General features: G+C 68.6%; 100 protein-coding genes and 3 tRNA genes. 65 read left to right on the plus strand and 38 right to left on the minus strand.

Features of this window, described 5'->3' with window-relative positions:
- Window positions 1-131 precede the first annotated feature (131 nt).
- Both ON34_RS04980 and amaB read right to left on the minus strand, forming a co-directional pair.
- Window positions 132-205 (minus strand) — tRNA-Met (locus ON34_RS04980).
- Window positions 206-268: 63 nt separating this feature from the next.
- A complete protein-coding gene (amaB, locus tag ON34_RS04985) occupies window positions 269-1,801 on the minus strand; it encodes an L-piperidine-6-carboxylate dehydrogenase (protein WP_040775013.1) in 1,533 nt (510 codons plus the stop codon).
- Between the two features lie 133 nt (window positions 1,802-1,934).
- On the opposite strand from amaB, the gene ON34_RS04990 reads away from it, so the two are divergent.
- The 3 genes from ON34_RS04990 (at window position 1,935) to ON34_RS05000 (ending at window position 5,137) form a co-directional block, all read left to right on the plus strand.
- Complete coding sequence (locus ON34_RS04990) at window positions 1,935-2,387, plus strand: Lrp/AsnC family transcriptional regulator (protein WP_040774829.1); 453 nt, start codon at window positions 1,935-1,937, stop codon at window positions 2,385-2,387.
- A gap of 65 nt (window positions 2,388-2,452) precedes the next feature.
- Window positions 2,453-3,787, plus strand: coding sequence for an L-lysine 6-transaminase (gene lat, locus ON34_RS04995; RefSeq protein WP_051022159.1), 1,335 nt, complete (start codon window positions 2,453-2,455; stop codon window positions 3,785-3,787).
- A 168-nt stretch (window positions 3,788-3,955) separates the two neighbouring features.
- Window positions 3,956-5,137 carry a YVTN family beta-propeller repeat protein gene (locus tag ON34_RS05000; protein WP_245547890.1) on the plus strand — a complete coding sequence of 394 codons (1,182 nt, stop codon included), beginning with the start codon at window positions 3,956-3,958 and terminating at the stop codon, window positions 5,135-5,137.
- Between the two features lie 103 nt (window positions 5,138-5,240).
- Here ON34_RS05000 and ON34_RS05005 read toward each other — a convergent pair whose 3' ends face one another.
- Both ON34_RS05005 and ON34_RS35795 read right to left on the minus strand, forming a co-directional pair.
- Window positions 5,241-5,591: a hypothetical protein gene (locus ON34_RS05005; RefSeq protein ID WP_040774832.1), complete on the minus strand. Its 351-nt coding sequence runs from the start codon at window positions 5,589-5,591 to the stop codon at window positions 5,241-5,243.
- Complete coding sequence (locus ON34_RS35795) at window positions 5,591-5,746, minus strand: hypothetical protein (RefSeq protein WP_157172178.1); 156 nt, start codon at window positions 5,744-5,746, stop codon at window positions 5,591-5,593. Before ON34_RS35795 ends, ON34_RS05005 begins: the two co-directional genes overlap by 1 nt.
- A 31-nt stretch (window positions 5,747-5,777) precedes the next feature.
- On the opposite strand from ON34_RS35795, the gene ON34_RS33320 reads away from it, so the two are divergent.
- A complete protein-coding gene (locus ON34_RS33320; protein WP_051022160.1) occupies window positions 5,778-7,151 on the plus strand; it encodes a serine/threonine-protein kinase in 1,374 nt (457 codons plus the stop codon).
- Between the two features lie 175 nt (window positions 7,152-7,326).
- The gene (locus ON34_RS33325; RefSeq protein ID WP_051022161.1) at window positions 7,327-9,393 is read left to right on the plus strand and encodes a serine/threonine-protein kinase; all 2,067 of its coding nucleotides are present in this window, start codon (window positions 7,327-7,329) and stop codon (window positions 9,391-9,393) included.
- 10 nt (window positions 9,394-9,403) lie between these two features.
- Here ON34_RS33325 and ON34_RS05020 read toward each other — a convergent pair whose 3' ends face one another.
- The 3 genes from ON34_RS05020 to ON34_RS05030 form a co-directional block, all read right to left on the minus strand.
- Entirely contained in the window at window positions 9,404-10,342 is a 939-nt protein-coding gene (locus tag ON34_RS05020; protein ID WP_040774835.1) for a patatin-like phospholipase family protein, read from the minus strand.
- Window positions 10,343-10,588: 246 nt separating this feature from the next.
- The gene (locus tag ON34_RS05025) at window positions 10,589-12,394 is read right to left on the minus strand and encodes an acetyl/propionyl/methylcrotonyl-CoA carboxylase subunit alpha (RefSeq protein WP_040774838.1); all 1,806 of its coding nucleotides are present in this window, start codon (window positions 12,392-12,394) and stop codon (window positions 10,589-10,591) included.
- A gap of 206 nt (window positions 12,395-12,600) precedes the next feature.
- Entirely contained in the window at window positions 12,601-13,518 is a 918-nt protein-coding gene (locus ON34_RS05030) for a sulfurtransferase (RefSeq protein ID WP_040774840.1), read from the minus strand.
- A gap of 169 nt (window positions 13,519-13,687) precedes the next feature.
- Between ON34_RS05030 and ON34_RS05035 the strand changes: the two genes are divergently transcribed.
- A complete protein-coding gene (locus ON34_RS05035) occupies window positions 13,688-14,464 on the plus strand; it encodes a helix-turn-helix transcriptional regulator (RefSeq protein WP_040774843.1) in 777 nt (258 codons plus the stop codon).
- Here ON34_RS05035 and ON34_RS05040 read toward each other — a convergent pair.
- From ON34_RS05040 to ON34_RS05050, 3 genes are all read right to left on the minus strand, one after another.
- A complete protein-coding gene (locus ON34_RS05040; RefSeq protein ID WP_040774846.1) occupies window positions 14,393-15,025 on the minus strand; it encodes a nucleoside triphosphate pyrophosphatase in 633 nt (210 codons plus the stop codon). The two genes, ON34_RS05035 and ON34_RS05040, sit on opposite strands and share 72 nt — an antisense overlap.
- Window positions 15,022-15,348: an acyl-CoA carboxylase subunit epsilon gene (locus ON34_RS05045; protein ID WP_444543828.1), complete on the minus strand. Its 327-nt coding sequence runs from the start codon at window positions 15,346-15,348 to the stop codon at window positions 15,022-15,024. The genes ON34_RS05040 and ON34_RS05045 overlap by 4 nt, the downstream gene beginning before the upstream one ends.
- Window positions 15,349-15,577: 229 nt before the next feature.
- Window positions 15,578-17,218 carry an acyl-CoA carboxylase subunit beta gene (locus tag ON34_RS05050; RefSeq protein WP_040774851.1) on the minus strand — a complete coding sequence of 547 codons (1,641 nt, stop codon included), beginning with the start codon at window positions 17,216-17,218 and terminating at the stop codon, window positions 15,578-15,580.
- Between the two features lie 204 nt (window positions 17,219-17,422).
- Here ON34_RS05050 and ON34_RS05055 point away from each other — a divergent pair, with 204 nt between their 5' ends.
- From ON34_RS05055 to ON34_RS05075, 5 genes are all read left to right on the plus strand, one after another.
- Window positions 17,423-17,623, plus strand: a complete 201-nt coding sequence (locus tag ON34_RS05055; protein ID WP_040774853.1) for a hypothetical protein — start codon at window positions 17,423-17,425, stop codon at window positions 17,621-17,623.
- A gap of 28 nt (window positions 17,624-17,651) precedes the next feature.
- On the plus strand, window positions 17,652-18,452 hold the full coding sequence (locus ON34_RS05060) for a biotin--[acetyl-CoA-carboxylase] ligase (RefSeq protein ID WP_040774855.1): 801 nt from the start codon (window positions 17,652-17,654) through the stop codon (window positions 18,450-18,452).
- A gap of 177 nt (window positions 18,453-18,629) precedes the next feature.
- Window positions 18,630-19,175, plus strand: a complete 546-nt coding sequence (locus ON34_RS05065; RefSeq protein ID WP_040774857.1) for a PH domain-containing protein — start codon at window positions 18,630-18,632, stop codon at window positions 19,173-19,175.
- Between the two features lie 17 nt (window positions 19,176-19,192).
- The gene (locus ON34_RS05070; RefSeq protein ID WP_040774858.1) at window positions 19,193-19,870 is read left to right on the plus strand and encodes a response regulator transcription factor; all 678 of its coding nucleotides are present in this window, start codon (window positions 19,193-19,195) and stop codon (window positions 19,868-19,870) included.
- A gap of 1 nt (window position 19,871) precedes the next feature.
- On the plus strand, window positions 19,872-21,176 hold the full coding sequence (locus tag ON34_RS05075) for a sensor histidine kinase (RefSeq protein WP_040774860.1): 1,305 nt from the start codon (window positions 19,872-19,874) through the stop codon (window positions 21,174-21,176).
- Between the two features lie 2 nt (window positions 21,177-21,178).
- On the opposite strand, the gene ON34_RS05080 is transcribed toward ON34_RS05075, so the two are convergent.
- The gene (locus ON34_RS05080) at window positions 21,179-21,718 is read right to left on the minus strand and encodes a GtrA family protein (protein WP_040774863.1); all 540 of its coding nucleotides are present in this window, start codon (window positions 21,716-21,718) and stop codon (window positions 21,179-21,181) included.
- Between the two features lie 39 nt (window positions 21,719-21,757).
- Between ON34_RS05080 and ON34_RS05085 the strand changes: the two genes are divergently transcribed.
- From ON34_RS05085 to ON34_RS35800, 5 genes are all read left to right on the plus strand, one after another.
- Complete coding sequence (locus ON34_RS05085) at window positions 21,758-22,978, plus strand: 5-(carboxyamino)imidazole ribonucleotide synthase (protein WP_040774865.1); 1,221 nt, start codon at window positions 21,758-21,760, stop codon at window positions 22,976-22,978.
- Window positions 22,971-23,486, plus strand: coding sequence for a 5-(carboxyamino)imidazole ribonucleotide mutase (gene purE, locus ON34_RS05090; RefSeq protein WP_040774867.1), 516 nt, complete (start codon window positions 22,971-22,973; stop codon window positions 23,484-23,486). The genes ON34_RS05085 and purE overlap by 8 nt, the downstream gene beginning before the upstream one ends.
- A gap of 235 nt (window positions 23,487-23,721) precedes the next feature.
- On the plus strand, window positions 23,722-24,408 hold the full coding sequence (locus tag ON34_RS05095; protein ID WP_051022162.1) for a TetR family transcriptional regulator: 687 nt from the start codon (window positions 23,722-23,724) through the stop codon (window positions 24,406-24,408).
- 153 nt (window positions 24,409-24,561) lie between these two features.
- Entirely contained in the window at window positions 24,562-25,719 is a 1,158-nt protein-coding gene (locus ON34_RS05100) for an acyl-CoA dehydrogenase (RefSeq protein ID WP_040774869.1), read from the plus strand.
- 155 nt (window positions 25,720-25,874) lie between these two features.
- Window positions 25,875-26,027: a hypothetical protein gene (locus tag ON34_RS35800; protein ID WP_157172179.1), complete on the plus strand. Its 153-nt coding sequence runs from the start codon at window positions 25,875-25,877 to the stop codon at window positions 26,025-26,027.
- 88 nt (window positions 26,028-26,115) lie between these two features.
- Here ON34_RS35800 and ON34_RS05105 read toward each other — a convergent pair whose 3' ends face one another.
- On the minus strand, window positions 26,116-26,400 hold the full coding sequence (locus tag ON34_RS05105) for a GNAT family N-acetyltransferase (RefSeq protein WP_040774871.1): 285 nt from the start codon (window positions 26,398-26,400) through the stop codon (window positions 26,116-26,118).
- A gap of 46 nt (window positions 26,401-26,446) precedes the next feature.
- On the minus strand, window positions 26,447-27,805 hold the full coding sequence (locus ON34_RS05110) for an FAD-binding oxidoreductase (RefSeq protein ID WP_040774874.1): 1,359 nt from the start codon (window positions 27,803-27,805) through the stop codon (window positions 26,447-26,449).
- 212 nt (window positions 27,806-28,017) lie between these two features.
- Between ON34_RS05110 and ON34_RS38020 the strand changes: the two genes are divergently transcribed.
- Both ON34_RS38020 and ON34_RS05115 read left to right on the plus strand, forming a co-directional pair.
- Window positions 28,018-28,152, plus strand: a complete 135-nt coding sequence (locus ON34_RS38020; protein ID WP_281032435.1) for a hypothetical protein — start codon at window positions 28,018-28,020, stop codon at window positions 28,150-28,152.
- Window positions 28,153-28,181: 29 nt separating this feature from the next.
- Entirely contained in the window at window positions 28,182-28,694 is a 513-nt protein-coding gene (locus tag ON34_RS05115; protein ID WP_051022163.1) for a GtrA family protein, read from the plus strand.
- 521 nt (window positions 28,695-29,215) lie between these two features.
- Here ON34_RS05115 and ON34_RS05120 read toward each other — a convergent pair.
- Genes ON34_RS05120 through ON34_RS05130 form a run of 3 tightly spaced genes read right to left on the minus strand, consistent with a single transcriptional unit; the run spans window position 29,216 to window position 31,169 of the window.
- Window positions 29,216-29,869: a Type 1 glutamine amidotransferase-like domain-containing protein gene (locus tag ON34_RS05120; RefSeq protein ID WP_040774877.1), complete on the minus strand. Its 654-nt coding sequence runs from the start codon at window positions 29,867-29,869 to the stop codon at window positions 29,216-29,218.
- A gap of 5 nt (window positions 29,870-29,874) precedes the next feature.
- Window positions 29,875-30,711, minus strand: a complete 837-nt coding sequence (locus tag ON34_RS05125; protein WP_040774879.1) for a maleylpyruvate isomerase family mycothiol-dependent enzyme — start codon at window positions 30,709-30,711, stop codon at window positions 29,875-29,877.
- Entirely contained in the window at window positions 30,708-31,169 is a 462-nt protein-coding gene (locus ON34_RS05130) for an HIT family protein (RefSeq protein WP_040775028.1), read from the minus strand. Before ON34_RS05130 ends, ON34_RS05125 begins: the two co-directional genes overlap by 4 nt.
- 406 nt (window positions 31,170-31,575) lie before the next feature.
- Here ON34_RS05130 and ON34_RS05135 point away from each other — a divergent pair, with 406 nt between their 5' ends.
- The 5 genes from ON34_RS05135 (at window position 31,576) to ON34_RS35805 (ending at window position 36,696) form a co-directional block, all read left to right on the plus strand.
- A complete protein-coding gene (locus ON34_RS05135) occupies window positions 31,576-32,787 on the plus strand; it encodes a Re/Si-specific NAD(P)(+) transhydrogenase subunit alpha (protein ID WP_083889155.1) in 1,212 nt (403 codons plus the stop codon).
- On the plus strand, window positions 32,787-33,104 hold the full coding sequence (locus ON34_RS05140; protein WP_040774881.1) for an NAD(P) transhydrogenase subunit alpha part 2: 318 nt from the start codon (window positions 32,787-32,789) through the stop codon (window positions 33,102-33,104). Before ON34_RS05135 ends, ON34_RS05140 begins: the two co-directional genes overlap by 1 nt.
- Complete coding sequence (locus tag ON34_RS05145; RefSeq protein ID WP_218003849.1) at window positions 33,104-34,534, plus strand: NAD(P)(+) transhydrogenase (Re/Si-specific) subunit beta; 1,431 nt, start codon at window positions 33,104-33,106, stop codon at window positions 34,532-34,534. Before ON34_RS05140 ends, ON34_RS05145 begins: the two co-directional genes overlap by 1 nt.
- A gap of 91 nt (window positions 34,535-34,625) precedes the next feature.
- Window positions 34,626-35,777, plus strand: a complete 1,152-nt coding sequence (locus tag ON34_RS05150) for a DUF5925 domain-containing protein (protein ID WP_051022165.1) — start codon at window positions 34,626-34,628, stop codon at window positions 35,775-35,777.
- A 157-nt stretch (window positions 35,778-35,934) separates the two neighbouring features.
- Window positions 35,935-36,696 carry an LppU/SCO3897 family protein gene (locus ON34_RS35805; RefSeq protein WP_157172180.1) on the plus strand — a complete coding sequence of 254 codons (762 nt, stop codon included), beginning with the start codon at window positions 35,935-35,937 and terminating at the stop codon, window positions 36,694-36,696.
- 43 nt (window positions 36,697-36,739) lie between these two features.
- Here ON34_RS35805 and ON34_RS05160 read toward each other — a convergent pair whose 3' ends face one another.
- Window positions 36,740-38,116 (minus strand): MFS transporter, encoded by a 1,377-nt coding sequence (locus tag ON34_RS05160; RefSeq protein ID WP_040775038.1) that lies wholly within the window; start codon window positions 38,114-38,116, stop codon window positions 36,740-36,742.
- A 145-nt stretch (window positions 38,117-38,261) separates the two neighbouring features.
- The gene (locus ON34_RS05165) at window positions 38,262-38,519 is read right to left on the minus strand and encodes a Rossmann-fold NAD(P)-binding domain-containing protein (RefSeq protein WP_040774885.1); all 258 of its coding nucleotides are present in this window, start codon (window positions 38,517-38,519) and stop codon (window positions 38,262-38,264) included.
- Window positions 38,520-38,619: 100 nt separating this feature from the next.
- Between ON34_RS05165 and ON34_RS05170 the strand changes: the two genes are divergently transcribed.
- Both ON34_RS05170 and ON34_RS05175 read left to right on the plus strand, forming a co-directional pair.
- Window positions 38,620-39,573 carry an AraC family transcriptional regulator gene (locus ON34_RS05170; RefSeq protein ID WP_040774887.1) on the plus strand — a complete coding sequence of 318 codons (954 nt, stop codon included), beginning with the start codon at window positions 38,620-38,622 and terminating at the stop codon, window positions 39,571-39,573.
- The gene (locus ON34_RS05175; RefSeq protein ID WP_245547891.1) at window positions 39,570-39,992 is read left to right on the plus strand and encodes an acyl-CoA thioesterase; all 423 of its coding nucleotides are present in this window, start codon (window positions 39,570-39,572) and stop codon (window positions 39,990-39,992) included. The genes ON34_RS05170 and ON34_RS05175 overlap by 4 nt, the downstream gene beginning before the upstream one ends.
- A gap of 11 nt (window positions 39,993-40,003) precedes the next feature.
- Here ON34_RS05175 and ON34_RS05180 read toward each other — a convergent pair whose 3' ends face one another.
- Genes ON34_RS05180 through pdhA form a run of 3 tightly spaced genes read right to left on the minus strand, consistent with a single transcriptional unit; the run spans window position 40,004 to window position 43,730 of the window.
- Entirely contained in the window at window positions 40,004-41,608 is a 1,605-nt protein-coding gene (locus ON34_RS05180) for a dihydrolipoamide acetyltransferase family protein (protein WP_051022166.1), read from the minus strand.
- A 29-nt stretch (window positions 41,609-41,637) separates the two neighbouring features.
- Window positions 41,638-42,621: an alpha-ketoacid dehydrogenase subunit beta gene (locus ON34_RS05185; protein ID WP_040774894.1), complete on the minus strand. Its 984-nt coding sequence runs from the start codon at window positions 42,619-42,621 to the stop codon at window positions 41,638-41,640.
- Window positions 42,618-43,730: a pyruvate dehydrogenase (acetyl-transferring) E1 component subunit alpha gene (gene pdhA, locus ON34_RS05190; protein WP_040774897.1), complete on the minus strand. Its 1,113-nt coding sequence runs from the start codon at window positions 43,728-43,730 to the stop codon at window positions 42,618-42,620. Before pdhA ends, ON34_RS05185 begins: the two co-directional genes overlap by 4 nt.
- A gap of 138 nt (window positions 43,731-43,868) precedes the next feature.
- Between pdhA and ON34_RS05195 the strand changes: the two genes are divergently transcribed.
- Window positions 43,869-44,360: an Lrp/AsnC family transcriptional regulator gene (locus tag ON34_RS05195; protein ID WP_040774899.1), complete on the plus strand. Its 492-nt coding sequence runs from the start codon at window positions 43,869-43,871 to the stop codon at window positions 44,358-44,360.
- Between the two features lie 131 nt (window positions 44,361-44,491).
- Complete coding sequence (locus ON34_RS05200) at window positions 44,492-45,298, plus strand: SDR family oxidoreductase (RefSeq protein ID WP_040774901.1); 807 nt, start codon at window positions 44,492-44,494, stop codon at window positions 45,296-45,298.
- Window positions 45,299-45,315: 17 nt separating this feature from the next.
- Here the strand turns inward: ON34_RS05200 and ON34_RS05205 are convergent, their stop codons facing one another.
- Window positions 45,316-46,521, minus strand: coding sequence for a benzoate/H(+) symporter BenE family transporter (locus ON34_RS05205; protein WP_040774904.1), 1,206 nt, complete (start codon window positions 46,519-46,521; stop codon window positions 45,316-45,318).
- Window positions 46,522-46,707: 186 nt separating this feature from the next.
- Between ON34_RS05205 and ON34_RS05210 the strand changes: the two genes are divergently transcribed.
- Entirely contained in the window at window positions 46,708-47,526 is an 819-nt protein-coding gene (locus tag ON34_RS05210) for a sulfurtransferase (RefSeq protein WP_083889157.1), read from the plus strand.
- Window positions 47,527-47,537: 11 nt separating this feature from the next.
- Here ON34_RS05210 and ON34_RS05215 read toward each other — a convergent pair whose 3' ends face one another.
- Window positions 47,538-47,900, minus strand: a complete 363-nt coding sequence (locus tag ON34_RS05215; protein ID WP_040774907.1) for a hypothetical protein — start codon at window positions 47,898-47,900, stop codon at window positions 47,538-47,540.
- A 506-nt stretch (window positions 47,901-48,406) separates the two neighbouring features.
- On the opposite strand from ON34_RS05215, the gene ON34_RS05220 reads away from it, so the two are divergent.
- The 3 genes from ON34_RS05220 to ON34_RS05230 all read left to right on the plus strand — a co-directional run bounded on the left by ON34_RS05220 (window position 48,407) and on the right by ON34_RS05230 (window position 53,085).
- Window positions 48,407-51,229 carry a DEAD/DEAH box helicase gene (locus ON34_RS05220; RefSeq protein ID WP_040774910.1) on the plus strand — a complete coding sequence of 941 codons (2,823 nt, stop codon included), beginning with the start codon at window positions 48,407-48,409 and terminating at the stop codon, window positions 51,227-51,229.
- Window positions 51,226-51,993: an SWIM zinc finger family protein gene (locus ON34_RS05225; RefSeq protein WP_040774913.1), complete on the plus strand. Its 768-nt coding sequence runs from the start codon at window positions 51,226-51,228 to the stop codon at window positions 51,991-51,993. Before ON34_RS05220 ends, ON34_RS05225 begins: the two co-directional genes overlap by 4 nt.
- 285 nt (window positions 51,994-52,278) lie before the next feature.
- A complete protein-coding gene (locus ON34_RS05230; RefSeq protein WP_281032436.1) occupies window positions 52,279-53,085 on the plus strand; it encodes a helical backbone metal receptor in 807 nt (268 codons plus the stop codon).
- A 44-nt stretch (window positions 53,086-53,129) separates the two neighbouring features.
- Here ON34_RS05230 and ON34_RS05235 read toward each other — a convergent pair whose 3' ends face one another.
- Window positions 53,130-54,200: an amidohydrolase family protein gene (locus tag ON34_RS05235; protein WP_040774917.1), complete on the minus strand. Its 1,071-nt coding sequence runs from the start codon at window positions 54,198-54,200 to the stop codon at window positions 53,130-53,132.
- A 73-nt stretch (window positions 54,201-54,273) separates the two neighbouring features.
- Window positions 54,274-54,903 carry a TetR/AcrR family transcriptional regulator gene (locus tag ON34_RS05240; RefSeq protein ID WP_040774920.1) on the minus strand — a complete coding sequence of 210 codons (630 nt, stop codon included), beginning with the start codon at window positions 54,901-54,903 and terminating at the stop codon, window positions 54,274-54,276.
- 111 nt (window positions 54,904-55,014) lie between these two features.
- On the opposite strand from ON34_RS05240, the gene ON34_RS05245 reads away from it, so the two are divergent.
- The gene (locus ON34_RS05245) at window positions 55,015-55,416 is read left to right on the plus strand and encodes a Dabb family protein (RefSeq protein ID WP_040775044.1); all 402 of its coding nucleotides are present in this window, start codon (window positions 55,015-55,017) and stop codon (window positions 55,414-55,416) included.
- A 21-nt stretch (window positions 55,417-55,437) separates the two neighbouring features.
- On the opposite strand, the gene icmF is transcribed toward ON34_RS05245, so the two are convergent.
- Complete coding sequence (icmF, locus tag ON34_RS05250; protein WP_040774922.1) at window positions 55,438-58,656, minus strand: fused isobutyryl-CoA mutase/GTPase IcmF; 3,219 nt, start codon at window positions 58,654-58,656, stop codon at window positions 55,438-55,440.
- Window positions 58,657-59,005: 349 nt separating this feature from the next.
- Between icmF and ON34_RS05255 the strand changes: the two genes are divergently transcribed.
- From ON34_RS05255 to ON34_RS38440, 7 genes are all read left to right on the plus strand, one after another.
- Window positions 59,006-59,944, plus strand: a complete 939-nt coding sequence (locus ON34_RS05255; protein ID WP_040774925.1) for a DUF2157 domain-containing protein — start codon at window positions 59,006-59,008, stop codon at window positions 59,942-59,944.
- A 178-nt stretch (window positions 59,945-60,122) separates the two neighbouring features.
- On the plus strand, window positions 60,123-61,622 hold the full coding sequence (locus ON34_RS05260) for a CoA-acylating methylmalonate-semialdehyde dehydrogenase (RefSeq protein WP_040774927.1): 1,500 nt from the start codon (window positions 60,123-60,125) through the stop codon (window positions 61,620-61,622).
- A gap of 5 nt (window positions 61,623-61,627) precedes the next feature.
- A complete protein-coding gene (locus tag ON34_RS05265) occupies window positions 61,628-62,767 on the plus strand; it encodes an acyl-CoA dehydrogenase family protein (protein WP_040774930.1) in 1,140 nt (379 codons plus the stop codon).
- A gap of 148 nt (window positions 62,768-62,915) precedes the next feature.
- Entirely contained in the window at window positions 62,916-63,980 is a 1,065-nt protein-coding gene (locus ON34_RS05270; protein ID WP_040774932.1) for an enoyl-CoA hydratase/isomerase family protein, read from the plus strand.
- Window positions 63,980-64,876: a 3-hydroxyisobutyrate dehydrogenase gene (gene mmsB / locus ON34_RS05275; protein WP_040774934.1), complete on the plus strand. Its 897-nt coding sequence runs from the start codon at window positions 63,980-63,982 to the stop codon at window positions 64,874-64,876. The genes ON34_RS05270 and mmsB overlap by 1 nt, the downstream gene beginning before the upstream one ends.
- On the plus strand, window positions 64,873-65,649 hold the full coding sequence (locus ON34_RS05280; RefSeq protein ID WP_040774937.1) for an enoyl-CoA hydratase: 777 nt from the start codon (window positions 64,873-64,875) through the stop codon (window positions 65,647-65,649). The genes mmsB and ON34_RS05280 overlap by 4 nt, the downstream gene beginning before the upstream one ends.
- A gap of 179 nt (window positions 65,650-65,828) precedes the next feature.
- Complete coding sequence (locus ON34_RS38440) at window positions 65,829-65,993, plus strand: heme-binding protein (protein ID WP_373291862.1); 165 nt, start codon at window positions 65,829-65,831, stop codon at window positions 65,991-65,993.
- A gap of 30 nt (window positions 65,994-66,023) precedes the next feature.
- Here ON34_RS38440 and ON34_RS05290 read toward each other — a convergent pair whose 3' ends face one another.
- Together ON34_RS05290 and ON34_RS05295 are read right to left on the minus strand one after the other, a co-directional pair.
- A complete protein-coding gene (locus ON34_RS05290) occupies window positions 66,024-67,022 on the minus strand; it encodes an Hsp70 family protein (protein ID WP_245547892.1) in 999 nt (332 codons plus the stop codon).
- 174 nt (window positions 67,023-67,196) lie between these two features.
- Entirely contained in the window at window positions 67,197-67,748 is a 552-nt protein-coding gene (locus tag ON34_RS05295; RefSeq protein WP_040774943.1) for a MarR family winged helix-turn-helix transcriptional regulator, read from the minus strand.
- A 114-nt stretch (window positions 67,749-67,862) separates the two neighbouring features.
- Here ON34_RS05295 and ON34_RS05300 point away from each other — a divergent pair.
- Window positions 67,863-67,937 (plus strand) — tRNA-Cys (locus ON34_RS05300).
- A gap of 127 nt (window positions 67,938-68,064) precedes the next feature.
- Here the strand turns inward: ON34_RS05300 and ON34_RS05305 are convergent.
- The 5 genes from ON34_RS05305 to ON34_RS05325 all read right to left on the minus strand — a co-directional run bounded on the left by ON34_RS05305 (window position 68,065) and on the right by ON34_RS05325 (window position 73,763).
- A complete protein-coding gene (locus ON34_RS05305) occupies window positions 68,065-69,108 on the minus strand; it encodes an ABC transporter ATP-binding protein (RefSeq protein ID WP_040774945.1) in 1,044 nt (347 codons plus the stop codon).
- Complete coding sequence (locus ON34_RS05310; protein ID WP_040774948.1) at window positions 69,105-70,658, minus strand: ABC transporter permease; 1,554 nt, start codon at window positions 70,656-70,658, stop codon at window positions 69,105-69,107. The genes ON34_RS05305 and ON34_RS05310 overlap by 4 nt, the downstream gene beginning before the upstream one ends.
- Before the next feature lie 2 nt (window positions 70,659-70,660).
- Entirely contained in the window at window positions 70,661-71,683 is a 1,023-nt protein-coding gene (locus tag ON34_RS05315) for an iron ABC transporter substrate-binding protein (RefSeq protein WP_040774950.1), read from the minus strand.
- Between the two features lie 126 nt (window positions 71,684-71,809).
- A complete protein-coding gene (locus tag ON34_RS05320) occupies window positions 71,810-73,219 on the minus strand; it encodes a metallophosphoesterase (RefSeq protein ID WP_040774953.1) in 1,410 nt (469 codons plus the stop codon).
- 133 nt (window positions 73,220-73,352) lie between these two features.
- Window positions 73,353-73,763: a nuclear transport factor 2 family protein gene (locus ON34_RS05325; protein WP_040774955.1), complete on the minus strand. Its 411-nt coding sequence runs from the start codon at window positions 73,761-73,763 to the stop codon at window positions 73,353-73,355.
- Window positions 73,764-73,911: 148 nt separating this feature from the next.
- Between ON34_RS05325 and ON34_RS05330 the strand changes: the two genes are divergently transcribed.
- The gene (locus ON34_RS05330; RefSeq protein ID WP_245547893.1) at window positions 73,912-74,283 is read left to right on the plus strand and encodes a hypothetical protein; all 372 of its coding nucleotides are present in this window, start codon (window positions 73,912-73,914) and stop codon (window positions 74,281-74,283) included.
- A gap of 253 nt (window positions 74,284-74,536) precedes the next feature.
- A complete protein-coding gene (locus ON34_RS05335) occupies window positions 74,537-75,223 on the plus strand; it encodes a hypothetical protein (RefSeq protein WP_040774958.1) in 687 nt (228 codons plus the stop codon).
- Window positions 75,224-75,323: 100 nt separating this feature from the next.
- Here ON34_RS05335 and ON34_RS05340 read toward each other — a convergent pair whose 3' ends face one another.
- The 5 genes from ON34_RS05340 to ON34_RS05360 form a co-directional block, all read right to left on the minus strand.
- Window positions 75,324-76,043, minus strand: a complete 720-nt coding sequence (locus tag ON34_RS05340) for a L,D-transpeptidase family protein (protein ID WP_085997014.1) — start codon at window positions 76,041-76,043, stop codon at window positions 75,324-75,326.
- A 127-nt stretch (window positions 76,044-76,170) separates the two neighbouring features.
- Window positions 76,171-77,235, minus strand: coding sequence for an alpha/beta hydrolase family protein (locus tag ON34_RS33330; RefSeq protein WP_051022168.1), 1,065 nt, complete (start codon window positions 77,233-77,235; stop codon window positions 76,171-76,173).
- A 283-nt stretch (window positions 77,236-77,518) separates the two neighbouring features.
- Window positions 77,519-77,591, minus strand: a tRNA-Arg gene (locus tag ON34_RS05350).
- 105 nt (window positions 77,592-77,696) lie between these two features.
- On the minus strand, window positions 77,697-78,335 hold the full coding sequence (locus tag ON34_RS05355; RefSeq protein WP_245547895.1) for a DUF305 domain-containing protein: 639 nt from the start codon (window positions 78,333-78,335) through the stop codon (window positions 77,697-77,699).
- A gap of 200 nt (window positions 78,336-78,535) precedes the next feature.
- Entirely contained in the window at window positions 78,536-79,453 is a 918-nt protein-coding gene (locus tag ON34_RS05360; RefSeq protein WP_040774960.1) for a thioredoxin-like domain-containing protein, read from the minus strand.
- Window positions 79,454-79,545: 92 nt separating this feature from the next.
- Here ON34_RS05360 and argS point away from each other — a divergent pair, with 92 nt between their 5' ends.
- From argS to murA, 23 genes are all read left to right on the plus strand, one after another.
- The gene (gene argS, locus ON34_RS05365; RefSeq protein WP_040774962.1) at window positions 79,546-81,204 is read left to right on the plus strand and encodes an arginine--tRNA ligase; all 1,659 of its coding nucleotides are present in this window, start codon (window positions 79,546-79,548) and stop codon (window positions 81,202-81,204) included.
- A 147-nt stretch (window positions 81,205-81,351) separates the two neighbouring features.
- Window positions 81,352-82,773, plus strand: coding sequence for a diaminopimelate decarboxylase (lysA, locus tag ON34_RS05370; RefSeq protein WP_040774963.1), 1,422 nt, complete (start codon window positions 81,352-81,354; stop codon window positions 82,771-82,773).
- Window positions 82,770-84,125 carry a homoserine dehydrogenase gene (locus ON34_RS05375; protein WP_083889158.1) on the plus strand — a complete coding sequence of 452 codons (1,356 nt, stop codon included), beginning with the start codon at window positions 82,770-82,772 and terminating at the stop codon, window positions 84,123-84,125. Before lysA ends, ON34_RS05375 begins: the two co-directional genes overlap by 4 nt.
- Window positions 84,126-84,226: 101 nt before the next feature.
- A complete protein-coding gene (gene thrC, locus ON34_RS05380; protein WP_040774965.1) occupies window positions 84,227-85,288 on the plus strand; it encodes a threonine synthase in 1,062 nt (353 codons plus the stop codon).
- A gap of 97 nt (window positions 85,289-85,385) precedes the next feature.
- The gene (thrB, locus tag ON34_RS05385; RefSeq protein WP_040775058.1) at window positions 85,386-86,357 is read left to right on the plus strand and encodes a homoserine kinase; all 972 of its coding nucleotides are present in this window, start codon (window positions 85,386-85,388) and stop codon (window positions 86,355-86,357) included.
- A 415-nt stretch (window positions 86,358-86,772) separates the two neighbouring features.
- Window positions 86,773-88,680 (plus strand): transcription termination factor Rho, encoded by a 1,908-nt coding sequence (gene rho, locus ON34_RS05390; RefSeq protein ID WP_085997017.1) that lies wholly within the window; start codon window positions 86,773-86,775, stop codon window positions 88,678-88,680.
- A gap of 630 nt (window positions 88,681-89,310) precedes the next feature.
- Window positions 89,311-89,541 (plus strand): 50S ribosomal protein L31, encoded by a 231-nt coding sequence (rpmE, locus tag ON34_RS05400; RefSeq protein ID WP_011207583.1) that lies wholly within the window; start codon window positions 89,311-89,313, stop codon window positions 89,539-89,541.
- Between the two features lie 84 nt (window positions 89,542-89,625).
- Window positions 89,626-90,696 carry a peptide chain release factor 1 gene (gene prfA / locus ON34_RS05405; RefSeq protein WP_040774974.1) on the plus strand — a complete coding sequence of 357 codons (1,071 nt, stop codon included), beginning with the start codon at window positions 89,626-89,628 and terminating at the stop codon, window positions 90,694-90,696.
- A gap of 25 nt (window positions 90,697-90,721) precedes the next feature.
- A complete protein-coding gene (prmC, locus tag ON34_RS05410) occupies window positions 90,722-91,600 on the plus strand; it encodes a peptide chain release factor N(5)-glutamine methyltransferase (protein ID WP_040774977.1) in 879 nt (292 codons plus the stop codon).
- Window positions 91,601-91,880: 280 nt separating this feature from the next.
- Complete coding sequence (locus tag ON34_RS05415) at window positions 91,881-92,552, plus strand: L-threonylcarbamoyladenylate synthase (RefSeq protein WP_040775061.1); 672 nt, start codon at window positions 91,881-91,883, stop codon at window positions 92,550-92,552.
- Entirely contained in the window at window positions 92,549-93,706 is a 1,158-nt protein-coding gene (locus tag ON34_RS05420; RefSeq protein ID WP_040774980.1) for a glycosyltransferase family 4 protein, read from the plus strand. The genes ON34_RS05415 and ON34_RS05420 overlap by 4 nt, the downstream gene beginning before the upstream one ends.
- A gap of 11 nt (window positions 93,707-93,717) precedes the next feature.
- A complete protein-coding gene (locus ON34_RS05425) occupies window positions 93,718-94,170 on the plus strand; it encodes a Cg1360 family ATP-synthase-associated protein (protein ID WP_040774983.1) in 453 nt (150 codons plus the stop codon).
- A gap of 279 nt (window positions 94,171-94,449) precedes the next feature.
- Entirely contained in the window at window positions 94,450-95,277 is an 828-nt protein-coding gene (atpB, locus tag ON34_RS05430; RefSeq protein ID WP_085997015.1) for a F0F1 ATP synthase subunit A, read from the plus strand.
- Between the two features lie 78 nt (window positions 95,278-95,355).
- Entirely contained in the window at window positions 95,356-95,604 is a 249-nt protein-coding gene (locus ON34_RS05435) for an ATP synthase F0 subunit C (protein WP_039796339.1), read from the plus strand.
- Between the two features lie 5 nt (window positions 95,605-95,609).
- Window positions 95,610-96,170, plus strand: coding sequence for a F0F1 ATP synthase subunit B (locus tag ON34_RS05440; protein ID WP_040774988.1), 561 nt, complete (start codon window positions 95,610-95,612; stop codon window positions 96,168-96,170).
- 19 nt (window positions 96,171-96,189) lie between these two features.
- Window positions 96,190-96,999, plus strand: a complete 810-nt coding sequence (locus ON34_RS05445) for a F0F1 ATP synthase subunit delta (protein ID WP_040774991.1) — start codon at window positions 96,190-96,192, stop codon at window positions 96,997-96,999.
- 55 nt (window positions 97,000-97,054) lie between these two features.
- Complete coding sequence (gene atpA, locus ON34_RS05450) at window positions 97,055-98,692, plus strand: F0F1 ATP synthase subunit alpha (protein ID WP_040774993.1); 1,638 nt, start codon at window positions 97,055-97,057, stop codon at window positions 98,690-98,692.
- Between the two features lie 130 nt (window positions 98,693-98,822).
- Window positions 98,823-99,794 carry a F0F1 ATP synthase subunit gamma gene (locus ON34_RS05455; protein ID WP_040774995.1) on the plus strand — a complete coding sequence of 324 codons (972 nt, stop codon included), beginning with the start codon at window positions 98,823-98,825 and terminating at the stop codon, window positions 99,792-99,794.
- A gap of 48 nt (window positions 99,795-99,842) precedes the next feature.
- A complete protein-coding gene (gene atpD, locus ON34_RS05460; RefSeq protein WP_040774998.1) occupies window positions 99,843-101,291 on the plus strand; it encodes a F0F1 ATP synthase subunit beta in 1,449 nt (482 codons plus the stop codon).
- A 6-nt stretch (window positions 101,292-101,297) separates the two neighbouring features.
- On the plus strand, window positions 101,298-101,675 hold the full coding sequence (locus ON34_RS05465) for a F0F1 ATP synthase subunit epsilon (protein WP_040775001.1): 378 nt from the start codon (window positions 101,298-101,300) through the stop codon (window positions 101,673-101,675).
- 242 nt (window positions 101,676-101,917) lie between these two features.
- Entirely contained in the window at window positions 101,918-102,340 is a 423-nt protein-coding gene (locus ON34_RS05470) for a DUF2550 domain-containing protein (protein WP_040775004.1), read from the plus strand.
- A 48-nt stretch (window positions 102,341-102,388) separates the two neighbouring features.
- Complete coding sequence (locus ON34_RS05475; RefSeq protein ID WP_040775007.1) at window positions 102,389-102,970, plus strand: cob(I)yrinic acid a,c-diamide adenosyltransferase; 582 nt, start codon at window positions 102,389-102,391, stop codon at window positions 102,968-102,970.
- Window positions 102,971-103,185: 215 nt separating this feature from the next.
- On the plus strand, window positions 103,186-104,445 hold the full coding sequence (gene murA, locus ON34_RS05480) for a UDP-N-acetylglucosamine 1-carboxyvinyltransferase (RefSeq protein WP_040775010.1): 1,260 nt from the start codon (window positions 103,186-103,188) through the stop codon (window positions 104,443-104,445).
- The last annotated feature ends 303 nt before the right edge of the window (window positions 104,446-104,748 follow it).

Genomic DNA, 104,748 nt, shown 5'->3' on the forward strand with positions numbered 1-104,748 from the left:
TGCGGTGCGGTGCGGTGCGGTGCGGTGCGGTGCGGTGCGGTGCGGTGCGGTGCGGTGCGCGTGGTCCGTGGCCGTCCCGGTTCGGGCAAAGAAAAACGGCCCGGAACTGGATGTTCCGGACCGTTTTCTAGTAGCGGGGACAGGATTTGAACCTGCGGCCTCTGGGTTATGAGCCCAGCGAGCTACCGAGCTGCTCCACCCCGCGTCGGTAGGTACAACACTACACAGGTGTGTGCGTACTACCGAATCCGCTGGTGGATGGGGATGTTCAGCCGAACTTGATGCCCTGGGCGAGGGGCAGTTCGGTGGAGTAGTTGATCGTGTTGGTGGCCCGCCGCATGTAGGCCTTCCAGGAGTCCGAACCCGATTCGCGTCCGCCGCCGGTCTGCTTCTCGCCGCCGAAAGCGCCGCCGATCTCGGCGCCGGAGGTGCCGATGTTGACGTTGGCGATCCCGCAGTCGGATCCGTCGGCGGCGAGGAAGCGTTCCGCCTCGCGCTGATCGGTGGTGAAGATGGCGGACGAAAGACCCTGCGGCACTTCGTTGTGCAGGGTAATCGCGCGGTCGAATTCGTCGTAGGTGAGCACGTACAGGATCGGTGCGAAGGTCTCCTCGCGCACCACCGCCGTCTGGGCGGGCATGCGCACGATGGCGGGCCGCACATAGTAGGCGTCGTCGCCGAACCCCTCGACTCGCTCACCGCCGCAGACCAACTCGCCGCCGTCGGTCACCGCCTTGTCCAGCGCGGCGCGCATGCCGGTGTAGGCCTTTCCATCGATCAGCGGACCGACCAGCACCTCGTCGTCGAAGGGATTGCCCACCGGCAGCTGCCGATACGCCCGCTCGAGCCGCTCCACCAGCGGGTCGACCACGTCGCGGTGCGCGATCAGCCGCCGCAGCGTGGTGCAGCGCTGCCCGGCCGTGCCCGCGGCCGCGAACACGATGGCGCGGGCCGCGAGCTCGAGATCGGCGGAGGGGGTGACGATCGCGCCGTTGTTGCCGCCCAACTCCAGCAGGCAGCGCCCGAGCCGCTCGGCGACCCGCGGCGCGACGAGCCGCCCCATCCGCACCGAGCCGGTCGCGCTCACCAGCGCGACCCGTTCGTCGTCGACCAAGCGAGACCCGACGTCGCTGCCGCCCTGGATCAATTGATGCACTTCGGGATCCGCTCCCGCCTCGCTCGCCGCGCGCCGCAGCAACGCATGGCAGGCCACCGCGGTCAGCGGCGTCGTCTCCGATGGCTTCCACACCACGGTGTCCCCGCAGATCAGCGCGATCGCCGTATTCCAGGCCCACACGGCGACCGGGAAGTTGAACGCCGAGATCACCCCGACGACGCCGAGCGGATGCCAGGTCTCCATCAAGCGGTGTCCCGGTCGTTCGGAGGGCATGGTCTGTCCGTACAGCTGCCGGGAAAGGCCGATGGCGAACTCGCAGATATCGATCATCTCCTGCACTTCGCCCGCGGCCTCGGCGGGGATCTTGCCCGCCTCCAGGGTCACCAGCTCGGCCAGGTCGCTCTTGTGCGCGGTGAGCAGCTGCGCCAGCCGCCGCACGACTCCGGCCCGGACCGGTGCCGGGACGCTCCGCCACCCCTGGAAGGCGGTGGCGGCGCGGCCGATCGCGGCATCGACCTCGTTGAGCGAGCTGGGTCGCAGGGTCAGCAGCTGCCCTCCTGTGATCGGGGTGCGCGCGGGCAGCGCGCCGGGCTCCGGGGGACGTACGCCGAGTTCGCGTAGCACCGCGGTCGCGCGATCGCCGAGTTCCTGAGTAGTGGTCTTGGCGCCGAGTACTTCAGTCATCTGTTGTTCCGCCGTACCTTTCGGCCGCAGCGCGGCATCATTGGCCCGCAGAGCGGGGGTGTCGTCCCACATAGCGGGAGGATGGGGGTCTGGTTCCGGACACGAGGTGGGCCGCCTGGGTTAGCCTTCGCTGATGGCGGATACACCGGCAAGACCCGTACTGGATGACATCGATCGCCTGCTGATTCGTGAACTGATGGCCGATGGACGGGCCACCCTGTCGAATCTGGCCGAGAAAGCGAGTCTGTCGGTGTCCGCCGTGCAATCGCGGGTCCGTCGATTAGAGGCGCGCGGCGTGATCCGCGGGTACACCGCGCACGTCGATCCGGAAGCGCTCGGCCAGCTGCTGTCGGCATTCGTCGCGATCACTCCTCTCGACCCGTCGCAACCCGATGACGCGCCCGCGGTGCTCCAGCACATCCCCGGCATCGAGGCCTGCCACTCGGTGGCCGGCGACGAGAGCTACATCCTGCTGGTCCGTGTGGCGTCCCCGCGGCACCTCGAGCAGTTGCTCCAGGAGATCCGAGCCACCGCCAACGTGCGCACCCGAAGCACCATCATCCTTCAGACATTCTATGACAGGTAGCGATTGCTAGGAATTAATCCGTTTTGGTTGTAGAGCTTGCGTAAATTTTTACGTACCCTCAGGGCGTGACCATCGAACTGGAACGCACCCGCCCGGCGGTCACCCCCGCCGCCCGGGTCCACGAGATCTTGTCGGCGAGCATCCTGGCCGACGGCTTCGACCTGGTACTCGACCTCGAACAGTCCCGCGGCTGCCGTCTCGTCGACGAACGCGACGGCACCGCCTACCTCGACATGTTCGGCTTCTTCGCCTCCAACGCGCTGGGTATGAACCATCCCGCGCTCGCCGACGACGAACAGTTCCGTGCCGAACTCCTCACCGCGGCACTGAACAAGCCGAGCAACTCCGACATCTACACCGTGGAGATGGCCCGCTTCGTCGAGACCTTCGTGCGGGTGCTCGGCGATCCGCGGCTGCCGCACCTGTTCTTCATCGACGGGGGCGGCCTCGCGGTGGAGAACGCCCTCAAGATCGCGTTCGACTGGAAGAGCAGACACAACCAGATCCACGGCCGCACACCGGAACTCGGCACCAAGGTGCTGCACCTGACCGGCGCGTTCCACGGCCGCACCGGCTACACCATGTCGCTCACCAACACGGATCCGGTGAAGACGGCGCGGTTCCCGAAGTTCGACTGGCCCCGCATCAAGGCGCCGTATCTGACCGACGCCTTCGACATCGAAGAGGCGGAGGCGTGCGCGCTGGCCCAAGCGCGCCGCGCGTTCGCGGAAAACCCGCACGATATCGCGTGTTTCATCGCCGAGCCGATCCAGGGCGAAGGCGGCGACCGGCATCTGCGCGCACAGTTCCTGCAAGCCGTGCAGCGGCTGTGTCACGAGAACGACGCGCTGTTCGTCCTCGACGAGGTGCAGACCGGCGTCGGCATGACCGGAACCGCTTGGGCTTACCAGCAACTCGGGCTGGCGCCGGACGTCGTCGCCTTCGGCAAGCGGACCCAGGTGTGCGGCGTCATGGCGGGCGGGCGGGTGGACGAGGTGCCCGACAATGTGTTCGCCGTCAGCTCCCGGCTCAACTCCACCTGGGGCGGCAACCTCGTCGACATGGTGCGCACCCGGCGCATCCTGGAGGTGATCGAGCGCGACGAGCTCATCGAACGGTCCCGGCCGCTGGGCGCGCACCTGCTCGACCGGCTGGCGGGGGTGGCCGCGCGGCACGCCGACGCGAGCGAGGCCCGCGGGCGCGGTCTGATGTGCGCGATCACGCTGTCTTCGGCTCGGCTGCGCGATGAGGCGCTCGCGGCGTTGCACGGCCGCGAGCGCGTGCTGATTCTCGGCACCGGCGAGCGGGGCATCCGTTTCCGTCCCCCGCTGACCGTCACGATCGCCGAGCTGGACGAGGCCGTCGACGCCCTGGATCGGGTGCTGACCAGCCTCGAATAGCCGCGAAGAGGATGATCCGGGCATTCCGGTGTCCTCGGCGCGGGGTGCGCCGGAATCCCGGATCCACCTCCTAGGCTTCGCAAACATGTCCTCTCGTCTTCACCACTCTCCGAGCGGGTGCGGCGCGTGAACCGACAGCGCGTGTACCGACATTGCGCACCCCACCTCGTGGCTTCCCTCACCCTGCTGTCCGCCGTGGCGGGTTGCGCCGCCAGCGACGCGGGCACCGTCGGCGCCGAGGCGGGACAGGCGGCCACGGCCACCGTGGCCGCACCGACCGGCGGCGCGTTCCCGCCGCACATGACCGATCTGCTCCCCGGGATGCCGCCACCGCTCTCGCCCACCGACGTGTACGCGGCCAACCGCGAACTGAGTCCCAGCGTGGCCGACCATCGCCCGCTGGTCTACGTGCCCAACAGCCAGTCGCACACGATCTCGGTGATCGATCCGGACACCTTCCAGGTGATCGACACCTTCGCGGCGGGCGGCAAGGAGCCGCAGCACGTCGTCCCGTCCTACGACATGCAAACGCTCTACGTCACCAACGACTTGCCGCTGGGCGGGGGAAGCTTGTTGCCGATCGATCCGCGCACGGGCAAGCCGGGCGAGCCATTTCCCGTGCGCGACCCGTACAACATGTACTACACGCCCGACGGCCGGTACGCCGTGGTCGTCGCGGAGGCGGACAAGTCGCTGGACTTCTACGACCCGCAGACCTGGGAAAAGGTCCACGCGCTTCCGGTGCCCGACTGCGCGGGCATCGATCACATGGACTTCACCGCCGACGGCCGGTTCGGCCTGGCGTCCTGCGAATTCATCGGCCGGATGCTGGCTTTCGACGTCGCCGAGCGCAAGGTCGTCAAGGTGGTCGATCTGCCCGTCGGCCGCTCCGGCAAACCGCAGGATGTGAAGCTGTCGCCGGACGGGCACACCTTCTTCGTCGCCGACATGACCGCCGACGGCGTGTACACCTTCGACGCCCACACGTTCGAGAACACCGGTTTCGTGCCGACCGGCAAGGGCGCGCACGGGCTCTACGTCACCCGCGACTCCCGCCAGATGCTCATCACCAACCGGCACGAAGGCAGCATCTCGGTGTGGGATTTCGCGGCGAACGCCCTGGTGCACAAGTGGTTCGTGCCGGGAGGCGGCAGCCCCGACATGGGCAACATCTCCGCCGACGGGCGCGTCTTCTGGGCATCCGGCCGCCACCACGGTGAGGTGTACGCCATCGACATCGTCAACTGGCATCTCCTGGCGCGCATCCCCGTCGGCAAGGGACCGCACGGGCTCACCATCTGGCCGCAACCAGGACGCTATTCCACCGGGCACACCGGCGTCATGCGTTGATCCGCTGAGTCCATCGGCGGCGCGCACGGGGAGTAGCGCATTCGCGGACTCAGCGCAGGACCGCTGCCCCTCCTGGGCCAGTGGAAGGTCGAGCGTCGGTGGGCTATGAGCGAGTACCGACCAGCCGCAGGCCCAAACCGCCCTCGACGAAGCGGCGGACGGAGGCCAGTCCGGCGTCCAGGGCAGGCTGGTGGCCCGGGCGCGCCCACCCGGTGATGGTGGCGGTGCCGTCGCCCGCAGGCGTCACCCCGATCTCGGCCACCAGCTCGGCGGTGGTCGGTTCGCACACCGCCCAGGAGAAGTGAGTTTCCTCGGCCCAGCCCGCCTCGCGCCGGGCCACATAGTCCGGGTCGGTGATGCCGCCCGCCGCCAGCGCCGGGCGGTCATCGATGCGGTCGTCCGCGCGTAGCGCACGCAGATACCAAGCGCCCGCGTTGATCTCGATCGGTTCCATCAGCCTTCCCCCGCTTCGTCACGCCGGTCGGCGCGAACGACCAGTCTGTCGCATTCCGCGGCGCGGAGCCGCCCCGCTGCGACATGATCGGCCTTCAGCGGCGCCATTTGCGCGCGTTCCGCGGTACCGACATGGATTTCGGGTAGCTCCTCCATGAGGAGAAGGCTAGCGGGAGGTTCTATAGACATGGGCGAGCTGTGGTTCGGCCACTACCGTCTCGACCGGTTGCTAGGCTGCGGCGGCACGGGTGAGGTGTGGCTCGCGTACCACACCACCGCCGACCGTGCCGTCGCATTGAAGGTCCTGTCCGCCGTGCACGCGGCCGATACCGGCTTTCGGCAGCGGTTCACGAGAGAGGCCCGGCTCGCCGCGCAGGTGCGCGGGCCGCATCTGGTGCCGATCCATTCCTTCGGCGAGCTCGACGGACGTCTCTACATCGAGATGGAGTTCATCGATGGCCTCGACGTCGCGGCGCTGTTGCGGCGCCATGGGAGGCTGGAGCCCGCGCATGCGGTCGAGATCGTCGCGCAGACAGCCGCCGCGCTCGATGCCGCGCATCGCGCCGGTCTGGTGCACCGCGACGTCAAGCCGTCCAACATCATGGTGCGGCCGGACGGCATGGTGTACCTGATCGACTTCGGCACCGCGCACCGCGGTGATCAGCCCGCGATCACCGCCACCGGGAATGTGGTGGGCACGCTGGCCTACATCGCGCCGGAGCGGTTCGACGGCGTGGCAGGCCCCCAGGCGGACCAGTACTCGCTGGCCTGCGTGCTGTACGAGTGTGTCACCGGCCGAAGGCCGTTCGGCGACGGCGAGGCGCCGCGGCTGGTGCGCGCCCATCTGCTGGACACGCCGCCGCTCGCGTCCGCGGTGAATCCGGGTGTGCCCGCGGCGCTGGACGCGGTGATCGCACGCGGCATGGCGAAGGACCCGGACCGGCGGTGGTCCAGCGCGGGGGAGCTGGCGTCCGCGGGATATGCGGCCGTGATGGGCCGGGACGCGACGACGGCCGAGCTGACACCGGCGGTGTCGACCATCCGGCGACCGCCACACCGCCGGGCATGGGCTGCCGAATCGCGCAGACCGTACGCGCGGACGTCTCTCGGACCGCGCCTGGCGCTGGCGGCCTTCGCGGCTCTCGTCGCGGCGGTCGCGGGCGCGCTGTGGTTCGGGCGGCCCGAGCCTGCCGACGCGGGCCAGGCAGCCGCGCCGATTTCCTCCCCGAGGCAGGAGCGCACGTCGCACTCGCAACCGTCGTCGCTGGTCCCGGCCGCGCCCGGGCCGATTTCGGCGCCGATTCAGGTCGAGCCCGCAGCCGGACTGCCGTGCGATCCCACCGTCGACGTGCACGGTGTCGTGGTCGACGGCATCCGGTTGACCTGCACCCCGCTGGCGACGGGCAGAGCCGATTGGATTCCGTCGGGGTCCAATTCGGGTGCGGGCCCAGGGAACGTCGACAACGGCCCGAGCGGACCCGGCGGTGACAACTCGGGCAAGGACAAGCCGGACCATTCGAAACAGGGCAACGGCAAAGACAAGCCGAAACCGCCTCGCTAGGCGGCCATTCCGCCGGACTGTCGTCCAGCACACAGTGGTGCGCGACGCGGGGTGCGGTTACGCTCCGAAGAGGCCACGTCCTTCGCTTTCAACGCGGTGAGCTGCTGATTTTCCGTTGTCGGCGGCGCGACGACGGGCGGGTCGGCCAGACGTCGACGGTGACTGGAGGTTCGCGATGGGGGAGGTGCGATTCGGGGGTTACCGGCTGGAGCGGCTGCTCGGGAAGGGCGGCATGGGTCAGGTGTGGCTGGCGTACGACACGGCGGCGGCGCGACGGGTGGCGTTGAAACTCTTGCCCGCCGAACTCGCGGCCACCGGGGGTTACCGCAAACGATTCGAGCGCGAGGCCGCGGCCGTGGCGCAGCTGCGCGACCCGCACGTCCCCCGGATCCACCGGTTCGGCGAGATCGACGGTCGGCTCTACATCGACATGCAATTCGTCGAGGGCACCGATCTGGCGGGCGAACTCGTGGCCGCGGGGCGGATGAGGCCGGACGTGGCGGTCGGCATCGTCGGTCACGTCGCCGCGGCGCTGGACGCGGCGCACCGGGCGGGACTGGTCCACCGCGACGTCAAACCGTCGAACATCGTCGTCCATCCCAGCGGCTTCACCTATCTGATCGACTTCGGCATCGCGCACGGGCTCGGCCAGACGGCCGTGACCACCACCGGCATGGCGATCGGCACGCTGGCGTACATGGCTCCGGAACGATTCACCGGTGCGGTGGACGGTCGCGCGGACGTCTATTCGCTGGCCTGCGTGCTCTACGAATGCCTCACCGGCTCCCGACCCTATGGCGACACCGATCCCGCGCAGCAGATGCACGCCCACTTGATGACCGAGCCACCGCGGGCCCGCGCGGTGTGCGGCGAGGTTCCCGCGGCGCTGGATGCCGTCATCGCCCGCGGGTTGGCGAAGGACCCGAACGAACGGTTCCCCACCGCGGGCGAATTCGCCGCCGCCGCACGCGCCGCGATCGGCGCTGGCGTCCCGGACGCCGTACCGCCACCGGCGTCGGCTGGGGAAGGGCGTCCGAAGGCGCTGGCCGATGGACCTGCGGCGCCCGTGCCGAAGCCGACCGAGCACCTGCCCGAAGCCGGGAACGCAGCGGGACCGGGCGGGCGCTCGCAGGAACGCGTAGCCGACTCCGTTGCCGATGCCGCCGACGACAGGACTCCCCATCGGGCCGCGGATTCGACGGCGGCCGCAGGGCCTGCTCCGACAAAGGTCCTGCCGGAGCCGGGTCTGCCGCCGACCTTGGTGGCCACGAAACTCGACTGGTCGCTACATGCGCCCCGACCCCATCCGGCTCCGAGGCAGTATGCCCCCAATCCAGGATCTTCCGTACAGGGCTATTCCCGCACCCCAGCGGGCAGCGGTCACCCCATTGCCGGACAGCCGTACACCGCTGCTCGACAATCCCACCCTGCCGCCCAGGTGGGACATCCGGGCAACGGTTGGCAGGCGCGGTTGCTGGCACTTCAGTCCCGTGTGCTGTCGCCGAGGCCGGGCCCCGCCTCTCCGCAGCCCTATTCGCGGCCGGGCGTGCCCGCGCGCAAAGTCTTCCCGTCGGTCGGACGTCCCGCGTATCCCGTGGTTCCGCAGCGACGCCCCGTCGCCCCGGTGCTCCGACGACGGCCGCGGCGCCGGAGCCTGATGTCGAAGGTGATCGGCGCGCTGGTCGTAGTCTTCTTCGCGCCCTTCGCGTTCGCGGCGGGGTGCGTCGCTCTGATCGCGGCAGGCAGCAGGGCGGGCGACTCCGGCACGCCTGCCCCCACGTTGCCGCCCTCCGTGCTCGCCGTAGAGCACCCGGGACCGCCCGAGGATCAGCGGCTGCCCGACCCTGCCGGTGTGGCACCGGTCGGCACCGCCGTCCGCGACGGCAAGTTCGAATTCGTCGTGACCACAGTCGACACGGGCGTGTCCCGCATCGGACTGCAAACGGCCGCAGGGTCGTTCCTGACCGTCACGCTGGCCATCCGCAACATCTCCGACGAAGTGAAGTGGTTCCTACCGCTGGGGCAGCGCCTCGTCGACGCCAATGGCACGGCCTTCGATCACAACGCCACGGCCACCATGTGGCAGAACACGCAGCAGGGTTTCGGCTACTCCTTCGAGCTGCGCCCCGGCCAATCCGCCACCACCAGGCTGGTCTTCGACCTCCCACCCGACGCCAGCCCCGACCACCTCGAACTCCACGATTTCGTGCTCTCCAACGGCACTCGCGTCAAGATTCCTTGACCACCGACCGCTACACGGCGGGGATGGTGGTGGAGAGGGCGTCGAGAACGGCATGGCGGCCGATCTGGAGCGCCGCGGACAGCAGCGCCGTGTCGCGGGTGGCGCTGTCGACATCGGGCGAACCGGCCGGAGGGTGGATCTGTAGAACGGAATCGCCGAGGTCGGCCAGCGCTTTGTCCTCGACGTCCTGCTGACGCGGCCGTTCGAGCCAGGCGCGGTAGGCGCCGGGGGCCACCGCGCGCAGATAGCCGCCGCCCACGATCTGGTGCAGACGGGAGGCGGGCGGGCGTCGTTCGTCGACGCGTCGCGTGCGCAGCACCAGGGCATGCGTCGCGCCTGCTTTGACGGCGGTGCGGATCGGCACCGTCTCGGCGAGACCGCCGTCGAAGTAGGCGCAGCCGCCCAGGCTGACCGGCGGCCCGGCCAGGATCGGCAGGCCCGCCGAGGCGCGCAGCGCACGCATGAGCGCGCGCTTGTCGGTGATATGCGGATGCAGGTCGACCGCCAGACCGGTCCGGGTGTCGGTGGCGATCGGATGGAAGGTCGTCGAGTTCGCCAGAATCGCGTCGAAATCCATCGGTTCGATGCCGTCGTACACCTGGTGCACGAGGTAGCGCAGATCGAACGCGGGCCGCCCGCGCAACAGGCGGGCCGGGTCGATGGCGCGGCGCATGATCACCGGGTCGGTCCAGGCGCGCATCCCGGCGATCGCGCGCCCGCACAGCAGCCAGGCGCCGTTGATCGCGCCCGCCGACGTGCCGTACACCGCGTCGAACACCGCGGCGACCCCGAGTTCTTCCAGCGCGGACACCATGCCGCTGGAGTACACGCCTCGGCTGCCGCCGCCCTCGACGACGAGCACGAGCCGATGGCCGTCGGCCCGGCTGGACGCGGCGCGGCGCGCGCGGATCAGCTCCGCGACGGGGGAGACGCTTGACGAGCTGGTCACCGCATCACGATACGACACCGCGGCACGAATACCAGGCCCGCAGACGGAAGCTTGCGTGAACACAGAGGGGGGCGGTGCGGGCGCCTACGATGCGGCGGGTGCGTTCCGCCCTGAGGAACAACGCCGCCGATCGAACACCGCTGTGTGGGTGTCGCCTGTCAGGCAGCATGTGCGCTGTCAACGGAGTGGGGCGGGCGCGGACGACGTTGTCCTGCGCCCGCCCCGGAGACGGTCTTCGCCAGGTGTCTACTTGATCTCCGCGAGAACCGTGCCCTGCGTGATCGCCGCGCCCGCTTCCACGGACAGGCCGGTGACCACACCCGCCTTGTGGGCGTTGACCGGGTTTTCCATCTTCATGGCCTCGAGCACCACGATCAGATCGCCCGCCTCGACCGTCTGGCCCTCCTCGACGGCGACCTTGACGACGGTGCCCTGCATCGGAGCGGTGACCGCGTCACCCGAGGCCGCACCGCCGCCCGCGCCGCCACGCTTGCGGGGCTTGGGCTTCTTGCGGATGACACCCGCGCCGTTGCCCGCGGCCCCGCCCGCTCCGGCGCCGACGGTGAAGTTACCGGGCAGCGACACCTCGACGCGACGCCCGCCGACCTCGACGACGACCTTCCGCCGCGGCAGTTCCTCGTCCTCGTCGGCCGGGGCGCCCGCGCCCGCGAACGGCTCGATGGTGTTGACCCACTCGTTCTCGATCCACTTGGTGTAGACGTCGAACTTCTCGCCGTCACCCACGAACGCCGGGTCCTCGACGATCGCCCGGTGGAACGGGATGACGGTGGCCAAGCCGTCGACCTCGAATTCGGCCAGCGCGCGACGCGCGCGCTGGAGTGCCTGCGTGCGGTTCTCGCCGGTGACGATCAGCTTGGCCAGCATCGAGTCGAACTGCCCGCCGATCACGCTGCCGGCCACCACGCCGGAGTCCACGCGCACACCCGGGCCGGACGGCTCCTTGTAGACGGTGACCGGGCCGGGGGCGGGCAGGAAGCCGCGGCCGGCGTCCTCGCCGTTGATGCGGAACTCGAAGGAGTGGCCGCGGGGGGTCGGGTCTTCGGTGATCTCCAGCTTCTCGCCGTTGGCGATGCGGAACTGCTGGCGCACCAGGTCGATGCCGGAGGTCTCCTCGGTGACCGGGTGCTCGACCTGCAGACGCGTGTTCACCTCGAGGAAGGAGACGGTCTCGCCCTGCACCAGGTATTCCACGGTGCCCGCGCCGTAGTAGTGGGCTTCCTTGCAGATGGCCTTGGCCGAAGCGTGGATCTTCGCGCGCACCTCGTCGGACAGGAACGGCGCCGGGGCCTCCTCGACGAGCTTCTGGAAGCGCCGCTGCAGCGAGCAGTCGCGGGTACCGGCGACGATGACGTTGCCGTGCTTGTCGGCGAGCACCTGCGCCTCGACGTGGCGGGCCTTGTCCAGGTACTGCTCGACGAAGCATTCGCCACGGCCGAACGCGGCGGTCGCCTCGCGCACGGCGGAATCGAACAGCTCGGGGATCTCCTCGATGGAGTGCGCGACCTTCATACCCCGGCCACCGCCGCCGAACGCCGCCTTGATCGCGACCGGAACGCCGTAGGTCTTCGCGAACTCCACGACCTCGTTCGCGTCCTTCACCGGGTCCTTGGTGCCCGCGGCCATCGGCGCGTTCGCGCGCTCGGCGATGTGCCGCGCGGTGACCTTGTCGCCCAGGTCGCGGATGGACTGCGGGGACGGGCCGATCCAGATCAGGCCCGCGTCGATGACCGCCTGGGCGAAGTCGGCGTTTTCGGAGAGGAAGCCGTAGCCAGGGTGGATGGCGTCGGCGCCGGACTTGGCCGCGGCGTCGAGAATCTTGTCGAACACCAGATACGACTCGGCCGAGGTCTGGCCGCCCAGGGCGAAGGCCTCGTCGGCGAGCTTGACGAACGGTGCGTCGGCGTCCGGCTCGGCGTACACCGCGACGCTGCCGATACCGGCATCCTTGGCCGCCCGGATCACGCGCACGGCGATTTCGCCTCGGTTAGCTACGAGTACCTTCGTGATCCGCGCGCTGGCATGGCTGGGCACTGAGCCTCCTGTGTGCATTCTTCTGGTCGCTTCGCCGGGGATGGGGTCGCTGCGCAGGCTCCGCTCCCGTACTCGACAAATTTCCGTCTCGGCGAGTGTAGGCAGTCTGCCAACAGACGCCGCACTCGGCTAGTCCTACTCCACAGTAGGTCGTGGATCACAACGCACATGTGCTGTGGCAGGGACCGCACACGGTCCCCCCGGCCCTATCTCCCGCGGGTGCGCCGCGGACCAGCACCTGAGGGGACCTCGCCGGGTTCAGCACCCTTGGCGATCGGCATCCGCACCGAGTTGCCCCACTCGGTCCAGGACCCGTCGTAGTTCCGCACGCGGTCGTAGCCGAGCAGATAGGTCAGCACGAACCAGGTGTGGCTGGATCGCACGCCGACCCGACTGTAGACGATCAGGTCCTCCTGAGCGGGTAGCGCGCGGTAGACGTCGTCGAGTTCGGCGCGGGAACGAAACCGTCCGTCCGAGGCCAGCGCCTCGGTCCACGGGATGTTCGACGCGGTGGGGATGTGACCGCCGCGCAGCGCCGCGTCCTCCGGAGTGTCCGGTTTCTGGGCGAGCGCGCCGGAATACTCGTCGGGCGCGCGCACGTCCACCAGCGGTTTGCCGAGGTGGGCGAGCACGTCCTCGCGGAAGGCGCGGGTGCTGCCGTCGTCGCGGCGCACGGCCGGGTAGGCGCTGGGCACGGAATAGGCGGGCTCGAAGGTCGTGTCGCGCTCCTCGGAGATCCACGCCGCCCGGCCGCCGTCGAGCAAGCGCACATCCTGGTGTCCGAACAGGGTGAATACCCACGCCGTGTGCGCCGCCTGAGCGTTGCCGCGGTCGCCGTAGATGACCACGGTGTCGTCACGATCTATTCCTTTGGCGCGCATCAGTTCGGTGAATCGCGTTCCGTCGATATAGTCGCGCGTGACCGGATCGTTCAGATCGCTTCGCCAATCCAGCTTGGTGGCGCCCGGAACGTGCCCGATGTCGTAGAGCAGCGTGTCCTCGTTGGCCTCGATGATCTTGAGTCCCTTCGCGCCTATGTTTGCCGACAGCCATTCGGTGGTTACTAGTCGGTGAGAGTGTGCGTAGGAACCGAACGAGGGATGAGGATCCGGGGCAACGGGCACGATGTGGGTCCTTCACGCGTGGGTAGGGCGGCGGTGACGGCGATTGGGAAGTCTCACAGCGATGGTAGGTGTGAGACGACAGTGACTCTCGTTTCAGATCACAAATCGGATGAGGGGCGAATAAATGGCACCTAGATCCGATAAAGTCTCCCGGGAGGAGGGGTGAGCTATGTCCGATTCTTGGCCGCGGCGGCGACTGCTCGCGATCCTACGTGGCGCCAGCGAGCCTCTCGACGCTCAGGAACTGGCCAGGATCACCGGACAGCACGTCACCACGGTCCGGTTCCATCTGGACGTGCTCACCAGGGAATCCCTCGTCCGGCAATTCCAGCAGCCGCCGCGCGGTCGCGGCCGTCCGCGCATCGGATACAGCGCGGTGCAGCGATCGGTCGGCTATCAGGACTTGGCGCAGGTGCTCGCCGACCAGTTGGGGCCGGACCCACGGCGTAGATCGGAGGCCGCCGTCGCGGCGGGCCGCGCCTGGGGGACCAAGCTCGACATCGGCGAACACCGCGTCGAATCGCTGGAGGACGCCAAGGACATCACGATGACGTTGATGTCGGAACTCGGCTTCGCACCCGAACGCGACCCTTCGTCGGAGACCGCGGAAAAGGCGCTCATCCGGTTGACGGCGTGTCCGCTGCGCGAACTCGCGCGAACGCATTCCGAGGTGGTGTGCGGCGTGCACCTGGGTCTGATCCAGCAGGTGCTGGAGCGGGGCGGCGCGCGCGGCGAGATCGGCGCCCAGCTGCATCCGTTCGTCGAGCCGGAATTGTGCGTGGCACGGCTGGAACTGATCGCCGCGTCGCGCGAGAAAACCCAGGAGGCGGCCACCGTGCCCCCTGGCGGCGACGCGGAGGCGTTCCCGGCGCCGTCAGGCCGTGTGGCCCCACAACTGCGTAACGCTGATCCCAACGTCGCCAAGCAATCGGCGCAGCAGTGGTAGCCCGATGCCGATGACGCTGGACGGGTCGCCGTCGATGCGATCGACGAACCAGCCGCCGAGTCCGTCCAGGGTGAACGCGCCCGCGACCTGCAGCGGCTCTCCGGTGGCGATGTAGGCGTCCAGCTCGTCCGGCTCCGGCTTGGCGAAATGCACGGTGGTGCTGCTGCAATCGACCGCTTCGGCGGTGACCTGACCGTCCTGGAGCCGCACGACGCAGTGGCCGGTCACGAGATCCGCGCTGCGCCCGGCCATGTCGCCCCAGCGCGCGCGTGCGACCTCGGGGGTGTGCGGTTTGCCCTGGAGCTCGCCGTCGACGAGCAGCATCGAATCACAAGCCACCACAACGCAGTCGGCGGCGAACTCGGGAATGTCGGCGGCTACCGCGGCCGCTTTGGCCCGCGCGAGCTCCACCACGACCACCCGGGGCGGTGTGCCCTCGGGGAGGGCGGCGGCTACCGCGTCCTCGTCCACGGCGGAAACGCGGACGATCGGGTCGATGCCCGCCGAGCGGAGAACCTCCCGGCGGGCAGGCGACGCGGAAGCGAGAATCAGACGGGTCACCCGCGCAGGTGGGACAGCTGCGGGAAGGCGTACGGGGAGAACGGGGAACTGCCACGATGCATCAGCGTCGGGCGGCCCCACAGGTCCGGAGGACCGGACGGGCCCGCCGGCGCGGCGTCGCTCGCGAGGGCGGACAGCACACACACCAGCGCGGCGAGTTCCTCGTCGGTGGGCGAGCCTTTCACGACACGGAAGAACGGCTCGGCGGTGGCTTCGGCGGGTAGGGCGGCCGCGTCCGGGTCGGTGGCCGTACCGACCTCGTCCGTGAGCGGGTCGACTGCGAGATCCAGTTCGACGGCGCTCAACACATCTTCTTCTGCCACGGTCGTCACAGTGCCAGGTCCTCTCTTTGCCTCGATCGGGATGATCACCTGATCAGGCTGTTCCCATTTTCCGGCTGTTTACGGATGAAGCAATCATCCTCGGATTCACTCATTGCGTCTCTGCAACCAAGGCGGATCCACGCCGCATGAGTAGTACCGAGGCCGATGCCACCCTTTGTGCGCGGCCTAACGAGGGTATCGCTCGATCACAGCGGAATGTTGCCCTTCATCACAGCGGAATGTTGCCGTGCTTCTTGGGCGGAAGGGTCACCATCTTGCGCTCGAGCAGTCGCAGCGCGGACACGATCTGGCCCCGCGTGTGCGACGGCGGGATGACCGCGTCCACGTATCCGCGCTCGGCGGCGACGTACGGGTTCACCAGGGTGTCCTCGTACTCGTTCTGCAGCTCGAGCCGCAGCGCATCGACGTCCGCGCCCTCCTTGGCGGCTTGCTGCAGCTGCTTGCGGTAGACGAATCCGACGGCGCCGGAAGCGCCCATGACGGCGATCTGCGCGGTCGGCCAGGCGAGGTTCACGTCGGCGCCCATGTGCTTGGAACCCATGACGTCGTAGGCGCCGCCGTAGGCCTTGCGGGTGATGATCGTGATTTTGCCCACAGTGGCCTCGCCGTAGGCGTAGAGGAGCTTCGCGCCGCGCCGGATGATGCCGTTGTACTCCTGGCCGGTGCCGGGCAGGAAGCCGGGAACGTCGACCAGGGTGATGATCGGGATGTTGAACGCGTCGCAGGTGCGCACGAACCGGGCGGCCTTCTCCGAGGCGTCGATGTCCAGGCAGCCCGCGAACTGGGTGGGCTGGTTGGCCACGATGCCGACGCTGCGGCCGTCGATCCGGCCGAAGCCGACGATGACGTTCATCGCGCGCTCGGCCTGCACCTCGAGGAACTCGTCGTCGTCGAGCAGGCGACGGATCACCTCGTGCATGTCGTAGGGCTGGTTCGGCGAGTCCGGGATGATCGTGTCCAGCTCGAGGTCCTCCTCGGTGAGCGAGTCCTCGATCGCGCCGGTGATCGGGTCGGTGGCCGGGAACCGCGGCGCTTCGGCGCGGTTGTTGCTCGGCAGGTAGGACAGCAGGTCCTTGACGTAGTCCAGCGCGTCCTGCTCGCCCGAGGCTACGTAGTGCGCCACACCGGACTTCACCATGTGCGTGTGCGCGCCGCCCAGGTCCTCCATGGTGACGTCCTCGCCGGTGACCGTCTTGATGACGTCCGGGCCGGTGACGAACATCTGGCTGGTGCCGTCGACCATCACCACGAAGTCGGTCAGCGCGGGGGAGTACACGTGACCGCCCGCGGCCGGCCCCATGATCAACGAGATCTGCGGGATCACGCCGGAGGCCTGGATGTTGCGGTGGAAGATCTCGCCGTAGAGGCCGAGAGAGACCACGCCCTCCTGGATGCGCGCGCCCGCGCCCTCGTTGATGCCGATCAGCGGACGGCCCGTCTTCAGGGCCAGGTCCATCACCTTGACGATCTTCTCGCCGTAGACCTCGCCGAGACTGCCGCCGAACACGGTGACGTCCTGGCTGAAGATGCACACGTCACGGCCGTCGATGGTGCCGTAGCCGGTGACCACGCCGTCGCCGAGCGGGCGGTTGTTCTCCAGGCCGAAGTTGACGCTGCGGTGGCGGGCGAGTGCGTCGAGTTCGACGAAGGAACCCTCGTCCAGCAGGGCGAGGATGCGCTCGCGGGCGGTCATCTTGCCCTTCGCGTGCACCTTGTCGACCGCGGCCTCACCCATGGGGTGCTTGGCCTCTTCCAGCCGATTCCGCAGGTCAGCCAGCTTCCCGGCGGTGGTGTGGATATCGGGGGAGCCCGCCGGGCCGGAGGAGGGCTGCTGCTGGACACTCGTCATGGCTCCGGAGTGTAACCAGTGCCAATGCTCCTCTGTAAAGGTGTCGGCGCTACCGGCGAGTAGAAAACCGCAGCTAGATCATATTTCCGAGGCAAAATTCCTGGTCGGTCACCGGGCTGGACGGCGGAAAATGAGTATCGCCCGCCGGTCGTGTCCGGATAGCCTGGGGCACGGTGATTTTCGAGCTCAGGGGAGGAGCGCGTCATGTGGGGATGGAGTAGAACGGTCGCCGAGTACGCCGCCGCTGCGGCGTGGACGTACACGCAGAGCGCCGAGACCGAGCCGAAGTACGGGGAGCCCGAATACTGGGCCGAGACCACCGCCGAGGAGCTGTCCGCCGACGCCGATGGGGTGCGTATCGCGGCGCGCGATCCGATGCTCCGCGAGTACGACCTGGCCGGGTAGCGCCTCACCCGACGGGTAGCCTGCCGGTATGCAGAGGCCACCGTTGGATGCGGAGCAATTACGGCGCAGCGTCATCGAGTCGCCCGAGCTGTCGTTCTTCTCGCAGATCGACGTGGTGGAGTCGACCGGGTCCACGAACACGGACTTGATCGCGCGCGCGGCCGAACCGGGCATCGACCACGCGGTGCTCCTGGCGGAGGCGCAGGAGCAGGGGCGCGGCAGGCACGCGCGGGTTTGGGTCAGCCCGCCCCGGGCGCAGATCTCGATGTCGGTGCTGGTGCGACTGCGTGGCATCGACCCGGCCACGCTCGGCTGGCTGTCTCTGCTGACCGGCGTGGCCGTGGTCGACGCGCTGCGGGCGACCGCGGGCGTGCCCGCCGAACTCAAGTGGCCCAACGACGTGTTGATCGATGGCCGCAAGGTCGCGGGCATCCTCGCCGAGGTCGCTGCGGGTGCGGGCGCACCCGTGGTGGTGGTAGGCGTGGGGCTCAACGTGAGCCTCACCGAAGCGGAACTGCCGGTGCCGCACGCCACCTCGCTCGTCCTGGCCGGGGCGCAACAGATCGATCGCACCGTGCTCGTCCGCTCGCTGCTGGCCGAGTTCGCCCGCCGTTTCACCGCCTGGCGGGACGACGACTGGGCGATCGGCGAACTGGCTGCCGCCTATCGCGAGCGGTGCGCCACGATCGGCACCAAGGTTCGCGCCGAATTGCCCGGCGGCCGGACGCTGACGGGCGTCGCGGAAGACATCGACGACGCCGGGCGCCTGCTCATCGGTGGCGAAGCGGTGTCGGCGGCCGACGTGACGCACCTGCGCCCTGAGCAGTGACCGCCGAAACGGCAAGCGGCACAACGCCATACTGCGCTGCACGTCTGTCTTCAGCGCGTCGGCGGTCGGTCGATCCGAGCGACGACCGTGCTCGGCCATCAGCGCGCTGACGATTGCGCGGCATGACGCGCTGCGGTGTGCGCCTTTCCGGCATCCGCAGCCGGTAGGGTGCGTGACATGGGTTATCCGGAGGATGTCCTGGCGCCCGACGAACAGCTGATACTCCATCGTCATCCGCATTGGAAAATGCTGTTCTGGCCGATCGTGACGCTGATCGTCGCCACCGCGCTCGCCGGTTTCGCGGCGGGACTCGTCTCGCGCAAAGCCGAGGGCACCGTACTCTCCGCGTCGCTGATCGCGGTGCTCGTGGTGTACGTGGGAATTCTCCTGTGGCGTTGTGTCGCACCGATTGTCACGTGGAAGTCGACGCATTTCATCGTCACCGACCGCAGGGTGCTGGTGCGCCAGGGCGTGATCACCCACAGCGGCATCGACATCCCGATGAGCCGGATTTCCAGTGTCCAGTTCCGGCACGGCCTGTTCGACCGGTTGCTCGGCACGGGGACGCTGATCATCGAGTCGTCCTCCTCCGAGCCGTTGGAGTACGACGACATCCCGTCCGTCCAGCAGGTGCACGCGCTGCTGTATCACCAGGTGTTCGAGGTCGAACGCCACAACAACGGGCACGACGAGCGCTGGGACGACCGCCGCAGCTACCGGTGAGCCCGTAACCTGGGCGTATGACCGCCGTACTGCTGGCCGAAGACGACGAGGCCATCGCCGCTCCGCTCTCGCGCGCGCTCGGCCGCGAGGGCTACTCGGTGACCGTCGAGAGTTTCGGGCCCGCCGTGCTGCGGCGTGCCCTGGAGGGCGGCCACGATCTGCTCATTCTCGACCTCGGCCTGCCCGGCATGGACGGGCTGGAGGTGTGCCGTCAGGTGCGTGCCCGCGGCGCGGATCTGGCCGTGCTGATGCTCACCGCGCGCACCGACGAGGTGGACTTCGTGGTCGGGCTGGACGCGGGTGCCGACGACTACGTCGGCAAGCCGTTCCGTCTCGCCGAGCTGCTCGCCCGGGTGCGAGCGCTGTTGCGGCGCAGCGGGATCGGCGACGACACGGTGGAGGTCGGCGGTATTCGCTTGGAGCCGGCGGCGCGGCGGGTGCTGGTCAACGGCGTCGAAGTCGGTTTGGCCAACAAGGAATACGAGCTGCTCAAGGTGCTGATCGACCGGGCGGGCCAGGTGGTGCCGCGAGACACCATCCTGCGCGAGGTGTGGGGCGACGCCGAGCTGCGCGGCTCCAAGACTTTGGACATGCACATGTCCTGGCTGCGCCGCAAGATCGGCGACGAGGGGCCGATGGCCGAACGGCGCATCGTCACCGTTCGCGGTGTCGGGTTCCGGCTGAACACCGACTGACATGCGCCGCCGCATTCTGCGTTCGATGCTCACCGTCCTGACGCTCACCACGGTGGTGCTCGGCGTGCCGCTGATCTACACGGCGTGGCTGTGGGTGGAGGACATCACCCGCAACGACCTGCAGAACCGGCTGGACCGGATCGCGTCGGAGATCATCGCGCAGGAGCACGGCGATGGGATGGTGCTCGGCGAGCTGGACACCAGGTCGGTGGCGCCGCTGGTGCCCGAGAACAGCAGACTGACCATCGTGTATCCCTCGCCAGGGGACAACGCCTCCCGCCGCGACCTGGGCGCGTCCGACGTGCCCGACCCGCTGGTCGAGTCGCTGTCGATGGGCACGTCCGGGTCATTGCGGCTGGAGGTGCCTTCGGCGCCGATGCACGCGATGCAGCGCCAAGCGGTCGCGGTGGTGGCCCTGGCGGTGCTCGCGTCGCTGGGCGCGGCCGTCTCGGTGGCGGTGGTGACCGCGCGCCGGGTGGCCGATCCGCTGCGCGACGTCGCGGCACGCGCCGCGCGGCTTGCGATGGGCGATTTCCGTCCCGATCCGCGCAGGCACGGCATCGCCGAACTGGATCGCGTCTCCGACGTGCTCGATTCCGCGACCGTGGAGATCGCCGGTCGACTCCAGCGCGAGCACGCCCTGGTCGCCGACGTCTCGCATCAGCTGCGCAGCAGGCTCACCGCCGTGCGGCTGCGCCTCGACGAGCTGTCCGCGCACGCCGATCCGGAGGTGGTGCACGAGGCCGAGGAGGCGATGGCCCAGGTGGACCGGCTCACCGAAGCGATCGACGACCTGGTGCGCGCGTCCCGCGACGAGGACGCGGCCGACCGCGACCCGCTGCCGGTGATGGACGAACTGCGCGGCGTGGTGGCCGAATGGACCCACCCGTTCACCGAGGCGGGCCGCACCCTGACGCTGACCGGCGACGAGTCGCTGCGCGCGCCGATCACGGGCTCGCGGTTGCGCGAGGCGGTGGCGGTACTGGTGGACAACGCCCTCATGCACGGCGGCGGGACCTGCACGGTGTCGGTGCGTTCGGTGCGGCCGGGAGCCGACCGCGAGCCGCTGGTGTGCGTCGAAGTCGCCGACGAGGGCCACGGCGTGCGCGACGAGCTGGCGCCGCACATCTTCGACCGGGGATTCTCCGCGGGCGGTTCGACGGGTGTGGGGCTGGCGCTGGCGCGGGCCCTGGTCGAGGCCGACGGCGGTCGGCTGGAGTTGCAGCGGCGCAGGCCCGCGCTGTTCGCGGTGTTCCTCGGGTCGTCGAAGGTTCGTCCACCCGCGGTGGTGCCCGAGCCGCGGTGAATTCAGCTGCGGCCGAGTTCCTCTTCCACGAGATCCACGAATTCCGCTTCCAGCTCGCTCATCTCGTCCGGGAAGACCCAGCGGCGCATCGCCCAGAACCGGAAGGCCATCTGCAGCAGATTGCCGATGATGAACGCGCTGATGAAGTCGGCGATGTTCTCCACCGTGAAGCTGACGTTGGGTTGCCGCAGGTCGAAGATGTAGCTGGAAATCCAGAGCGGAGTGAAGGCCAGGACGACGCCGACGCCGCTGACGCCGAAGAACAGCAGCGCTTCGTGATGGCGCTCGCGTCCGCCCCGGTTCTTGAACGACCACTCCCGGTTGAGGATGTAGGAGGCGATCACGGCGATGACGCCGGAGATGATCTTGGCGGTCACCGGTTTCTCCGCCAGCACCGTCCACTTGAGCATGTAGAAGATGCCGCTGTCGATGACGAACGTGGTCGCGCCGACGATCGCGAACTTGATCAGTTCCCGATGCCGGTACGCGATATCTTGCAGCGGCTTGGGGAGGACGCTGACCACGTCGTCGACGAATGACACAAGACCGGAGTGTACCGGTCCCGATCATTTGCGCCGGACATGACAATATGGTCCGACGTGAGCGCTCGTTCCTTCGATCCATCGGCCATGCCCACCGTCACCATGATCGGTGGTGGCCAGCTCGCGCGCATGACCCACCAGGCGGCGATCGCGCTGGGCCAGCGGCTGCGCGTGCTCGCCGAGAACCCCGACGACCCGGCCGCGCAGGTCAGCCCGGATGTCGTGCTCGGCAGCCACACCGATCTGACCGCGCTGCGCAAAGCCGCGGTCGGCTCCCACGCACTCACCTTCGACCACGAGCATGTGCCGACCGAGCACTTGGAGGCGCTGGTCGCCGAGGGCGTCAACGTGCAGCCGCCGCCGCGGGCGCTGGTCCACGCGCAGGACAAGCTGGCCATGCGCACCAAGCTGAGCGAGCTCGGGCTGCCCGTGCCCGCCTTCACACCGGTCACCTCGGTCGCCGACGCGGTGCGCTTCGGTCAGGAACACGACTGGCGGATCGTGTTGAAGGCGGTGCGCGGCGGTTACGACGGGCGCGGTGTGTGGATGCCCGAGTCCGCCGACGCGGCCGAGGCGATCGTCAGCGATCAGCTCGCACACGGCGTCCAACTGCTCGCCGAGGCGAAGGTCGACCTGAAGCGGGAGCTGTCGGCGATGGTGGCGCGTTCGCCGTTCGGGCAGGCGGCGACGTGGCCGGTGGTGGAGACGGTGCAGCGCAAAGGGCAGTGCGCGGTGGTGATCGCGCCCGCGCCCGGTCTGCCGGACGACACGGCCGCCGCCGCGGAGACCATGGCGCTGAATCTCGCCAAGGAACTCGGCGTCGTCGGCGTGATGGCGGTGGAGCTGTTCGAGACCACCGACGGCGAACTGCTGGTGAACGAGCTGGCCATGCGGCCGCACAATTCCGGGCACTGGGGAATGGACGGCGCCCGCACCGGCCAGTTCGAGCAGCATCTGCGCGCCGTGCTCGACTACCCGCTCGGCGACACCGCTCCGCTCGCGCCGGTCACGGTGATGGCCAATATCCTCGGCGCGCCGCAGGCCCCGGCCATGTCGATGGACGAGCGGCTGCATCACCTGTTCGCCAGGATGCCCGAGGCGAAGGTGCACCTGTACGGCAAGGGCGAGCGCCCCGATCGCAAGATCGGGCACGTGAACGTCCTCGGCGACGACGTGGCCGAGGTTCGGGAGAAGGCCGAGCGGGCGGCGCACTGGATGTCGCACGCGGTTTGGACCGATAGATGGGATCCGCATGAGTGAAGCAGAGGCCGTGACCCCGTCGGTCGGCCTGATCATGGGCAGCGACTCCGACTGGCCCACCATGGAGGCCGCGGCCGAAGCGCTGGCGGAGTTCGGGATTCGCTTCGAGGTGGGCGTCGTCTCGGCGCACCGCACCCCCCAGCGCATGCTCGACTACGCGCGCGAGGCCGCGGGCCGCGGGCTGAAAGTGATCATCGCGGGCGCGGGCGGCGCCGCCCACCTCCCCGGCATGGTCGCCTCCGCCACCCCGCTCCCGGTGATCGGCGTACCGGTCCCGCTGAAGTACCTCGACGGCATGGACTCGCTGCTGTCCATCGTCCAGATGCCCGCAGGCGTCCCCGTCGCCACCGTCTCCATCGGCGGCGCCCGCAACGCGGGCCTGCTGGCCGCCCGCATCCTCGCCGCGCACGACCCATCCCTGCGCACCCGCATGGAACAGTTCCAGGCCGGACTGGAACAGATGGTCCTGGACAAAGACGACGCCCTGCGCACCAAACTCCTGGGCTGACCCGTTTCCGTCAGCGGTCGCGACGACCCGCCCGCAAGCTCGCGACCGCCTCCACCAATCCGGCGTTCTCCAAGCGTCCAGCACATCTTCGACGGTCTCCGGCGGGATGACGCGTGAGTCGGTGATCTGCTGAACGCACGCCCACACCACGCGGTCGTCCGAACTCTTGGCTTCGACATGCCATGGCGCTAAGGGTGGGAAACCGTGGCCGTCGCAACCTGATTACGGTGGGTCCGTGACTACAGGGGATATCGCTCGGCCGCGGGGCAACGACGACACCGCGTACTTTCGGCTCACGGTGGTCGATCAGGCGCTGCGGTTGTTCGCCGAGAAGGGGTACGAGGCGACGACGGTGGATGAGATCGCGGAGGCCGCCGGGATCTCGCGGCGGACGTTCTTCCGGCAGTTCCGGTCGAAAGAGGATGTGATCTTCGCGGATCACGAGTCGCAGTTGGCGCAGGCGGCCGAGTTTCTATCCGCGTCGCGCGAGGACCCGTGGGAGGCGGTGTGCTCGGCGGTGGTGCAAGTGTTCGAGCGATTCACACAGTGGCGGGACATCGCGGCGCGGCGGTATCAGGTGGTGCGCCGGGTGCCCGCGCTGCGTGAGCGGGAGATCGTCACGGTCTTCCGTTACGAGCGGTTGTTCACCGACTACCTGAGGGAGCGGCTGCCCGAAGTCCCGGATCTGGCCCGGGTGCAGTTCACCGCGGCCGTGACGGCCACGCACAACTACCTGTTGCGCCGGATGGTGCGGGGCGAGTCGGACGCGGGAGCCACGGATCTGCGCGTGGAACTGGCCGCGATTCCGCGCGGCGCCAGGCGCACGGCGAACGCCGATGAGCTGGTCGTCGCCGTGTTTCCCCGCGACGCCCCGCCCAGGCAGGTGGCCGATCTGCTCCTCCGCAAGCTCGGAACGCTCTGAGCACGCCAGGAATGCGACCAATCTGACACTGAGTGCCACAGTTTATCTGCATGTGGTTGCCGTATATGTGGGTATACTCGATGGCAAAATGGCACTGAGTGCCGAATGCTGGCGGACATCAGCGATCACCACCGACGACCAGGAGTGAGCCCGATGGCGGGAAACCCCGATTTCGACCTGTTCAAGCTCGAGGATTTCCACGATGAGCTGCGCGAGGCGATCCGTGCGCTCGCGGAGAAGGAGATCGCCCCGCACGCCAAGGACGTCGACGGCAACTCCCGGTTCCCCGAAGAGGCGCTGACCGCGCTCAACGCCTCGGGCTTCAACGCCGTGCACGTCCCCGAGGCGTACGGCGGCCAGGGCGCCGACTCGGTGGCCACCTGCATCGTGATCGAAGAGGTCGCCCGCGTCTGCGGCTCCTCCTCGCTGATCCCCGCGGTGAACAAGCTCGGCACCATGGGCCTGATCCTGAACGGCTCCGAGGAGCTGAAGAAGAAGGTGCTGCCCGACATCGTCAACGGCGAGATGGCCTCCTACGCGCTGTCCGAGCGCGAGGCCGGCTCCGACGCGGCCAGCATGCGCACCCGCGCCAAGCAGGACGGCGACGACTGGATCATCAACGGCTCCAAGTGCTGGATCACCAACGGCGGCAAGTCCTCCTGGTACACCGTGATGGCGGTGACCGATGCGGACAAGGGCGCCAACGGCATCTCGGCCTTTCTGGTGCACAAGGACGACGAGGGCTTCGTGGTCGGCCCGCTGGAGCACAAGCTCGGCATCAAGGGCTCGCCCACCGCGGAGCTGTACTTCGAGAACTGCCGCGTGCCGGGTGACCGCATCGTCGGCGAGCCGGGCACCGGCTTCAAGACCGCGCTGCAGACCCTCGACCACACCCGCCCGACCATCGGCGCGCAGGCCGTCGGCCTCGCCCAGGGCGCGCTGGACGCGGCCATCGCCTACACGAAGGACCGCAAGCAGTTCGGCAAGTCGATCGCAGACTTCCAGAACACCCAGTTCATGCTCGCCGACATGGCGATGAAGATCGAGGCCGCCCGCCTCATGGTCTACAGCTCGGCCGCCCGCGCCGAGCGCGGCGAGAAGAACCTCGGCTTCATCTCCGCCGCCGCCAAGTGCTTCGCCTCCGACGTCGCCATGGAAGTCACCACCAACGCCGTCCAGCTCTTCGGCGGCGCGGGCTACACCACCGACTTCCCGGTGGAGCGCATGATGCGCGACGCGAAGATCACCCAGATCTACGAGGGCACCAACCAGATCCAGCGCCTGGTCATGTCCCGCGCGCTGCTCAAGTGAGGTTTTTGTAGATCGCCGGATGTTCGGGCGTGCCCGGCAACGCTTCTCAGGCCGTCTCCAGGCCGTCGAGGAGCGCAGGCCGCCCGAGCATTCTGTCGATTGCACGCGGCGCCGCTCGTCCTCGACGAAACCAAATGCGTGTAGGTCCGCACGACATGGCCGTCTATGAGAACTTCGAGCGCTGTGTACGGCGTATCTTCGAGCTGATCAAGCGTACGCAATTGCGGTTTCCTGGCAAGCCGCGCCATCTCCTGTTACGTGTGCAGGGGCACCGCAATGCTGCAGGCGGGTTCGCCGCGACGCTTTAGAGGCTGCGGTGACACCGAGCGTAGTCGAAAGGTGGTTGGCCCTGCCTGGCTGAGCCGCCATTTCACTCCGCTCGGTAACGGGGTGCGACTATCCGACGAGGTCGGCGTATTCGCGGTGTTCGGTGATGTACTTCTCGACGTACCAGCAGGTGGGGATGACCGAGAAGCCCGCTTTGCGGGTGTCGTCGAGGGCGTAACCGACGACTTGGGCGGCGATGCCGTGGCCGCGGAATTCGGGGAAGGTCAGGGTGTGGTGGAAGTCGCGGACCTTCTTGTCGGCGTTTTCGGCGTAGTCGGCGTACCCGGCGAGGGTGTCGTCGATGTAGATCTCGAAGCGGGTGTCGGCGACGTTGTGTTCGAGCCTGGTCGTCATGATGGGGTAGAACTCCTTGGCGGCGGGGAATGTTCCGTGGGCGCGGTTACAGGATCGCGCCGGGGTTGAGGATGCCGTTCGGGTCGAGTGCGTCCTTGATGCGCCGGGTCAGGGCCATCACGTCGGGGCCGAGCTGATCGGGCAGCCAGGCCTTCTTCAATCGGCCGACGCCGTGTTCGCCGGTGATGGTGCCGCCGAGGGCGATGGCCAGGTCCATGATCTCGCCGAAGGCGCGGTGTGCTCGTGCGGTGTGGTCCGGGTCGGAGGGGTCGTGCACGATCAGGGGGTGGGTGTTCCCATCGCCCGCGTGCGCGATCACCGACACCGTCACCGCGTTGCGTTCCGCGATCGCGGCGATGCCGGTGACCAGGTCGCCGAGCCGGGGCAGCGGCACGCCGACGTCTTCCAGCAGCAGGGGGCCGAGTTTCTCCACGGCGGGGATCGCGAAACGCCGTGCGGCGGCGAAGGCTTCGCCCTCCGCGGGGTCTTCGGTGTGGAAAACCTCTGTCGCGCCTGCCTTCTCGCAGGCCGTCGCCATGATCTCGGCCTCGCGCCGAGCGAATTCGCCGGGTGCGTCCGACCGGGCGACCAGCAGGGCGGCCGCCGTGCGATCCAGGCCCATCCGCAACTCGTCCTCGACGGCGTTGATCGACACCGAGTCCATGAACTCGAGCATCGACGGCCGCAGTTCGCCGGTGATGGTCAAGATCGCCTCGGTGGCGGCGGTGAGCGTGCCGAAGCTCGCGACGACCGTGCTCTGCGGCGGCTGCGCGGGCAGCAGCCGCAGGGTGAGCTCGGTGATCACCCCCAGCGTGCCCTCGCTGCCGACGAACAGCTTGGTCAGCGACAACCCCGCCGAGTCCTTCAGTCGCGGACCACCGAGCCGCACGACGGTGCCATCGGCCAGCACGACTTCCATGCCGAGCACGTAGTCGGTGGTCACCCCGTACTTCACACAGCACAGGCCGCCCGCGTTGGTCGCGGCGTTGCCGCCGATGGAGCAGATCTCGAACGACGACGGATCCGGCGGGTACCACAGTCCGTGCTCCGCGACCGCGCGCTTGACCTCCGCGTTGAGCAGACCCGGCTGCACCACCGCCGTCCTGGTCACCGGATCGACCGTGATCGCGCGCATCCGCTCGGTGCTCAGCACGATCCCGCCGTCGACAGCGGTCGAGCCGCCGGACAGGCCGGATCCAGCGCCGCGCGGGATCACCGGCACGCGGTGGGCGCTGGCCCACCGCAGTGTCGCGGCCACGTCATCGGTGCTGGTGGCGCGCACCACGGCCACGGCGGTGCCCGCGTCGGGATCACGCGCCCAGTCCTGCCGGTAGCTCGCGAGCAGATCGGCGTCGGTGAGCACCGCGCCGTCGGGGAGGCAGGCGATCAGGTCTTCCAGGTCCACATATTCACGCTAGCTGCCCGTGCCCGATATGTGCTGCCGGGGCGACGCGTCAGCGTGCAACGGGCGGAAGCGAGACAAGATAAGTCGACCGCGGTATCGACCCGGGTACCGACACCAGACCACCGACCGTCCGCCGCTCGAGCACGCGGGCGAACACGACCAATGGTTGATCGGCTGACCGCTGCGTGGTCTGCGGTCGGTGAAGCGGCCCGATGCTCAGCGCCGCGATGCCCGCGGAGGTGGTCGCAGACGCCGACGTGCCCTCGCGACTCGGGCTCGACGATCCGGCGGCGCGTACCATGCGCGGATCTGCCGAGCTACCGGCCGGTCTCCCGCTGCTCATCTGACGGACACCTGCCGCTGGCAGGCTGGCCGCGTGCACGAGCTGTCCGAGACCGCCGACACCATCGCCGATCGGTTCACCCGCTGGTGCGAGGCGGTCGTCCACCGTTTGCCGTTCGGGCTGGATCGTCTCGTCCCGCCCACCTTCCTGGGCTTCGCTCTGATCAACAGCTTCACCTTCGGTGTCGACTTGGCTCTGCTCACCCTCTTGCACGGGTGGTGGGGGCTGCCGATCTGGCTGTCGGTGACGGTGGGATACGTATGCGCGTTCGGCCTCAGCTTCGTGCTCAACCGAACGTTCAATTTCCATTCGCACGCGCCGGTCGGCAGGCAGGCCGCCGTGTACGTCGTGGTGATCGTCATCAACTACCTGGCGTTCATCCTCGGAGTCGGTAGCGGGCTCACCGCGCTCGGTGTGGAATACCACCTGTCCCGCCTGCTGGCGGGTGGCTGCGAGGCCGTCTACATGTACAGCGCCATGCGGTGGGTGGTCTTCCGCCGCCGGGCGGCCGAGCCGGAACCGCGACTGGCGCCTGAGGCGACGTGAGCTCGTCGCGCAGGTAGTTCAGCGGACGCCGTCCGTCCGTACGGCAGCACTGCGGAATCGATTGGGGTGCAACGATTCTTGACGCCGTGATCACGTAAGGTGGATGCACCTCCAGCCGAGGGGCGGTGGACATGGTCCACACACCGCGCCCAGGAAGGAGGTGGTGGGGGATGGCGAAACATCGCCGGAGAAAGCAAGAGACCCCGGTCGACTACGGCATCGTGCTGGTTGCTGCTGCCGTGATCGCCGGGGCGCTCATGCTGGTCCGCCGAGCGTGGACTAGGTAACCCACCGGGTGGGGCCGTCGGCTAGGGCGGTCCCACCTGCTCAGCATCACTCGCGTGACGCATTCAGTGTAGAACCGCGGTGCAGAAGTTGCATAGCAGCGATCCAAGTCGGCCCCAAGGCCGACCACAGAGGCGATTCGGTGTGCGAACTTTTCGGCCATGTGCTCGATGTCGATCGGGCAATACGTTGCCAAGAATACGAGTACTCGACCCCGGATAGTGCCTGGGGAACGTTTATGTTGCCGTGGGACCGATCAGTTCCTCGACGCGTGCTCCATCCACGACGATCGCATCGTCGTCGGTGAGCGCCCAGTGCTCGACACCCTCGGCTCGGTAGCGAGCGGCGAGCCGGTTGCTCTCGCCATCCGGATCGGTGGCGGAATCGATGTGCGGGACGATTGCCCGATCGACCAAACCGAGTCCGTCCCATTGTGGTTCGATACCGCACGCGGGCGCTACTTCGGCGGGATCGTCGACCGAGTCGATGCCGTGCAGGTCCGGTGTCAGCACACAGGCGCCCGCGCTGTAACCCGCGTATGCCAGCGCGTCGTCGGCGAGCAGCTTTGTGAGCGCGAGATCCGCTCCGCTGCGGGCGAATTGGGCGCGCAGCACGAAAGTGTTCCCGCCGCGGACCCACACGAGGGGAAACTCGGCGAGGCGGCGCTCGAGTTCCGCGGTACCGCCCACGAAGTCGCGCAGATCGATCTCTTCCGGAGCCCATCCGAGTTTGCGCAACGGCACGAACTCACTGGTGACGGCGGACGCTCGCATATCCGGCCAAGCGTCGCAAGCGTTTCCGATGACCGCGACCCGGCCCGGCGGCCCGGCGAGCGCGACCAGCCGGTGGTAGTGCGCTCCGAAACGGTAGCTGGACAGAAAGAGGCGCACGCGGATCAGAGGGTGAAGGCCAGGTGGCGAACCAGCCGTTGCCCGAGTTCGGCGTCGCCCTCGATGGTGATCTCGTCGAGGTGCTCCTCGGCCTTCGTCCGACCGCAGCCCAGCCGCACGAACAGCCCCGAGTCCATGCCGATCTCGACCGTGGCGGGCTGGTCGAACGCGTCGACATAGTTGGCGCGGCCCGCCACCTGGATGAGCAGCGTCCTGGCCAGCGGGCCGGTCAGCGTGAAAGCGATCCGCGCACCGTCCGGCGCCTCGCCCTTCTTGGCGACCACGCGCGGAATGCCGAGCAGGAACTCGGCGAAGGCCAGCTCGCCGCGCGGACCGCCTTCCTCGACCCGAACGCCCAGCGCGTCGGCGATGTCGAGCTCGTGCATCCAGCAGTCGAACAACCGCACCCGCATGAACCGGCCGTAGCTGATCTGACCGATCGGCGACACGGTTTCCTTCGCCCACTCGGCGTCGCCCATCGCCGCCAGCGCCGCTCGCCTGCGGTCGACGACGTCGCGGTAGAACTCGAGCAGCCGGGCGCCGGACAGCGGGCGCAGCCGGTCCACCCAGATCTCGTTGAGCACCGCGGTCTCGTTGCGCACGTAGGGAAGCGTGCGCACATCGGTCTTGGCCCTGGTCGGGTCGTGGGCGGGCGGACGGTCGCCGAGCAGCCAGGACTCGGTGCCGATGACGTGGGCGACGATGTCGAACACGGTCCAGCCGGGCAGCGACGACGGCGTGCGCCAGCCCTCCTCGTCCAGCGGGGCGACCAGCGCTTCGATCGCGTCCCATTGCTGCGACAGGAGGCTGATCTGCGCGGTGCGGTCCAGCGTCTCGGTCATCCGTCGGATTCCTTTTCCGGGCCTTCGCCCTCGTTGTCCAGTGCCGCGATGCCATCCCGGATGGCGGCGGCGGTCGTGACGGGATCGTGCGGGCGTCGCAGCAGAAAACCTTTGGCGAAGCGGAGCGTGTCGCCGTGGCGGCGGGGGATCACGTGCAGGTGGACGTGCGGGACCGTCTGAAACGCGGCGATGCCGTCGTTGAGGACCAGGTTGGCGCCGTCCGCGGCGAGGCTGCTGCGGCGGATGGCCAGCGCCAGCCGATGTCCGGCCCGGAAGATCTGCGCGCCGAGTTCGGCATCGAGGTCCTCCAACTCGGCCGCGTGCCGCTTGGGGATCACCAGCGTGTGCCCGCGGGCGACCGGCCGGATGTCGAGGAACGCGCACAGCGTGTCGTCCTCGTACACCTTGGCCGCTGGAGCCTCGCCCGCCACGATGCGGCAGAAGACGCAGTCGTTCACACGCTGGACCATACGGCGTACGAGCTCCCCGGAACACCCCGTGTGCCGATCGAGCATGACGCGCGTCACTGTTCCACGACACGCCGAGGCCGTGACCAGTTGTCGAACCTCGAGGTAAGTAAGGGACTTTTCCGTCCGGTCTTGCCGCGTTCACCTGCGGAGACCACGATCACACAGCGAGAGGGAAAACGAGTAGACCGCGGGTTCGGCAGTCGGCGGCCCGCTCCACGATGACCGGCCATCCCGGTGTCGCGGTGCGATCCGTCCGGCGTGTGTGACTGGCATCTCAGCTACGCTCACGGCGAGCCGGGTACAGTTGCGAGAATTTGGACGAACTTACTAAGCGGTCATTTAGTCCGCTCGTCTACCCGTTGCCTGAAGCTCAGAAGAGAAGGAAGTCTGACAAGTGGAGACAACGCAGAGCGTAGGCGATCCATCGCCACGCGGCGCGCGTGTCGGAGTCGTCCGCGAATCCGCCGCGGGTGAGCGCCGTGTCGCCTTGGTGCCGAAGATCATTCCGAGCCTGACCAAGCAAGGTGTGGAGGTTGTCGTCGAGTCGGGTGCCGGGCTCGGTGCGCTGATTCCCGATAGCGCCTATGTGGAGGCGGGTGCCGCGATCGGCGATCCGTGGTCGGCGGATGTGGTCGTGAAGGTGGCCCCGCCCAGTGACGAGGAAGTCGCGAAGCTGTCCGAGGGGCAGACGTTGATCGGGTTCCTGGCGCCGCGGAACGCGGAGAATCAGATCGGCGCGTTGAAGTCCGCCGGGGTGCAGGCCTTCGCGGTGGAGGCGATTCCGCGGATCTCGCGTGCGCAGGTGATGGACGCGTTGTCGTCGCAGGCGAACGTCGCCGGTTACAAGGCCGTGCTGCTCGCCGCGTCGGAGTCGACCCGCTTCTTCCCGATGCTGACCACCGCGGCGGGCACGGTGAAGCCCGCGACGGTGCTGGTGCTCGGCGTCGGCGTGGCCGGGTTGCAGGCGCTGGCCACCGCCAAGCGTCTCGGCGGGCGCACCACCGGGTACGACGTGCGGCCGGAGGTGGCCGATCAGGTGCGTTCGGTCGGTGCGCAGTGGCTGGATCTGGGCATCGATGCCGTCGGTGAGGGCGGATACGCGCGTGAGCTGACCGAGGAGGAGAAGGCCACCCAGCAGCAGGCGCTCGAGGACGCGATCAAGGGTTTCGACGTGGTGATCACCACCGCGCTGGTGCCCGGCCGTCCCGCGCCGCGGTTGGTGACGGCCGCGGCGGTGCAGGGCATGAAGCCGGGCAGCGTGATCGTGGACCTGGCCGGAGAGACCGGCGGCAACTGTGAGCTGACCGAGCCGGGCAAGACCGTGGTCAAGCACGAGGTGACCATCGCCTCGCCGCTGAATCTGCCCGCGACCATGCCCGAGCACGCCAGCGAGCTGTACTCGAAGAACATCGCGGCGCTGCTGGAGTTGATGCTGGTGGACGGCGAGCTCGCGCCGGACTTCAGCGATCAGGTGCTCGCCGATTCCTGCGTCACCCGTGATGCGGAGGCGCCCGAATCCGCCGACGCCACCGCGGCGGCCGAGTCGACCGAGGTGGCGGAGTCGGCTGAGGTGAAGGACGTGACCGAGGCGAAGGTGGAGAGCTGATGTACACCGAATTGTTGGCGAATATCGCGATCCTGGTGCTGTCCGGGTTCGTCGGTTTCGCCGTGATCTCCAAGGTGCCCAACACCTTGCACACCCCGCTGATGTCGGGCACCAACGCCATTCACGGCATCGTGGTGCTCGGTGCGCTGGTCACGCTGGGCAACGTGCAGGATCCCTCGATCCTGACCCAGCTGATCCTGTTCGTGGCGGTGGTGTTCGGAACCCTGAACGTCATCGGTGGTTTCGTGGTGACCGACCGGATGCTGGGCATGTTCAAGGGCAAGAAGCCCGCTGCCGCGCAGAAGGCCGGTGAGTGATGCACACCTTCGACAATGTGACCTATCTGGTCAACGGCCTCTACATTCTGTCGTTCGCACTGTTCATCTACGGTCTGATGGGTTTGACCGGCCCGAAGACCGCGGTGCGCGGCAACCTGATCGCCGCGGTCGGCATGGCCATCGCGGTGGGAGCCACGCTGATCGCGATCCGGCACACCGGCAACTGGATCCTCATCATCGCCGGTCTCGTGGTCGGTGTCGTGCTGGGTGTTCCGCCCGCGAAGTACACCAAGATGACCGCGATGCCGCAGCTGGTGGCCGCGTTCAACGGCGTCGGCGGTGGCACGGTCGCGCTGATCGCGTGGTCGGAGTTCATCAACTCCCAGGGCTTCTCGCACTTCGACGAAGAGCCCACGGTGCACATCGTGATCGGTTCGCTGTTCGCGGCGATCATCGGTTCGGTGTCGTTCTGGGGCTCGCTGATCGCGTTCGGCAAGTTGCAGGAGATCCTGCCCGGGCGGCCGATCGGGATCGGCAAGTTGCAGCAACCGTTGAACCTGCTGCTGTTGCTCGGTGCGATCGCCGCGGCGGTGGTGATCGGCGTCGGCGCCACCGGTGACGGGGTGTCGCAGCTGTGGATGATCGCGGTGCTGGTGCTCGCGGGTGTGCTCGGCCTGATGGTCGTGCTGCCGATCGGCGGCGCGGACATGCCGGTGGTCATCTCGCTGCTCAACGCGCTGACCGGCTTGTCGGCCGCGGCGGCGGGTTTGGCGTTGAACAACACCGCGATGATCGTCGCGGGCATGATCGTCGGCGCGTCCGGCACCATCCTGACCAACCTGATGGCCAAGGCGATGAACCGATCCATCCCGGCCATCGTCGCGGGCGGATTCGGCGGCGGCGGAACAGCGCCGGGCGCTGGTGGTGGGGAGCAGAAGCAGGCGAAGGCCACCTCCGCCGCGGATGCCGCGATCCAGATGGCGTACGCCAACCAGGTGATCGTCGTCCCGGGTTACGGCATGGCTGTCGCGCAGGCCCAGCACGCCGTCAAGGAGATGGCCGAGTTGCTGGAGAAGAAGGGTGTGGAGGTCAAATACGCCATCCACCCGGTCGCGGGTCGCATGCCCGGGCACATGAACGTGCTGTTGGCCGAGGCCGAGGTCTCCTATGACGCGCTCAAGGAGATGGACGAGATCAACGGCGAATTCAACCGCACCGACGTCGCGTTGGTGATCGGCGCCAACGACGTCACCAACCCCGCCGCCCGCGAGGACGCCTCCAGCCCGATCTACGGCATGCCCGTGCTCAACGTCGACCAGGCCAAGTCCGTGATCGTGCTCAAGCGCTCCATGAACAGTGGTTTCGCCGGTATCGACAACCCGCTGTTCTACGCCGACCACACCTCCATGCTGTTCGGCGACGCCAAGAAATCCGTCAGCGAAGTCACCGAAGAACTGAAGGTCTTGTAGGCCAGAGGTTCTGCCCTGACGCCCCTCCACCGACCTCGGCGGAGGGGCGTTCGCGTAATTCGATGGACACCGTGGACCGCCACCCCGGATCATGCTCGGAGTGTCCGCACGTCATGAGCCTCTTCGGTTGATCGGTCCCGGGCAGCCCGCGGTCGATCCCGCCGAGCGGCTGCCGTGGGCCATCACGGTCGATTCCACCTATTCGGTGCGCGACGCGATCGATGCCCTCGCGCTCGGTCCGTTCCTGCGCGGCGACCAGCCGTGCGCGCGCACCGCGCATCTGGAGCGGGTGCGTCCCGACGCGCCGCTGCGACCGCCACGCGGTCGTGTGGTGCGCACGGTGCGCGACGACGACAGCGGCGCGACCCTGGTGGTCGGCGCCGGGTGGTCGCTGCGATCGGTTCGCTGGTCGGGTGGATCGGCGCTGGTCGAGGTCACCGCCGTCACCGACGCGCTCGCGGACGAACTGCTCGCCGAGGCGATCCGCGACGCGGCCGCTCCGCCCGAGGTGGGCGAGACCGTCGAAATGGGGTTCTGGCATCTGCACAGCCACGGACCGCAGCGGCGCGCTCGTTCGATCTCCGCGCCCGAGTGGTCCGCGATCCGCGGCAATTACGCGGGGCAGGTCGCCGCCGCGATGGACCACCTCATGACGCTCACCGCCGACGACGTGCGCGGCCGACTGGTGCTGCTGCACGGACCTCCCGGCACCGGGAAGACCACCGCGCTGCGCGCACTGGCTCGGGCGTGGGGTTCCTGGTGCCAGTTCGATTGCGTGCTGGATCCCGAAGTGATGTTCGGCAAGCCCGGATATTTGATGGACGTGGCCGCGGGCGTCGACGGTGACGGCGGCGAGCGCCGCTGGCGCATGCTCGTCTTGGAGGACTGCGACGAGCTGATCCGCGGTGAGGCGAAAGAAGCCGCGGGCCAGGGACTTTCCCGGCTGCTCAACCTGACCGACGGCATGCTCGGCCAAGGCCGTGACGTGCTGGTCGCCATCACCACCAACGAGGATCTGTCCCGGCTGCACCCGGCGGTGACCCGGCCGGGGCGGTGCCTGGCGCGGATCGAGATCGGGCGGCTGTCCGCGGCGGAGGCGGCGGCCTGGCTGGTCAGGGAGGGAAGCGACGCCACCGCGGGACCGGATGGCGCGACGCTCGCCGAGCTCGTCGTGCTGCGCGATGGTGACGTCCGGATCGATGCCGTCGCACGAGACGCGGTGAATCCAGGTCTTTATCTGTAACTGTCTGGACGCCGGGGCATTACGCCGTTCGGGCGCGGTGGCCGAAGTGGACCACGCGGTATCTCATGCGGCGGAGCCCGCGCCGATCCGCTAGATTCCATGGGTTCGCCCGTCGGTCAGTGCGGACGGAACCACGCGAGACCCGGGGAGGGGATCCATGACCACACCACCGAACTATCCGTATCCAGGTCAGCCCGGCGGCCAGCCGGGCTTTCCGCAGCAGCAGGGCGCGCCGCAAGGCTTTCCGGGCCAGGCACCCGGTTACCCCGGGCAGCCTCAGGGCTACGCCCAGCCGGGATATCAACCGCAACCGGGTTATGCGCCACAGGGCGGCTTCCCGCCTCCGCAGCAGCCGGGCTACCCCGCTGGCGGTTTCCCTCCGCCGGGGGCGCCGCCGCAGCAGAATCGCGGCGGTGGGAGCGGGATCGGGAAGATTCTTGTCGGGCTCGGTGCGCTGGTGGTGGTTGGTCTGCTGATCGTCGGCGGCCGCACCTTCCTGCGTTCCGACGGCGAGAAGATCGAGATCGGACAGTGCGCGAAGTTGTCGGGCACGACCATCAAAGCCGAGTTCGCCACCAAGGACTGCTCCGACCCGGAAGCCAATTACGTGGTGGCGCAGCGGCTCGACGGCTCGAATGCGGACTGCCCGACCAAGGATTACGCCAGCTACTACCAGACCGGCGGCGACGAGTACACGCTCTGCCTGCGGCTGAACGTCAAGGAGGGAGACTGCATCGACGGCGGCTTCCTCGGCGCCAGCACGAAGGTCGCCTGCGGCGCGTCGGCGGACTTCAAGATCGGCCGGATCGTGCGCGGCACCGCGGACACATCCGCGTGCGGGTCGAAGGCGACCGAGAACGACACGATCGTCTACCCCAAGCCCGAACCCATCACGCTGTGCCTGGTGCCGCCCAAGTAGGCCGAGGGCTACCGGCGCGAGCGTTCAAAGGCGTACCGACACCTCAGCGCGAAGGTTTTCGCTGCGTGTCCACGACGCTCGCGTACCGGAAGCACAGCAGCATGGCCACCAGCGGCACCACCATGGCCGTGGTCAGCGATACCACCGCGGTGAGCCAGCCGATCACCGTGGGACCGGCGAGCAACCCGAGATAACCGACGCTGAATACCCGGGACATATCCGTGGCGGCGGTGTCCGAGCCGAGATTGCCTGCCGCGGTGAAGATCTGCGGGACGCCGCCGGAGAGTCCGAGCCCGGCCATCGCCCAGCCCAGCAGCGTCAGCGGTACCCACGGCGACACGATGATCACGCCCAACCCGATGGCCGCGATCAGCGCGCCGTAGCGGACCACCGCCACCCGGCCGAACGCGTGGCTGACCCGGTCGGTGCCGAAACGTCCGACCGTCATCGTGGTGGAGAAGGCGCCGAACGCGAGCGCCGCGGTCGCCTCGTCGGCGCCGAGATGCTCGCGCATCTGCAACGTGCTCCAGTCGGCAGCCACGCCTTCGGCCAGCAGTAATGCGAAGGCGATCGCGGCCAGGGCGAGTACTTTCCGGCTGCGATCGCGGGCCTCGGTACGCACGGTGTGTTCGGCCGGATTCCGTTCGGGCTCGCGCAGCGGTGGTACCGGCCGGGCGGCGTCGGCCCGGACCGGTGCGGTGTTGTGCTCGAGGCCGACATCGAGCACGGTCTCTCGTTCGAGTGTGGTCGTGTCGTGCTCGCCGAGTTCCCCCTCGGGCCGGGGAGCGCCACGCCCGGTCGCGTGTGCGGCCGGGACGTCGCGGATGGTCGTCTCCGCGTCGAGCGTGGTGTCGCGCAGCAGCCGCGGCACCAAAGTGAGCGTCAGCGCGACGCAGCCCAGTGCGGCCAGCGCCAGAGTCAGCCGCACATCCCAGCCCGCCCGCAACGTCGCGGCGCCGACCAGCGAACCGAGCAGGCTGCCGCCGGAGAACAAGGCGTGGAACGCGGCCATGATCGGACGCCGGTAGGCCCGTTCCACGTGCACCGCTTGGGTATTCATGGATACGTCCAGCGCGCCGTTGCCGAAACCGAAACAGGCCAGCGCGAGGGCGAGGGTGACGGGTCCGGTGGCCAGACCTGGTCCGAGCACCGCCACCGAGGCGATGCACGCGGCCGTGCCGACCAGCGTTCTGCTGCCGAACCGGTCGGCGAGCGGACCCGCCAGCCGCATGCCCACAATGCCCGCACCGGCCATCAGCAGGATGAACATCCCCAGCGTCGATTTCGCGACGCCGGTGCGGTCGGTGACGACCGGGATGTGCACCACCCACATGGCGAGCAGGAAGCCGTTCAATGCGAATACCGTGAACACCGCGGCACGCGCGATGCGGATCGGACGCTCCACCGTCGGGCTCAACACCACTTCGACGGTACCGACGAACGATCCGCTCTCGCCAGCACACCCGCGGACCGGTCCAGGGCGCCGTTGACCTGGTAGCTGCCGTGCGTGGCGCTCGACGTTGCGCGTCACGTCCGCGGGCATGCTCGTTTATAAAATCAACGTCTCATCGCGCCGGGACATTCCAGACTTCCGCGAGCACCGTCTCTACGTGGTCCGCGAAATCCTTCGGTTCCCGTCCGAGCGCTCGGCGTACCCCGTCGGCAGGCGCGGCATTGCGGCCGTCGAACAGGGTGCCGAAGAGGTAGTCCAGCAGGCTCACCGTGTCGGCGGGCACCCCGTAGTCGGTCAGTCCGGCGACGAAATCCGTGCGGGAGATCGGCACGAAGGCGATCGGCCTGTCGGTGGCCGCGGCGATTTCCACGATCGCTTCGGCGAAGGTGATCGCTCAGTACATCTGCCCGGGACGAGACGGAATATCGTTCATCGGCTCATGGTCATGCGCGATCGTCTACAGTTGACGGGTGGATGCGCTAGCCAGTCTGCTCGAAGGTCCGCGCGCCCGCGGGGCGTTCGTGATGTGTTCGCTGCTGGACCCGCCGTGGTCGCTGCGGATTCAGGACCGTTCCCCGCTGACGGTGCTGTCCATGATCCGCGGTCGCGCCTGGATCGTCACCGGCAAAGGCGCGCCGCGGCAGCTGGGCGCGGGCGATGTCGCGATCTTCCGCGGGCCCGATCCGTACACGGTGGCCGACGACCCGGCCACCGAACCGCAGGTCGTGATCCATCCGGGCCAGGTGACCAAGACGCCGGACGGCGAGATCCTCTGTGAGACATTGAGTCTCGGCGTTCGGCAGTGGGGCACCGACCCGGACGGGGCCACCATGATGGTCACCGGGACCTACGAGTCCGCGGGCGCGGTCAGCGAGCGACTGCTGCGCGCGCTCCCACCGGTGATCGTGTTGCGACGAGGCGACTTCGACAGCAGAGTGCTCGACATCCTGGTCGACGAGGCGACCAAAGATCAGCCCGCGCAGAGCGCGGTACTGGATCGCCTGCTGGATCTGGTCCTGATCGCCGCGCTGCGCGCGTGGTTCACCCACAACGACGCGCCCGCCTGGTACCACGCCTATGGCGACCCGCTGGTCGGCAAAGCCCTGCGCCTGCTCCAGCACAATCCGGCGCACGGGTGGACGGTCGCCGGGCTGGCCGAGGCGGTCGGGGTATCCCGGGCCGCGCTGGCCCGCCGGTTCACCGACCTGGTCGGCGAGCCGCCGATGGCGTTCCTCACCGAATGGCGGCTGGCGCTGGCCGCCGACCTGCTCCAGGAATCCGACGCCACCATCGAGGCGATCGCCCGTCAGGTCGGCTACGGCAGCGCGTTCGCGCTGAGCACCGCGTTCAAGCGCCACTTCGGCGTCTCCCCGCGCGACCACCGCCACGGTGTGAACCCTACTGAGCTATCGTCGGCCGGGTGACGCAGCAGTATCCGGTGCTCTGGCCGGTCCCCACCCGGTGGGCCGACAACGACCACTACGGGCACGTGAACAACGTGACCTATTACTCGTACTTCGACACCGCGGTCAACGCGTGGTTGATGCACGCCACCGGCACCGACATCCGCACGCTGCCCGCGCTCGGTGTGGTCGCGCAGACCTCCTGCCAGTACCTCGGTTCGATCACCTTCCCGGATCAGTTGCAGGTCGGCTTGCGCGTCTCGCGGCTCGGCCGCTCCAGCATCACCTACGATCTGGCCATCTTCCGCGAGGCCGACGGCGGCCTGGAATTGGCCGCGACCGGCACCTTCGTGCACGTTTACGTGGACGCGGAGACGCGTAAGCCGGTCGAGATCCCGGAGGTCATCCGCACTGCCGCCGCGGCGCTCGTCACGGACTGACACCTCACCAGCTACACGCGGCTGAGCAGCGTCAGGGGGTCCTCCAGCAGGCTGGCGGTGGTGGCGAGGAAGCGGGCGGCCAGTTGTCCGTCGATCATCCGGTGGTCGAAGCTCACGCCGAGCGTGGTGACCCACCGGACCGCGAGCTCGTCACGGAATACCCACGGCCGCTTGCGGATCGAACCGAGACACAGGATCGCGGCCTCGCCCGGATTGACCAGCGGTACCCCGGCGTCCACGCCGAAGACCCCGACGTTGGTGATGGTGAAGGTGCCACCACGCAGATCGGCGGGTGTGGCGCCGCCGGAGCGGGCGGTGTCGACCAGCCAGCCGATCTCGCGGGTGAGATCGCGCAGGCTCAGGGTCTGCGCCTCTTTGATGTTCGGCACGAGCAGGCCGCGGTCGGTGGCCACCGCGATGCCGAGGTTCACATAGTGTTTGGTGACGATCTCCTGGTTGGCTTCGTCCCAGAAGACGTTCATGCCGGGGAAGTCGGCGAGTGCGGCCAGTGCCGACTTGGCGACCACCGCCAGCGGCGTCAGCGTCAGGCCCGCAAAGGATTTCGTGCTGCGCAGATGGTCGAGCAGCTCCATCGAGGCGGTGCAGTCGACGGTGACGAAGGTGCTGGCCTGCGGGATGGTGCGGGCGCTGTTCAGCATCGCCGCGGCGGTGCGTTTGCGGATACCGCTGATCGGGGTGCGAACCTCACGTGCTGGCGGTCGAACTACCCCGGCATCGGCGACGGCAGTTGGCGCCACCGCGTGTCCGACCGGACCCGGCTGCGAGACGGGCACCGCGCCGCGCACGTCGTCTACGGTGACCGCGCCGCCCGGGCCCGACCCCGCGACGAACCACAGATCAATGCCGAGTTCGCGTGCGAGTTTTCGGGCGGCAGGCGTCGCCGCCGGACGCGCCGAACCGAGGGCCGAACTCGGTCGCTCGGGCTCGTCGATAGCGGTGTCCGCCCCGGCATTCGTCGTGTCGAGTGCTGAGCCCCGTCGTTCGGTCATCTGGTCGGTCGGGCCCAGTTCGGCTGAGGTTTCTGCCGCGACATCGCCTGTGCCGAGTGCCGAGCCGGATCGTTCGGGTTTGTGGACGGTGGTGCCCAGTTCGGTTGAGGTTTCTGCCGTGACATTGCTTGTGCCGAGTGCTGATCCGGATCGTTCGGATTCCCGGACGGCGGTATCTGCCGCATCGTCCGCCGCGACCGGCTGCGGAATTCCTTCCGCCGGTTGCCCTGCGGGCCTACGCCGCCGAGATGTCGCTTCCTCGTCAGGGCCGTAACCCACCAGAACCGAGGAGCGGCCCGATTCTCGAGCGGTGGTGTCTTCCGGTCCCGTTTTCCGCTCCTGCTCCACGCGAATCAGCGGTGCGCCGACCGCGACCGTGTCGCCCGGTTGCGCCAGTAATTCGACCACCCGGCCCGCGAACGGACACGGCAGCGACACCACCGCTTTGGCCGTCTCCACCTCCGCGATGGTCTGGTTCAACTCCACCGTGTCGCCGACGTCCACCGCCCAGGACACCAGCTCGGCGTCGGTGAGCCCTTCGCCTAGATCCGGAAGCCGGAACTCCAGCACCGACGCCGGAAGAGGTTGGGGGGCATGGTTTTCCACGTGGCACCTCTCACTACGGCGAACCCGCGTCAGGCGGCGAGGGAGCGGTCGACCGCGTCGAGAATGCGGTCGGGGTCGGGCAGGTGGTGCTTCTCGAGCTTAGCCGGGGGATAGGGGATGTCGAATCCGCCGACCCGCAGAACCGGTGATTCGAGGTGGTAGAAGCAGCGCTCGGTGATCCGCGCGGCGATCTCCGCACCGAGCCCGGCGAATACCGGCGCCTCGTGCGTCACGACCAGGCGCCCGGTCTTCGCGACCGACTCCTCGATCGTGTCGAAGTCGATCGGCGAGAGACTGCGCAGGTCGATCACCTCGAGCGAGAGGCCCTCCGCCGCGGCGATCTTCGCGGCCGACAGCGCGGTCGCGACGGTGCCGCCGTACGCGACGACGGTCGCGTCCGTGCCCGTCGTGCACACCCTGGCGCGGTCGAGCGGCAGCCCGCCGTCACGGTCGAGCGCGGCGAAGTCGACATCGGCTTTGTCCCAATACCTGCGCTTGGGTTCGAAGAAGATCACCGGGTCGTTCAGCGCGATCGCTCGGCGGATCATCGAATACGCGTCCGCCGGGTTGCTCGGTGTCACGACGCGCAAGCCCGCGGTGTGTGCGAAATAGGCTTCGGGCGACTCGGAGTGGTGCTCGACCGACCCGATGCCGCCGCCGAACGGGATGCGAATGGTGAGCGGCGCGTTGACCTTTCCCTGCGTCCGGTAGTTGATCTTCGCCACGTGCGAGACGATCTGGTCGAACGCGGGGTAGACGAAGCCGTCGAACTGGATCTCGCACACCGGCCGGTAGCCGCGCAGCGCCATCCCGAAAGCCGTTCCGATGATGCCGGATTCGGCCAGTGGCGTATCGATGACGCGATTGTCGCCGAAGTCCTTCTGCAGTGTGTCGGTCACCCGGAACACCCCGCCGAGACGGCCGATGTCCTCGCCCATCAGCAAGACTTTCGGGTCGTCCTCCAGCGCGCGCCGCAAACCGGTGTTGAGCGCGGCGGCGAAGGTGGTGATCATTGTGTGACTCCTTCTCCTCGTGCGGAGGACAGGCCGGGATCGCCGGTCAGGTACTCCGCGTACGCCCTCCGCTGTTCGGTGATCAGCGGGTGCGGGGTGGTGTAGACGTGGTCGAACAACTCCATCGGGTCGGGGTCGGGCATGTCGATGGTGGCGCTGCGCACCGCCTGGGCGATCTCGTCGGAGCGCTCCGCGACGCGCCGGGCGAACGCCTCGTCCCACAGGTCCTCGCGTTCGAGCAGTTTGCGCATCCGGTCGATCGGATCGCGCCGCGCCCACTGCTCGGTCTCGGCGGTCGAGCGGTAGCGGGTGGGATCGTCCGCCGTAGTGTGCGGACCCATCCGATAGGTGAGCGCCTCGATGAACGACGGGCCGCAGCCCGAGCGCGCCCGCGCCACCGCCTGCCTGGTCACGGCGAGCACGGCCAGCACGTCGTTGCCGTCGACCTGCTTGCCCGGCATGCCGTATCCGTACGCGCGGTGCGCGATCGGGGTGGCGCTCTGCACGCGCACCGGTTCGCTGATCGCCCAGTGATTGTTCTGGCAGAAGAACACCACGGGCGCGCTCCAGCTCGCGGCGAACCCCAGCGCCTCGGCGATATCGCCCTGACTGCTCGCGCCGTCGCCGAAGTACGCGATGGTGGCGATGTCGGCGCCGTCCAAGTGCGCGGCGAAGGCGTAGCCCGTGGCGTGCAGGCCCTGGGAGCCGACCACGATGTTCGGGTTGGTCATGTTCACCGCGTGCGGATCCCAGCAGTGGTGGGCGGCGCCGCGCCACAGCCGGGTGAGGTCGGCGGGCGGCACGCCGCGGCAGTAGGCGACCGCGGTCTCGCGGTAGCCGCAGAACACGTAGTCGTCGGGATGCAGCGCGTGCGCCGAACCCACCTGGGCGGCTTCCTGCCCGAGCAGCGGCGCCCACAGTCCGAGCTGACCTTGGCGTTGCAGCGCGGTGGCCTCGGTGTCGATCCTTCGGGTGACGACCATGTCCTCGTACAGTTCGCGCAGCTGCTCGGAGCCGATGTCGGCGACCAGCGCGGCATGCTCGGGATCGAGCACACGGCGACCATCCGGCTGTACCAATTGGACCGGGTACTCGGACTTGCCCGTCATCGGTGCTCACCCCGTCACGCCACAAGGAATGTGTTCTATCTCACAGCATCCACCAGAATGCGAACTGCGCAAGTGCTTGACAGGCGAATGGGCAGAATGCTCAATTCTGCCCCCACGAATGGTGTCATACTGCGTGGTATGACCAGAGAAAACGTCGGCGTGACCCTGGACGCCACCGACGCCAGGCTGTTGCTGGAGCTGGTCGCCAATCCCAGGGCGACCGGCGTCGAGCTGGCCGCCCGGCTCGGCCTGTCCCGCAATACCGTGCAGGCTCGGCTGTCGCGCTGGGAGGCGGGCGGCGTGCTCGGCAGTTTCGAGCGCCGCGTCGAGCCGCGCGCGCTCGGTTATCCGCTCGCGGCGTTCGTCGCGGTCGTCGTCGATCAGCACCGGCTGGATTCGGTGGTCGACGAACTCGCCGAGGTGCCCGAGGTGACCGAGGTGTGCGGCATGACCGGGCTGACCGACCTCACGGTTCGGGTGGTCGCGCAGGACGCCGACGACCTGTACCGGATCGCGGGGCAGATCCTGAAGATTCCCGGCGTCGAGCGGACCAACATGGCGCTGGTGATGCGCGAGCTGGTCGGCCCGCGGACCGCGCCGCTGTTGGATCGCCTGGCGAATTCGAGCTGAGTCCTCTTCGATCCGGACGCGCCGACCTACGCCATCGCACACCCGTGGCGGTACGAGGTGGTCGGGAGCTCTCGGCGAGGGGCGGATGGCTCCGAAGGCGCGGAGGCGAGGCAGCCGCCTAGGGTGAGGGGATGGAGATATCGGGCAAGGTTGCGATCGTCACGGGGGCGGGTGCTGGGATCGGGGCAGCGCTGGCGAGCCGACTCGTCGCGGGTGGGGCGCGGGTGGCGCTCGCCGACCTCGACGAGGCGAGTGCGGCGCGGGTCGCGGAGTCGCTCGGCTCTGCCGCGGTCGCGATCGGTGGCGACGTGGCTGACGAAACGGTGATCCGCGGGCTCATCGAGCGCGCCGAGGCCGAATTCGGTCCGGTGGATCTGTATTTCGCGAACGCGGGCATCGGCGGCGGCGCGGGTCTGGACAGCACCGATGAGCAGTGGGCGGCCGCGCTCGAGGTCAACGTGATGGCCCATGTCCGCGCCGCGCGGCTGCTGGTGCCCGGCTGGCTGGAGCGTGGCGGCGGTTATTTCGTGAGCACGGCGTCGGCGGCGGGTCTGCTCACCCAGCTCGGTTCGGCGCCTTACGCGGTGTCCAAACACGCGGCCGTCGGTTTCGCCGAGTGGCTGTCGGTCACGTACGGCGACAGAGGGGTCAGGGTGAGCTGTGTGTGTCCGATGGGCGTGGACACCCAGCTGCTGCACGGCGGACTCGTCCCACCGGAACACGCCGCCGAAGCCGAGCTCGCGGTGAAAGCCGTCACCAGCGCGGGCGCGGTGCTGTCCCCGGACGAGGTCGCCGAGATCGTCCTCACCGGCGTCGCGGACGAGCACTTCCTGATCCTTCCGCATCCGGAGGTGTTGAAGATGTACCGCCACAAGGGCTCGGATTACGACCGCTGGATCGACGGCATGCGCCGTTTCCAGGCCGCTCTCCAGGCGTAGCGGCGACCGGCCGGTATCTAGCGGAGCGCTGTGCGCACCAGCAGACCGGCGAGCAAGGCCCAGAAGGCCGCGCCGATTCCGGCGAAGCCGATGCCGGATGCCGCGATCACGAAGGTGATGACGGCGGCCTCTCGGTGTTCGCTGGCGCTCAGCGCCGCGTTGAGCGCCGTGGCGAGCGTTCCGATCAGGGCCAGACCCGCGACGGTTTCCAGCGTGCCCGCCGGAGCGGCCGCGACCAGGGTGACCAGAGCGGCGGAGCCCAGCGCCAGTAGCAAGTAGGCCACGCCCGCGGTGAACGCCGCGATCCAGCGTCGCTTCGGGTCCGGATGCGCGGCGGGCCCCGCCGAGAGCGCCGCGCTGATCGCGGCGAGGTTGATCGCGTGCCCGCCCGCGAGCGCCCCGAGGACGGTGCCGAGGCCGGTGACGGTCATCGCCGCGCGCCACGGAACGCGGTAGTCGAACGAGGCCAGCACCGCGGTGCCGGGAATGTTCTGCGACGCCATGGTCACGATGTAGAGCGGGATCGCGACGCCGATCAGCGCCTGCCAACTCCAGTGCGGCAGGGTCGGTTCCAGCGACGGAACCATGGCGCCGACGTCGAGCGGCCTGTGCTGGACCACGATGCTGATCGCGGCCCCGGCCGCCGCGGTGGCGAAGGCCGCGATCACGGCCCAGCGCTTGGCATACCGTTGCAGCACCAGCCAGACGAGGATCACCGGAACCACCACCGCCGGACTGGTCTGCACCGCCCGCACCGGAGCCAGGCACAGCGGCAGCAGCACTCCGGCCAGCATGGCCTGCGCGATCTCCACCGGGATCGCGGCGACCAGCGCGCCCAGCCGCTGCCACAGCCCGGTGATCACGATCAGCACCCCGGCCACCACGAAGGCGCCGATCGCCGCGGGCCACCCGCCCGCCACCGCCCCGGTGCCGGCCAGCAGCGCCGCGCCCGGCGTGGACCAGGCCAGCGTGATCGGCATCCGATACCGGTAACTCAGCAGGATCATGCCGATCGCCTGCGTGAGGCACAGCGCGAGCAGACCCGACGCCGCCTGTGCGGCAGTCGCGCCCACCGCGGTCAGCCCGCTCAGCACAACGGCGAACGAACTGGTGAACCCCACCAGCGCCGTCACCACGCCCGCGCCGAGCGGCGGGACGAGATCGGCCTTCGATCGTTCGGGTCGGCGCGCGGTGGTGGCCGGGGCCGTGGAAACGTTCGACATTGGCCGGATATTGCCCCTGGTCACCGGGCCGTGTCACCAGCCAGTGCCCGGAAACTGGCCTGACTCGCGCCACCCGGCTTCGCCGGACGCGCTGCGGTACGCGCGAGTATGGCGACATCGGCGCATCCGGATGCGTAGGGTGGGGGAGTCGGTGCGCGAGGATGCGATTCGGGACGAGGAGCTGGGTTGAGCGCGGTACTGATCTCACCGGGGGAGCTTCGGGAAGCCTTGGCGGACAAGCGGCTTCGCCTACTGGACGTCAGATGGGCGCTGGGCGACCCGGATGGGCCGCAGCACTATCTCGACGGCCACATCCCCGGGGCGGTCTTCGTCGATCTGGAAACCGAACTGGCCGCGCCTCCCTCACCCGCCCGCGGCAGGCACCCGCTGCCCGACCCCGCGCAACTGGAGAAGTGCGCGCGCAGCTGGGGGCTGTGCGACGGCGATCCGGTGGTGGTCTACGACGCGACCGGCGGCATGGCCGCCGCCCGCGCCTGGTGGCTGCTGCGCTGGGCGGGCGTCGCGGACGTGCGCATTCTCGACGGCGGGCTGCCCGCCTGGCGCGGCGCGGGCGGACCGATCGCGACCGGCGCCGAAGCGGATCCCGAGCCGGGCGATGTCGAATTGAGCCCCGGTCGGCTGCCCGTGATCGACGCGGACGGCGCGGCACGCTGGCAGGGCGTGCTGCTGGATGCCCGCGCGGGCGAGCGCTACCGCGGTGAGGTGGAGCCGATCGATCCCCGTGCCGGACACATTCCCGGCGCGGTCAGTGCTCCGACCGCCGATAACCTCGACGCCGATGGCCGCTTCCGGACAGCGGACGAACTGCGCGACCGCTTCGCCGGATTCGGCTCCGGGCCGGTCGCGGTGTACTGCGGGTCCGGCGTGACGGCGGCGCATCAGATCGCCGCGCTCGCGGTCGCTGGTGTCGAGGCGGCGCTGTATCCCGGTTCGTGGTCGCAGTGGTCGAACGATCCGAAACGGCCGGTGGCGACGGGGAACTGACGGCGGCAGCCTTACAGCCAGGCGCGCGCCAGCAGATCGTCGTCGGTGACCTCGCTCACCCGGGGTGGGAATCGGGTGGCCGCGATGGACTCGATGTGTGTTCCGTCGTGCCCGATCACCCACGAGCCGCCGCGTTCCTCGCACTCGGCGATCTTCGCGAACGTGGTGAGCAGGAACGTGACCGCTTCACGCGGGTCGCTTGTCCGCGCCAGACGCTGCGATTCCCCAGGTCGCGACAGGTCCAGCCACACGCCGGACTGTCCGTCGCAGCGCATGCCGACGATCTTGTCGGCGTGCACGAAGGTGAACTTCCGTCGTTCCCACGCGGTCGTCGGTGTGAAGCTCTGTTCGAGGACCTGGAGCAGAATCGTCATGCTGCTTCCTCCGCTTCCCTTGACACCAAGCTGCGGTTCTTCCGCGATGACCAGCGGATATCCCAGTATGTTCCTTTTCCGGTCCGTTGGGTACTGCCCGTGCGTTCGGCGGGGGCGGAGTCCTCGCGTCCTCCGGCCCGTGCCGTCCCGCCTGGCTCGTCCCTGCCTTCCCGGTACTGGCCGCACCTTCGAAACTACGCCTGACCTGCGTTGTTCGCCCGCTGCGGCACGTCGTCGGCGTGTCCGCCGGTCGCAGCCGTTGGGGCTGCGCAATGTGTGTGTCAGGCGTGGCAGGCGCTTCACCGATCGCGGTCGCCCGCGTATCTCGTTGGACGACAGCAGGTCTGGGCGTCCCGCGCTGAAGCGGCCACCCGGCGGTACCTGGACTCGGCGCTGATCAGTGTCCATTTGTCGGCGGATATGCCGATCGCAACCCGGTGCGGTCACGACCTGGACGGGTCCCCGGCGGCCGCGACTCTGTCGGACCCGCCTGCTTGGATGGGGTGATGCTGCACGGTCTGTGGTCGCCGGGTGGCGGGATGCTGCTCTGGTACGACTCGCCGGTCGCCGCGCTGCCCCACGAACCGGCTGCCGCGCTACCCGACCCGCTGGGCAGCGTGCTGCGTGCCGCGAAGTTCCGGCACCGTGCCGAGGTCTTGGCCCCGGGGTCCGGCGGCGCCGAGCAGGTCCGGGCGCATGCGCTGACTCCCGCGGTGGCGGCCCAGGTGCTGCGGCAGCGGCTGCCCGCCGAGATGGTGGCGGGCGATCTGCGCTTCCTCGCGCACGTCGCGCGCGGGGTCGAGCGCTGGGTGCGCGCCGGGCGGGTTGTTCCCCAGCTGCGCCGGGAGGACGGCGAGTGGTGGGTGCGCTGGCGGTTGGTCGGCGGCGAGCGGCAACGCGCCTGGCTGGCCGAGCTGGCCGTCGCCATGCCGCAGGCGCTGCGAGTGGCCGGGCGTCCGGCCGCGCTGCTCGACGATATGGTCACCGAACTCACCGACCCGATCGCGCGAGCGCTGGTCGACCTGACCGATTCGCCGCATCCCCTGGTGGCCGCCCTGGTCGGCGACACTCCGCTGGACAACGGCAGTTATCAGGTGGCCGAGGTGCTCGAGCAGTGGCGCGCCAGCCTGACCGGCGACGAACCGGAGCTGGTGCTTCGCCTGCTCGAGCCGGACGGCGAATTCGGCACCGGCGAGCAGACGGGGGCGCTGTGGCGGTTGGAGGTCTGTCTCGCCGTCACCGGCGAGGCGCCGAAATCCGTCCCGCTGCATGGTGATCCGAACCTGGTCCGGATCGCGGTGGACAAACTCGGCGCGGCGCAGCGGGCCTACCCTCGATTGCGCGATCTACCGAGCGACCCGCGCGGCATGGATCTGCTGCTGCCCACCGAGGTGGTGCTCGATCTGGTCGCGCACGGCGCGCACGCCCTGCGCGCCGCGGGCGTCCGGCTGCTGCTGCCGCGGGCGTGGAGCGTCGCCGAGCCGAGCATGCGGCTGCGGGTGGACAGCGCGGTACCCGCCGCCGAGAGCACCGTCGGGATGCGCGGCCTGGTCTCCTACCGCTGGGAACTCGCGCTCGGCGACATCGTCCTCACCCCGGCCGAGATGGAACGCCTCGTGCACGGCAAGTCCGATCTGGTCCGATTGCGCGGACAGTGGGTGCAGGCCGACCACAAGGTGCTCGCCGCCGCGGCCCGCTACGTCGCCGCGCACACCGACGACTCTCCGGTCACCTTCGCGGACATGCTCGGTGAGATCGCGGGATCACGGGTGCAGCGGGTGCCGATCGCCGAGGTCACCGCCTCGGGCTGGGCGGCGGACCTGCTCGATGGCGCCCACGCGCCCGCCCCGGTCGCGCCGCCGGTCGGGTTGAAAGCCGAGCTGCGGCCGTATCAGGAGCGCGGTCTGGCCTGGCTGGCGACCATGAGCGGGATGGGTTGCGGCGCGATCCTCGCCGACGACATGGGGCTCGGCAAGACCGTCCAGGTGCTCGCCCTGCTGGTGCACGAGCGCGAGACGGCCGCCGAGACCGAGCAGCCGGGCCCGACCCTGCTGGTGTGCCCGATGTCGGTGGTCGGCAATTGGCAGCGCGAGGCCGAGCGATTCGCGCCCGATCTCCGCGTGTGGGTGCACCACGGCGCTGGGCGTCTGGTGGGCGCGGAACTCGACGAGACGATCGCCGCGGCCGATCTGGTGATCACGACCTACGCGCTGCTGGCCCGCGATGTCGAGGAACTGGGCAGGCAATCGTGGGACCGCGTCGTGCTGGACGAGGCACAGCACATCAAGAACGCGGGCACGCGGCAGGCGCGGGCGGCACGGTCGCTGCCCGCGCGCCACCGGCTGGCGCTCACCGGGACTCCGGTCGAGAACCGGTTGGAAGAGCTGCGCTCCATCATGGATTTCGCGATGCCGAAGGTGCTCGGCAGCCCGCAGTCGTTCCGCGCGCGCTTCGCGGTGCCCATCGAACGCGAGCGCGACGAGAACGCGATCAGCCGCCTGCGCTGGCTCACCCGGCCCTTCGTGCTGCGCCGAGTGAAGACCGACCCCGCGGTGATCAGCGACCTGCCGGACAAACTCGAGATGACGGTGCGGGCCAACCTCACCGTCGAACAGGCCGCGCTCTACCAGGCGGTTGTCGACGACATGCTCGCCAAGATCAAGGACGCCGAGGGGATGGCCCGCAAGGGCGCCGTCCTCGGCGCGCTCACCCGGCTCAAGCAGGTGTGCAACCATCCCGCGCATTTTCTCGGCGACGGATCGGCGGTGCTGCACCGCGGCGCCCACCGTTCCGGCAAGCTCGCCCTCGTCGAGGACGTGCTGGACGCGGTGCTGGCGGACGGTGAGAAAGCCTTGCTGTTCACCCAGTTCCGTGAGTTCGGCGAACTGATCGCGCCGTATCTGGCCGAGCGGTTCGGGGCCGCGATCCCGTTCCTGCACGGTGGGGTGCCGAAGAAGAAGCGCGACGACATGGTCACCAGGTTCCAGGCGCAGGACGGGCCGCCGCTGATGTTGTTGTCGCTCAAGGCCGGTGGCACGGGACTCAACCTCACCGCCGCCAATCACGTCGTCCACCTGGACCGCTGGTGGAATCCGGCGGTGGAGAACCAGGCCACCGACCGCGCGTTCCGGATCGGGCAGCGGCGCAACGTCCAGGTGCGCAAGCTGGTCTGCGTGGACACCATCGAGGAGCGGATCGACGAGATGATCACCGGCAAGCGGCAGCTCGCCGATCTGGCCGTCGGCGCCGGGGAGAACTGGATCACCGAGCTGAGCACCGACGAACTGCGCGATTTGTTCACCCTGGGCGCCGCGGCGGTGGGCGAATGAGTCCCTTCGTCGACTACTCCGAGTACGGAAAGAAGCTGCCGGTGCGCGGCGGGGTCGCCGCACGCAGCCGCCGCGGGGCGTTCGGGCGCACGTGGTGGGGCAAGGCCCTGGTGGACTCCGTGGAGCGGATGGCGGAGCCGGGGCGTCTGGCGCGCGGCCGCAATTACGCCAGGTCGGGACAGGTGGTGAACTATCGGATCGAGCCCGGCGCCGTGACCGCGGAAGTGCAGGGCAGCCAACCGCGTCCGTTCACGGCGGTGTTCACCGTGCGTCCGCTGCGTGAGGACGAGCTCGAGCTGCTGATCGAGGCCATCCGTTCCGCGCCGGGCATGCTCGCCGAGATCGCGTCGGGCGCGCTGCCGACCGGCCTCCGGCCGCTGCTGCTGCCGAGCACCGCGGCGGACCTGGATTTCACCTGCACCTGCCCGGATCCGGGCTGGCCGTGCAAGCACGTGGCCGCGGTCTGCTACCTGCTGGCCGAGCGGCTCGACGAACGCCCGCGCGAGATTCTCACCCTGCGCGGCCTCGACTTGGACACGCTGATCGGCGGCATCGAGCGCGAGGCGCGGCCTGCCGTCTCCGACGACCCGTACGGCGACCACATCGTATTGCCGCACCTGCCGAACCCGGAAAACCGTCCAGCGCCAGAGGATTTGGACCCGCTACTGGTGCGCAAGGCGCTGCGGATGACCGCCCCGGACGAGACGACGGCCGCGACCGGCCTGCGTGAACTCACCGCGCTGTATCGTCGATTCGACGACTGAACGGGTTTGGTGGGCACCCAGCATCGGGGCTGTCGGTACAACGCCGGATAGTCGGGGCGGGATCGAGTCCGGCGCAGCGAAGGGACCGGAGACTTCCCGACGCCGGGTGCCTTACTCAGTCTCCCGCTGGACCCTTCCGTATGGAACTGCCCCCGCACTGCCCTTGCGCCGAACTTGACGCGTAAACCACGGTCCCGCTGGACATCAGCTCGGCCGAGCCCGGGGGCGGCGTGCGACTGAAATGCATACCGACCAGCGCATATGTTCTGTTATAGGCTGGCATGCGTGGCAGGGAAGAGTCCACCGGCAGCGTTGCCGCGCGACGACCTCGGCGCACCCGTCGACATCCGCACGCCCCCGCGCCGGGTGGTTTCGCTGGTGCCGTCGCTGACCGAGGCGGTGGCGATGACGTGTCCAGAAGTCCTTGTCGCCGCGACACAGTGGTGCACGCACCCGGCGGACCTGGCGGTCGAACGGGTCCGCGGCACCAAGAACCCGAACGTCCGGCGCATCATCGAACTCCGCCCGGATCTCGTGCTGTGCAACATGGAGGAGAACCGCCGCCTCGATGTCGTGCGGCTACGCGCCGCGCGAATCCCGGTGTGGGTCACCAGGATCGAAACCGTCGACGACGCCATGGCTTCCCTGGCCCGGCTCTGCGTCCAGGCGCTCGGCGTCGGCATCCCGCCCTGGCTGGTCGAGGCCGAATCAGCCTGGGCCGCACCGCCACCCGAGCCGGAACGCGCCGCGGTCATCCCGATCTGGCGCAATCCGTGGATGGTGGTCGGACGCGACACCTTCACCGGAGATATCGCGCGCCGTCTCGGGTTACGGCTGGTGCACGCCGTTCGCCCCGAGCGCTATCCCCGCGTCACAGAGGCGGAGCTGATCGAGGGTGTCGACCTGGCGGTGCTCCCCGACGAGCCCTACGTCTTCACGGAATCCGATGGGCCGGAGGCATTTCCGCACATTCCGGTCGCGTTGGTCGAGGGTCGCGCCCTCACCTGGTACGGGCCGTCGCTGGCGACCGCTCGCGCCGAACTCACCGCGCGACTGGCCGCTGCGCGGCGGCCGGATCAGCCGATCTCGTAGTCGAACCAGAGGTGGTGGGTGTCATGGTCAGACGTCGTGCCGGTTCAGTCCGCGATCCGGTACACCCGCTGCGCGGTGGTCCGGAAGACCTGCTCGAGTTCCGTTTGCCCGCCGCCGTGACCGGTGATCGCGGTCGCGATCGTCTCGATGCTGTCGGGAATGCTGGTGATCGGCTTGTCCACGGGGAAGTTCGAGCCCCAGATGAGGCGATCGGCGCCGAAGACGTCGAGGGCGTGCTCGACCAGCGGGCCGACGCGGTCGAGCAGCTGCGGCACGGGCGTCGGCGTGCCGCGGGGCGGGACCGGGTGGCCGAGAATCGGCATCATCAGCCCGCTGACCTTCGCGACCACGTTCGGCTGCGCGGCCAGAGCGCTGAGATCGTCGCGCCATCGCACCAGCAGTTGTCTGCGCAGTCCGGGACGGGTACCGGTGTGCTTGCCGACCGCTCCGAAAATCCCCGCGGGCGTGCCGAGATGGTTCAGCACGATCGCCACCTCCGGATAGCGCTCGGCGAGAGCGGTCACATCCGGAATGGCGTGCGAGTACACCCACGCTTCGAAGGACAGGCCGCGGTCGGCGAGGTGCGCGAAGCCGTCCAGGAACGCCTTGCTGGTGAGTTTGCCCGGCGCGTCGGTGAACGACCGCACGCCCGGATCCGGATGGTGGGCGACCATCGTGCGAATCCCGCGCAACAGCGGCGAGGCAGCGGCGTGCGCGTCCAGTAACTCGGGAAATCCTGGCTCCGCCGGGTCGCCTCCCGCGAGGATCGCGCCCAGCCGCGGCGCGGCCTCCAGCGGCAGCCCCGCCACCCAGGCGGTCTCGCCTGCCTTCCCCAGCGGACCCGGCTGCGACCATTCGACCTCGATGTGCGCGACCGCCTCGATCGGCGCGTTCCCGGCGTCGGCGCGGTAGTCGAACGGAAGGTAGGGCCGCAGGTAGGCAACCGGGTCGCCGACGAATTCGCGGTCGCGTCGCGGTGCCAGGCGCTTGGCCAGGTCCACCGGCACCGGCAGCCGCCGCAGCAGCTTCGCCAGCCCACTGAAATCCCGGGGCGTGGTGAACGGGTCCCACTGGTGGATGTGTGCGTCGATGATCCGAATGCCCGAGAGATCCATGTCTGCCGTCCCAACCGCGCTGAAGGTCTGCCCGGGCCCGATTGTCACACGTCCCGCGAAGCGGGTCCGGTGATCAGCGAGACCCGTAGGCGGCCAGGAAAGTACGGATCGCGGCCGCGGCGATGCTCTCGAGTTCGTCGGCGGGGACCGGGCGGGTCCCGAGCCGGGAGCGGGCCTCCAGGGGGGCGGTGAGCAGGGCGAGCAATTGCTCGGCGGCCTCCGACGGCTCGGTGACGCGGAGTCGGCCCGCGAGCGCGAGCCGGGCGAGCCGATCGGCCAGCGCCTCGGCGACCGTGCGCGAGGTGCGCGTGAGAACGGTGTCGACGAGGTCGGGAAACGCCGCGAGCTGGGCACAGGTGAGCGCGCGCAAGGCACGGGCGCGATCACTCGCGCAGACCTCCAGCAACCGGCGCGCCGCATCGGTCAGCGCCGCGGCCAGATCATCCCCGGGCTCGCGCAACTCCTCGACGATCGCCAGGGTCTGGGCCGCGACGGCGTCGGCCGCGGCGAGCGTCGCGTGCTGGAACAGCGTCTGCTTGTCGTTGAGATGGTTGTAGACCGTCGGTTTGGCGACACCCGCCTCGTCGGCGATCTCCTGCACGCAGGCCTTGTCGTATCCGCGGCGAGCGAAGACGGTGAACGCGACATCCAGGATCGCCTGTCGCTTGTCGATGCGGCCGCGCGCCGCCGTTGTTCCGGCCATCCCTGCATGTTATCGCCTCCCACGATCTGAATGAACTCGCGAGTTCAATCTTGTGTATCTACTGATAAGTTCTCTAGATTGAACCAGAAAGTTCAATTGGAGGAGGAGTTCATGATCGTTCACCTGCTGCGCTTCGGTTTCCGCCCGGAGACCACCGAGGAGCAGAAAGCCGAGGTACTCGCGACGATGCGGCGTACCGCGTCGGTGGAGTCGGTGTCGTTCTCGACGGTCGGCCAGAACCTGGGCGACGCGTCCGAGGGGCTGACCCACGCCTACTGCGTCGGCATCGAAGACCTGGACGCGCTGCAGCGCTACATGCACGACCCGGTCCATCTGGAGGGCGATCCGCGGATCATCCCGCACTTCGCGAAGATCGCGATCGGTCCCGACGTCACCGATCAGCCCGATCCCGAGCTGCGGGAGAAGATCATGGCGCTGCACGAGGCGAAGCTCGCGAAGTACCCGGAGTGGGCCGCGCTCATGGACAGCATCCCGGAGGTGCGAATCTTCTGAGGGCTCAGGGCTTTCCGCGCCTCACACGTTGCGGCGGTACTGCCCGCCGACGCGGAAGAAGGTGTCGGTGATCTGTTGCAGCGTGCATACGCGGGCGGCGTCCATCAGCACCTCGAAGATGTTGTCGTCGGTGCGGGCCACCGCCTCCAGACGGGCCAGCGCGGCGTGGGCGTCGTCGCGATGGCGCCGCTGGAATTCCCGGACCCGCCGCAGCTGCGACTGCTTCTCCGCCTCGGTGCCGCGCGCCAATTCCAGCACCCGGCGCGGTTCACCGTGCGAGTTGCGGAAGGTGTTCACGCCGATGATCGGCAGTGAACCGTCGTGTTTGCGCTGCTCGTAGCGCATCGATTCGTCCTGGATCTTGCCGCGCTGGTAGCCGGTCTCCATCGCGCCGAGCACGCCGCCGCGCTCGCTGATCCGGTCGAACTCGGCCAGCACGGCCTCCTCGACCAAGTCGGTGAGCTCGTCGACGAGAAAGCTACCCTGCAGCGGATTCTCGTTCATCGCGACGCCCCACTCCCGATTGATGATGAGCTGGATGGCCAGCGCGCGGCGCACCGATTCCTCGGTCGGGGTGGTCACCGCCTCGTCGTAGGCGTTGGTGTGCAGGCTGTTGCAGTTGTCGTAGATCGCGATCAACGCTTGCAGGGTGGTGCGGATGTCGTTGAAGTTCATCTCCTGCGCGTGCAGCGACCGGCCGGAGGTCTGAATGTGGTACTTGAGCTTCTGCGAGCGTTCGCCTGAGCCGTAGCGATCGCGCATGGCAATGGCCCAGATGCGCCGGGCCACCCGGCCGATGACCGAGTACTCCGGGTCCATTCCGTTGGAGAAGAAGAACGACAGGTTGGGCGCGAAGTCATCGATGTGCATGCCGCGCGCGAGATACGCCTCCACGTAGGTGAACCCGTTGGCCAGGGTAAAGGCCAGCTGGCTGATCGGGTTCGCGCCCGCCTCGGCGATGTGGTAGCCGGAGATGGACACCGAGTAGAAATTGCGGACGCCGTTGCGGACGAACCATTCCTGGATGTCGGCCATCATCCGCAGGCTGAACTCGGTGGAGAAGATGCAGGTGTTCTGACCCTGGTCTTCCTTGAGAATGTCCGCCTGCACCGTGCCGCGCACGGTGGCCAGCGCCCTGGCGCGGATGTCGGCCGCTTCGGCGTCGCTCGGTGGGCGTCCCTGTTCGGTGGCGAACCGATCCAGCGCCTGGTCGATCGTGGTGTTGAGGAAGTACGCCAGGATGGTCGGCGCCGGCCCGTTGATGGTCATCGACACCGACGTGGTCGGCGCGGTCAGGTCGAAGCCGTCGTAGAGGACCTTCATGTCGTCGAGCGAGGCGATCGACACCCCCGATGTGCCGACCTTGCCGTAGATGTCGGGGCGCTCGGCAGGGTCGTGACCATAGAGCGTCACCGAATCGAACGCCGTGGAAAGCCTTTTCGCGTCGGAATGCTCGCTCAGCACCTTGAACCGGCGATTGGTGCGGAACGCGTCGCCTTCGCCCGCGAACATCCGGGCCGGGTCCTCGGTGTCGCGTTTGAACGCGAATACCCCGGCCGTGAAGGGGAATCGGCCCGGCAGGTGCTCGGCGCGCAGGAAGCGCAGCAGCTCACCGTGATCGGTGTAGCGGGGCAGAGCGACGCGCGGAATCGAATTGCCGGACAGCGTCTCCCGGCGCAGCGGGGTGCGGATCTCGCGGTCGCGCACGCGCACCACTTGCTCGTCGCCCCGATAGGACTCGGACAGCGAGGGCCATTCGGCCAGGAGCGCGGCATTCGCCGGGGTGAGCTCGGCGCGTGCGCGTTCGGTCAGTTCGGCTACGGCGTGGTCATCGGGTAGCTCGGCCGCCACCTGCTCGAGGCGTTGCAGGCGTTGCGCCGCGACGACTTGGGCGGCGGTCTCGGCGTGGTACGCGCGGACGGTCTCCGCGATCTCGGCCAGGTAGCGGACCCGTGCGGGCGGGATGAGCTGTGCGAAGCGCGTGGAAACGCGGGTGTCGACCCTCGGGAGCGTGCCGGGCTCCAGCGGCAGGCCGTGGTCGGCGAGCAGACCGGTCAGGTGCTGGTAGAGCGCCGTCACCCCGTCGTCGTTGAAGGTCGCGGCGCTGGTGCCGAAGACCGGCATGTCCTCCGGCGTCGCCTGGAACTCCTCCCGATTGCGGATCAGCTGCCTGGCTACGTCGCGCAACGCGTCTGCCGCGCCGCGGCGCTCGAACTTGTTGATCGCCACCACGTCCGCGAAATCCAGCATGTCGATCTTCTCCAGCTGGGAGGCGGCGCCGAACTCGGGCGTCATCACGTACAGCGAGACGTCCACATGGTCGGTCACCGCCGCGTCGCCCTGGCCGATGCCCGGCGTCTCCACGATGACCAGGTCGTACCCGGCGGCCTTGCACGCGGTGATGATCAGGTCGATGTTGTCCGGCAGCTCCCGCCCGCCGCGGGTGGCCAACGAGCGGAAGAAGACGTGATCGCCGTCCAGCGCGTTCATCCGGATGCGGTCGCCGAGCAGCGCGCCGCCGCCGCGCCGCCGGGTGGGATCCACCGCGAGGATCGCGACCCGCAGCTTGTCCTGCTGGTCCGACCGCAGTCGGCGCACCAATTCGTCGGTCAGCGAGGACTTTCCGGAGCCGCCGGTCCCGGTGATGCCCAGTACCGGCACCCGGCGCGCCGCGGCGGCTTCGGCCAGCCTCTGCCGGTCGATCTCCGGCAGCGTGTTGCCTTGCAGGCAGGTGATGGCGCGGGCCAGAGCGGATCGCTCACCGGCGAGCACCGCGTCCGGCGCGGGCGGCTCGGCCGCCACGTCGATGTCGCAGTCGCGGATCAACTGATTGATCATCCCGGGCAGGCCGAGTCGCTGCCCGTCCTCGGGGGAGAAGATGGTGACGCCGGATTCGGCCAGTCGCGCGATCTCCTCGGCGACGATCACGCCCCCTCCGCCGCCGAAGATCCGGACATGCTCGGCCCCCGCCTTCCGCAGCGCGTCCGCCAGATATTCGAAGTACTCGACATGGCCGCCTTGATACGAGCTGACCGCGACGCCCTGTGCGTCCTCGGTGAGCACCGCGTCCACCACCTCGCTGACCGCGCGATTGTGGCCGAGGTGGATCACCTCCGCACCCTGGCTCTGGAGGATGCGGCGCATGATGTTGATCGCCGCGTCGTGGCCGTCGAAGAGGGCGGCGGAGGTGACGAAGCGAACGGGATGGATGGGCGTGTAGAGCGCGCTGCGGTCGGCCACGGGATTCCTCCGGCGAGTCCATTGGCGCCCGATACTAGGACGTCAAACTAATCTTACGGTGATCGTGATCACACCGCCAGGTTGTGGGCCGTATCGGGCGCGACGGCAGCGGTGCCACCGCGGAAATGGAATCCACGGTCCTGGTGGACGAACGGATTCGACTCCGGATCACGCTTGGATAACCGACTTGGACAGTGGCTGGTCGAGTTCGACGGCGGTCGTGCGAGGCGGTCCGCGTTGTCGGGGCGCGAACGTGGTTCCGCAAGGTCGACGCCAACAGCGGTACGGGGCAAGGTTGTCCGGGACTGATTTGTGTTGCCCGCGCTATCGACTCGGACATACTGGGCGCATGGTGAGCGACGACAGAGCGGGGACCGCGGTGGGGCGGCTGGTCGCCGAGGGTGTGCTGTCCCGAGAGCAGGCCGACGCGGTGCTTGCGGCGCTCGCTGTCGAGCAGGCTGCGGCGGCGCGCGGGAAGGTGCTCGCGGAGATCGCCGCTTACCTCGGCGCCGGTCTGGTGTTCGGCGGGATCTTCCTGGTGATGGCTTCGTCCTGGGAGGACCTGGGACGTCCGGTCCGGGTCGGAGTGCTCGCCATCGTGGCGGCCGCGTTGCTGTTCGGCGGAGTTCTGCTCGCCGGTGCGTTGTTCACTCGCCAGAGGGCGCACGGCGCGCGCGCCAGGCTTGCGGCGGTGTTGTTCGCCTTGGCTTCCGTCGCGCTCGCCGGGGCTGTCGGCACCGCGTTCGAGGGCGGAAAAGTCGACGACGGTTGGGTTTTCGCGTGTGTGGCGGGAGCGGTGGTCGCGGTGCTCGGCTACCTCGCGCTGCCATCGGTGCCCGGCATGCTCGTCTGCGCCTGCTTCGTGCCCGCGGCCGTCGCGGGGATGCTCACCGAGGTGTTCGGCCTCGACGACGCGTGGGGCAGCGCGGCCGTGCTGCTGCTCGGTGGCGCGTGGTTCGCGCTGACCAGACTCGGCGTCCTGATCGAAACCCAGGTCGGATATCTCATCGCGATCGTCACCTCCATCGCGGCCGCGCAGAGCATCGACATCGAGGGCCGGACCTGGGCTTACGGTCTCACAGCACTGGTAGCTCTGGTCTGCTTCGTCCTCTACGCGACTCAGCGATCGGCAGTGCTCGTCATCGGCGGCGCCGTGTCCGTCGCGCTCGCCGTCGGCGAGGCCGTCGCCGAATGGACCGACGACGCCCTCGGCGCGGCAGCCGTCGTCGTAGCGATCGGCGCACTCACCCTCACCTTCGGCGCATTCCGCCTCGCCCGATCCAAGTAGCTCCGCGAGTGGCACACCATGGCGGCTCCTTCTCGCGTTTTGCCGCAGCCATGTGCCACTCACCCTCGGGGTAGCGGAGGCGTGGGATGAATCACATCGGGCGGGACTGTCTGTTGATAGTTGGACATCCAACTATAGGATTCCCGCATACCGCATCGGCTACGAGAACAGGACTGGCATGGTTCGCGAACTCACCCACTTCATCGGCGGACAGCATGTGCCGGGGGCGTCCGGCAACTTCGGTGATGTCTTCGACCCCAATCTCGGGCAGGTGCAGGCCCGGGTGCCGTTGGCGAGCAAGTCCGAAGTCGAGGCGGCCATCGCGAATGCCGAGGCTGCGCAACCGCAGTGGGCCGCGTTCAACCCGCAGAAGCGGGCGCGTGTGCTGATGAAGTTCCTCACCTTGGTGCAGGACGAGATGGACTCGCTGGCCGCGCTGCTGTCCTCCGAGCACGGCAAGACCATCGCCGACGCCAAGGGCGACATCCAGCGCGGACTGGAGGTCATCGAGTTCGCCACCGGCATCCCGCACCTGCTCAAAGGTGAGTACACCGAAGGCGCGGGCACCGGCATCGACGTCTATTCGATGCGCCAGCCGCTGGGCGTCGTCGCGGGCATCACCCCGTTCAACTTCCCGGCCATGATCCCGCTGTGGAAGGCCGGTCCCGCGCTGGCCACCGGCAACGCGTTCGTGCTCAAGCCCTCCGAACGCGACCCCTCGGTGCCGCTGCGGCTGGCCGAGCTGTTCCTCGAGGCCGGTCTGCCCGCCGGTGTGTTCAACGTGGTCAACGGCGACAAGGAAGCCGTCGACACGCTGCTGCACGACCCGCGGATCAAGGCCGTCGGCTTCGTCGGCTCCACCCCGATCGCGCAGTACATCTACGAGACCGCGACCGCGAACGGCAAGCGCGCCCAGTGCTTCGGCGGCGCGAAGAACCACGCGATCGTCATGCCGGACGCCGACCTCGACGACGTCGCCGACCAGCTGATCGGCGCGGGCTACGGTTCCGCGGGCGAGCGCTGCATGGCCATCTCGGTGGCCGTCCCGGTCGGCGAGGAGACCGCCGATCGCCTGGTGGCCAAGCTGACCGAGCGGGTGCACAAGCTCAACGTCGGCCGTTCCGACGACCCCGGCGCCGACTTCGGCCCGCTGGTCGGCCAGGACGGGGTGAATCGCGTGAACAACTACGTCCAGCTCGGCGTCGATGAGGGCGCCGAGCTGGTGGTGGACGGTCGCGGGCTGGTGGTGGACGGCGCCGAGGACGGTTACTTCGTCGGCGCGACGCTGTTCGACAAGGTCACCCCGGACATGCGGATCTACCGCGAGGAGATCTTCGGTCCGGTGCTGAGCGTGGTCCGCGCCAAGGACTACGAAGAAGGGCTGCGGCTGGCCAACGAGCACGAGTACGGCAACGGCGTCGCCATCTTCACTCGCGACGGCGACACCGCCCGCGACTTCGCCGCGCGGGTGCAGGTCGGCATGGTCGGCATCAACGTCCCGATCCCGGTGCCGATCGCGTACTACACCTTCGGCGGCTGGAAGCGTTCCGGTTTCGGCGATCTGAACCAGCACGGTCCGGATTCGATCCGCTTCTACACCAAGACCAAGACCGTGACGCAGCGCTGGCCCTCCGGCCTGAAGGAGACCAACGCGTTCGTCATCCCGACGATGGACTGACGCCGATGTTCGACTTGGACGACGACGAAAAGGCGATCCGCGACACCGCGCGCGGCTTCGCCGACGAATTCCTCGCCCCGAACGCGCTGGAATGGGACGAGCAGAAGCATTTCCCGGTCGACGTGCTGCGCAAGGCGGGCCCGCTCGGACTCGGCGGCATCTACGTCCGCGAGGACGTGGGCGGATCCGGCCTGCGCAGGCTCGACGCCGTCCGCATCTTCGAGCAGCTGGCCACCGGTTGCCCGGCCATCGCCGCCTACATCTCCATCCACAACATGGCCACGTGGATGATCGACCGCTACGGCGACGAGGAACAGCGCGACCGCTGGCTGCCGCGCCTGACCACGATGGAGCTGCTGGCCAGCTACGCGCTGACCGAACCGGGTGTCGGCTCGGACGCGGCGGCCTTGGCCACCAAGGCCGTTCGCGACGGCGACGACTACATCTTCAACGGCGCCAAGCAGTTCATCTCCGGCGCGGGCGCCACCGACGTCTACGTCGTCATGGCGCGGACCGGAGACGCCGGGGCGCGCGGGATCTCGGCGTTCATCGTGCCCGCCGACACCCCCGGCGTCTCGTTCGGCGCCAACGAGAAGAAGATGGGCTGGAACGCGCAGCCGACCCGTCAGGTGATCTTCTCCGACGCCAGGATTCCCGCGGCGAACCGGCTCGGCGCGGAGGGCGATGGCTTCCGCATCGCGATGAACGGACTCAACGGCGGCAGGCTCAATATCGCCGCGTGCTCGGTCGGCGGCGCGCAGGCCGCGCTGGACAAGACGGTGCCGTATCTCGCCGAGCGGCACGCGTTCGGCAAGCCGCTGTTGAAGAATCAGGCGCTGCAATTCGAACTCGCCGATATGCGAACCGAATTGGAGGCCGCGCGCACCCTGCTGTGGCGGGCCGCGGCGGCACTGGACGCCGACGCGCCGGACAAGGTCGAGCTGTGCGCCATGGCGAAACGATTCGCGACGGACGCCGGTTTCGAGGTGGCCAACAAGGCGCTTCAGCTGCACGGCGGCTACGGCTATCTGGCCGAGTACGGCGTGGAGAAGATCGTCCGGGACCTGCGGGTGCACCAGATTCTCGAAGGCACCAACGAAATCATGCGGGTGGTCGTCGCCCGCTCGGTGGTAGGAGCGGCATGAGTGAGCGCAGCGAGCGAATCATCGACACCGCGCGCACCGCGCATGACGGAGCCGAGCGCCAGCGAGGCGCAGTCATGAGCGGTCAGGCCCGGAGGCGGCAGCGCAGCGTGACCATGGAGGGCCCCGCTCATGCCAGAGAGGACAGAGCATGACCGAACCAGAAGTTCTGCTCGAACAGCGCGACGGGCTGGGCCTGATCACGCTGAATCGGCCGAAGGCCATCAACGCCCTGAATCACTCGATGGCCCTGGCTATTACGGATGCACTGCGCACCTGGGCCGAGGACGACGCGGTGCGCACGGTGGTCGTCACGGGTGCGGGTGAGCGCGGCCTGTGCGCGGGCGGCGATATCGTCGCCATTCACGACGACGCGAAAAATGGTGCGAATAGCGCGGATTCGGCGACCGGTCGGTTCTGGCGCGACGAGTACGTCCTGAACGCGCTGATCGGCCGTTACCCGAAGCCGTATGTGGTGGTGATGGACGGCATCGTGATGGGTGGTGGCGTCGGTCTGTCCGGGCACGGCAGCCACCGCATCGTCACCGAACGATCCAAGATCGGCATGCCGGAAGTGGGCATCGGCTTCGTTCCCGATGTCGGCGGCACCTATCTGCTCGCGCGCACACCGGGTGAGATCGGCACCCACGTCGCGCTGACCACCGCGCGCATGAGTGCCGGTGACGCCATCGCGGCGGGCTTCGCCGACTACTTCGTCGCCTCGGATGACCTGCCCGCGCTGCTCGAGACGCTGCGCTCGGAGAGCGCCGATATCGCGGTCGCCAAGTTCGCCACGGACGCACCGGAATCCGCGCTGGTCGCCGGACAGGAGTGGATCGACGCCTGCTACAGCGCCGACTCGGTCGAGGAGATCGTCGCACGCCTGGAGGCACACGAAGCTCCTGAGGCACGGGCGGCCGCCGCCGAGATCCTGGCGAAATCCCCGGTCGCGCTGAAGGTGACGCTGCGCTCGCTGCGCGCCGCGCGCACCGCGCCGAGCCTGGAGGCGGTGCTGAACGAGGAGTACCGGGTCTCGGTCGCCTCGCTGTCCTCACACGATCTGGTCGAGGGCATCCGCGCCCAGGTGATCGACAAGGACCGCGACCCGCGGTGGTCGCCCGCGACCCTCGCCGAGGTCATGGACGCGCAGGTAGACGCATACTTCGCCGAGTTGGGTGAACGAGAACTGGGTCTGGTGGCCCCGGAGGTGGCGTGATGAGCAAGCGAATCGGTTTCCTCGGTGTGGGCCACATGGGCGCGCCGATGGCGGCCAACCTGGTGCGGGCGGGTTACGAGGTGCTCGCCTTCGATCCGGTGCCCGCGGCACGGGAACAGGCCGAGCGCGACGGCGCGAGGGTGGTCGGCGCGGCAACGGAGGCGGCCGCCGCCGACACCGTGATCACCATGCTGCCGAACGGCAAACTCGTCCTCGACGTGTACGCCGAACTCCTCCCGGTCGCCGCGCCCGGCACACTGTTCATCGACTGCTCCACCATCGACGTGGCCGACGCCAAAGCCGCGGCCGAACGCGCCACCGCCGCCGGACATCGCGCGCTGGACGCTCCCGTCTCCGGCGGTGTGGCCGGTGCGGCGGCGGGCACGCTGACCTTCATGGTCGGCGGCGGCGCCGAGGACTTCGCGGCTGCTCTTCCCGTGCTCGAGGTGATGGGCGGCAAAGTCGTGCACTGCGGCGGATCCGGCGTGGGCCAAGCGGCGAAGATCTGCAACAACATGCTGCTGGGCGTCTCGATGATCGCGCTGTCGGAGGCGCTGGTGCTCGGCGAGAAGCTGGGGCTGAGCCATCAGTCGTTCTTCGACGTGGTCTCCACCGCCTCCGGACAGAGCTGGGCGCTGACCAACTACTGCCCGGTCCCCGGCCCGGTGCCGACCAGCCCCGCCAACAACGACTACCAGCCCGGTTTCGCCACCGCCTTGATGACCAAGGACCTCGGTCTGGCCGCGAACGCACTGCGCGAGAACAACGTCGACGGCCAGCTGGGCATGCTCGCCGCGGACATCTACACCCGGTTCAACCAGACGGACGCCGGGCGGGACTTCTCCGCTATCGTCACCGATGTCCGTAACCGTTCCGACCAAGAGGGTGCCCAGTGAGAGACTTCGAGACGATTCTGCTGGAACGCAAGGGCCGGGTCGGCTGGATCACGCTGAACCGCCCCAAGGCGCTGAACGCGCTGAACGCGCAGGTCCTCGACGACGTCATCGCCGCGCTCGACGAGCTCGAGCACGACGACGAGATCGGCGCCATCGTGATCACCGGATCGGAGCGGGCCTTCGCGGCGGGCGCCGACATCAAGGAGATGCAGCCCAAGTCGTACATGGACATGTTCCTGAACGACTACTTCGCCCGCTGGGACCGGCTGGCGCAGTTCCGCAAGCCCACCATCGCCGCGGTCGCGGGCTACGCGCTCGGCGGCGGCTGCGAGCTGGCCATGATCTGCGACATCCTGCTGGCCGCGGACACCGCGAAGTTCGGGCAGCCGGAGATCAAGCTGGGCGTCATCCCCGGTATCGGCGGCTCGCAGCGCCTGACCCGCGCGATCGGCAAGGCGAAGGCGATGGATCTGGTGCTCACCGGTCGCAACATGGACGCCGAGGAAGCCGAGCGCGCCGGTCTGGTCTCGCGCGTCGTGCCCGCCGCGGAACTGCTGGACACCGCGCTCGAGGTCGCCGAGACCATCGCGTCGATGTCGCTGCCGGTCACGATGATCGCCAAGGAGGCGGTGAACCGCTCGTTCGAGACCACCCTCGCCGAGGGCCTGCGCTTCGAACGCCGCGTCTTCCACTCGCTGTTCGCGATCGAGGACCAGAAGGAAGGCATGACCGCCTTCGTCGAGAAGCGCCCCGCGAAGTTCACCAACCGCTGACGACGACTTCGCCCGGCCGCCCACTCGGCCGGGCGCGGTCGGCTCGGGGACGCCGTTCTGGACGTGAGCGGCGCCGTGATCGTCCTACGGCGCGCCGACGGCGGCATGCCGATGACCACTCGGATCGCTGTGGCCGAGGCGCGCAGCTTCCTGGCGCGATCGTCGACAGCATCCAGCACCTGCACGGCGGTGACTTCGTCCCCTTCGCCGGTGGCGTCCTGATCACCGATGACGGCGTGGTCCTCGGCGCGGCCGAAGCTTCCGGGGCTCATGCGCAAGAAGACGAGGAGGCCGTGCGGACCGCTGTGGACCGGTGGCACGAATACCGCTCCGGCGCAGAATGACCAGCGTTGTACAGGGCTCCGAAGGGCAGGTCATCCGAAGGAACTGGGTGTGGGCGCGACGATTTCGGCCGGTCTGCGCTCGCTGCCGTTTTCTGGGCGGGGCGAACCTTTGTCGGTGGCGAGGAGTCCGGCGATGGTGGCGCCGAGGGCGACGGTGACCGCGATCGCGGCGATGAGTTTGCGCCGGTCCACGGTGGGTGGGACCAGGGTGGCTCCGGCGCGTGCCCGGGGCATGCGCAGGTCGCCGCTGCGGCGTTCGGCGGCCAGCAGGACGGCCCCGCGTGCGGAGACGAGGTCTGGTTCCGGGTCGTAGATGATCGGCAGATCGACCAGTTCGGCCAGTTCGGCGCGGATGCTGGGACTGCGGGTGCAGCCGCCGAGCAGCACCAAGGCCTCCGGTCGCACGCCGGTTTCATCGATGATCTGGCGCACGAACGACGCCGAGTGGTGGATGCCCGCGGCGAAGAGCTCGGTCAGGTCGCTGCGGGTCAGCACGGCTCGGTCGCCGGTGTCGGTGTCGATCGCCGTGACCACCCTGGCGTCGCTCAACTCCTCGCGATGCCGCCTGCTGGTCGGCTTGTCGGTGAGTACGCCGTCGCGGGCCAGCCGCCAGCGCAGCAGGGCGTCGTAGCCGTCGCCGCCGAGCACCGTGCTGCGTCTGCTGGACAGAATCGTGTCGGTGCGGCAATCGGCGTGGGTGATGGTCAGCCCGGAACTGCCCAAGTCGTAGAGGATTACCGAGCCGCTGTTTGGAAGTTGCCCGGTGAAACGCAGATAGCGCAACTGGGCGAGCGGTTCCTCGACGATGGTGAGCCTGCGCTCGCCCGCACCGGCGCGAATGGCATCGGCATGCGACGGACACCGGCAGGTCACGGCCGTCCCGGAGACCAGCTCGTCACGCGCGCCCGCGGCGCCCATCATCTGGTGGATCGCCTCGAAGACCGATTCCTCGACACCGCCGCCCGCCCGCCGGGGCACCTCGCAGTGATCGATCGGGGGAAGGTGTGGCTGATCGGAGTGTGTCAGCATCGCGTGTGCGCCTCCAGCGCCCGCCGATACACCCAAGACCAGCACCATGGATTACATGGTGAACCCTTTCGGTGCCGCTGCCAAGACGACGGGCCCGGCAATTCGCCGCTCGGATGCCGGGGAGTCACTTGCCGATTGGGGCAAAACGGGTATGCGACCGACCGGTACTGTCGCTCATTCCCCGGCGGTGGCCGACCAGCGGGCGGTTCCCTCTCCGGTGTCGAAGTCGCCCGCGGCGTGGCGGAATTCGGCCAGCAGTTGCAGGAGGGTGTGCAGCCGGTCCGGCGGGAGGCCGGGGCGCGCGAAGACTTTCTCGTTGAGTTCCTTCGTCGCTTTCGCGACCAATTCTCTTCCGGCGTCGGTGATCTCGATCAAGGTAGCGCGCCGATCGCTGGGATGTGGTACGCGCTCGACGAGTTTCGCCGCCTCCAGTCGGTCGACGGTGTTGGTCACGCTGGTGGGGTGCACCTGCAAGCGCGCGCTGGCCTTCGCCATCGGCAGCGCGCCGGTCTTGCTGAAGCTGAGCAGCATCAGCAGTTCGTAGCGGGAGAAAGTCAAACCAGTAGGTTTCAGTGCCTCGTCGACCCGCGCCATCACGATTTGCTGGGCGCGCACCAGCGAGGTCACCGCGGCCATGCCGTCGGCGACGTCGCCCCAGCCGTGGCCGACCCACTGACGGTGGGCCTCCTCGATCGGGTCGAGCGGAAGCGGGCGTGGCCGAGACATATTGTGATCATTCCATGCGACCAGGGCGAGCCGGGGACATCCGGCCCCGCCTTCGGATCACCGTGAGCGCAATAGTGCCCCCCGCTGCCCCTCCACGGCACCATCTAGGTCGAGGCGGGCGTGGCTGAGTGGTTGAGGCAACGGTCTGCAAAGCCGTTTACGCGGGTTCAATTCCCGCCGCTCGCTCCAAACACCCTCGATGCTCGGCTCGGTGCACGCCACCGCCGAGCCGAGCACCTCGAGGCGCATTACCGAGCGGCACATGGCTGCGGTAAAACGCGAGAAGACCTCTCCATGGTGTGCCACTCGTGCGGGGTCAGGGGGTGGCGTTGTATGCCACTGCTGAGCCGAGCACGTCGAGGCGCACCCGTTGGCCGGTGGCGGGGGCGTTGACGCTGGTGCGGCGGACTCGGATGGGGGTGGTGGTGCCCTCCAGGTCGATTGTCAGGATGACGTCGGCGCCGCGGAATTCGATGGCGCGGATCCGGCCGCTGTCCGGCTCGCCTTCCGAAACGGACTGGGCGACAATTTGTTCCGGTCGCATCATGATGGTCACGGCTCCGGTCGGTGCGTTGCGCTGCACCGGGATCCGGCCCAGCGCGCACTTCGCCACGTCGGCTTCCACCACCGCGTCGAGCAGCACGCAGTCGCCGAGGAAGCGGGCGGTGAACAGGTCCTTCGGCGTGCCGTAGACCTCCTCCGGCGTGCCGACCTGGGTGAAGCGTCCTTCGCGCATCACCGCGACCTGCTCGGCGAAGCTCAACGCCTCCTCCTGGTCGTGGGTCACCAGAATGCTGGTCATGCCCGCCGCGCGCAGGGTGTCGGCCACCGCCTGCCTGGTCGTCGCGCGCAGGCCCGCGTCCAGTGCGCTGAACGGCTCGTCCAACAGCATCACGGAGGGCTTGCGGGCCAGCGCGCGGGCCAGTGCGACGCGCTGCTGCTGGCCGCCGGAGAGCTGATGCGGTCGCCGGTCGGCGTAGGAGGGATCCAGCGACACCATCTCCAGCAGTTCATGCACCCGATGGCGGCTGGTGCGGCGCAGGCCGGGCAGCCCGTAGGCGATGTTCTGGCCCACGGTCAGGTGCGGGAACAGCGCGCCGTCCTGCGCGACGTAGCCGATGTTGCGCCGCTGGGGCGGTACCGAGACCCGCTCGCTCACAACGGTTTCCGAGCCGATCGACACCGAACCCGCATCCGGCGACTCGAATCCCGCGATGACGCGCAGCAGCGTGGTCTTACCGCACCCGGACGAACCGACCACGGCGGTCGCGGTGTGGTCGGGCACGTCGAGGGTGATCCCGCCGAGTACCCGGTTGTGCCCGAACGTCTTCGACACGTCGGCGACGACGACGCGACTCATATCCCAGCCGCCTTCCGAGAGTGGGTGAACAGCAGATACGTCACCGGCACCGCGGCGGCGATCATGATCAGGGCGTACGGCGCGGCGGCCGCGTAGTCCAATTCGCCCGACAGCGCCCAGAACCGCATCGCCAGCGTCCGGGTTCCGTTGGGCGCGAGCAGCAGTGTCGCGGTCAGTTCGGTCGCCACCGCCACGAACACCAGCGCCGCCGCCGCGGCCGCGGCCGGAGCGGTGAGCCGCAGGGTGACCAGAAAGAATGTGGCCGGTCCCGATTTGCCCAGCGAGTGGGACGCCTCCTCCAAGCCGACCGGCACCTGCGCGAGCCCGGCCCGCACGCTGACCAGTGCCCTGGGCAGGAACAGCAGGACATACGCCGCGATCACCATGAACATCGTCTGATAGAGCGGCGGCGCCCACCGGATGGTCACGGTCACCATGGCCAGCGCGATGACGATGCCGGGCAGCGAACTCGTGATGTAGTTCGCGCCCTCGACCAGCCGCGCGAACGCCGACGTCGAGCGCACCGCGATCCACGCGACCGGAAACGCGCACAGCGTGGTGAGCAGCGCGGCGAACGCCGCGAGGCCGACCGTCTGACCCAGCGCGTTGCCGATCTCGGTGACATCCCACACCGCCGCGCCGCCGATGCGCAACCAACGCCCGATGGTCCACAGCGGTACGCCGAGCGCGCCCGCGGTCACCGTGACGAGCACGGCCAGGACCGGAATCGCGCCGATGCCCAGACGAATCCGGGACGCGGCGCGCGGCGCGCCACCGCCGATCCGCGCGTAGCGGGCCCGGCCGCGCAACCCGGCCTCGGCCCCGAGCAGGGCAAGGCAGCACAGCACGAGCACACCAGCGAGCATGCTGCCCGCGGGCCCGGCGAAACTGGACTGGTACTGCTCGAAGATGGCCGTGGTGAACGTGTCGAACCGGACCATGACGAAGGCGCCGTATTCGGCGAGCAGGTGCAGCGCGATGAGCAGCCCACCGCCGAGAATGGCCAAACGCAACTGCGGCAGCACGATCCGCGCGAACACCGCCACCGGCCCGGAGCCGAGCGCCCGTGCCGACTCCTCCACCGCGGGGTCCAGGCGACGCAGCGTGGCCGCGGCGGGCAGGTACACCAGCGGGAAGTAGGACATCGTCGAGATCACCACGCCAGCCCACAAGCCGTGCATGCCAGGGAAGACGCTGACCCACGCATAGCTGTTGACGAACGCGGGCACCGCGAGCGGCGCCGCGAAAACCGGCCCCCACCACGATTTCCCCGGCACGTCGGTGCGCTCGACCACCCACGCGAGCCCGACGCCGAGCGCCACGCAGATGGGTACGGTGCACACCACCAACCCGAGCGTATTGCGCAGCAGCTCAGCCACTCGGGGCCGGAACACCAACTCGGCCGCTTGCTCGGGACCGGTGGAGAAGACCGTCGAGACGATGTATCCCAGCGGCACGAACGTCGCCGCCACCAGCAGCAGCGCGATACCCGTGACGAGGGGCCCCGGCCTGCCGACCCGGGGCGCGGTGACAACGGTCCGCAGTGCCACGGCTACAGCAGACCCGCTTCGGTCATCAACGCCGTGACCTTCTTCGAGTCGAGCTTCGACGGGTCGATCGCGGGGGCCTGCAAGTCGGCCAGCGGCGGCAGCGCCGGGTTGGCGGCCACGCCGCTGGCGACCGGGTACTCCAGCGAGGTGCCGTCGCGCAGCACCTCTTGCCCGGCCTTACCGGTGATGAACGCCAGGAACTTCTGCGCCGCCTCCTGCTTCTTGCTCGACTTCAGCACCCCGCCGCCGGAGATGCTGAGGAACGCGCCCGGGTCTTGGTTCCTGAAGTAGTGCAGCGCGGTATCGGCGCTGCTCTCCTTGGTTTTGGCCTGGTCGCGGTACCAGTAGTAGTGGTAGATGACGCCGCCGTCCGGGCTGCCGGAATTGACCGCCTTCATGGTGGCGACATTGTTCGGGAACGGCGTCGCGTTCTCCTTCATGCCCTTCAGCCAGGCGCGGGTGGCGTCCTCACCCTTCAGCGCGAGCAGGCCCGCGACGATGGCCTGGAAGTCGGCGCCGGACACGCCCGCACCCCAGCGGCCCTTCCACTGCGGCTGCGCCAGATCGAGCAGCGATGCGGGCAGCTGACCGGGCTGGACCTCGTTCTTGTTGTAGACGAACACCGTTGCGCGGGCCGCGATGCCGGTCCACTTGCCGCTGGACGGACGGAACTGGGCGGGCACCTGCTCCACGATCTTCGCGTCCACGTCGGCGAACAGGCCCGCGTTCTCCACCAGCGCCATCGCGGGAGAATTCTCGGTCAGGAAGACGTCGGCGGGCGAGGCCGCGCCCTCGGCGACCAGCTGGTTGCCCAGCGCGGTGTCGCCGCCCTGGCGCAAGGTCACCTTGATACCGGTTTCCTTGGTGAACGCGTCGGCCCATTCCTTGGTGAGGGATTCGTGCTGCGCGTTGTAAACGGTGATCTCGTTCGCGTCGTCCGAGGAATTCGAGCAGGCCGTCATGCCGAGTGCCGTCATCGCGACGGCCAGTCCAGCGGCAATCGTCTTCCATCTGACCGGCTTCATCCTCGTCCTTCCGATGGCGTCCAGTGCCTCGTGCGTATGTTGAGGCTTACCTAAGGAAGATACCGCCTCCGACGTGCGGGAAACGGTCTCGGTCCCTCGGCGGATGCCGCGAATCCGGCCCGCTCGTTACGTCAGCCCCGAGAAGTCGCGCAACACAACGTGATTGCGATCCGGGCAGGTGCCGAACGTGTAATCCGGCACCAGTCCGAAATACTCGCCGCGGGTCAGGGCGCTCCAGCGCCGCGCGCCCTCGGTGCGGGTCTTGTAGAAGTTGACCATGTAGCCGCCCTCGTAGACGCGCAGCAGGCTGTAGCCGCCCGGGTACTCCTTGATCGCGGCGACCTCGAGGAATTCCACCGCGCACGGCGCGTCCGGCCGGGTTCGCCGGTTGCGATGGGTGTGGCCGCTGTGATGCAGGAAGACGCCGGGACACCGGGCGTAGAGCGCCTGCAATTCGGCGCTGTCGCGTCCGTTGAGCACGAAGCCGGGCCCGGCGACATTGGTCAGCCCGGACTCCATGGTGACCGGGTGGTGGCCGAACACGAGCGTCGGCCGGTCCGGGTCGGCGCTCGAGCGCTCGGTGAGCAGGTCGAATTGCGAGCGATCAATGGAACCGCCCGCGCCCCGCAGTTCGCTGGTGTCCAATCCGAGCACCCGGAGGCCGCCGATCTCGTGTTCGATCAGCTGCTGGCGCGGGGAGAAGGCGTCGGCCCAGCAGTCGTGGTGGTCCGCTGGGGCGAGCGCGCATCCGGTGTATTCGGCTCCCAGGTGCGGCCGGTCGTGGTTGCCGCGCACGGCCAGGTAGTCCCGGCCGAGCGAACCCCACGCGTCGAGCCGGGCGCGCACGGCGCGAGTTTCGTGCTCGGAGGCTTCGGCGGTGAGATCGCCCGCGACCAGCAGGCACTCGGCCGCGCGGTCGGGGCGGCGCAGGTCGTCCAACATCGCGGACAGCATCACCTCGGGGTAGGGCGCCGAGCCGGGGTCCTGCCGGAAACCCGGCGGCAGTTCGCCGACGATCAGACCGCTGACCTGCTCGCCGTAGTGCACGTCGTTGGCCAGGGCTATCGTGCGCAGTCGGCGCCCGGGCGGCGGGACCAGCGTGGTGAACTCGCCGCGTGCTTCCGGCGCTCCCGGACCGGAGGTGGTGAGCGAGAGGGCGGGCGTGGCGCGAAGACCCGCCGACCACGCCTCGAAGCGGTAGGCGCGGCCGGGTTCGAGCCCGTCGATCTCGGCGTAGTGGAACGGTGTCGGCCGGTCGTCGGCGTATACCGGCGCCGGTCCGCGCGGGGAATCGGCGGGACCGATGCGCACCTGCGTGTCGGCGTCCACCGGGGTCAATCGCCCGGCCGAGTCGGGCGCGAGGGTGGTCCAGGTGAGGATGACCGAGGTGTCGGTGATCGTGACCACCTCGAGATCCGTGGCGACGAGTGGACTCCGCTGCGCAGGAGCGGTTTTCGCGGGACCGGCGAGGGGGAGCAGTGCGGCGAGGCCGAGCGCCCCGAGTACGGTCCTGCGGGTCGGCCCGCAGCAACTCATCCCTTCCAAGCCATGCCGCCCTCCGTCTGCACCGATGCCTTACGGCAATTTGCGTGCCCGACAGATCGGAAACCAGACCGGCGGGACCGTTCGCGAGCTTACGGAAACCGACGAAGGGGCTGCGTAGGCGTGATCAGGCGCCGGCATCCGCGAGCGCGTCATACCAGCGTGCGGTGTCGGTGTACTGGTGCAGCCGCGTGATGCGGCCGTCGTCGTCCACCTGCCAGAGGTGCACGAACTCGGCGTCGTACGCGCGACCGGTGGCGCGGGCGGCGCCGCGATAGTGACCGGTCACCACGACGGTGCCGTCGGTGGTCTCGTGCCAGGTCTCGTCGTACGGCGCGGTGTCGAACTCTCGGGCCACCGCGCCCCAGATCCGGGTCATCGCCTCCAGCGGGCCGTGGAAGGTGCCGCCCGCGCCGCACGGCAGGCCGGGCGCGGTCTGCGCCACGAACTCCGGATGCAGCAGGGCCAGTATCGAGGGCCCGTCGGCCGCCTGGGTGGCCGCATAGAAACCCTTGACGACCTCGAACTTCGCTGACATGTCGCACTCCTTCTAATATGGTCGTTCTAGAACGATCATATTAGAAGCGCGTGCAGGAGAAGGCCAGGATGTGTGGCGGCCGTCATGCCGTCGGATTCGAGGGCGGGTTGCCTGGTGCTTGCCGGGGAATGGCGGCTACCATTCGAACATGGGTTCGACAAGCGATGACGTGCCGCGAACCGAGGGCACGGAACCGGAGCTGGTCTACCCGAGCAGGACCGGCCACTACTACCGGACGCTGACGTATCCGCCGCGGCCGGTCTGGGTCCGGCTGGACGCGATCCTGGTCCGTGATCCGGGTACCCCGCGGCATGTGAACGGCGCGGGCGTGATCATGCGCGGCGAGCGCCCGGGAACCCTGACCCATTGGCTGCCCACCGTCGACGGCGACTGGATGGGCCGCGTGACCTACAGCATCCAGTTCGCCGACGGACGCCCGGATCTACATGTGCGGGACCAGTTGGTTCCGGCCTATGCTCTGCGCCCGCGGCGCGGCCCGTCCGCAAATTCGCAACTGTAACTTCGTATCAGCGTACAAGGCCTTCCTGTACAGCGACTTTCACCGATCGGCTCGATCCTCCCCTGCAGCCTCGGGCCATCCACACAGCAGCCGTTCACACACAACCGCTGATTTCGTAAGAACATGGGTAACTCGCCGGGTACGCCCAGAACCCGAGCGGCACCCAACGCAGGACCTGAACGCAACATTCGCGCCACCTGACTTGTACGGCCTGAAGGCGCGGAGAGGCGGGGGAGCTGATACTTTGCCCGGCATGGGATTTCAGTTACCGCATCCCGAGGTTCTGTGGGCGCGGGTGACCGTCTTGGATGTGATCACCGCCGCGACCCACGCCGACCAGCGGGCTGCGGGCGGAGAGGAGATCGGGCAGACGGCCAGAGTGGCAGGTGGCCGGCTGATCAACGACGACGGCGAGGGCAATTGGTACTCGCTGGTCAGATATCCCGGCGAGCGTGCGCTCCTATTCGGCAGAGACGAGGACAACGAGGTCGCGGGGACCGCCTACGATCCGCTGGCCGCGGCGCCCGCCTGGGTGCGCGCGGTGGATCCGGCGACGAATCTGCCCGGCGGGGTCGACGGTCCGATCACGTTCGCGCGCTGGTGGGAATTCGGTCGCTGGCAACACACGCCGACCGATCTCGACGACGGTCTGGAGATGAGCCTCAGCGCCGCCGCCGACCGGGAAGGCTTCACCGGCAGCGTCATGAGCGCCGCGATCCACGCGAAATGGGTGGAGATGGACTACGAGGCGGGCAAACTGACCGCTCTCACCGTCGACCCCACCGCCCTGAACGCGCTGTGCGACGCCACCGAGAACGGCACGCTCACCAAAGCCCACCTCTACTTCCTCCAGCCGGGCCTGACCGCGCCCGCGTTCGGCTACCTCTCCGCCGCAGGCGTCCTCAGCGCGACCGACAAGCCGACCGCGCCCCTGCCGTGATCGCGGAACCGTAGACGACACCCGACCACCCCGACGAAGGGCTCCCGGGTACCGGGAGCCCTTCTCTCGTACGCGCCCCACGTTCGAGGCAGGTCTGGTCTCAGATCGCGTACATGCCGATGACCGGCTTCCTCGACGGTTCGAGGGTGATCAGCAGCGTCCGCATGACATCAGCGCCGACCGCGACGCACCCCGCGGTCGGCCTGCCCGCCTCGACGTGGACGAAGAAGGCCGAGCCCTGCTCCGGCATGACGGGGAAGCGGTTGTAGTCGATGACCAGCGCGTAGTTGTACTGCGGCTCGGTTCGCCCGAGATTCTCGCTGAGGCTGGTGTCGAACGGGCAGTCCCCCTCGGCGCAGTGATATTTCTGGTTGTACAGCGGGCTCGCCGTGTCGGACACCCACCACCAGGTGTTCGACGGGTCCACCGACAGATAGGGAAGCTTGGCGCCGACATCGGGCAACCGGCCGAAGCTCTCGGTCAACGCGAAAGTGCCCTCCGGCGTGTACGCGGCCCCTTCCCTGGCCTCTCGGGAAATCCCTCCCGCGCCGACCCACGCTGGCACCGCCAACGTCTGTTTCCACTGCCGGAGCCGGTTGCGCTGCCAGAGCTCGAGCGTCCCACGATCGGCCCCCGCGGGTGCCGTCACCCAGACGACCTGAGTTCCCGGAACCGCGGCCGTGTCGAACGGCGGCCGTTCGCCGGTGACCTCGGGCAGCAGCACGATGCCGAGTGTCGCGACGACCACAGCGACCGTCGCGCCGATGACCGCGATCGTCCGCCTCCGTGCCGATCTGCGTCGAGTGTCACTGTCCGCCAATGCTATTCACGCTCCTGTGATCGGTTGCTGATGGTCACATAATGCTCCTTCGAACGCGTTGTGGGCGGAACGACGGCCGAATTCGGCGTGGGCGAAACCCGCGGAGAGCAGCCGCACGAGGAGCCGATCAGCGTGTGCGCCACTCGAGCTCGGGCCAAACCGGCACCGGCGCCGCCGCGCCGCGCAGCTGCTCGTCGAGGAATGCGGTGACAACGCTCCGGATGATCGCGGCGGCACGCTCGGCGGACAGTGACCCGCACCGGACCGTCGATGGCGCGAGCGCGGATAGATCGGTTGCCGCATAGTGCCCGGCACCGCGAATCGTACCGAGCGTGAATGCCGGGCTGTCCGAAGCGAACCGGATCCACGACGCGTGCAGCATGTCGCCGGAGGCGAGCATCAGCACGGGCCGGTCGACACCGCCGCGCTCCACGTCGGTGTTGTCCGTCCAGCCTGCCGGGCCGTCGAGTACCACGCCCGCCCGGACGAGCGGTTCGGCGCGCATCGCGGCCACCGCGGTCAGTCCTCCGTAGGAGTGGCCCGCCACCGCGATCCGATTCAGGTCGACGTGCGCGCCGACGACCGGCAGCCCGGCGAGCTCGTCGAGGACCAGGCGCACATCGGCGACGCGGATGTCCAGCGCGCGGCGCATGTATTCGGCGTCCTCGTAGGCCGGTGGCGTGCCGAGCAGGAGCTCCCCGCGCACCTCGACCGCGGGCGTCTCGCCAGGGTGGTCGACACCGATCACGACGTAGCCCCGCGAGGCGAGCTCGGCGGCGAGTCCCGACGCGAGCCAGCGCGGCGTGCCGAGACCCGGTGAGTACACCACCACCGGTAAGGGGCCGAGTGCGGTGTCCAGCGGCGCGTCCTGCCCGGCCGCGAGCGTGGTGGTGAGCATCGTGGGCACGGCGACGGGCTCGTGCAGCCACAACGCCGCGTCGATTGCCAGGAACGCCGCGGCCACCCGGCTGGACGCGGGAACGTAGTGCGCCGGGATCGCCGGTGCGGCAGCCGGATACCAGACCGACACCGGCAACTCCCGGCCACCGGCCGCAACGCTGGTGTCGATGCGACCGACAAGATGCTCGCCGGTCGGCGCGGGCACCTCGGCGTGTGCGCGCCCGGCGAAGCAGGCGGCGCTGAGGAAGAGGACGATCGCGGCAGCGAGCCCGGAGACGGCGCGAGCGATCATCGCCGGTCACCACCCGGACCCGCCTTCCGCCGAGCCCGCGGGCCGATACTCCAACCCGTCTCGGGATGTTCCGGGGTGCGGTTCGCGCGCATCGCGTCGCCTGCCCGGCCGCGCGGGCAGATCTCGTCTACCAGCCACTGGGGATTCTCGATGGAGGGATTTATACCCGAGGGTCTGCGATCGGAGCCGCATCTGACAGGCGCGTCCGGATTGTCCTCGCCGATCACACAAAGAACGAGCCTTGCTCGCGCATTCCGCGAGCAAGGCTCGTCCAACTCGTACGTGCCCTCGGCAGGATTCGAACCTGCGGCCTTCTGCTCCGGAGGCAGACGCTCTATCCCCTGAGCTACGAGGGCGGGATAGGGCTCGATCGGGGCCGGATGGCGGTCCGATCGGGCTGGGTCAGCCTATCGTATCGACCGCCGTCCGCCAAAAAGCGCGTCGGGCGGCGTGGATTCGGGTCAGCTCGCGGGGAGGGGAGTGGCGCCGCGGGCGGTGAGCATCGTGGTGATCAGCGCGGATTCGCCGCGTTGGGTCTTGGCCATGGTGTCGGCGAGGGTGCGCACCGCGGTGGTTTCGGCGTGCTGGGCGGCGTAGTCGATCATCGGCAGGCCGCCCTCGTGGTGGCGCAGCATCAGCTGCAGGAACATCGTGTCGAGTGCGCGTCCGGTGGCCTGGCGCAGCGCGGCGAGCTCGGTGGGCGTCGCCATGCCGGGCATGGCAGGCACCGGGCCGGAATGGTGTGCACTCGGCGCGGAATGATCGTGGCCGGTCATCGGTTCGGTCATCCAGCCCATGTATCCGTCCACGCCCTGCGCGGGTTCGCCCCAGAGCTGAAGCCAGCCCTGCATGCGGCCGACCTGGTTCTGCTGCGTGGTGAGGATGTCGTAGGCGAGGCGGCGTACCTCGGTGTCGGTGGAACGAACCAGCACCACGCCCGCCATTTCCACCGCTTGGGCGTGATGCGCCGACATGTCCTGAGCGAAGCCCACGTCGACGGAGCCAGGCTCCGGCTCGCCGGAACTGTCCAGCGGAATCCGCGCCAGCACGCCGATCGCGAAGCCGATCAGCATGGCGCCGATGGTGCCGAGAATCACCAGGGCCGTGCGCTGGCGGCGGAACTGACCGCCGAGACCGGATTCGGTCGGGGCGTCATCCGGAACCTCCGCGGGGGATGCCGCTGCCGCGCCCGCCGCCCCGGTTTCGGTGTCGTTCGAGATGTCGGCGGACACTGCTGTCTCACGCCCCGGTGCGGTCTCGGCTTCCGAGCCACCGTTGACGGACGCTTTCTCGGCTGCCACTACTGCCCCGCACCCGGTGCAGGCTGCGTCGGCGCGGGCGCGGGCGCGCCGGGCACACCGGGAAGAGCGGGCACGCCGGGCACCCCCGGCAGGCCGCCGGGCAGCCCACCCGGGGGCATGCCGCCGACCTCGGACGGGTCCGCTTGCAGGCCCTTGCCGTCCATCGGCACCGCATCGGGTCCTGGCGGCGTCGGATCGAACGGCGGCGGGTTGTCGGTGTCGAAGACGATGGTCGAGCAGTCGGCGCCGACCTCGGGGTAGGTGTAGGAGTTCAACCGCAGCGCGGTGATGAACTGGCCGACGCGCTTGTCGTCGGGGCTGTCCAGCTTCAACTGATGCCCCCAGGATTGCAGCGACACCGCCGAATCCTGGCCCGGGTAGGGCGACATCATCGTGTACGGCTTGCCCTCGACCTTCGCTTTCAGCGTCGCGATCCCGTCGGCGTTCACCTTGTCGGGGTTGTAGGTGATCCACACGGCGCCGTGTTCGAGCGAGTGCACCGCGTTCTCCACCCGGATCGGCTTGGTGTAGACCGTGCCGGTGCAGGTCGCCCAGGACTGGTCGTGCGGGCCGCCGAACGGCGGCGCCTGGTCGTAGGCCACCCGCTGGTTCCCGCTGATGTGCAGGCCCGCGGGGTATTCCTTCTTCACCACGCCCGCGATCCCGTCGGAGGGATCTTTCCGCTGCGCGCTGGGTGTGTACTTGTCCAGCTCGGCCTTCTCCCGGTACTTGGGGACCAGGCTGTAGGCCAGGGCGCCGATCAATGCGATGATGACTACGGCCGCGCCGATGGCCAGCCAGGGGATCTGGCGATTCTTCTTCGGAAGTTGCCCTTGTGTGCCCCGCTTGCGGGGAGCCGACAACTTGGCCGCGGCCTTGGCGGCCTTGGCCGATTTGGCGCTGGGACTGTTCGGCATCGCTCGTTGTGCTCTTTCGACGTGGTGGATCCGCTGGCTGCGCAGTGCCCACCCCGTGGTGTACACCCGCCAAGACCATAGGATAGAGACTCGTGACTCCAGCTGACCTTGCAGATCTCCTTCGCGCCACCGCGGCGAAGGTGCTTGTCGAACGTGGACTGGACCCTGCGGTCCTGCCCGACGAGGTCACCGTGGAGCGCCCCCGCAACCCGGAACACGGCGACTATGCCACGAATGTCGCGATGCAGGTGGCCAAGCGCGCCGGAACCAAGCCGCGCGAGCTGGCGACCTGGCTGGCCGGCGCACTGGCCGACGCGGACGGCGTCGCCGCCGCCGAGGTCGCCGGGCCCGGCTTCCTGAACATCCGGCTCGCCGCCTCCGCGCAGGGCGCGATCATCGAGCGGATCCTCGCCGCCGGCGCCGCGTACGGCACCGCGGACACGCTGAAGGGCACCCGGATCAACCTCGAGTTCGTGTCGGCCAACCCGACCGGCCCGGTGCATCTCGGCGGCACCCGCTGGGCATCGGTAGGCGACGCGCTCGGCCGCATCCTGGCCGCGCAGGGCGCCGACGTGGTGCGCGAGTACTACTTCAACGACCACGGCGCGCAGATCGATCGGTTCGCCGCCTCGCTGGTCGCGGCCGCAACGGGCGCCCCGACCCCGGACAACGGTTACGCGGGCGCCTACATCGGCGAGATCGCCGCCAAGATCGTGGCCGCGCACCCCGACGCGCTGAGCAAGCCGGAGGCCGAGCGCCTGGAGCTGTTCCGCGCCGAGGGCGTCGAGCTGATGTTCGCGCACATCAAGGAGTCGCTGCACGAGTTCGGCACCGACTTCGACGTCTACTTCAACGAGAGCTCGCTGTTCGCCTCCGGCGCGGTGGAGCAGGCGGTGGAGAAGCTGAAGAACTCCGGCGACCTGTACGAGAAGGACGGCGCCTGGTGGATCGCCAGCTCCGAATACGGGGACGATCAGGACCGGGTGGTCATCAAGAGCGACGGCAAGGCCGCCTACATCGCCGGTGACATCGCCTATTTCCAGAACAAGCGCTCGCGCGGCTTCGATCTGTGCATCTACATGCTCGGCGCCGACCATCACGGCTACATCGGCAGGTTGAAGGCCGCCGCGGCCGCCTTCGGCGACGACCCGGCCACCGTCGAGGTGCTGATCGGGCAGATGGTGAACCTGCTGCGCGACGGCGTCGCGGTGCGGATGAGCAAGCGCGCGGGCACCGTGGTGACGCTCGACGACCTGGTCGAGGCGATCGGCGTGGACGCGGCGCGGTACTCGCTGGTGCGCTCGTCGGTGAACTCCAGCATCGACATCGACTTGAACCTGTGGGCCAGCCAGAGCAACGAGAACCCGGTCTACTACGTGCAATACGCGCACGCGCGCACCGCGTCCATCGCGCGGAACGCCGCCGAGTTCGAGTACGACGCCGTCACCCCGGATCTCGCGCTGCTGTCGGCCGACGAGGAAGGCGAGCTGATCCGCACCCTGGGCGAGTACCCGCGCGTCGTGGCCGGCGCGGCGAGCCTGCGCGAACCGCACCGGGTGGCTCGCTATCTGGAGGAACTGGCCGGCGCCTACCACCGCTTCCAGACCAACAAGAACCTGCGCGTCCTGCCGCTGGGCGACGAGCCCGTCTCGCCGACGAACGCCGCCCGCCTCGCTCTGGTCAACGCCACCCGTCAGGTCCTGGCCAACGGCCTCGGCCTGCTCGGCGTCAGTGCGCCGGAGCGCATGTGACCGGGCAGCGGACCAGAGCGAGGAAGGAAGCCATCGTGAGCGAGCCGAGCGGCAGCGAGGTGGAGGCATGAGTGAGCGCAGCGAGCGAGCCATCGACACAGCCGCGTGCGCGGTCATGTCGGAACCGAGCGGCAGCGAGGTGGAGGCATGAGCGCGCATCCCGCCGGGCCCCGGCACGCCGAGATCCCGCACGCGCCGAATCTGCCGGAACGTCCCAGCGATCCGGCGCAGATGATCGATCTGCCCGCGAACGTCTGGCCGCGCAACGCCGCTCGCGACGCCGACGGCGTGGTCCGGCTGGCGGGCGTGCCGGTGCACGAGCTGGCCGCTCGGTTCGGCACTCCGCTGTTCGTGGTCGACGAGGACGACTTCCGGTCCCGCTGCCGCGACATGGTCCGCGCCTTCGGGGCGAACGCACGCGTCCACTACGCGTCCAAGGCGTTCCTGTGCGGTGAGATCGCGCGCTGGATCCGGGACGAGGGCCTGTCGCTGGACGTGTGCTCCGGCGGCGAACTCGCCGTGGCGTTGCACGCCGGTTTCCCGGCCGAGCGAATCGCCTTGCACGGCAACAACAAATCGGTCGCCGAGCTGGAGGCCGCGGTATCCGCCGGGGTCGGCCACATCGTGGTCGACTCGCTGATCGAGATCGAGCGACTGGAAGCCGTCGCCGGCCTCGCGGGCGTGGTGCAGGACGTGCTGGTCCGGGTCACGGTCGGCGTGGAAGCCCATACCCACGAATACATCTCGACCGCGCACGAGGATCAGAAGTTCGGTTTCTCGATCGCGGGCGGCGACGCCATGGAGGCCCTCGCACGGGTCTTCGACGCCGACAATCTGCGTCTGGTCGGCCTGCACAGTCACATCGGCTCGCAGATCTTCGAGATCGACGGATTCGAGATCGCCGCGCGGCGCATGCTCGGTCTGCTGCGCGAGGCCATCGACAAGTTCGGCATCGAGCGCACCGCTCAGATCTCCACGCTGGATCTCGGTGGCGGACTGGGCATTTCGTATCTGCCGTCGGACGATCCGCCGCCGTTGGACGAGTTCGCCGCGAACCTGCGCGAGCTGGTCGCCGCCGAGGCCGAACGCGCGGGCCTGCCCGTGCCGGTGATCGCGGTGGAGCCGGGCCGCGCCATCGCCGGCCCCGGCACGGTGACGCTGTACGAGGTGGGCACGATCAAGGACGTCTCGCTGGACGGCGGCCTGCGCAGACGCTACGTCAGTGTCGACGGCGGCATGAGCGACAACATCCGTCCCGCCCTGTATCAGGCCGATTACGACTGCCGTCTGGTCTCGCGCTCGTCGCAGGCCGGTCCGGTGGTCGCGCGTGTGGTCGGAAAACATTGCGAGAGTGGCGATATCGTCATCCGCGATACCTGGTTGCCCGCCGATGTCGGCCCCGGTGACCTGGTCGCCGTCGCCGCCACCGGCGCGTACTGCTATTCGATGTCCAGCCGGTACAACCAGTTGACCCGCCCCGCGGTCGTCGCGGTGCGGGACGGACAGCCGCGCCTGATCCTGCGCCGGGAGACGGTGGCGGACCTGCTCAGCTTGGAGGTGGAAGCGTGACGGCGAACGCGAAGAACGGTGTCTGGGGGACCGATCGCCCGATCGGGGTGGCGGTCCTCGGCATGGGCAACGTCGGCACCGAGGTCGTGCGCATTCTGCGCGAGCACACCGAGGACCTGCGTGCCCGCGTCGGCGCCCCGGTGGTGCTACGCGGCGTGGCCGTGCGCAGTCTCGGCACCGACCGCGGCATCCCGGCGGACCTGCTGACCACCGACGCCGACGCTCTCGTCGCCCGCGACGACGTCGATCTGGTCGTCGAGGTGATCGGCGGCATCGATCCGCCGCGCCGGCTGATCCTGGCCGCGCTGAACGCGGGCAAATCCGTGGTGACCGCGAACAAGGCGCTGCTGGCCGACTACACCGGCGAGCTCGCCGCGGCCGCCGAACGCAGCCGCGCCGACCTGTACTTCGAGGCCGCCGTCGCGGGCGCCATCCCGGTGGTGCGCCCGCTGATCCAGTCCCTGGCCGGGGACCGGGTGAACCGGGTCGTCGGCATCGTCAACGGCACCACCAACTTCATCCTCTCCGCGATGGACGAGACCGGCGCCGACTACTCGGACACGCTGGCCGAGGCCACCCGTCTCGGGTACGCGGAGGCCGACCCGACCGCCGACGTGGAGGGCTACGACGCCGCGGCCAAGGCCGCGATCCTCGCCTCGCTGGCGTTCCACACCAGGGTCACCGCCGCCGACGTGTACCGCGAGGGCATCTCGCGGATCACCGCGGAGGATCTGGAGACCGCCTCGGCGCTGGATTGCACCGTCAAGCTGCTGGCCATCTGCGAGCGCGTGGACGCGGGCCCCGGCGAGCCGGGCCCGGACGAGGGCGGCAAGGAGCGCGTCTCGGTGCGCGTCTACCCGGCGCTCATTCCGCGCAAGCATCCGCTGGCCGCGGTGACCGGCGCGTTCAACGCGGTCGTCGTCGAGGCGGAGAACGCCGGACGGCTGATGTTCTACGGGCAGGGCGCGGGCGGCGCTCCCACCGCCTCCGCGGTGCTCGGCGATCTGGTGATGGCGGCGCGCAACAAGTTCTACGGGGGTCGCGCTCCCGGCGAATCGGTTTATGCTGAGCTACCGATCGCGCCGATCGGCGATACGCCCACCCGCTATCACGTGAACCTGCAGGTCGAGGACCGCCCTGGGGTCCTGGCCAAGGTGGCGGGCGAATTCGCCAAGCACGAGGTGAGCATCTCGACCGTCCGTCAAGAAGGGCACGGCTCGGGGGCGCGCCTGGTCGTGGTGACCCACCACGCAACGGAGTCGGCGCTCGCGGACACCGTCGCCGCACTGGCGGAAATGGCATCCGTCACATCCGTGACCAGCGTTCTGAGATTGGAAGGCACCGAAGAATGACCACAGTGTCGCCAGATGGCACAGTGTCGCGCAGCGACGCCACGGGGGGTGGTGGCCGGGTGACGGGTGGGCGTACGACTGGCGTCGCCCCGCAGGCAGGAGTGCACTCGCGCTGGCCGGGCCTGATCGCGGCTTACCGCGACCGGCTCGCCGGCGCGGCCGACTGGGAGCCGGTCACGCTGTACGAAGGCGGAACGCCGCTGGTGCCCGCGCCGCACCTGTCCGAGCTGACCGGATGCGAGGTGTACCTGAAGGTCGAGGGCCTGAACCCGACCGGGTCGTTCAAGGACCGCGGCATGACCATGGCGATGACCGACGCGAAGTACCGCGGCCAGAAAGCGGTGCTGTGCGCGTCCACCGGCAACACCTCGGCCTCCGCCGCGGCGTACGCTACCCGCGCCGGCATGAGCTGCGCGGTGCTGATCCCGCAGGGCAAGATCGCGATGGGCAAGCTGGCCCAGGCGGTCATGCTGGGCGCGAAGATCATCCAGGTGCAGGGCAATTTCGACGACTGCCTGGAGCTCGCCCGCAAGGTCACCGCCGACTTCCCCAGCATCGGCCTGGTGAACTCGGTGAACCCCGCGCGTATCGAGGGACAGAAGACCGCGGCCTTCGAGATCTGCGACGTGCTCGGCAAGGCGCCGGATGTGCACGCGCTTCCGGTCGGCAACGCGGGCAACATCACCGCCTACTGGCGTGGGTACCGTGAGTACCACGCCGACGGCGTCACCAGTCGGCTGCCGCGCATGCTCGGTGTGCAGGCCGCGGGTGCCGCGCCGCTGGTCAACGGGGCGCCGGTGAAGGACCCGGAGACCATCGCGACCGCCATCCGGATCGGCGCGCCGGCCTCCTGGAACGGCGCCGTCGAGGCCAAGGAGCAGTCCGGCGGAGCGTTCCGCGCCGCCACCGACGAGGCGATCCTCGAGGCATATCACCTGGTCGCGGCCACCGAGGGTGTGTTCGTCGAGCCCGCGTCGGCGGCCAGCGTCGCCGGTGTGCTCGCCGCGCGCAAGGAAGGCTGGCTGGACGCCGGACTCACCGTGGTGTGCACCGTGACCGGTAACGGTCTCAAGGATCCCGACACGGCGCTGTCGGGCATGCCGCAGGTGCAGGCCATTCCGGTCGACCCGGTCGCGGTCGCCGCCGAACTCGAGCTGGCCTGAGTTGAGTTCGCGCGACAGCCAGGTCATGGGTGGGCGAACAGTGAACACAGCCGAGCAACTCGCTGACGCCGCAGCCGAGCGCCAGCGAGGCGCGGGCGTGAGCGTGACGCTGCCCGCCGGTCTCACCGTGACCGCGCGGGTACCCGCGTCGACCGCGAACCTCGGCCCCGGTTTCGACTCGCTCGGGATGGCATTGGGTCTCTATGACGAGATCGAGGTGCGCACCACCGATTCCGGGCTCACCATCCGGGTCGAAGGTGAGGGCGCCGACGATGTGCCTTGGGGCCCTTCGCATCTCGTGGTCCGCGCGATCGAGCGCGGCCTGGAGTCGGCGGGCGTGTGGGCCGACGGCCTCGATGTGGTGTGCCGCAACGTGATTCCGCACGCGCGTGGGCTCGGCTCGTCGGCCTCCGCGGTGGTCGGTGGACTGGCCGCGGGCTGTGCCCTCGCGGCGAAGCTGGACCCGGCACTGGCCACGCCGGCCGATCAATTGGTCCAGCTGGCCTCGGAATTCGAAGGTCACCCGGACAACGCGGCGGCCAGTGTGCTCGGCGGAATCGTGGTCTCGTGGACCGAGGCCGAGACCGAGCTGGCCGCCGACGCGGGTCGCGATATCGCGCCCGAGGCGCAGTACCACGGCCGCGTCTACCGCGCGGTGCGGCTGGAGCCGCATCCGGCGCTGCGACCGGTCGTGCTGATTCCCGAGGAGCGCTCGTCCACCGCGCACACCCGCGGTCTGCTGCCCGAGGTCGTGCCGCACGGCGACGCCGCCTTCAACGTCAGCCGCGCCGCGCTCGCGGTGGTCGCGCTGACCCAGCGCCCCGATCTGTTGCTGCCCGCCACTGCGGACCGCCTGCACCAGCCCCAGCGTGCCCCCGCGCTACCGTTGACCACGGCCTGGATCGCCCGCCTGCGCGCGGCGGGGATCGCGGCCACCGTCTCCGGCGCGGGGCCGACCATCCTGGCCCTGAGTACCAGCGAATTCCCCGCGCACCTCGGTGAACTCGCGGCCGCCGACGGCCTGCGCGTGGTGGAGCCGGGAATCGCCGAAGGCGTCCAGGTCGACTGACGGCGAGTCTGCCTTGCCGAGATTCGCGATGGACAGCTATTCTGGGCAAGTCCGTACATCGTGCGCATCAGACGCCGGTGCTTCATCAGGGCAATCGCTCCAGCAGGCTCCAGGCTCGAGCCTCCAGGCCATGGGGGTGCTGCGTAGCTGCGCAACTGGAATGATCACTCCCCACCTTTCGCCAATGGTGGAGAAGCCGCCGGTCCGGCGGGGCAGGTGATACGGCACATAGCGCCCGGACGGACGCATCCCAGTCCGGCAGAATGCCCGGGCTGCGGGACGAACCCTCGAAACAGCACACGGCAATCGAGGGAAGGAAAGGATTTCCGTGACAGATACGGACCTGCTCGCGACACCCGGCGTGGAATCGAACCCGACGGGCGACCGCGAAAGTGAATCCGGACAGATTTCGAAGATGAGCGAACACACCGACGTCGCACGATCGGGGCTGACTGGAATGTTGTTGCCGCAGTTGCGCGCACTCGCGGGGGAGCTCGGTATCCGAGGTACCTCCGGAATGCGCAAGGGCGATTTGATCGCCGCCATCAAGGAAAATCAGGCCGCCGGTAAAGCGGCGAAGGTGGAAAAGCCCGCCAAAGGCGAGGCGAAGTCCGCGGTGACCGCCAAGGCAGATGCCCCGGCGAAGGCCGAGCAGGCGACCCTCGACGTAACGCCAGCGGCTTCGGCCGCGGCCACCGAGGCTCCCGCCCCGGCGATGTCCGCGCCCGCCGAATCCGCGCCCGCGGCTGACTCCGCGCCCGCCCCCGCCCCCGAAACCACCGAGGAGCCCGGCCGCGAGGGCGGCCAGCGTGGCCGCGGACGGCAGCGGCGCGGTCGTGACCAGGCGCGATCCGGCGGCGAGAGCGCGCCCGCCGAAGCGCGTGGTGACGAGGCGAAGCAGGATGCCGACCAGGGCGGCGAGCGTCGCCGCGAGCGTGGTCAGGGCGAACGCGGCCAGGGTGAGCGTGGTCAGGACAAGCGCGACCAAGGCGAACGCGGCCAGGGTGAGCGCGGCCAAGGCGAGCGCGGCCAGAGCCAGAACGGCAGCGCGGCGCGCGGTGGTGACGAGGAAGAAGGCGGTCGCGGTCGGCGCGGACGCCGCTTCCGGGAGCGTCGTCGTGGTCGCGACCGCGAGAGCGGTGGCGGCGAGGCCCGCGAGCTGGAGATCCGCGAGGACGACGTGCTGCAGCCGGTCGCGGGCATCCTCGACGTGCTGGACAACTACGCCTTCGTCCGCACCTCCGGCTACCTGGCCGGGCCGAACGACGTCTACGTGTCGATGAACCTGGTGCGCAAGAACGGTCTGCGCCGCGGTGACGCGATCACCGGCGCGGTGCGCGCCCCGCGCGACGGCGAACAGGCCAACCAGCGTCAGAAGTTCGATCCGCTGGTGCGGCTGGACACGGTCAACGGCGGTGATGTCGAGGCCGCCAAGCGCCGCCCCGAGTTCGGCAAGCTCACCCCGCTGTACCCGAACCAGCGGCTGCGGCTGGAGACCACGCCGAACAAGCTGACCACCCGGGTCATCGACCTGATCATGCCGATCGGCAAGGGGCAGCGCGCGCTGATCGTGTCGCCGCCGAAGGCAGGTAAGACCACGATCCTGCAGGACATCGCGAACGCGATCGCGACCAACAACCCCGAGTGCTACCTCATGGTCGTGCTGGTCGACGAGCGTCCGGAAGAGGTCACCGACATGCAGCGTTCGGTGAAGGGCGAGGTCATCGCCTCCACCTTCGACCGGCCGCCGTCGGATCACACCTCGGTCGCCGAGCTCGCCATCGAGCGGGCCAAGCGCCTGGTGGAGATGGGCAAGGACGTCGTCGTGCTGCTGGACTCGATCACCCGGCTCGGCCGCGCGTACAACAACTCCTCGCCCGCCTCGGGCCGAATCCTTTCCGGTGGTGTCGATTCCACCGCGCTGTACCCGCCCAAGCGGTTCCTCGGCGCGGCGCGCAACATCGAGAACGGTGGATCGCTGACCATCATCGCGACCGCGATGGTGGAGACCGGCTCGACCGGTGACACGGTGATCTTCGAGGAGTTCAAGGGCACCGGTAACGCCGAACTCAAGCTGGACCGCAAGATCGCCGAGCGGCGCGTGTTCCCCGCGGTGGACGTCAACCCGTCCGGCACCCGCAAGGACGAGCTACTGCTCAGCCCCGACGAGGCGGGGGTGCTGCACAAGCTGCGCCGCGTACTGTCCGGCCTGGACTCCCACCAGGCGATCGATCTGCTGATCGACCGTCTGAAGAAGTCCAAGAACAACCTCGAGTTCCTCATGCAGGTGAGCAAGACCGCGCCGGGCGCACTCGACGAGTAATTCGCAAAACCGAGCTGCGGCTATGGCAACGGCCGAGAGGGTCCCGCTCGTGCGGGACCCTCTCGGCGTTTGCGGGGCGAAGAAGGCCAGTCCGATCGCGGCCGCGCCACTGATCAGGAAACCGAGGATGAGCGCACAGGTCACGTCCGCGGGTCCCGGCGCGGCGGTCGGCACGTACACCGCGTGCGCGGGGGCGGGATAGTTCGTGGTTTCGGGGAGTGCGCACCACCCGACGGCCGCGGTGAGGATCAGCAGAACGAAAATCGCGGACGCGATTCGGATTGTCACGCCGGTCTCCTTCCTGCCGCCAGCGGCGGTGTGCACGATGTCCGCAACTCTATGAACGGATCTGTTCACATTCCTGAGTAGCGGACTACCCGACTTCAGGGTCGGTGAAGGCGGCGAGGATTCGCGCGCCCGAAATTCCGGGGGCGCAAACGACGGGGGGAATACCTAGGGCGGGAACAAACCACTTGCCAGGGGCGTTTTGGGAGCGTAACGGCAGTTCTGGCATACTGAACGGTCGTTGCGTCTGCTCATGTGAGCAGACCTCCCGCCTAGTCGGTTCCGGTTCACGCTCGTCGCGAGTTCGCGTGGGCGACCCGGCGGCCATATCTCGAGAGGACATCCATGAAGGCAGGAATTCACCCGGCGTATGTCGACACCACGGTCGTCTGTGGTTGCGGCAACACCTTCCAGACTCGCAGCACCAAGGAGTCGGGACACATCACCGTCGAGGTCTGCTCGCAGTGCCACCCGTTCTACACCGGCAAGCAGAAGATCCTCGACACCGGTGGCCGCGTGGCCCGCTTCGAGGCCCGCTACGGCAAGCGTGCCGGCAAGAAGGCCGACGCCAAGTAGCTTCCTCGCCGACGCCCGGTCCTGCTGCGCAGGCCGGGCGTCGGTGTTTTTGTATGGACAGGTAACCAGGAGAAGGAAGCACCCGTGACGCAACCGTCCGCCATCGATGACGTTCTGGCCGAGTACGCCGGCTTGGAGACGCAGCTGGCCGATCCGTCGCTGCACAACGATGCGGGCGCCGCGCGCCGGGTCGGCAAGCGGTTCGCCGAGCTGGCCCCGGTCATGGCCACGTACCGCAAGCTGGAGGCGGCGCGCGACGATCTGTCCGCCGCCCGGGAACTCGCCGCCGACGATGCCGCCTTCGCCGCCGAGATCCCCGGCCTGGAACAACAGGTGCAGGAACTGGAACAGGCCCTCGCCGACCTGCTGGCCCCGCGCGACCCGCACGACGGCGACGACGTCGTGCTCGAGGTGAAGTCCGGGGAGGGCGGCGAGGAGTCCGCGTTGTTCGCCGCCGACCTGGCCCGCATGTACGTGCGCTACGCCGAGCGCCACGGCTGGAAGGTCGAGATCCTCGACGCCACGCTGTCGGATCTGGGCGGCTACAAAGAGGCCACGTTGTCGATCAAGAGCCGGGACGCCGCGCGGGACGGCGTGTGGTCGCGGTTCAAATTCGAAGGTGGTGTCCACCGTGTGCAGCGTGTCCCGGTGACCGAATCGCAGGGACGCATCCACACCTCGGCGGCGGGCGTGCTGATCTATCCGGAGCCCGACGAAATCGAGGCGGTGCAGATCGACGAATCCGATCTGCGGATCGACGTCTACCGCTCCTCCGGCAAGGGCGGTCAGGGCGTCAACACCACCGACTCCGCGGTGCGCATCACCCATCTGCCCTCCGGCATCGTGGTCACCTGCCAGAACGAGCGGTCCCAGTTGCAGAACAAGGCCCGCGCCATGCAGGTGCTCGCGGCCCGGCTGCAGGCGCTGGCCGAGGAGCAGGCCGAGCAGGAGGCGGCCGCGGGCCGGGCGAGCCAGATCCGCACCGTGGACCGCTCCGAGCGGATTCGCACCTACAACTTCCCGGAGAACCGGATCACCGACCATCGCATCGGCTTCAAGGCGCACAACCTCGACGCGGTGCTCGACGGCGACCTGGACGCGTTGCTGGATGCTCTGGGCAAGGCGGATCGCGAAGCGCGTATGGCCGCGGAATGATCCCGTTTCGGGCAGAGTCGATGCCATGTCCACCACCCGAGTAGCGCTGCGCCCCGCCATCAACGACGCCATCGAGACTTTGCGCACCGCCGGGGTGCACAGTCCGCAGGCCGACGCCGAGCATTTGGCGGCGCACGTCCTCGGCGTGGAACGAACCAGGCTGGCGCTGATTCCGCTGGTGCCGCCGGGCAAGCTGGCCGAGTATCGCGAGCTGGTCGATCGCCGTGCGCAGCGGATTCCGTTGCAGCACTTGACCGGGACGGCCGTGCTGGGTGCGCTCGATCTCGCGGTGGGACCCGGCGTCTTCGTGCCGCGCCCGGAAACCGAGCTGCTGTACGCGTGGGCGCTGGCGCAGCTGGAGGCGCTGCCGCACGATCACGCCCCGATCGTCGTCGACCTGTGCACCGGCTCGGGCGCCTTGGCCCTCGCCATCGCGCACGCGCGGCCCGACGCCGACGTGCACGCGATCGAACTCGATCCCACGGCGCTGGTCTGGGCGCGCCGGAACGCCGACGACCGCATCGCGGCGGGCGACACACCGATCACGCTCTACGCCGACGACGCCACCGACCCCACGCTGCTCACCGCCCTCGACGGCCGCGTGGACATCGTGGTCTCCAACCCGCCCTACATCCCCGAGGGCGCCGCCCTCGACCCCGAGGTGGCCGAGCACGACCCACCGATCGCCCTGTTCGGCGGCCCGGACGGTTTGTCGGTCATCCGCGGCATGATCCCGAACATCACCCGCCTCCTGCGCCCAGGCGGCGGCGTCGCCATCGAACACGACGACACCAACGGCTCAGCCCTGGCCGCCCTGCTGGCAGAGCACGGTGAGTTCACCGACATCGTCGAACACCCCGACCTCGCGGGCAAGCCCCGCTTCGTCGCCGCCATCCGGACATGACCTGACATCCGCGTGCGAGGTTTGCGCCCAGTCGATCAAAGCGGCTCCCGTGCCAGGCAGCCTCAGCCTTTGGGCGCTCGGCGAAGACAGTCGCGGCGGCAACGCCGCCGAGAACGTGCTAACTGATTTCGAAAGTACATGGGTAACTCGTCGGGTACGCCCAAACAGAAGCGGCACCAAACGCAGGACCTGCACGAAAATCCCCATCATCTGACTAGTACGGCCTGAGTACCCGGAGGGGCGGGGGAGTGAGGCGGACAGGCGTGACAGGATGGTCGCTGTGAGTACCGTCTACGACTGCGCGGATCCCGACTCGCGCGCCGCCGGACTGTCCGCGGCGACCAGTGCCCTGAAATCCGGACGGCTGGTCGTGCTGCCCACCGACACCCTGTACGGCCTGGCCGCCGACGCGTTCGATGCCACCGCGGTGAGCTCGCTGCTCGCGGCCAAGCGCCGGGGCAGGGACATGCCGGTGCCGGTGCTCGTCGGTTCCTGGCACACCATCGACGGCCTGGTGTTCTCGGTGCGGCCGCAAGCGCGCGAGCTGATCCGGGCGTTCTGGCCCGGCGGCCTGAGTCTCGTTGTGCAGCAAGCGCCTTCGCTGGCCTGGGATCTCGGTGACACGCGCGGGACGGTGATGCTGCGGATGCCGCTGCACCCGGTCGCGCTGGAGCTGTTGCGTGAGGTCGGCCCGCTGGCGGTGTCCAGCGCCAACGTGTCCGGACAGCCACCGGCGAAGACCGCGGCCGAGGCCAAGGACCAGCTCGGTGAGCTGGTCGGCGTGTACCTCGACGGCGGCCCCGCCGAGCACGCCGTCGCCTCCACCATCGTCGACCTGACCGCCGACCAACCGCGCATCCTGCGCGCGGGCGCGGTGCCGGTCGCCGACATCGCCGAGGTGCTCGGGATGTCGCCGGAGGCGCTGGGCGGCGCCGCGCAGCGGCTCGGATGATGGGTTCGAGCGCTGTCGTTCCCCTGCGGGAGCTGCTCGTCGTGCTGCTCATCTCCGCGGTGGTGACCTTCCTGGCCACCGGCGGGGTGCGCGTGCTGGCGATCGGTTTCGGCGCGGTCGCCGTGCCGCGCGATCGGGACGTGCACGTCAAGCCGATCCCCCGGATGGGCGGCGTGGGCATGTACATCGGCGTGGTCGCCGCGGTGCTGTTCGCCCACCAACTGCCCGCGCTGCGCAGCGGATTCGATTACAAGCCCAATATCCCGATCGCTGTGCTGGTGGCCAGCACGCTCATCGTCGCGGTCGGCATCGTCGACGACCGGTGGGGCCTGGACGCGCTCACGAAGTTCGCCGGACAGGTGACGGCGGCGGGCGTGATGGCCGTCATGGGGCTGGGGTGGTACGTCATCTACAACCCGTTCAGCAACACCACGGTGGTGCTGGACGGTTTGCAAGGTGGCTTGGTCACGGTCGCGGTCACCGTCACCCTGGTCAACGCCATGAACTTCGTCGACGGTCTGGACGGCCTCGCCGCGGGTCTGGGCTTGATTGCCGCGCTGGCCGTTTTCGTGTTCTGCGTGGGATTGATGAACGAACAGGGCGGTTCGGTCGACACCTACCCGCCCGCGCTGCTCGCCGCCGCGCTGGCGGGCGGATGCCTCGGATTCCTGCCGCACAATTTCCAGCCCGCGCGCATATTCATGGGCGACTCCGGCTCGATGCTGATCGGATTGATGCTGGCCGCGGTGTCGACCGGCGCGTCCGGCCGAATCCCGTTGCAGGGATACGGGCCGCGCGACATCGTCGGTCTGCTCTCCCCGCTGTTGCTGGTCGGCGCGGTGATGTTCATTCCGGTGCTGGACCTGTTGCTCGCCATCGTGCGCCGGGTTCGCGCCGGGGTGAGTTTCTCGACGCCGGACAAAATGCACTTGCATCATCGCTTGCTGCAGATCGGGCATTCGCACCGGCGCGTGGTGCTGCTGATCTATTTGTGGGTCGGTGTGCTGGCGTTCGGCGCGGTGGGCACCTCGCTGATGGACCGCAGGTTGGTTGTCCTGATGATGGCGGGCGGCCTGGTTTTCGCGTTGGTGATCACCGCGATTCCGGGGCTGCGGCGGAGGGACCCGGCGGGCGACGGATCGGCGCCCGGGTAGAGTCGAGGGCTGTGACTTTCACACCCGAACCGATTCCCGGTCCCGATGCGCCGCTGCGGTCCGCTCTGCGCTACGGCCTGATCGGCTTGGGTGTTCTGGTGGTCCTCGCGGTCGGACTGGGCGCGGCCGTCTCGGGAATGTCCGGCGTATGGGGTGCGCTGCTCGGCGCCGCGATCGGCGGCGGCTTCATTCTCACCACCGCGGCTGTCGTGCTGTTCGGCGCGAAACTGCCGCCGACCACCGCCGGTCTGGTCATGCTGGTGAGCTGGGTGGGCAAGATGCTGGTGGCGTTGATCGTCATCGCCATCCTCAATCAGTTCGATTTCTACGACCGGGTCGTTCTGTTCCTGACCGTGGTCGGAGCCTTGGTCATCGTGCTCGGCGCGGAGACGTACGGCGTTGTGCGCCAGAAGGTTCCATACGTGACCACGACCGAGCCGGAAGCGTCTGATACCCGCGAGTAACAAAAAACGCACACCCCCTACACGCTGTCGTAGATCACTTGGTAAAGTGTTGGTAAGCAAGCGACCAAGTGAGGGGTCACCCGCTGGATCCCCCACAACGGCAGCTATGCTTACTGCCGTGCCGGGCTCCGAGGGGTGTTCCGGTTCTGCATGTCGACGATGTCGCCGACACACGTACAGACGCCGGGTGGAGTCCAAACCGCCGCACAGCTGCTGACGAACTTCGAGCCGACCTGAGTCGACCCAAATTGATCGTCAATGTCCGATCGAACCGCGGGAATGACCGTACCCGCGGCCCGAACACGGGAGAGAACGCTGAGCGTCACCACTCTGGCGGCCGAGTTCCATGCGCCGTCGCTTACCGACTTCTTCCCTCCAGCTGTGCTGTTCGAGGGAACGCCGTTCGAACTCGATCGATTGATGCTGGTCCGCATCCTGATGTCGGCCGTTCTGGTCGCCGTGATGCTGCTGGCGTTCCGTTCGCCGCGGATCGTTCCGCGGGGTCTGCAGAATGTCGCCGAAATCGGCCTGGTCTTCGTCAAGGAGCAGATCTGCGAAGAGGTACTGGGCAAGGAATCGGGACGCAGATTCTTCCCGCTGATCGCGACGATCTTCTTCACGGTCCTCTTTCTGAACTTCTCCGGCATCATTCCGGGGTTGAACATCTCGTCGAATGCTCGAATCGGCATGCCGCTGACGCTGGCCGTCATCGCGTACCTGGCGTTCAACTACGTCGGTATCAAGAAGTACGGATTCTTCAACTACATGCGCAGCAGCATCGTCGTTCCGAATGTTCCCCCCGCACTGCACGTGCTGTTGATTCCGATCGAGTTCGTCTCCACCTTCATCCTGCGTCCGTTCACGCTGACCGTCCGACTCATGGCCAACATGCTGGCCGGTCACATCATGTTGGTCCTGTTCTTCAGCGCCACCTGGTTCTTCCTGTTCGACGCCGCCGCATGGATGAAGGTGTTCTCGCCGTTCTCGCTGCTCGCGGGACTCGGATTCACGCTGTTCGAGATGTTGGTCATCTTCCTGCAGGCCTATGTGTTTGCGCTGCTGACCGCCGTTTACATCGGGCTCGCACAGCACGCGGCCGATCACTGACCTGACCGACACAACTACCGGAAACCTGCTACACCACGCCGACCGGCGGGTGAGCAACAGAAAGGGAATGGAAGACTCATGAGCCTCGCTTACCTGGCCCAGGAAGCCGCGACCAACGAGAGCACCTTCAAGGGTCTCGGCGCCGTCGGCTACGGTCTCGCCGCGATCGGCCCTGGCATCGGCGTCGGCATCGTCGTCGGCAAGGCCATCGAGGGCATCGCGCGTCAGCCTGAGCTGCAGGGCACCATCCGCACCAACATGTTCCTCGGTATCGCGTTCACCGAGGCGCTCGCCCTCATCGGTCTCGTCGCCGGCTTCATTTTCTGATTCCGATGTACGAGTCAGTTTTGCTCGCGGCGGCGGAGGGAGAGGAAGTGAATCCTCTCGTCCCCGAAACGTATGACATCGTCTGGTCGGTCGTCTGCGTCGTCATCATCGCGGCCTTGTTCTACAAGTACGTGATCCCGCGTCTGATGAAGACGCTCGACGAGCGTTCCGACAAGATCGAAGGCGGCATCGCTCGCGCGGAAGCCGCGCAGGAGGAAGCTCAGCTCACCCTCCAGCAGTACCAGCAGCAGCTGGCCGAGGCCCGGCTCGAGGCCGCCCGCATCCGCGAGGACGCGCGCACCCAGGGCCAGGAGATCCTCGCCCAGATGCGCTCGGAGGCCCAGGCCGAAGCCGACCGCATCATCGCGGCAGGCCACACCCAGCTGGAAGCCCAGCGCCAGCAGATCCTGACCGAGCTGCGCTCCGAAGTCGGCCGCACAGCCGTCGACCTGGCCGAGAAGATCATCGGACAGTCGGTGTCGGACGAGGCCAAGCAGGCCGCGTCGATCGAGCGGTTCCTCGACGAGCTCGACGAGTCGGACGCAGGCATCGGGGTCGGAAGGTAACGACGCGAAAGTGAGAAGCATGTACGCAGCGAGCCGCGAGGCAAGCGCCCGGTCCCGGGAGGCGCTTCGGGCCGCTCTGACCGGAAGCGATACGGCTGCGGCCACGACGGGCTCGGAACTGTTCGCCGTTGTCGCCGTGCTGGACGACCAGCGTTCGCTGCGTGTGGCGCTCGCGGACGTGTCGGTGCCGGGTTCCGCGCGCGCGGAACTCTGCGAGCGGGTCTTCGGCGGCAAGGTCAGCGCTGCCACGCTGGCGGTGCTGACCACCGCGGTGGCCCAGGACTGGTCGCGCACCGCGGACCTGGTCGACACCCTGGTGCTGCTCGGCCAGGAGGCGTTGCTGGAGTCGGCGGCGCAGCGCGGCCGCCTCGACGCGGTCGAGGACGAGCTGTTCCGGCTCGGCCGCATCATCGGCGACAACCCCGAGCTGGAGCAGGCTCTGTCGGATCGCGCGAAACCGGCTTCGGCCAAGCGCGAGCTGGTCGCCCGCCTGCTCGCCGACAAGACCGAGCCGATCACGCTGACCCTGGTGGAGCAGGTGGTGGCCAGGCAGCGGACCAGCCTCGGCGCGGCCTTCGACGAGCTGTCCGACCTGGCGGCGGGTCGCCGCGAGCAGATCGTCGCGCACGTGCGTGCCGCGATCGCGCTCACCGAGCAGCAGCGTGACCGGCTGGCCGCCTCGCTGGGCCGTATCTACGGCAAGGCGATCACGGTACACGTCCAGGTCGACCAGAGTTTGCTGAGCGGGCTCGTCGTGCGCGTCGGTGACGACGTGATCGACGGCAGCGCCCTCGGCCGACTGGAAAAGCTGCGCCGGGCCCTGACCTAGCGCGCTTCCCACCACCCCCGACATTCCAGACCCAGACAGCGAGAGCAGGAAGAACATGGCGGAGCTGACGATCTCCTCCGACGAGATCCGTAGCGCGATCGATAGCTACACCCAGAGCTACACCCCCAAGACCTCCATCGAAGAAGTCGGTGTGGTCACCGACGCCAGCGACGGCATCGCGCACGTCAGCGGCCTGCCGTCGACGATGGCCAACGAGCTGCTCGAATTCCCGGGCGGCGTGCTCGGCGTGGCGCTGAACCTCGAGGACCGTGAGATCGGTGCGGTCATCCTCGGCGAGTTCTCCCGGATCGAGGAGGGCCACGAGGTCCGCCGCACCGGTGACGTGCTCTCGGTTCCGGTCGGCGACAAGTTCCTCGGCCGCGTGGTGAACCCGCTCGGCCAGCCGATCGACGGCCTCGGCGAGATCGAGGCCGAGGAGCAGCGCGTGCTGGAGCTGCAGGCCGCGACCGTGCTGGAGCGCCAGCCGGTCGAGGAGCCGCTGGCCACCGGCATCACCGCCATCGACGCGCTGACCGCGATCGGTCGCGGCCAGCGTCAGCTGATCATCGGCGACCGCAAGACCGGCAAGACCGCGGTCTGCATCGACGCGATCCTCAACCAGAAGGCCAACTGGGAGACCGGCGATCCGAGCAAGCAGGTGCGCTGCATCTACGTCGCCATCGGCCAGAAGGGCTCCACCATCGCGGGCGTGAAGGCCGCGCTGGAGCAGCACGGTGCGCTGGAGTACACCACCATCGTCGCCGCCCCGGCCTCCGACTCGGCCGGCTTCAAGTGGCTGGCCCCGTACACCGGTTCGGCCATCGGCCAGCACTGGATGTACCAGGGCAAGCACGTGCTGATCGTGTTCGACGACCTGACCAAGCAGGCCGAGGCCTACCGCGCCATCTCGCTGCTGCTGCGTCGCCCGCCGGGCCGCGAGGCGTACCCCGGTGACGTCTTCTACCTGCACTCCCGTCTGCTGGAGCGTTGCGCCAAGCTGTCCGACGAGATGGGCGCCGGCTCGATGACCGGTCTGCCGATCATCGAGACCAAGGCCAACGACATCTCGGCGTTCATCCCGACCAACGTCATCTCCATCACCGACGGCCAGGTCTTCCTCGAGTCCGACCTGTTCAACAAGGGTGTCCGCCCGGCGATCAACGTCGGTACCTCGGTCTCCCGCGTCGGTGGCGCCGCCCAGACCAAGGGCATGAAGAAGGTCGCCGGTTCGCTGCGTCTGGAAATGGCGCAGTACCGCGAGCTGGAGGCGTTCTCCGCCTTCGCCTCCGACCTCGACGCCGCGTCGCTGGCGCAGCTCGAGCGCGGCGCCCGCTGGGTCGAGCTGCTCAAGCAGGACCAGTACTCGCCGGTGCCGGTCGAGGACCAGATCGTCTCGATCTACCTGGTCGACGGCGGCTACTACGACTCGGTCCCGGTCGCCGACATCCGCCGCTTCAACACCGAGCTGCTGGAGGACCTGCACCGCACCGCCGCGGACGCCTTCAAGGCCATCGCGGGCGGCAAGGTGCTCGACGGCGATGCCGCCGAGGCGATCAAGGCGGCCACGGAGAAGTTCAAGCAGGGCTTCCTCGCCTCCGACGGCAGCCGCGTGGTGAACGAGGCCGAAGCGGGCGAGCTCGACCACGAAGAGGTCGAGTCGCTGTCGGTGACGCGCAAGCACGTCGAGAAGTAATCGAGCCCGCAATGCGCTATTCGATCCGCGGCATGAGCGACGGGCACGAAGGAGGAAGCGTGCGTAACCACGTAGTGCCCCGCGAATGCCGCCAATCAAACGCAGCGAATGAAGGGAGTGTGAACCGCTGATGGCAAGCTTGCGTGAATTGCGCTCCCGCATTCGTGGTGTGAATTCGATCAAGAAGATCACCAAGGCTCAAGAGCTGATCGCGACCTCGCGCATCTCCAAGGCCCAGGCCAGGGTCGCGGCCGCGAAGCCGTACGCCGAGGAGATCACCAAGGTCCTCAGTGAGCTGGCGAGTGCGTCCAAGAACCTGTCGCACCCGCTGCTGACCGAGCGCCCCGACCCGCGTCGTGCCGCCGTGCTGGTGATCACCAGCGACAGCGGTATGTGCGGTGGCTACAACTCGAACGTGCTCAAGCGCGCCGAAGAGCTGATGACCACCCTGCGCGACGAGGGCAAGGAGCCGGTGCTCTACGTCATGGGCAACAAGGGCCTGACGTACTACACCTTCCGCAACCGCCCGTTCGTGTCCGCGTGGACCGGGTTCTCGCAGCAGCCGAAGTACACCGATGCCTCGGCCGCCTGCCACCACCTGGTGGACGCGTTCATGGCCGGGTCGGACGGCGAGGTTCCCCACCCGCACGGGACGGGCGACATCGCCGGAGTGGATGAACTGCACATCGTCTACACCCGCTTCGTGTCGATGCTGACCCAGACCCCGGAGGTGCGCCGGTTGGCGCCCATCCAGGTGAGCTTCGTCGACGAGAACTTCGACCTGGGCGAGGACATCGTGTCGGATTCGCCGACCGCGGAGGTCCACGCGCAGTACGAATTCGAGCCCGACGCCGATGTGCTGCTGGCGGCGCTGCTGCCGAAGTACATCAACACGCGCATCTACGCGTCGTTGCTCGAGGCAGCGGCATCCGAGTCCGCGGCTCGGCGCACCGCAATGAAGGCCGCCACCGACAACGCCAACGAACTCGCGAGCGTGCTTCAGCGCGAGGCGAACTCGGTGCGTCAGGCCCAGATCACGCAGGAAATCAGCGAAATCGTCGGCGGCGTGAACGCGCTGGCGGCGAGCTCGGACCGCGACTAAGCGCCGCGGCCCCAGTGCCGCCCATCGACACGGAGAGAACCAACACCAATGACCGCAGCTGTCACTCGAGAAGACACGAGCCGGACCGGCGCCGCCACGGGCCGCGTCGCCCGGGTCATCGGCCCCGTCGTGGACGTCGAATTCCCCCGCGGAGCCATCCCCGAACTGTTCAACGCGCTGCACGCCGAGATCACCCTGACCTCGGTGGCCAAGACCCTGACCCTCGAGGTCGCCCAGCACCTCGGCGACAACATCGTGCGCACCATCTCGATGCAGCCGACCGACGGCCTGGTTCGTGGCGCCACCGTCACCGACACCGGCAAGCCGATCTCGGTGCCGGTCGGCGACGTGGTCAAGGGCCACGTCTTCAACGCCCTCGGCGACTGCCTGGACACCCCCGGCCTCGGCCGCGACGGCGAGCAGTGGGGCATCCACCGCAAGCCGCCGTCGTTCGACCAGCTCGAGGGCAAGACCGAGATCCTGGAGACGGGCATCAAGGTCATCGACCTGCTCACCCCGTACGTGAAGGGTGGCAAGATCGGCCTGTTCGGTGGCGCCGGTGTCGGCAAGACCGTTCTGATCCAGGAGATGATCACCCGTATCGCGCGGGAGTTCTCCGGCACCTCCGTGTTCGCCGGCGTCGGCGAGCGCACCCGTGAGGGCACCGACCTCCGCCTGGAGATGGAAGAGATGGGCGTCCTCCCCGACACCGCCCTCGTCTTCGGCCAGATGGACGAGCCGCCGGGCACCCGTATGCGCGTCGCCCTCTCGGCCCTCACCATGGCCGAGTACTTCCGCGACGTGCAGCACCAGGACGTGCTGCTGTTCATCGACAACATCTTCCGGTTCACCCAGGCCGGTTCCGAGGTCTCCACCCTGCTCGGCCGCATGCCTTCGGCCGTCGGTTACCAGCCGACCCTGGCCGACGAGATGGGTGAGCTGCAGGAGCGGATCACCTCGACCCGCGGTCGGTCCATCACCTCGCTGCAGGCCATCTACGTGCCCGCCGACGACTACACCGACCCGGCTCCGGCGACCACCTTCGCCCACTTGGACGCGACGACCGAGCTCTCCCGCCCGATCTCGCAGAAGGGCATCTACCCGGCCGTCGACCCGCTGACCTCGACCTCCCGCATCCTGGAGGCCTCGATCGTCGGCGACCGGCACTTCGCGGTGGCCAACGAGGTGAAGCGGATCCTGCAGAAGTACAAGGAGCTGCAGGACATCATCGCCATCCTCGGTATGGACGAGCTCTCCGAAGAGGACAAGGTCCTCGTCGGCCGCGCCCGTCGTCTGGAGAAGTTCCTCGGCCAGAACTTCATCGTGGCCGAGAAGTTCACCGGCCAGGTGGGTTCGGTCGTGCCGCTGGAGCAGACCATCGACGACTTCGACCGGGTCTGCAAGGGCGAGTTCGACCACTTCCCGGAGCAGGCGTTCAACAGCTGCGGTGGTCTGGATGACGTCGAAGCTGCCGCCAAGAAGATCGCCGGAAAGTAGTCACCGATGGCGGAAATGTCAGTCGATCTCGTCGCGGTTGAACGGCTGCTCTGGTCCGGCCAGGCGTCGTTCGTCAGCGCGCAGACCACCGAGGGCCAGATCGGCATCATGCCGGGGCACGAGCCGCTGCTCGGCCAGCTGGTCGAGGGCGGCACCGTGAACATCGTGTCCACCGAGGGTGAGCGCATCGTCGCCGCGGTGCACGGTGGCTTCTTCTCCGTGACCGCGAACTCGGTTCGGGTACTGGCCGAATCGGCGGAGTTCGCCGACGAGGTGGATGTCGAGGCGGCCCGCCGGGTGCTGGCCGACTCGGAGGCCAGTGCAGAGCAGCAGAAGGCGGCTCAGGCCCGGGTGCGCGCGGTCGAGCAGACCTCGAACGCGTAAGCGACAACCTGTCATAGCGGCACGTCGGCTGTCGGCGGTGAAGACACTCTTCACCGCCGACAGCGTCTTTGTAGGCGAGTCGGACACGGCCGGGCCATTTGTAAACTCGGGGCCGTGGTTGAATGACCGCACGCGGTGTGCGCATCGGGCTCGGAAACGGCGGCCTGCGAAACACCGCCAATCGAATACCGTGTCGACGACACGGCGGCGCAGCGAAGGGACGAACGGCATTGCAAACCGGGATGGTTCTGCTGATCATTCTGGTGCTCATGCTCGTGTTCCTCGCGCTGGCCTCGACCTATCGCCTGATCATGTTGCGCCGCGGCGGAACTGCCGCGATTCTGCGCGTTCTCCCCGCCCGCGGCGGTCAGGGCTGGCGGCACGGATTGATCCGGTACGACGAGGACCGGCTCGTCTTCTTCAAGCTCACCAGCCTCAAACTGGGCCCGGATTCCACGATTCGGCGTCAAGGCATCGAGATCGGAGATCGCCGCGGCCCGCGCGGCGACGAATACGACATCATGACCGACGACATCGCCGTGATCGCGGTGTCGGACCGGACCGGCGGCTTCGAGCTGGCACTCGATCGCGACTCGCTGACCGCCTTTCTCTCCTGGGTGGAGTCCCGCCCTTCGGACCGCACCCGGCGGATGCCGGGTCTGTAGCACGCTTCGGGGCGGACTTCGCCCGGCCGCGCCCATTAGGGTTGTGCTGTGAGTGTGCACTTGACGCGGATCTACACCCGGACCGGCGATGACGGGACCACGGGACTGAGCGACTTCTCCCGGGTCGCCAAAACCGACCCGCGTCTGGTCGCCTACGCCGACTGTGATGAGACGAACGCCGCCATCGGTGTGGCGATCGCACTCGGGCAGCCGGAGGAGGCGATGCTCGCGGTGCTGCGGCAGATCCAGAACGATCTGTTCGACGCGGGCGCCGACCTGTCCACACCCGTGGTGGCGGAGCCCAAGTACCCGCCGCTGCGCGTCACACAACCCTACGTCGACCGGCTCGAAGCGTGGTGCGATGAGTTCAACGCCGAACTGCCCGCCCTCAATTCGTTCATCCTGCCCGGTGGTACGCCGCTGGCGGCACTGCTGCACACCGCCCGCACCGTCGCCCGCCGTGCGGAACGCTCCGCGTGGGCCGCGATCGAGGCGTATCCGGACGACACCGGCGTCCTGCCCGCCAAGTACCTCAATCGCCTCTCGGACCTGCTGTTCATCCTGAGCCGGGTGGCCAATCCCGGCGGCGATATCCTGTGGAAGCCCGGCGGGGACCCGCCGGGCGCCTGATCGCGTCGGCGAGAACATGCGAGTACGCGAGTAACCACCGGGTATGCCGGGAACACGACGCCGACCACGCCGTCGGCCGCGCAACGCCCAGCTCACGGCGCTCGCTCGTACGGCAAAGACGGCCAAGGCGAGGGGAGTCGCGGAGAGGCGGCACCGTAGTGGGCCGCCGCAACTATCCTTGCACCAACAGTGCGCCGAATACGCGGAGAGGCGGCATGGAACGGTTTTTGGTTACCGGCGGAAATCGACTCGTCGGTGAGGTCACGGTGGGGGGCGCCAAGAACAGCGTCCTCAAGCTGATGGCCGCTGCGTTGCTGGCCGAGGGCACCACCACCATCACGAACTGCCCGGACATCCTCGACGTGCCGCTGATGGCCGATGTACTGCGCGGCCTCGGTTGCGATGTGACCATCGACGGCGGGGCGGTCACCATCACCACCCCCGCCGAGCCGAAGTACCACGCGGACTTCCCCGCGGTCACCCAGTTCCGCGCCTCGGTGTGTGTGCTCGGTCCGCTGATGGCTCGGTGCAAGCGAGCGGTCGTCGCGCTGCCCGGCGGTGACGCGATCGGCTCGCGTCCGCTCGACATGCACCAGGCCGGTCTGCGTCTGCTCGGCGCGACCAGCGAGATCGAGCACGGCTGCGTGGTGGCGAGGGCCGACGAACTGCAAGGCGCCAGGATCCGCCTCGACTTCCCCTCGGTCGGCGCGACCGAGAACATCCTCATGGCGGCGGTGCTCGCCGAGGGTGAGACGGTGATCGACAATGCCGCGCGCGAGCCGGACATCGTCGACCTGTGCAACATGCTCGTCCGGATGGGCGCGCGGATCAGCGGGGCGGGCACCTCGGTGCTCACCATCCAGGGCGTCGAGCGGCTCTCGCCCACCACCCACCGCGTCATCGGCGACCGCATCGTGGCCGCGACCTGGGGGATCGCCGCCGCGATGACCCTCGGGGACATCCGCGTCACCGGCGTGAACCCCAAGCACCTGTCCCTGGTGCTGGACAAGCTGCGTTCCGCGGGCGCCCGGATCTCGTTCGAGCAGGACGGCTTCCGCGTGGTGCAGGCCGAGCGCCCGCGCGCGGTGAACTTCTCCACCCTGCCGTTCCCCGGCTTCCCGACCGACCTGCAACCGATGGCGATCGGGCTCGCGTCCATCGCGGACGGGACGTCGATGATCACCGAGAACATCTTCGAGGCGCGCTTCCGCTTCGTGGAGGAGATGATCCGGCTCGGCGCCGACGCACGCACCGATGGGCACCACGCCGTGGTGCGCGGCATTCCCAGGTTGTCGAGCGCTCCGGTGTGGTCGTCCGATATCCGGGCGGGCGCCGGCCTGGTCCTCGCCGGATTGGTCGCCGACGGGACCACCGAAGTGCACGACGTCTTCCACATCGATCGCGGTTATCCGAATTTCGTCGAGCAGTTGCAAGCACTGGGCGGCGATGTTGTGCGCGTCGGCGGCGCGGATTGATCGCCGATTCGATCCCGGTCGCAGCGACTTCTGATCGTTTCCTTGAAAACGCTTTCTGACCAGCGGATTTGACATCGTGCACGCAGACACGTAACTTTGTCCAAGTCAGAGCGACACGGACACCGACCCGGAGCCGAGGAGCTGAGCGGAAACGCTGAGCGAGAGGCCAGGGAAACGAGGTAGGACGAGGAGCGCCTGACGATCACACTAGCTCGAACGCGAGCCTTGTTTGCAACGAGGTTCGAGGCTGAGCTAAGCTGGAAAAGTTGCTTCACCGATCAATCGGCTCGAACCGGGCGACGG

Origin of the sequence: Nocardia pneumoniae NBRC 100136 (assembly GCF_000308755.1) — a bacterium.
Lineage (GTDB): Bacteria > Actinomycetota > Actinomycetes > Mycobacteriales > Mycobacteriaceae > Nocardia > Nocardia pneumoniae.

Coding starts and splice junctions, on each gene's coding strand:
- ON34_RS05145 (WP_218003849.1), top strand. CDS start 33,104: ATGCACACCTTCGACAATGTGACCTATCTGGTCAACGGCCTCTACATT.
- atpB (WP_085997015.1), top strand. CDS start 94,450: ATGACCGTACCCGCGGCCCGAACACGGGAGAGAACGCTGAGCGTCACC.
- ON34_RS05465 (WP_040775001.1), top strand. CDS start 101,298: ATGGCGGAAATGTCAGTCGATCTCGTCGCGGTTGAACGGCTGCTCTGG.
- ON34_RS04990 (WP_040774829.1), top strand. CDS start 1,935: ATGGCGGATACACCGGCAAGACCCGTACTGGATGACATCGATCGCCTG.
- ON34_RS05185 (WP_040774894.1), bottom strand. CDS start 42,621: ATGATCACCACCTTCGCCGCCGCGCTCAACACCGGTTTGCGGCGCGCG.
- ON34_RS05075 (WP_040774860.1), top strand. CDS start 19,872: ATGCGCCGCCGCATTCTGCGTTCGATGCTCACCGTCCTGACGCTCACC.
- ON34_RS05060 (WP_040774855.1), top strand. CDS start 17,652: ATGCAGAGGCCACCGTTGGATGCGGAGCAATTACGGCGCAGCGTCATC.
- ON34_RS33320 (WP_051022160.1), top strand. CDS start 5,778: ATGGGCGAGCTGTGGTTCGGCCACTACCGTCTCGACCGGTTGCTAGGC.
- ON34_RS05140 (WP_040774881.1), top strand. CDS start 32,787: ATGTACACCGAATTGTTGGCGAATATCGCGATCCTGGTGCTGTCCGGG.
- ON34_RS33325 (WP_051022161.1), top strand. CDS start 7,327: ATGGGGGAGGTGCGATTCGGGGGTTACCGGCTGGAGCGGCTGCTCGGG.
- ON34_RS05150 (WP_051022165.1), top strand. CDS start 34,626: ATGCTCGGAGTGTCCGCACGTCATGAGCCTCTTCGGTTGATCGGTCCC.
- ON34_RS05335 (WP_040774958.1), top strand. CDS start 74,537: ATGGGATTTCAGTTACCGCATCCCGAGGTTCTGTGGGCGCGGGTGACC.
- ON34_RS05320 (WP_040774953.1), bottom strand. CDS start 73,219: ATGAGTTGCTGCGGGCCGACCCGCAGGACCGTACTCGGGGCGCTCGGC.
- ON34_RS05445 (WP_040774991.1), top strand. CDS start 96,190: ATGTACGCAGCGAGCCGCGAGGCAAGCGCCCGGTCCCGGGAGGCGCTT.
- ON34_RS05070 (WP_040774858.1), top strand. CDS start 19,193: ATGACCGCCGTACTGCTGGCCGAAGACGACGAGGCCATCGCCGCTCCG.
- ON34_RS05295 (WP_040774943.1), bottom strand. CDS start 67,748: ATGTCTCGGCCACGCCCGCTTCCGCTCGACCCGATCGAGGAGGCCCAC.
- ON34_RS05050 (WP_040774851.1), bottom strand. CDS start 17,218: ATGACGAGTGTCCAGCAGCAGCCCTCCTCCGGCCCGGCGGGCTCCCCC.
- ON34_RS05455 (WP_040774995.1), top strand. CDS start 98,823: ATGGCAAGCTTGCGTGAATTGCGCTCCCGCATTCGTGGTGTGAATTCG.
- ON34_RS05220 (WP_040774910.1), top strand. CDS start 48,407: ATGCTGCACGGTCTGTGGTCGCCGGGTGGCGGGATGCTGCTCTGGTAC.
- ON34_RS35805 (WP_157172180.1), top strand. CDS start 35,935: ATGACCACACCACCGAACTATCCGTATCCAGGTCAGCCCGGCGGCCAG.
- lysA (WP_040774963.1), top strand. CDS start 81,352: ATGAGCGCGCATCCCGCCGGGCCCCGGCACGCCGAGATCCCGCACGCG.
- ON34_RS05235 (WP_040774917.1), bottom strand. CDS start 54,200: ATGGATCTCTCGGGCATTCGGATCATCGACGCACACATCCACCAGTGG.
- ON34_RS05200 (WP_040774901.1), top strand. CDS start 44,492: ATGGAGATATCGGGCAAGGTTGCGATCGTCACGGGGGCGGGTGCTGGG.
- ON34_RS35800 (WP_157172179.1), top strand. CDS start 25,875: ATGGCCGTCTATGAGAACTTCGAGCGCTGTGTACGGCGTATCTTCGAG.
- atpA (WP_040774993.1), top strand. CDS start 97,055: ATGGCGGAGCTGACGATCTCCTCCGACGAGATCCGTAGCGCGATCGAT.
- ON34_RS05205 (WP_040774904.1), bottom strand. CDS start 46,521: ATGTCGAACGTTTCCACGGCCCCGGCCACCACCGCGCGCCGACCCGAA.
- purE (WP_040774867.1), top strand. CDS start 22,971: ATGAGTGAAGCAGAGGCCGTGACCCCGTCGGTCGGCCTGATCATGGGC.
- ON34_RS05240 (WP_040774920.1), bottom strand. CDS start 54,903: ATGGCCGGAACAACGGCGGCGCGCGGCCGCATCGACAAGCGACAGGCG.
- ON34_RS05305 (WP_040774945.1), bottom strand. CDS start 69,108: ATGAGTCGCGTCGTCGTCGCCGACGTGTCGAAGACGTTCGGGCACAAC.
- ON34_RS05055 (WP_040774853.1), top strand. CDS start 17,423: ATGTGGGGATGGAGTAGAACGGTCGCCGAGTACGCCGCCGCTGCGGCG.
- ON34_RS05360 (WP_040774960.1), bottom strand. CDS start 79,453: ATGCCGAACAGTCCCAGCGCCAAATCGGCCAAGGCCGCCAAGGCCGCG.
- ON34_RS05100 (WP_040774869.1), top strand. CDS start 24,562: ATGGCGGGAAACCCCGATTTCGACCTGTTCAAGCTCGAGGATTTCCAC.
- ON34_RS05330 (WP_245547893.1), top strand. CDS start 73,912: ATGGGTTCGACAAGCGATGACGTGCCGCGAACCGAGGGCACGGAACCG.
- ON34_RS38020 (WP_281032435.1), top strand. CDS start 28,018: ATGCTCAGCGCCGCGATGCCCGCGGAGGTGGTCGCAGACGCCGACGTG.
- rho (WP_085997017.1), top strand. CDS start 86,773: ATGAGCGAACACACCGACGTCGCACGATCGGGGCTGACTGGAATGTTG.
- prmC (WP_040774977.1), top strand. CDS start 90,722: ATGTCCACCACCCGAGTAGCGCTGCGCCCCGCCATCAACGACGCCATC.
- ON34_RS05260 (WP_040774927.1), top strand. CDS start 60,123: ATGGTTCGCGAACTCACCCACTTCATCGGCGGACAGCATGTGCCGGGG.
- ON34_RS05195 (WP_040774899.1), top strand. CDS start 43,869: ATGACCAGAGAAAACGTCGGCGTGACCCTGGACGCCACCGACGCCAGG.
- ON34_RS05290 (WP_245547892.1), bottom strand. CDS start 67,022: ATGCTGACACACTCCGATCAGCCACACCTTCCCCCGATCGATCACTGC.
- pdhA (WP_040774897.1), bottom strand. CDS start 43,730: ATGACGGGCAAGTCCGAGTACCCGGTCCAATTGGTACAGCCGGATGGT.
- rpmE (WP_011207583.1), top strand. CDS start 89,311: ATGAAGGCAGGAATTCACCCGGCGTATGTCGACACCACGGTCGTCTGT.
- ON34_RS05265 (WP_040774930.1), top strand. CDS start 61,628: ATGTTCGACTTGGACGACGACGAAAAGGCGATCCGCGACACCGCGCGC.
- ON34_RS05065 (WP_040774857.1), top strand. CDS start 18,630: ATGGGTTATCCGGAGGATGTCCTGGCGCCCGACGAACAGCTGATACTC.
- ON34_RS05440 (WP_040774988.1), top strand. CDS start 95,610: ATGTACGAGTCAGTTTTGCTCGCGGCGGCGGAGGGAGAGGAAGTGAAT.
- ON34_RS33330 (WP_051022168.1), bottom strand. CDS start 77,235: ATGATCGCTCGCGCCGTCTCCGGGCTCGCTGCCGCGATCGTCCTCTTC.
- amaB (WP_040775013.1), bottom strand. CDS start 1,801: ATGACTGAAGTACTCGGCGCCAAGACCACTACTCAGGAACTCGGCGAT.
- ON34_RS05125 (WP_040774879.1), bottom strand. CDS start 30,711: ATGACCGAGACGCTGGACCGCACCGCGCAGATCAGCCTCCTGTCGCAG.
- ON34_RS05035 (WP_040774843.1), top strand. CDS start 13,688: ATGTCCGATTCTTGGCCGCGGCGGCGACTGCTCGCGATCCTACGTGGC.
- ON34_RS05325 (WP_040774955.1), bottom strand. CDS start 73,763: ATGTCAGCGAAGTTCGAGGTCGTCAAGGGTTTCTATGCGGCCACCCAG.
- ON34_RS05420 (WP_040774980.1), top strand. CDS start 92,549: ATGATGGGTTCGAGCGCTGTCGTTCCCCTGCGGGAGCTGCTCGTCGTG.
- ON34_RS05105 (WP_040774871.1), bottom strand. CDS start 26,400: ATGACGACCAGGCTCGAACACAACGTCGCCGACACCCGCTTCGAGATC.
- ON34_RS05225 (WP_040774913.1), top strand. CDS start 51,226: ATGAGTCCCTTCGTCGACTACTCCGAGTACGGAAAGAAGCTGCCGGTG.
- ON34_RS05085 (WP_040774865.1), top strand. CDS start 21,758: ATGACAATATGGTCCGACGTGAGCGCTCGTTCCTTCGATCCATCGGCC.
- ON34_RS05215 (WP_040774907.1), bottom strand. CDS start 47,900: ATGACGATTCTGCTCCAGGTCCTCGAACAGAGCTTCACACCGACGACC.
- murA (WP_040775010.1), top strand. CDS start 103,186: ATGGAACGGTTTTTGGTTACCGGCGGAAATCGACTCGTCGGTGAGGTC.
- ON34_RS05470 (WP_040775004.1), top strand. CDS start 101,918: ATGGTTCTGCTGATCATTCTGGTGCTCATGCTCGTGTTCCTCGCGCTG.
- ON34_RS35795 (WP_157172178.1), bottom strand. CDS start 5,746: ATGGAGGAGCTACCCGAAATCCATGTCGGTACCGCGGAACGCGCGCAA.
- ON34_RS05270 (WP_040774932.1), top strand. CDS start 62,916: ATGACCGAACCAGAAGTTCTGCTCGAACAGCGCGACGGGCTGGGCCTG.
- ON34_RS05435 (WP_039796339.1), top strand. CDS start 95,356: ATGAGCCTCGCTTACCTGGCCCAGGAAGCCGCGACCAACGAGAGCACC.
- mmsB (WP_040774934.1), top strand. CDS start 63,980: ATGAGCAAGCGAATCGGTTTCCTCGGTGTGGGCCACATGGGCGCGCCG.
- ON34_RS05005 (WP_040774832.1), bottom strand. CDS start 5,591: ATGGAACCGATCGAGATCAACGCGGGCGCTTGGTATCTGCGTGCGCTA.
- ON34_RS05255 (WP_040774925.1), top strand. CDS start 59,006: ATGGTGAGCGACGACAGAGCGGGGACCGCGGTGGGGCGGCTGGTCGCC.
- ON34_RS05245 (WP_040775044.1), top strand. CDS start 55,015: ATGATCGTTCACCTGCTGCGCTTCGGTTTCCGCCCGGAGACCACCGAG.
- ON34_RS05315 (WP_040774950.1), bottom strand. CDS start 71,683: ATGAAGCCGGTCAGATGGAAGACGATTGCCGCTGGACTGGCCGTCGCG.
- atpD (WP_040774998.1), top strand. CDS start 99,843: ATGACCGCAGCTGTCACTCGAGAAGACACGAGCCGGACCGGCGCCGCC.